108 protein-coding genes (2 of these 108 only partly in view) are annotated in these 113104 nt (G+C 65.2%); 37 read left to right on the forward strand and 71 right to left on the reverse strand.

The window, feature by feature from the left end; translation table 11 throughout:
• Together AWB83_RS18780 and AWB83_RS18785 are read right to left on the reverse strand one after the other, a co-directional pair.
• A protein-coding gene (locus tag AWB83_RS18780) for a 2-dehydropantoate 2-reductase (RefSeq protein WP_087047122.1) crosses the window boundary here: on the reverse strand, positions 1-33 show its 5' end (the start). The gene continues 951 nt to the left of window position 1, outside the view; only the first 33 of its 984 coding nucleotides appear in the window; it begins with the start codon at positions 31-33; the stop codon falls past the left edge of the window.
• A gap of 72 nt (positions 34-105) precedes the next feature.
• A complete protein-coding gene (locus tag AWB83_RS18785; protein WP_087047222.1) occupies positions 106-294 on the reverse strand; it encodes a DUF2970 domain-containing protein in 189 nt (62 codons plus the stop codon).
• A gap of 210 nt (positions 295-504) precedes the next feature.
• Between AWB83_RS18785 and AWB83_RS18790 the strand changes: the two genes are divergently transcribed.
• From AWB83_RS18790 to AWB83_RS37295, 9 genes are all read left to right on the forward strand, one after another.
• A complete protein-coding gene (locus AWB83_RS18790; protein WP_087047123.1) occupies positions 505-2274 on the forward strand; it encodes a nitrite/sulfite reductase in 1770 nt (589 codons plus the stop codon).
• Positions 2271-2648 (forward strand): DUF934 domain-containing protein, encoded by a 378-nt coding sequence (locus tag AWB83_RS18795; protein ID WP_087047124.1) that lies wholly within the window; start codon positions 2271-2273, stop codon positions 2646-2648. Before AWB83_RS18790 ends, AWB83_RS18795 begins: the two co-directional genes overlap by 4 nt.
• Positions 2649-2886: 238 nt before the next feature.
• Positions 2887-3321 (forward strand): Hsp20/alpha crystallin family protein, encoded by a 435-nt coding sequence (locus AWB83_RS18800; protein WP_087047223.1) that lies wholly within the window; start codon positions 2887-2889, stop codon positions 3319-3321.
• Between the two features lie 13 nt (positions 3322-3334).
• Positions 3335-3739: an Hsp20/alpha crystallin family protein gene (locus tag AWB83_RS18805; protein WP_087047125.1), complete on the forward strand. Its 405-nt coding sequence runs from the start codon at positions 3335-3337 to the stop codon at positions 3737-3739.
• A gap of 204 nt (positions 3740-3943) precedes the next feature.
• Positions 3944-4723 (forward strand): ABC transporter substrate-binding protein, encoded by a 780-nt coding sequence (locus tag AWB83_RS18810; protein ID WP_087047126.1) that lies wholly within the window; start codon positions 3944-3946, stop codon positions 4721-4723.
• 23 nt (positions 4724-4746) lie between these two features.
• Positions 4747-5535 carry a class I SAM-dependent methyltransferase gene (locus tag AWB83_RS18815; protein WP_087047127.1) on the forward strand — a complete coding sequence of 263 codons (789 nt, stop codon included), beginning with the start codon at positions 4747-4749 and terminating at the stop codon, positions 5533-5535.
• 230 nt (positions 5536-5765) lie between these two features.
• Positions 5766-7304, forward strand: a complete 1539-nt coding sequence (gene hpnR, locus AWB83_RS18820; RefSeq protein WP_087047128.1) for a hopanoid C-3 methylase HpnR — start codon at positions 5766-5768, stop codon at positions 7302-7304.
• A 44-nt stretch (positions 7305-7348) separates the two neighbouring features.
• Positions 7349-8005 (forward strand): H-NS histone family protein, encoded by a 657-nt coding sequence (locus AWB83_RS18825; RefSeq protein WP_087047129.1) that lies wholly within the window; start codon positions 7349-7351, stop codon positions 8003-8005.
• 319 nt (positions 8006-8324) lie between these two features.
• Positions 8325-8585 carry a hypothetical protein gene (locus AWB83_RS37295; RefSeq protein WP_087047224.1) on the forward strand — a complete coding sequence of 87 codons (261 nt, stop codon included), beginning with the start codon at positions 8325-8327 and terminating at the stop codon, positions 8583-8585.
• Positions 8586-8628: 43 nt separating this feature from the next.
• Here the strand turns inward: AWB83_RS37295 and AWB83_RS18835 are convergent, their stop codons facing one another.
• Complete coding sequence (locus AWB83_RS18835) at positions 8629-10044, reverse strand: aminotransferase-like domain-containing protein (RefSeq protein WP_087047130.1); 1416 nt, start codon at positions 10042-10044, stop codon at positions 8629-8631.
• Positions 10045-10200: 156 nt separating this feature from the next.
• On the opposite strand from AWB83_RS18835, the gene aptA reads away from it, so the two are divergent.
• On the forward strand, positions 10201-11529 hold the full coding sequence (aptA, locus tag AWB83_RS18840; RefSeq protein ID WP_087047131.1) for an omega-aminotransferase AptA: 1329 nt from the start codon (positions 10201-10203) through the stop codon (positions 11527-11529).
• Positions 11530-11583: 54 nt separating this feature from the next.
• On the opposite strand, the gene AWB83_RS18845 is transcribed toward aptA, so the two are convergent.
• The 5 genes from AWB83_RS18845 to AWB83_RS18865 form a co-directional block, all read right to left on the reverse strand.
• Positions 11584-12033, reverse strand: coding sequence for a PaaI family thioesterase (locus AWB83_RS18845; protein ID WP_087047132.1), 450 nt, complete (start codon positions 12031-12033; stop codon positions 11584-11586).
• Positions 12030-13484, reverse strand: a complete 1455-nt coding sequence (locus tag AWB83_RS18850; protein WP_087047133.1) for an efflux transporter outer membrane subunit — start codon at positions 13482-13484, stop codon at positions 12030-12032. The genes AWB83_RS18845 and AWB83_RS18850 overlap by 4 nt, the downstream gene beginning before the upstream one ends.
• A 27-nt stretch (positions 13485-13511) precedes the next feature.
• Positions 13512-15086: a DHA2 family efflux MFS transporter permease subunit gene (locus tag AWB83_RS18855; RefSeq protein ID WP_087047134.1), complete on the reverse strand. Its 1575-nt coding sequence runs from the start codon at positions 15084-15086 to the stop codon at positions 13512-13514.
• A gap of 11 nt (positions 15087-15097) precedes the next feature.
• On the reverse strand, positions 15098-16189 hold the full coding sequence (locus AWB83_RS18860; RefSeq protein WP_087047135.1) for an HlyD family secretion protein: 1092 nt from the start codon (positions 16187-16189) through the stop codon (positions 15098-15100).
• Between the two features lie 174 nt (positions 16190-16363).
• Positions 16364-17305, reverse strand: coding sequence for a LysR family transcriptional regulator (locus AWB83_RS18865; protein ID WP_087047225.1), 942 nt, complete (start codon positions 17303-17305; stop codon positions 16364-16366).
• Positions 17306-17504: 199 nt separating this feature from the next.
• On the opposite strand from AWB83_RS18865, the gene AWB83_RS18870 reads away from it, so the two are divergent.
• Positions 17505-18041, forward strand: coding sequence for a carboxymuconolactone decarboxylase family protein (locus tag AWB83_RS18870; RefSeq protein WP_087047136.1), 537 nt, complete (start codon positions 17505-17507; stop codon positions 18039-18041).
• A gap of 6 nt (positions 18042-18047) precedes the next feature.
• Here AWB83_RS18870 and AWB83_RS18875 read toward each other — a convergent pair whose 3' ends face one another.
• From AWB83_RS18875 to AWB83_RS18885, 3 genes are all read right to left on the reverse strand, one after another.
• Positions 18048-18821, reverse strand: a complete 774-nt coding sequence (locus AWB83_RS18875; protein WP_087047137.1) for a slipin family protein — start codon at positions 18819-18821, stop codon at positions 18048-18050.
• Between the two features lie 25 nt (positions 18822-18846).
• The gene (locus AWB83_RS18880; protein ID WP_087047138.1) at positions 18847-20253 is read right to left on the reverse strand and encodes an NfeD family protein; all 1407 of its coding nucleotides are present in this window, start codon (positions 20251-20253) and stop codon (positions 18847-18849) included.
• 101 nt (positions 20254-20354) lie between these two features.
• On the reverse strand, positions 20355-20813 hold the full coding sequence (locus AWB83_RS18885) for a hypothetical protein (RefSeq protein WP_087047139.1): 459 nt from the start codon (positions 20811-20813) through the stop codon (positions 20355-20357).
• A gap of 162 nt (positions 20814-20975) precedes the next feature.
• On the opposite strand from AWB83_RS18885, the gene AWB83_RS18890 reads away from it, so the two are divergent.
• From AWB83_RS18890 to AWB83_RS18900, 3 genes are all read left to right on the forward strand, one after another.
• Positions 20976-21395, forward strand: a complete 420-nt coding sequence (locus AWB83_RS18890; RefSeq protein ID WP_087047140.1) for a secondary thiamine-phosphate synthase enzyme YjbQ — start codon at positions 20976-20978, stop codon at positions 21393-21395.
• Positions 21396-21475: 80 nt separating this feature from the next.
• Positions 21476-22717 carry an aspartate carbamoyltransferase gene (locus tag AWB83_RS18895; protein WP_244197801.1) on the forward strand — a complete coding sequence of 414 codons (1242 nt, stop codon included), beginning with the start codon at positions 21476-21478 and terminating at the stop codon, positions 22715-22717.
• 94 nt (positions 22718-22811) lie between these two features.
• Positions 22812-23144, forward strand: a complete 333-nt coding sequence (locus AWB83_RS18900; protein WP_087047142.1) for a hypothetical protein — start codon at positions 22812-22814, stop codon at positions 23142-23144.
• Positions 23145-23148: 4 nt separating this feature from the next.
• Here the strand turns inward: AWB83_RS18900 and AWB83_RS36145 are convergent, their stop codons facing one another.
• The 8 genes from AWB83_RS36145 to AWB83_RS18940 form a co-directional block, all read right to left on the reverse strand.
• Positions 23149-23328: a hypothetical protein gene (locus AWB83_RS36145; RefSeq protein WP_143750077.1), complete on the reverse strand. Its 180-nt coding sequence runs from the start codon at positions 23326-23328 to the stop codon at positions 23149-23151.
• Positions 23312-23587 carry a BrnT family toxin gene (locus AWB83_RS18905; RefSeq protein ID WP_087047143.1) on the reverse strand — a complete coding sequence of 92 codons (276 nt, stop codon included), beginning with the start codon at positions 23585-23587 and terminating at the stop codon, positions 23312-23314. The genes AWB83_RS36145 and AWB83_RS18905 overlap by 17 nt, the downstream gene beginning before the upstream one ends.
• A gap of 107 nt (positions 23588-23694) precedes the next feature.
• On the reverse strand, positions 23695-24459 hold the full coding sequence (locus AWB83_RS18910) for a CDP-diacylglycerol diphosphatase (protein ID WP_244197795.1): 765 nt from the start codon (positions 24457-24459) through the stop codon (positions 23695-23697).
• A gap of 130 nt (positions 24460-24589) precedes the next feature.
• The gene (hydA, locus tag AWB83_RS18915) at positions 24590-26053 is read right to left on the reverse strand and encodes a dihydropyrimidinase (RefSeq protein ID WP_087047145.1); all 1464 of its coding nucleotides are present in this window, start codon (positions 26051-26053) and stop codon (positions 24590-24592) included.
• 225 nt (positions 26054-26278) lie between these two features.
• The gene (locus AWB83_RS18925; RefSeq protein ID WP_087047147.1) at positions 26279-27766 is read right to left on the reverse strand and encodes an NCS1 family nucleobase:cation symporter-1; all 1488 of its coding nucleotides are present in this window, start codon (positions 27764-27766) and stop codon (positions 26279-26281) included.
• Between the two features lie 92 nt (positions 27767-27858).
• Positions 27859-29145, reverse strand: coding sequence for an NAD-dependent dihydropyrimidine dehydrogenase subunit PreA (gene preA / locus AWB83_RS18930; protein WP_087047148.1), 1287 nt, complete (start codon positions 29143-29145; stop codon positions 27859-27861).
• A gap of 22 nt (positions 29146-29167) precedes the next feature.
• Positions 29168-30502, reverse strand: a complete 1335-nt coding sequence (locus AWB83_RS18935; RefSeq protein WP_087047149.1) for an NAD(P)-dependent oxidoreductase — start codon at positions 30500-30502, stop codon at positions 29168-29170.
• An 87-nt stretch (positions 30503-30589) separates the two neighbouring features.
• The gene (locus AWB83_RS18940; protein WP_087047150.1) at positions 30590-31870 is read right to left on the reverse strand and encodes a Zn-dependent hydrolase; all 1281 of its coding nucleotides are present in this window, start codon (positions 31868-31870) and stop codon (positions 30590-30592) included.
• A gap of 364 nt (positions 31871-32234) precedes the next feature.
• Between AWB83_RS18940 and AWB83_RS18945 the strand changes: the two genes are divergently transcribed.
• Entirely contained in the window at positions 32235-32975 is a 741-nt protein-coding gene (locus tag AWB83_RS18945) for a TetR/AcrR family transcriptional regulator (protein WP_244197796.1), read from the forward strand.
• 191 nt (positions 32976-33166) lie between these two features.
• Here AWB83_RS18945 and AWB83_RS18950 read toward each other — a convergent pair whose 3' ends face one another.
• The 17 genes from AWB83_RS18950 to AWB83_RS19030 all read right to left on the reverse strand — a co-directional run bounded on the left by AWB83_RS18950 (position 33167) and on the right by AWB83_RS19030 (position 49553).
• Positions 33167-33475: a DUF4148 domain-containing protein gene (locus tag AWB83_RS18950; RefSeq protein WP_087047226.1), complete on the reverse strand. Its 309-nt coding sequence runs from the start codon at positions 33473-33475 to the stop codon at positions 33167-33169.
• A gap of 333 nt (positions 33476-33808) precedes the next feature.
• The gene (gene hutG, locus AWB83_RS18955; protein ID WP_087047151.1) at positions 33809-34612 is read right to left on the reverse strand and encodes an N-formylglutamate deformylase; all 804 of its coding nucleotides are present in this window, start codon (positions 34610-34612) and stop codon (positions 33809-33811) included.
• A gap of 9 nt (positions 34613-34621) precedes the next feature.
• Positions 34622-36013 (reverse strand): formimidoylglutamate deiminase, encoded by a 1392-nt coding sequence (locus AWB83_RS18960; RefSeq protein WP_087047152.1) that lies wholly within the window; start codon positions 36011-36013, stop codon positions 34622-34624.
• A 53-nt stretch (positions 36014-36066) separates the two neighbouring features.
• Positions 36067-36636: a HutD/Ves family protein gene (locus tag AWB83_RS18965; protein ID WP_087047153.1), complete on the reverse strand. Its 570-nt coding sequence runs from the start codon at positions 36634-36636 to the stop codon at positions 36067-36069.
• Positions 36637-36641: 5 nt separating this feature from the next.
• A complete protein-coding gene (gene hutC / locus AWB83_RS18970) occupies positions 36642-37337 on the reverse strand; it encodes a histidine utilization transcriptional repressor HutC (protein ID WP_087047154.1) in 696 nt (231 codons plus the stop codon).
• A complete protein-coding gene (hutH, locus tag AWB83_RS18975) occupies positions 37334-38863 on the reverse strand; it encodes a histidine ammonia-lyase (RefSeq protein ID WP_087047155.1) in 1530 nt (509 codons plus the stop codon). The genes hutC and hutH overlap by 4 nt, the downstream gene beginning before the upstream one ends.
• A 126-nt stretch (positions 38864-38989) precedes the next feature.
• Positions 38990-39463 carry a GNAT family N-acetyltransferase gene (locus AWB83_RS18980; protein ID WP_087047156.1) on the reverse strand — a complete coding sequence of 158 codons (474 nt, stop codon included), beginning with the start codon at positions 39461-39463 and terminating at the stop codon, positions 38990-38992.
• A gap of 167 nt (positions 39464-39630) precedes the next feature.
• Complete coding sequence (crcB, locus tag AWB83_RS18985) at positions 39631-40008, reverse strand: fluoride efflux transporter CrcB (RefSeq protein WP_087047157.1); 378 nt, start codon at positions 40006-40008, stop codon at positions 39631-39633.
• A 33-nt stretch (positions 40009-40041) separates the two neighbouring features.
• Positions 40042-40278: a hypothetical protein gene (locus AWB83_RS18990; RefSeq protein WP_244197797.1), complete on the reverse strand. Its 237-nt coding sequence runs from the start codon at positions 40276-40278 to the stop codon at positions 40042-40044.
• Between the two features lie 87 nt (positions 40279-40365).
• Complete coding sequence (locus AWB83_RS18995; protein ID WP_087047159.1) at positions 40366-41193, reverse strand: M55 family metallopeptidase; 828 nt, start codon at positions 41191-41193, stop codon at positions 40366-40368.
• Positions 41190-42215 (reverse strand): DmpA family aminopeptidase, encoded by a 1026-nt coding sequence (locus tag AWB83_RS19000; protein ID WP_087047160.1) that lies wholly within the window; start codon positions 42213-42215, stop codon positions 41190-41192. Before AWB83_RS19000 ends, AWB83_RS18995 begins: the two co-directional genes overlap by 4 nt.
• Complete coding sequence (gene gsiD / locus AWB83_RS19005) at positions 42212-43102, reverse strand: glutathione ABC transporter permease GsiD (RefSeq protein WP_087047161.1); 891 nt, start codon at positions 43100-43102, stop codon at positions 42212-42214. The genes AWB83_RS19000 and gsiD overlap by 4 nt, the downstream gene beginning before the upstream one ends.
• 7 nt (positions 43103-43109) lie before the next feature.
• Positions 43110-44030 carry a glutathione ABC transporter permease GsiC gene (gene gsiC / locus AWB83_RS19010; protein WP_087047162.1) on the reverse strand — a complete coding sequence of 307 codons (921 nt, stop codon included), beginning with the start codon at positions 44028-44030 and terminating at the stop codon, positions 43110-43112.
• Between the two features lie 49 nt (positions 44031-44079).
• The gene (gene gsiB, locus AWB83_RS19015) at positions 44080-45639 is read right to left on the reverse strand and encodes a glutathione ABC transporter substrate-binding protein GsiB (RefSeq protein WP_087047163.1); all 1560 of its coding nucleotides are present in this window, start codon (positions 45637-45639) and stop codon (positions 44080-44082) included.
• A 55-nt stretch (positions 45640-45694) separates the two neighbouring features.
• Entirely contained in the window at positions 45695-47599 is a 1905-nt protein-coding gene (locus AWB83_RS19020; protein WP_087047164.1) for a dipeptide ABC transporter ATP-binding protein, read from the reverse strand.
• Positions 47596-48573, reverse strand: a complete 978-nt coding sequence (locus AWB83_RS19025; RefSeq protein ID WP_087047165.1) for an isoaspartyl peptidase/L-asparaginase family protein — start codon at positions 48571-48573, stop codon at positions 47596-47598. The genes AWB83_RS19020 and AWB83_RS19025 overlap by 4 nt, the downstream gene beginning before the upstream one ends.
• Positions 48570-49553: a MurR/RpiR family transcriptional regulator gene (locus AWB83_RS19030; protein ID WP_087047166.1), complete on the reverse strand. Its 984-nt coding sequence runs from the start codon at positions 49551-49553 to the stop codon at positions 48570-48572. The genes AWB83_RS19025 and AWB83_RS19030 overlap by 4 nt, the downstream gene beginning before the upstream one ends.
• 216 nt (positions 49554-49769) lie before the next feature.
• On the opposite strand from AWB83_RS19030, the gene AWB83_RS19035 reads away from it, so the two are divergent.
• Both AWB83_RS19035 and AWB83_RS19040 read left to right on the forward strand, forming a co-directional pair.
• Positions 49770-51035 (forward strand): mechanosensitive ion channel family protein, encoded by a 1266-nt coding sequence (locus AWB83_RS19035; protein ID WP_087047167.1) that lies wholly within the window; start codon positions 49770-49772, stop codon positions 51033-51035.
• 187 nt (positions 51036-51222) lie between these two features.
• Positions 51223-52215 (forward strand): LysR family transcriptional regulator, encoded by a 993-nt coding sequence (locus AWB83_RS19040; protein ID WP_087047168.1) that lies wholly within the window; start codon positions 51223-51225, stop codon positions 52213-52215.
• Between the two features lies 1 nt (position 52216).
• Here AWB83_RS19040 and AWB83_RS19045 read toward each other — a convergent pair whose 3' ends face one another.
• The gene (locus AWB83_RS19045; protein WP_087047169.1) at positions 52217-52513 is read right to left on the reverse strand and encodes a YciI-like protein; all 297 of its coding nucleotides are present in this window, start codon (positions 52511-52513) and stop codon (positions 52217-52219) included.
• 149 nt (positions 52514-52662) lie between these two features.
• Here AWB83_RS19045 and AWB83_RS36150 point away from each other — a divergent pair, with 149 nt between their 5' ends.
• Positions 52663-52899, forward strand: coding sequence for a hypothetical protein (locus AWB83_RS36150; protein WP_143750078.1), 237 nt, complete (start codon positions 52663-52665; stop codon positions 52897-52899).
• 137 nt (positions 52900-53036) lie between these two features.
• Positions 53037-54845 (forward strand): OmpA family protein, encoded by a 1809-nt coding sequence (locus AWB83_RS19050; RefSeq protein ID WP_087047170.1) that lies wholly within the window; start codon positions 53037-53039, stop codon positions 54843-54845.
• A 98-nt stretch (positions 54846-54943) separates the two neighbouring features.
• On the opposite strand, the gene AWB83_RS19055 is transcribed toward AWB83_RS19050, so the two are convergent.
• A complete protein-coding gene (locus AWB83_RS19055; protein ID WP_087047171.1) occupies positions 54944-55432 on the reverse strand; it encodes a hypothetical protein in 489 nt (162 codons plus the stop codon).
• Positions 55433-55664: 232 nt separating this feature from the next.
• Here AWB83_RS19055 and AWB83_RS19060 point away from each other — a divergent pair, with 232 nt between their 5' ends.
• Positions 55665-55919 (forward strand): GlsB/YeaQ/YmgE family stress response membrane protein, encoded by a 255-nt coding sequence (locus AWB83_RS19060; protein WP_061123355.1) that lies wholly within the window; start codon positions 55665-55667, stop codon positions 55917-55919.
• Between the two features lie 69 nt (positions 55920-55988).
• Here AWB83_RS19060 and hutI read toward each other — a convergent pair whose 3' ends face one another.
• From hutI to AWB83_RS19075, 3 genes are all read right to left on the reverse strand, one after another.
• Positions 55989-57209, reverse strand: coding sequence for an imidazolonepropionase (gene hutI, locus AWB83_RS19065; protein ID WP_087047172.1), 1221 nt, complete (start codon positions 57207-57209; stop codon positions 55989-55991).
• Positions 57210-57216: 7 nt separating this feature from the next.
• Positions 57217-58905, reverse strand: coding sequence for a urocanate hydratase (gene hutU / locus AWB83_RS19070; RefSeq protein ID WP_087047173.1), 1689 nt, complete (start codon positions 58903-58905; stop codon positions 57217-57219).
• Positions 58906-59075: 170 nt separating this feature from the next.
• The gene (locus tag AWB83_RS19075; RefSeq protein WP_087047174.1) at positions 59076-59540 is read right to left on the reverse strand and encodes an Lrp/AsnC family transcriptional regulator; all 465 of its coding nucleotides are present in this window, start codon (positions 59538-59540) and stop codon (positions 59076-59078) included.
• Between the two features lie 131 nt (positions 59541-59671).
• On the opposite strand from AWB83_RS19075, the gene AWB83_RS19080 reads away from it, so the two are divergent.
• Entirely contained in the window at positions 59672-60298 is a 627-nt protein-coding gene (locus AWB83_RS19080; protein ID WP_087047175.1) for a LysE family translocator, read from the forward strand.
• A 34-nt stretch (positions 60299-60332) separates the two neighbouring features.
• Here the strand turns inward: AWB83_RS19080 and AWB83_RS19085 are convergent, their stop codons facing one another.
• Positions 60333-61556, reverse strand: a complete 1224-nt coding sequence (locus AWB83_RS19085; protein ID WP_087047227.1) for an ROK family transcriptional regulator — start codon at positions 61554-61556, stop codon at positions 60333-60335.
• Between the two features lie 239 nt (positions 61557-61795).
• Here AWB83_RS19085 and AWB83_RS19090 point away from each other — a divergent pair, with 239 nt between their 5' ends.
• Positions 61796-62005 carry a hypothetical protein gene (locus tag AWB83_RS19090; RefSeq protein ID WP_087047176.1) on the forward strand — a complete coding sequence of 70 codons (210 nt, stop codon included), beginning with the start codon at positions 61796-61798 and terminating at the stop codon, positions 62003-62005.
• Positions 62006-62018: 13 nt separating this feature from the next.
• Here the strand turns inward: AWB83_RS19090 and AWB83_RS19095 are convergent, their stop codons facing one another.
• The 3 genes from AWB83_RS19095 to AWB83_RS19105 all read right to left on the reverse strand — a co-directional run bounded on the left by AWB83_RS19095 (position 62019) and on the right by AWB83_RS19105 (position 66898).
• Positions 62019-64988: a putative bifunctional diguanylate cyclase/phosphodiesterase gene (locus AWB83_RS19095; protein WP_087047177.1), complete on the reverse strand. Its 2970-nt coding sequence runs from the start codon at positions 64986-64988 to the stop codon at positions 62019-62021.
• 153 nt (positions 64989-65141) lie between these two features.
• The gene (locus AWB83_RS19100; protein WP_087047178.1) at positions 65142-65918 is read right to left on the reverse strand and encodes a hypothetical protein; all 777 of its coding nucleotides are present in this window, start codon (positions 65916-65918) and stop codon (positions 65142-65144) included.
• Positions 65919-66475: 557 nt separating this feature from the next.
• The gene (locus AWB83_RS19105; RefSeq protein WP_087047179.1) at positions 66476-66898 is read right to left on the reverse strand and encodes a hypothetical protein; all 423 of its coding nucleotides are present in this window, start codon (positions 66896-66898) and stop codon (positions 66476-66478) included.
• 327 nt (positions 66899-67225) lie between these two features.
• On the opposite strand from AWB83_RS19105, the gene AWB83_RS19110 reads away from it, so the two are divergent.
• Entirely contained in the window at positions 67226-68458 is a 1233-nt protein-coding gene (locus AWB83_RS19110; RefSeq protein ID WP_087047228.1) for an EAL domain-containing protein, read from the forward strand.
• 16 nt (positions 68459-68474) lie between these two features.
• On the opposite strand, the gene pip is transcribed toward AWB83_RS19110, so the two are convergent.
• Positions 68475-69464, reverse strand: coding sequence for a prolyl aminopeptidase (gene pip, locus AWB83_RS19115; RefSeq protein WP_087047180.1), 990 nt, complete (start codon positions 69462-69464; stop codon positions 68475-68477).
• A gap of 163 nt (positions 69465-69627) precedes the next feature.
• On the opposite strand from pip, the gene AWB83_RS19120 reads away from it, so the two are divergent.
• The gene (locus tag AWB83_RS19120) at positions 69628-70341 is read left to right on the forward strand and encodes a lysophospholipid acyltransferase family protein (RefSeq protein ID WP_087047181.1); all 714 of its coding nucleotides are present in this window, start codon (positions 69628-69630) and stop codon (positions 70339-70341) included.
• Between the two features lie 7 nt (positions 70342-70348).
• Here the strand turns inward: AWB83_RS19120 and AWB83_RS19125 are convergent, their stop codons facing one another.
• A complete protein-coding gene (locus AWB83_RS19125; protein ID WP_244197798.1) occupies positions 70349-70717 on the reverse strand; it encodes a response regulator in 369 nt (122 codons plus the stop codon).
• Positions 70718-70920: 203 nt separating this feature from the next.
• A complete protein-coding gene (gene pcaQ, locus AWB83_RS19130; protein ID WP_087047182.1) occupies positions 70921-71859 on the reverse strand; it encodes a pca operon transcription factor PcaQ in 939 nt (312 codons plus the stop codon).
• Positions 71860-71974: 115 nt separating this feature from the next.
• Between pcaQ and pcaH the strand changes: the two genes are divergently transcribed.
• From pcaH to AWB83_RS19145, 3 genes are all read left to right on the forward strand, one after another.
• Positions 71975-72676 (forward strand): protocatechuate 3,4-dioxygenase subunit beta, encoded by a 702-nt coding sequence (pcaH, locus tag AWB83_RS19135; protein WP_087047183.1) that lies wholly within the window; start codon positions 71975-71977, stop codon positions 72674-72676.
• A 5-nt stretch (positions 72677-72681) separates the two neighbouring features.
• Entirely contained in the window at positions 72682-73290 is a 609-nt protein-coding gene (pcaG, locus tag AWB83_RS19140; RefSeq protein ID WP_087047230.1) for a protocatechuate 3,4-dioxygenase subunit alpha, read from the forward strand.
• Between the two features lie 89 nt (positions 73291-73379).
• Positions 73380-73685 carry a DUF2288 domain-containing protein gene (locus AWB83_RS19145; RefSeq protein ID WP_087047184.1) on the forward strand — a complete coding sequence of 102 codons (306 nt, stop codon included), beginning with the start codon at positions 73380-73382 and terminating at the stop codon, positions 73683-73685.
• Positions 73686-73739: 54 nt separating this feature from the next.
• Here the strand turns inward: AWB83_RS19145 and AWB83_RS19150 are convergent, their stop codons facing one another.
• A complete protein-coding gene (locus AWB83_RS19150; RefSeq protein WP_087047185.1) occupies positions 73740-74822 on the reverse strand; it encodes an AI-2E family transporter in 1083 nt (360 codons plus the stop codon).
• 188 nt (positions 74823-75010) lie between these two features.
• On the opposite strand from AWB83_RS19150, the gene AWB83_RS19155 reads away from it, so the two are divergent.
• Positions 75011-75538, forward strand: a complete 528-nt coding sequence (locus tag AWB83_RS19155) for an OmpA family protein (RefSeq protein WP_087047186.1) — start codon at positions 75011-75013, stop codon at positions 75536-75538.
• Here the strand turns inward: AWB83_RS19155 and AWB83_RS19160 are convergent.
• From AWB83_RS19160 to AWB83_RS19170, 3 genes are read right to left on the reverse strand one after another with little or no spacing between them, the layout of a single operon-like run.
• The gene (locus AWB83_RS19160) at positions 75535-77532 is read right to left on the reverse strand and encodes an acetyl/propionyl/methylcrotonyl-CoA carboxylase subunit alpha (protein WP_087047187.1); all 1998 of its coding nucleotides are present in this window, start codon (positions 77530-77532) and stop codon (positions 75535-75537) included. The two genes, AWB83_RS19155 and AWB83_RS19160, sit on opposite strands and share 4 nt — an antisense overlap.
• A gap of 13 nt (positions 77533-77545) precedes the next feature.
• Positions 77546-79153: a carboxyl transferase domain-containing protein gene (locus tag AWB83_RS19165; RefSeq protein ID WP_087047188.1), complete on the reverse strand. Its 1608-nt coding sequence runs from the start codon at positions 79151-79153 to the stop codon at positions 77546-77548.
• Positions 79154-79164: 11 nt separating this feature from the next.
• Positions 79165-80346, reverse strand: a complete 1182-nt coding sequence (locus tag AWB83_RS19170) for an isovaleryl-CoA dehydrogenase (protein ID WP_087047189.1) — start codon at positions 80344-80346, stop codon at positions 79165-79167.
• A 175-nt stretch (positions 80347-80521) separates the two neighbouring features.
• On the opposite strand from AWB83_RS19170, the gene AWB83_RS19175 reads away from it, so the two are divergent.
• Positions 80522-81247 (forward strand): TetR/AcrR family transcriptional regulator, encoded by a 726-nt coding sequence (locus AWB83_RS19175; protein WP_087047190.1) that lies wholly within the window; start codon positions 80522-80524, stop codon positions 81245-81247.
• Between the two features lie 7 nt (positions 81248-81254).
• On the opposite strand, the gene AWB83_RS19180 is transcribed toward AWB83_RS19175, so the two are convergent.
• The 3 genes from AWB83_RS19180 to AWB83_RS19190 form a co-directional block, all read right to left on the reverse strand.
• Positions 81255-82151, reverse strand: coding sequence for an aminomethyltransferase (locus AWB83_RS19180; protein ID WP_087047191.1), 897 nt, complete (start codon positions 82149-82151; stop codon positions 81255-81257).
• A 95-nt stretch (positions 82152-82246) separates the two neighbouring features.
• Positions 82247-83659, reverse strand: a complete 1413-nt coding sequence (locus tag AWB83_RS19185; protein WP_087047192.1) for an MFS transporter — start codon at positions 83657-83659, stop codon at positions 82247-82249.
• A gap of 111 nt (positions 83660-83770) precedes the next feature.
• Positions 83771-84460: a TetR/AcrR family transcriptional regulator gene (locus tag AWB83_RS19190; RefSeq protein WP_087047193.1), complete on the reverse strand. Its 690-nt coding sequence runs from the start codon at positions 84458-84460 to the stop codon at positions 83771-83773.
• Between the two features lie 150 nt (positions 84461-84610).
• Between AWB83_RS19190 and AWB83_RS19195 the strand changes: the two genes are divergently transcribed.
• The 3 genes from AWB83_RS19195 to AWB83_RS19205 all read left to right on the forward strand — a co-directional run bounded on the left by AWB83_RS19195 (position 84611) and on the right by AWB83_RS19205 (position 88459).
• Entirely contained in the window at positions 84611-86137 is a 1527-nt protein-coding gene (locus AWB83_RS19195; RefSeq protein WP_087047194.1) for an MDR family MFS transporter, read from the forward strand.
• A gap of 204 nt (positions 86138-86341) precedes the next feature.
• Entirely contained in the window at positions 86342-87136 is a 795-nt protein-coding gene (locus AWB83_RS19200) for an ABC transporter substrate-binding protein (protein ID WP_087047195.1), read from the forward strand.
• Positions 87137-87343: 207 nt separating this feature from the next.
• Positions 87344-88459 (forward strand): succinylglutamate desuccinylase/aspartoacylase family protein, encoded by a 1116-nt coding sequence (locus AWB83_RS19205; RefSeq protein ID WP_087047231.1) that lies wholly within the window; start codon positions 87344-87346, stop codon positions 88457-88459.
• Positions 88460-88469: 10 nt separating this feature from the next.
• On the opposite strand, the gene AWB83_RS19210 is transcribed toward AWB83_RS19205, so the two are convergent.
• A complete protein-coding gene (locus AWB83_RS19210) occupies positions 88470-88838 on the reverse strand; it encodes a nuclear transport factor 2 family protein (protein ID WP_087047196.1) in 369 nt (122 codons plus the stop codon).
• A 260-nt stretch (positions 88839-89098) separates the two neighbouring features.
• Between AWB83_RS19210 and AWB83_RS19215 the strand changes: the two genes are divergently transcribed.
• A complete protein-coding gene (locus tag AWB83_RS19215; RefSeq protein ID WP_087047197.1) occupies positions 89099-90274 on the forward strand; it encodes a porin in 1176 nt (391 codons plus the stop codon).
• A 96-nt stretch (positions 90275-90370) separates the two neighbouring features.
• Here the strand turns inward: AWB83_RS19215 and AWB83_RS19220 are convergent, their stop codons facing one another.
• The 4 genes from AWB83_RS19220 to AWB83_RS19235 form a co-directional block, all read right to left on the reverse strand.
• A complete protein-coding gene (locus AWB83_RS19220) occupies positions 90371-92023 on the reverse strand; it encodes a bifunctional aspartate transaminase/aspartate 4-decarboxylase (protein WP_087047198.1) in 1653 nt (550 codons plus the stop codon).
• Between the two features lie 55 nt (positions 92024-92078).
• Entirely contained in the window at positions 92079-93770 is a 1692-nt protein-coding gene (gene aspT / locus AWB83_RS19225) for an aspartate-alanine antiporter (protein ID WP_087047199.1), read from the reverse strand.
• Between the two features lie 254 nt (positions 93771-94024).
• On the reverse strand, positions 94025-95086 hold the full coding sequence (locus AWB83_RS19230) for an alkene reductase (RefSeq protein WP_087047200.1): 1062 nt from the start codon (positions 95084-95086) through the stop codon (positions 94025-94027).
• A gap of 57 nt (positions 95087-95143) precedes the next feature.
• The gene (locus tag AWB83_RS19235) at positions 95144-95449 is read right to left on the reverse strand and encodes an ArsR/SmtB family transcription factor (protein WP_167389131.1); all 306 of its coding nucleotides are present in this window, start codon (positions 95447-95449) and stop codon (positions 95144-95146) included.
• Positions 95450-95624: 175 nt separating this feature from the next.
• Here AWB83_RS19235 and AWB83_RS19240 point away from each other — a divergent pair, with 175 nt between their 5' ends.
• On the forward strand, positions 95625-96035 hold the full coding sequence (locus tag AWB83_RS19240; protein ID WP_087047201.1) for a DUF6232 family protein: 411 nt from the start codon (positions 95625-95627) through the stop codon (positions 96033-96035).
• Positions 96036-96139: 104 nt separating this feature from the next.
• Positions 96140-96454: a hypothetical protein gene (locus AWB83_RS19245; RefSeq protein WP_087047202.1), complete on the forward strand. Its 315-nt coding sequence runs from the start codon at positions 96140-96142 to the stop codon at positions 96452-96454.
• 17 nt (positions 96455-96471) lie between these two features.
• Here the strand turns inward: AWB83_RS19245 and AWB83_RS19250 are convergent, their stop codons facing one another.
• The 6 genes from AWB83_RS19250 to AWB83_RS19275 form a co-directional block, all read right to left on the reverse strand.
• Positions 96472-98925, reverse strand: coding sequence for a glycogen/starch/alpha-glucan phosphorylase (locus AWB83_RS19250; protein WP_087047233.1), 2454 nt, complete (start codon positions 98923-98925; stop codon positions 96472-96474).
• Positions 98926-99204: 279 nt separating this feature from the next.
• Positions 99205-100017, reverse strand: coding sequence for a 2-aminoethylphosphonate ABC transport system, membrane component PhnV (phnV, locus tag AWB83_RS19255; protein ID WP_087047203.1), 813 nt, complete (start codon positions 100015-100017; stop codon positions 99205-99207).
• A 1-nt stretch (position 100018) separates the two neighbouring features.
• Positions 100019-100948: a 2-aminoethylphosphonate ABC transporter permease subunit gene (gene phnU, locus AWB83_RS19260; RefSeq protein ID WP_087047204.1), complete on the reverse strand. Its 930-nt coding sequence runs from the start codon at positions 100946-100948 to the stop codon at positions 100019-100021.
• Positions 100926-101987 (reverse strand): 2-aminoethylphosphonate ABC transport system ATP-binding subunit PhnT, encoded by a 1062-nt coding sequence (gene phnT, locus AWB83_RS19265; RefSeq protein WP_087047205.1) that lies wholly within the window; start codon positions 101985-101987, stop codon positions 100926-100928. The genes phnU and phnT overlap by 23 nt, the downstream gene beginning before the upstream one ends.
• A 1-nt stretch (position 101988) precedes the next feature.
• Complete coding sequence (phnS, locus tag AWB83_RS19270) at positions 101989-103062, reverse strand: 2-aminoethylphosphonate ABC transporter substrate-binding protein (RefSeq protein ID WP_087047206.1); 1074 nt, start codon at positions 103060-103062, stop codon at positions 101989-101991.
• Between the two features lie 840 nt (positions 103063-103902).
• Positions 103903-104661 carry a DeoR/GlpR family DNA-binding transcription regulator gene (locus AWB83_RS19275; RefSeq protein WP_087047207.1) on the reverse strand — a complete coding sequence of 253 codons (759 nt, stop codon included), beginning with the start codon at positions 104659-104661 and terminating at the stop codon, positions 103903-103905.
• 239 nt (positions 104662-104900) lie between these two features.
• Here AWB83_RS19275 and AWB83_RS19280 point away from each other — a divergent pair, with 239 nt between their 5' ends.
• Positions 104901-105086, forward strand: coding sequence for a hypothetical protein (locus AWB83_RS19280; RefSeq protein WP_087047208.1), 186 nt, complete (start codon positions 104901-104903; stop codon positions 105084-105086).
• A 90-nt stretch (positions 105087-105176) separates the two neighbouring features.
• Entirely contained in the window at positions 105177-106061 is an 885-nt protein-coding gene (locus AWB83_RS19285) for a DMT family transporter (protein ID WP_087047209.1), read from the forward strand.
• 15 nt (positions 106062-106076) lie between these two features.
• Here AWB83_RS19285 and AWB83_RS19290 read toward each other — a convergent pair whose 3' ends face one another.
• The 5 genes from AWB83_RS19290 to katE all read right to left on the reverse strand — a co-directional run.
• Complete coding sequence (locus AWB83_RS19290; protein ID WP_087047210.1) at positions 106077-107330, reverse strand: L,D-transpeptidase; 1254 nt, start codon at positions 107328-107330, stop codon at positions 106077-106079.
• Positions 107331-107542: 212 nt separating this feature from the next.
• On the reverse strand, positions 107543-107842 hold the full coding sequence (locus AWB83_RS19295) for an RNA-binding protein (protein WP_244197799.1): 300 nt from the start codon (positions 107840-107842) through the stop codon (positions 107543-107545).
• Positions 107843-108048: 206 nt separating this feature from the next.
• Positions 108049-108582: a hypothetical protein gene (locus tag AWB83_RS19300; protein ID WP_087047211.1), complete on the reverse strand. Its 534-nt coding sequence runs from the start codon at positions 108580-108582 to the stop codon at positions 108049-108051.
• 156 nt (positions 108583-108738) lie between these two features.
• Positions 108739-112014, reverse strand: a complete 3276-nt coding sequence (locus AWB83_RS19305; protein ID WP_087047212.1) for an ATP-binding protein — start codon at positions 112012-112014, stop codon at positions 108739-108741.
• A 137-nt stretch (positions 112015-112151) separates the two neighbouring features.
• On the reverse strand, positions 112152-113104 hold the 3' portion of the coding sequence (gene katE, locus AWB83_RS19310; RefSeq protein ID WP_087047213.1) for a catalase HPII. Its footprint extends 1171 nt past the window's final position; 953 of the gene's 2124 nt are visible here — the last part of the coding sequence; its start codon lies beyond the right edge, outside the window; the stop codon is at positions 112152-112154.

Here is a 113104-nt window from a genome sequence, read left to right on the forward strand (position 1 = left end):
GATGGCGCCCGCGCCATATATGCATACTTTCATCGTCCTGATTCCTCGCTCCTGGCAATCAATCGTGTTGCCATTGTAAGAGCGGACCCGACCAGCGCTGCAAAATCAATGCGCGATACCGACGGCGAGTTTCGCGACCGTCAGCAGCGTGAGCCCGAACGCGCCCGCGAGCATCACGGCGATGACCGGCAGCAGCGGCAGCTTGATCTGCGCGAAATCGGCGTTGTGCGACGCGCGCCTGCGCACGCCGAAAAAGCTCCACAGCACGATGCGTATCATTTTCAAGAGGGTCATGACCGGCTCCTTCATTCATCTGAACGGGTTTTCTCACGCGTTCATGATGAGCGCCGGGCAACATGAAAAACAGCAGCAGTTACGACGTGTTCGGCGGTAGCAGAACGGCGGGTATCACCACTGCTACCGCAGAATTCATCGCATCTGCTGCTTGTCGGGATGCAGCCGCGCCTTCTATCGTTGACCTCTCTTCGACAGGCCGCCGCATCCATGTACCGATACACCGAGTTCGACAAATCTTTCGTCAAGAGCCGCGCCGCGCAATTCCGCGATCAGCTCCAACGCTGGCAGGATGGCCGCCTGAGCGAGGACGAGTTCCGGCCGCTGCGCCTGCAAAACGGCTGGTACGTGCAGCGTCACGCGCCGATGCTGCGCGTGGCCGTGCCATACGGCGAGCTGTCGAGCGCGCAGTTGCGGGTGCTTGCGCGCATCGCCCGCGAATACGACGATCCCCATCCCGATGTCTATCGCGCGGCAAGCGTTGCGCAAGGCAGGCTCGGCACCGAGCGCCTGCCGACGCATTGCGCGCACTTCACGACACGCACCAACGTCCAGTTCAACTGGATTCCGCTCAACAAGTCCGCCGACGTGATGGACCTGCTCGCCACCGTCGACATGCACGGCATTCAGACGAGCGGCAATTGCATCCGCAACATTTCCTGCGATGAACGCGCGGGCGTCGCGCCCGATGAAATCGCCGATCCGCGGCCGTTCGCGGAGATCATGCGGCAATGGACCACGCTGCATCCCGAGTTCGCGTTCCTGCCGCGCAAGTTCAAGATCGCGATTACAGGCGCGAGCGAGGATCGCGCGGCGACCGCATGGCATGACGTCGGCCTGCAGCTCGTGCGCAACGCGGCGGGAGAGCTCGGCTTTCGCGTGAGCGCCGGCGGCGGCATGGGACGCACGCCCGTCATCGCGACGCTCATGCGCGAGTTCCTGCCGTGGCCGCACATCATGAACTACCTCGAGGCGATCGTGCGCGTGTACAACCGCTACGGCCGCCGCGACAACAAGTACAAGGCGCGCATCAAGATCCTGATGAAGACGGAAGGACCGCGCTATATCGACGACGTGAACGAGGAGTTCCGGCAGATCGTCGAGCACGACGGCGCGCCGCATCTCATCTCCCAGGCGGAACTGGAGCGCGTGCGCGCGTCGTTCGTGCCGCCTGCGTTGCATGCGCATCGAAATGCCTTCGACGAAGCCGGGCTCGATGCGCAAGCCGCGCGTCATCCCCTCTTCGCGCGCTGGCTGCAACGCAACGTCGCGCCGCACAAGGACCCGGCGCTGCGCATCGTGACGTTGTCGTTCAAGCGTGTGCTGCAATCACCGGGCGATGCGACCGCGGACCAGCTCGAGATCGTCGCGGATCTCGCCGCCCGGTTTTCCGCGGGCGAAGCGCGCGTCACGCACACCCAGAACGTCGTGCTGCCCTGGGTGCGTGCGAGCGAACTGCTCACGCTATGGCAAGCCGCGCGCGATGCGGGCCTCGCCAGCGCGAACGTGCAGCTTCTTACCGACATGATCGCGTGCCCGGGCGGCGATTTCTGCGCGCTCGCCAATGCGCGTTCGCTGCCGATCGCGCAGGCCATCAGCGAGCGTTATCAGGATCTCGACGAGCTCGATGACATCGGCGAAATCGATCTGCATATCAGCGGCTGCATCAATTCGTGCGGACATCATCACAGCGGGCACATCGGCGTGCTCGGCGTCGACAAGGACGGACGCGAGTGGTATCAGATCACGCTCGGCGGCTCGGACGGCAGCGCGGCGAGCGGCGCGCCGCAGCCGGGCAAGGTGATCGGTCCGTCGTTCAGCGCGGCCGAAGTGCCCGACGTGATCGAGGCGATCCTCACGACCTATCGCGATACACGCGAGCGTCACGAGCGCTTCATCGAAACGGTGCGGCGCGTGGGCATCGATCCGTTCAAGGCCGCCGCCAACGCCGCGCGCACGAATGATGAGGTGACGGCATGAATGGCGTCGATCGCATGCGCATTCTCACGCAGGAGGATCAACACGCGGAAGCGAACGAACACGTCGCGCGCCTCGCCAACGACGACGATCCGCACTCGCTCAGGGATCGCCTGGCGACGCTCTCGCGCATCGAGCTTCACTTTCCGCATTTCACCGATGGCCGCGCCTACAGCCAGGCGTACTTGCTGCGCAGAAGGCTGGGCTTCAAGGGAGACTTGCGCGCGACCGGCGACGTGTTGATCGATCAGCTCGTGCAGATGGAGCGAACGGGATTCTCGAGCGCGGTATTGAAGGAAGGGGTGAACGCCGCCGACGCCGAACGGCAGTTCGCGCGTTTCTCGGGCTTCTATCAGGACGATCTGACCTCTCGCTGAGGCGGATTCGATCGAATGTAAGAGCACGCAAACGCTTTTCAAGAGCCGTGCCGCGAAAATAAATCGCCCTGAAAAAACAGGTCTTCGGTATTGAAACGATAGCCTTCGCACCTACCTTGGATGCAAGGACAGCGGCAACCCGCGCTGTCGTTTCAAATTCCTGCTGCCGGCCTTGCAGGCGTTCGCGGCTCTCGCAACGAACGTTCGCCTGATGGCCGCAACCATCGGAGACTCGACCATGAGTGAGTTTTATTTTAGCGGTGACATTTTCTCGGAGCTGGACCGCGTGCAACGGCAGATGTCCTCGCTCTTCGGCAATCTCCCCTCGAGCATCCGTTCGAGCCGCGCGGATGCATTTCCTCAACTGAATATCGGCAGCACCGACGACGCCATTCAGATCGTCGCGTTTGCCCCGGGCGTCGAGCCTTCGTCGCTCGATGTCACCGTCGACAAGGGCACGCTCACCATCAGCGGCGAGCGCCGTGCGCAACCGGCCGCTGAAGGCTCGCGCACTTACGCGAAAGAGCGGTTCGTGGGCAGCTTCCGCCGCGTGATCGAGCTGCCGCAGAACGCGGACACCGACAAGGTCGAAGCGCGCTATGAGAACGGCACGCTGTCCATCACCATCGGCAAGCGCGAAGCGTCCAAGCCGCGCGCCATCACCATTCAGTAATAGGGAACCCATCATGACCGATAACACGCAAATCGCCCCGCAAGACACGAGCGAAGTGGCGCGCAAGCGCGAAGACACGGTGCGCCGCCCGACGGTGACGCCCGCGGTCGATATCGTCGAGGATAGCCATGGCATCACGCTGTGGGCCGACCTGCCCGGCGTGCCGCGCGAGAAGCTCGATGTGAAGGTGCACGATGCGCGCCTCACCATCGAAGCCGAGGCGGACCTGCCGGTGCAGGGCGCGCTGCGCGTGCACCACGCCGAATTGCGCGCGCCGCGTTTCGCACGCGCCTTCACGGTGAGCGACGACTTCGACACCGCGAAGATCGATGCGAACCTCGCCAACGGCGTGCTCAAGCTGACCATTCCGCGGCGCGAGGAAGCGCGTCCGCGCCGCGTCGAAGTGCACGCGAGCTGAGCGTCCATCAAGGCTTGATCGCCAACCCGCCTCAATAAGCTTCAATTCGAAAGGCCGCGATTTTTCGCGGCTTTTTTTGCGCGCGCAACATCCGGCGACAGACCGCCAGCCACCATTCTTTTCGCGCTACAGCCCTGCCTCTATAATCGTCAGCGGCGGCCGCCGCCGCCCACGCTCATAAACTCATTAAAAGTAGGGACTATCGTGAAGAGGCTGTTGACGGTATTGTTGGGTTCGATGCTGACCGTGTCGATCGGGGTGCACGCCAAGGAGTGGTCCACTATCCGCTTCGGCGTCGATGCCAGCTATCCGCCTTTCGAATCAAAAGCGCCCGACGGCACGCTGGTCGGCTTCGACATCGATGTCGGCAACGAACTGTGCCGGCGCCTCAACGCCAAATGCGTGTGGGTCGAGAACGCCTTCGACGGCATGATTCCCGGGCTGAAATCGCGCAAGTTCGACGGCGTGCTCTCGACCATGTCGATGACGCCCGCGCGCGTCAAGCAGATCGCCTTCTCCAGCAAGCTCTTTCACGTGCCCACGCGCCTCGTCGCCAGGCGCGATTCGAACATCCAGCCGTCGGCGGAATCGCTCGCGGGCAAGACGGTCGGTGTCGAGCAAGGGTCGATGCAGGAGACGTATGCGAAAGTCCACTGGGGCGCGAAGGGCGTGAAGGTCGTGTCCTACGCCGATCAGGACCAGGTCTATGCGGACCTTCTTGCCGGCCGCCTCGATGCTTCGCTGCAAAACGCCGTGCAGGCCGAGCGCGGCTTTCTCGACACGCCGCGCGGCAAGCCCTACGGCTTCGCGGGCGGTGCGCTGGAAGACGGCGCGATCTTCGGGCCGGGCACCGCAATCGGCTTGCGCAAGGAAGACACCGACCTGAAGGAGAAGCTCGACGGCGCGATCGCCGCGATGATCAAGGACGGCACGTACAAGCGCATCGAACAGAAGTACTTCGACTTCGACATCTATGGCGAGTAAGTCCTGATCGAAAGGAGCGAACCATGACGCAGCCCGCGAACGATTCGCCCGACGTTCACCGCGCGGCCGTCGAAGGCTATACGGCCAACGCGGAAAGCTACGTGCGCGGGCGGCCCGACTATCCGCCTGAGCTTGCAGGCTGGCTCGTGGATGCGCTCGGGCTCGGGCCAGGCGCGAGCGTCGTCGATCTCGGCGCGGGTACGGGCAAGTTCACGCCGCGTCTCGTGCAGACCGGCGCGCGCGTCATCGCGGTCGAGCCCGTCGATTCGATGCGCGCGAGGCTTTCCGCCGCACTCCCCGATGTCCAGGCGCTCGCGGGCACGGCCCAATCGATACCGCTTGCGGATGCGTCGGTCGATGCCGTCGTTTGCGCACAGTCGTTTCACTGGTTTGGAAGCCGCGAGGCGCTCGATGAAATCCATCGCGTGTTGAAGCCGGGCGGCAGGCTCGGCCTCGTATGGAACATGCGCGATGCGCGCGTGCCGTGGGTCGCGAAGCTCGACGCCATCGTCAACCGAAACGAGGGCGACGCGCCGCGCTATTACACCGGCGCCTGGCGCAACGCGTTTCCGCATGAAGGCTTCGGCCCGCTCGTCGAGACGCGCTTTTCCGTCGGGCACACGGGATCGCCCGAAGACGTGATCGTGCATCGCGTGCGTTCGACGAGCTTCATCGCGGCCTTGCCCGGGGAAACGCGCGACGAGATCGACCGCGCCGTGCGCGCGCTGATCGATGACGAGCCCGAACTGCGCGGCAAGCGCGAAGTCACCGTGCCTTACGAGACCGCCGCGTTCACGGCAACCAGGCAATAAGGCGATAAGCCACGTCGGCGCGCAAACGAGCGGCCCGCCAAAGCCGACAGTAGAATGAACACGTCGCGGGCATTCTTTTTGCGCCCGAGGCGATGGAAGACAGCGGCCCTCGCAACAGAACGAGGCCGCGCACGAATGGAGATTCGATCCGCATGATGTGACCATGACCGGACGGCGGCCACGGTTCGCGCCGGCTGACGATGCGCCGTCCACTCTCGCAAGGAGAGTCCATGAAGGTGCTTGCCGTTCATCCCAGCGGCCTGATGTACACCCGCGTATTCCTTCGACTCGAGCCGCTCGGGCTCGAAACCGTGGCGGCGGCCGTGCGCCAGGCAGGCCACGAGGTCCGCCTGATCGACCTGCAGGTCGAAACGCACCGCGACCTCGACCGCGTCGTGCGCGACTGGCGTCCCGACGCGCTCTGCTTCTCCGGCAACTATCTCGCCAACATCCCCGAAATCATCGATCTTGCAAAAGCGGTGAAGAAACGTCTGCCGCATTGTTTCGTGTTCGTCGGCGGGCACAGCGCGTCGTTCACCGCGGGCGACATGCTGCGTCACGCGCAAGGTGCGATCGACTGCGTGCTGAAGGGCGAAGGCGAGGCATCGGTGAATGTGCTGCTGCACGCGGCCGCGACGAACGGCGACCTGCTCGCCGTGCCGGGCGCGGTGACGAGCGAAGGCTCGGGGCCGCCGCCGCGCTTCGTCGAGAGCCTCGACGATATCCTGCCCGCGCGCGATCTGCTGCGGCATCGCCGCAAGTACTTCATCGGCACGCTGGACCCGTGCGCGTCGATCGAATTCGCGCGCGGCTGTCCGTGGGACTGCACGTTCTGCAGCGCCTGGACCTTCTATGGCCGCAGCTACCGTTCACGCAGCGCGGAGGTCATCGCCGACGAACTCACGTCGATACGCGAGCCCGGCGTATTCATCGTCGACGATGTGGCCTTCGTGCATGCCGAACACGGCATGGCGATCGGCCGCGCGGTGGAGAAGCGCGGCATCCGCAAGAAGTACTACCTCGAAACGCGCGGCGACGTGCTCCTGCGCAACAAGGACGTGTTCCGTTTCTGGCGCGAGCTCGGCTTGCAGTATATGTTCATCGGCATGGAAGCAATCGATGCGGAAGGGCTGAAGGCGTTTCGCAAGCGCATCACGCTCGACAAGAACTTCGAGGCGCTGGCGTTCGCGCGTTCGCTCGGCATCACGGTGGCGATCAACCTCATCGCCGATCCCGAATGGGACCGGGAACGCTTCGAGACCGTGCGCCAATGGTGCCTGGAGATTCCGGAGATCGTGAACATCAGCGTGAACACGCCCTATCCCGGCACGGAGATCTGGCTGCGCGAACAGCGCCGCCTGACGAGTCTCGACTACCGGCTCTACGACATTCAGCACGCCGTCCTGCCGACCCGCCTGCCGTTGCCCGAGTTCTATGCTGAGCTCGTGCGCACGCAGCAGGTGCTCAATCGCAAGCACATGGGCTGGGCTGCGTTGCGCGGCGCCGCGGGTCAGGCAATGCAATTGCTGATGCACGGGCAGACGAATTTCATCCGCATGCTATGGCGGTTCAACTCGGTGTTCGATCCGCGCCTGCAATTGAGCGATCATGCGCGCGAGGTTCGTTACACGATGACGCCGCCGCCCGCTCCCGACGAGACCGCCAGTGTCAAGGCCGTCTACGTCCACGGGCCCGCGGGACGCAAGTCGCGCCGCATCGACGACGCGACGGAGAAGTTCGTCGACGAAACGAGAATGGGCGCCGACTAGCGCCTGATCGAACGCGCGGAACCCACCGGAAAGAGGAGACGGCGATGGCGACACTCAAGCAGATCCAGGCCAGGCTCAAGAAGCTGCAGGCACAGGCCGAACGCCTGATCGCGCTGCGCGCCCAAGCCGTGCTCGACGATATCCGCGCGATGATGGAAAGACACGGCCTCACGACTGACGATATCGACGCGTACGGCAAGCGGCCCAGGCGCACGGCCAGGCCGCAGGTCACGCTGCCCGCGCCTGCGGGAAGGCGCGAAGCGGTGACGAAGCTGGCGAAGAAAGGCAAGCTGCCCGCGAAGTATCGCAATCCGGAGACGGGCGAGACGTGGAGCGGCTGGGCGCGGCCGCCCGCGTGGATCGCCGGCGTGAAGGACCGCAGCAAGTTTCTGATCGATGCGGAAGGAACGGAAGGCGCGGTCAAGCCCAGGAAAGCTGCTGGGAAGAAAGTTGCAGCCAGGAAGAGTTCGCCCTCTTCTGCGTCGACTGCTGCGGTAAAGAAAGCCAAGGCAGCGTCAACTCGCGCGCCTGCCGCGAAAAAAGCGAGTGTGACCAGGCCCGCGACAAAGCGCGGCGCGCCACGCAAGCAGACTTCAAACGCAGCGCCGAAAGACGAAGAAACCGTGACCGCGCAACCCGTCGCGGAACCGCAGCCGGCATCGAACACGTCGGCGCAAGCGGATGGCGGCGCTTCCATCTGAAGCACCGGCTGTGACGAAAAACATTCGCATCAGGCGTGCGCTTCTTTCCCTTCACGTTTTGCAGGGAATGCAATGAAGGAAGCGCACGGCGCGCGTCCCGCTGAAACCGGCAGGGCACGCGGCCGCTTCGAGCCGCGTTTTCCCATTGTTTGAGATCGGCGAAAACTCAATTGGCTTTTGGCCAGATTAAAACGCCGCGCATGCCTTCTACACTGCGTTCACATGTCGGGGCGTTTCGTATCGAACGATGCGCATCACCGATTGCAGTTGCTGTCTGCCGCGCAACTGCATCTCTCCCTTTCTTCGTTGGAGCAATCACGTGAACAAGCGACTCGTAGTGAGCCTGGCTGTTGCATTGAGTTCTGTCTTCGCCGGTTCCGCTTCTGCAAGCGGATATGGTCCCGCACCGCATTATCGTCCCGATTTCGGTGCGCCGGCTTCGCAGCATGGCGTCAGCGCGCAGACCTTCGCCGCGGAGGAATCGGCGCAAGGACGCGGGAATTTCGTCGATACATCGCGCACGGCGCAGAATGAACGCGCACAGGTTTCGGCTTCCGCTTCGAATCAGGCCTCGCAATAATTGCGGCTATGCGGACACGGCTTTTCGAATTTCCGTGTCCGCTTCAACTTCGTTTGATCGTCCTTTCCAGAAAAGTCCAAAGCGCGTCGTCGACGGAACAAGGAACGTTGAATCTGAAACACGGACTTTCCGCATCGTCGGGACGGAAATAGGAACCCGGCGCAAGCCATATTCCGTGCTGCAAGGCGCGCGTCGCAACCGCGCTTCCTTCGGCCGGATCGATCGGCAGCGCGCCCCACACGAACAAGCCCGCGCGCGGGCGCCGGAAAAGCTCGACGCCAAGTGTATCCATGCGCTCCTCGACGAGCGCATGCGCATCCTTCAGTTTTTCGACGACGAATTCCACGTGCCGCGCGTAGCGCCCTTCCGTCAGCACTTTCTCGACGATGCGCTCCGTCGCCTCCGATGACGTCAGCCCCACCGCCATCTTCGTGCGCGCCAGTTCGCGCAACACTTCCCGTTCAGCGACGACATAGCCGCAGCGCAGGGCAGGCGTGATCGTCTTCGCGAAGCCGCCGACGTACAGCACGCGATTGAGCCCTTCCATCGAGGCGAGCAGCGGCGCGCCGGGCGGCGCGAGCTCACGGTTCACGTCGTCCTCGACGACCCACAGGCCGTGGCGCTCCGCGATCTGCATCAGGCGAAACGCCGAGGCCATGCTGAAGGTCGCGCCCGTCGGATTCTGCAGCGTGGTGTTGAGGAAAACCGCTTTCGGCCGGTGCTCGATCACGATGCGTTCGAACACGTCCGTATCGATGCCGGCGACGGTGCGCGGCACGCCATGCACGTGGAGTCCGGCGAGCCGCAGAATCTGCAGCAGATTGCAGTAGCCCGGATCCTCGACGACGACCGCATCGCCCGGGCGCAACAGCGTGCGCACGACGAGATCGAGCGCCTGCGTCGCGCCCGCGGTCAAAAGCACGTTCGACGCGGCGTCGATCGGCAGGCCGTGGCGGTCCAGCTGCTCCGCGATGCGTTCGCGCAGCGGCGCAAAGCCGTACGGGTGCCCGTAATCGGCGATGCGGGCTGCCGGCACGCGGCTCACCGCGCGCAGCGCATGCTGCAGGCCGCTTTCATTGACCCATTCGTTGGGCAGCCAGCCGCAGCCGGACTTGATCGGCACGGAATGGTCGGCGAATACGTCCGAGAGCAGCCATGTCGCGGTGAGGCTCGGCGGCTGCCATTCGACCGCGCGCACGCGCTCGCTGTGCCCGCGCACGGCCACGCGATAGCCGGAGCCGCGCCGCGCGGTGACGAGACCCATCGACACGAGCCTGCCATACGCCTCCGTCACCGTGAAAGTGCTGAGACTTTCGGCCTCGGCGAGACGCCGCACCGACGGCAGAAGCGCGCCCGCGCGCAGCGTCTGCTCCTCGATCGCCGTGGCGAACGCGCGCACCAGTTGTTCGACGAGCGTCGGCGCTTGACGCGAGCCGCGCTCCAGCTTGAGTTCGATCATGGGATCCGGGCATAGCGCTGCGAAAGCGCAGCGGCCAATACAGTTTGCAGCATTTTGCCAGCACAGTTGGCAGCGCAGTGAAACAACTGTCTATGCCGTGCAATTTTGCCGAGGAATACAGTGCAGTGACCGTTCTTTCTGAGGAGGAGACCCGCCATGAATGCCCGCCCCGTCATCGACGATCTCTCGTCGTTCTGGATGCCCTTCACCGCCAATCGTCAGTTCAAGGCCGCGCCGCGCCTGCTCGAAAGCGCGAAAGGCATGTACTACCGCTCGACCGATGGCCGTGAAGTGCTCGACGGCACGGCCGGGCTCTGGTGCGTGAACGCGGGCCACTGCCGGGACGAGATCGTCGAAGCGGTGCAGAAGGCGCTCGCGACGCTCGACTTCGCGCCGACCTTCCAGATGGGCCACCCGCTCGCGTTCGAAGCGGCGACCAAGATCGCCGGCCTGATGCCCGAAGGGCTCGACCGTATCTTCTTCACGAATTCCGGCTCGGAATCGGTCGATACGGCGCTGAAGATCGCCCTCGCCTATCACCGCGCGCGCGGCGAAGGGCAGCGCACGCGTCTCATCGGCCGCGAGCGCGGCTATCACGGTGTCGGCTTCGGCGGCATCTCGGTCGGCGGCATCGCGCCGAATCGCAAGACGTTCTCGGGTGCGCTCCTGCCGTCCATCGATCATCTGCCGCACACGCACGATCTCGCGCACAACGCGTTCACCAAGGGCCAGCCCGCGTGGGGCGAGCATCTCGCCGAGGAACTGGAGCGCATCGTCGCGCTGCACGATCCTTCGACGATCGCCGCCGTGATCGTCGAGCCGCTCGCGGGCTCCACCGGCGTGCTCGTGCCGCCGAAGGGCTATCTGCAGAAGCTGCGCGAGATCTGCACGAAGTACGGCATTCTCATGATCTTCGACGAGGTCATCACCGGCTTCGGCCGTCTCGGCAAGGCAACCGCGAGCGAGTACTTCGGCGTGAAGCCCGACCTCATCACGATGGCCAAGGCGATCAACAACGCGACCATTCCGATGGGCGCCGTCGCCGCGCATCGCAGCGTGCACGACACGATCGTCAACGCGGGCGCCGCCAACGCGATCGAGCTGTTCCACGGCTATACGTATTCGGCGCACCCGGTCGCGACCGCGGCAGCCGTCGCCACGCTCGATCTCTATGCGCGCGACAGTCTGTTCGATCGCGCCGCGTCGAAGGCGGAGAAGTTCGAAAGCGCGGCGCACGCGCTGCGCGATGCGCCGTTCGTCAAGGACATCCGCAATCTCGGGCTGGTGGCGGGCATCGAGCTCGATTCGCGTGACGGCGCGCCGGGCGCCCGCGCGTACGAGGTGTTCGTCAAGTGCTTCGAGGCGGGCGTGCTCGTGCGCTATACCGGCGACATTCTCGCGTTCTCGCCGCCGCTCATCATCGAGGACGATCAGATCGACCAGATCTTCGGCACGGTGCGCAAGGCGCTGGAAAGCGTGAAATAAGCGCCGTTCCAGGCATCGATGAGCCCGGTTCCCTGCGCAGGGGAACCGGGCTTTTTAACGCTCCATGACCAGCAACGTCGATGTCGCCGATGCGAACAGCCTGCCGCTCATGTCCTTGAGCGTCGCCTCGGCGAACGCCGCGCGACGTCCGATCGACAGCACGCGCCCTTCCGCGCGCAACAGGCCAGTCTCGCGCGTGACCGCCTTGTGATACGCCACCTTCAACTCGAGCGTCGTGTAGGCCTGCGTCGCGGTCAGGCACGAATGCACCGCGCAACCGCAGGCGGAATCGAGCAGCGTCGCGGCATAGCCGCCGTGCACCGTGCCGATCGGGTTGTACGCGTGGTCGCCGGGCACGCCCGCGAACACCGCCCTGCCCGCTTCGACCTCGATGAAATCGAACTCCAGCGACACGAGAATGCCCGGCTTGCGCCCGCACGCGATGAGCTTGCGCAGTTGCGCGAGTCCGTCGAGGCCCGTGGCCGCTTCTTCGATCAGGCTCATTTCGTCGTCTCCGTTTCCTTGCTCGCGGTCCTGATGACATCGTCGTCGCCGGTCACGCTCCATCCGCCGCCCAGCGAGCGATAGAGCGCCACGGCCGCGAGCGCATGTTCGCGCTTCGATTGATTCAGCGCGTCCGCGTCGCGCAGATAGGCTTCCTGAGCGTCGAGCACATCGAGAAAGCTCGCCGCGCCGCCCTTGTACAGCTGCGTCGACAGCGTCAGCGACTGGTCGGATGCGGCGAGCGCATCGGTGAGGCGCGCGGTGGACTCGGTCGTGCTGACGAGATCGCTGCGCGTGTCCTCGACGTCCTTCAGCGCTTCGAGCATCGTCTGGCGCAGATGCAGTTCCGACTCGCGCATCCTGCTCTCGTTCTGCTCGATCTCCGCCGTGATGCGTCCCGCGTTGAAGATCGGGCTCGTCGCGTTGAGCGCGGCGGAAAAGAGGTTGTCGGTCAGCGTCGGCAAGCCGAGATACGACGATGCGAGCAGGCCGTCGGACAAGCGCAGCGAGAACTTCGGATAGCGCTCTGCACGCGCGACACCCACTTCCGCCGCGCGCTGCTGCACGCCCGCATAGGCGACGAGCACATCCGGGCGACGCAGCAGGGCCTCGGACGGCAGCATCTGCGGCGCGCCGTTCGCCGGCATCGGAATCACGGGCGTGGCGCCGGGATGCGCGAGCATCAGCTTGTCGATGGACTCCGGCGTGCGCCCCGAATACACGGCGATCAGGCTCAACTGATGCTGGATCGTCGCCTGCGTGCGCGGGATGCGCGATTGCAGGTCGCTCAGTTGATTCTGCGCACGTGCGACGTCGAGCCGGGTCGACAGGCCGTATTGCAGGCGGCGCTGGGTGAGCCTGAGCGCGCGCTCGCGGATCGCCTGATTGTCCTGCAGGATCTTCAGCTCGGCTTGCGCCCAGCGCAAATCGACGTACGCACCCGCCGTATTCGCCGCGAGCGCGAGCCGCACCTGATCCGCCGCATGCTCGCGTCCGACGAGCTGCGCCTGCGAGGCCAGCAGTTCGAGCCGCTCGCCGCCGAATACGTCGGGCGTCCAGCTGAGCGTCAGGCCAATGCCCGCCTGCCGCACGTAGCCGAGCGGCGGCGGCGTGTTCTGGCGCGTATCGGAGGCGGCGGCATTCGCATCGAGTTGCGGCAGGAGCGCTGCACGGCGTTGCGTCGTGAGCGCCTGAGCCTGTTTCACGCGCTCGACGGCCGCCTGCAAGTCGAGGTTGTCATTCAGCACCGACGCAACCAGTTCATGCATCACCGGATCGTTGAACTGATTCCACCAGGCGACGGGATCGGCCGCGATTTTCGGCGCCTCGACGCTCCAGTCGGCGGGCGCGGCCGCGTTGACGGTCGCGGGAAGGTCGGCGTGCGTCGCGGGCTGCACTGCACACGCGGCAAGCGAAACACACGCGAGTATTTCGACAAAAAGTCTCTTCATGATCGAAGCATCCAGACTAGGCTTGGTTCAATGCGCATCGGACGAAGGCGGCGCGCTCGTGATCGGCCTGGCGAACGTCACCGTGACGAGGCCGAACAGAAAGCACAGCGCGAGTATGTAGAAGCAATCGGCGAAGGTCAGCACGAGCGCTTCGCGCATGACGAGCGCCTGCAGCGACGCGAGTCCCGCTTGCGAGGCGTTCAGCGCATCGCCGGCGACGGACGCCAGATGCGCCGAGCTGCGCGCGAGCAGATCGTCGATGACGGGGCGGCCGATCGTCACGTTCTCGTTCAGGCGCAGGTAATGCAGGTTCAGACGGTCGTTGAGCATCGTCGCGCTCACGGCAATGCCGATCGCGCCGCCGAGATTGCGCATCAGATTGAAGAGCCCGCTCGCCGATTTGAGCCGCGATGGCGGCAGCGAACCGAGCGCCATCGTGACGATCGGCGGCACCGCGAATTGCTGGCCGATGCCGCGCAGCGCCTGCGGCAGGAGGAATTGCTGCCAGCCCCAGTCGTGCGTGAGCGGCGTATAGAAGTAACAGCCCGCGCCGAAGCAGACCAGACCGAACGCAAGCAGCACTCGCATGTCGATGAAGCGCGACGCGACGCCGTACACGCCGATCGAGAGCAACTGGAAGCAGCCGACCGAAAGCAGCGCGAGCCCGGTATGCAGCGAATCGAAGCCGCGCACGCGGGCGAGGAACACCGGCGTGAGAAACACCGACACGAAGATGCCGATGCCCGTCACGAACGACAGCAGGCTGCCGATCGCGAAGTTGCGCACCGCGAGCGCGCGCAGATCGACGATCGGGTCCTTCGCCGTGAACGCGTGCACGAGGAAAAGGAAGCCGCAGATCGCGGAGATCCAGGTACACGCGACTATGACGTGATCGCCGAACCAGTTCTTGCGCGGGCCTTCTTCGAGCACGTATTCCAGACAGCCGAGAAAGCCCGACATCAAGGCGATGCCGAGATAATCGCCCTTCTTCAGCAGCGACAGATCGGGGGCGTCGATATGCACGTACTTCGGCACCAGCAGCGCGACGACGAGACCGGGCACCACGTTCAGATAGAAGAGCCAGTGCCACGACCACTGATCGGTGATCCATCCGCCGATCACCGGACCAACCGCGGGCGCGAGCGAGGCCAGGGCGCCGATGGTCGTAGATGCAATCAATCGCTGCTTGCCCGGGAAGATCACGAACGCGGTGGTGAAGACGGTCGGGATCATCGCGGCGCCGAGCGCGCCTTGCAGGCCGCGAAACAGGATCATCGAATTGATGTCCCACGCCATGCCGCACAGCATGCTCGTGATGGTGAAGCCGACCGCCGACGCGACGAAAAGCCAGCGCGTGGAAAACACTTTCGAGAGCCAGCCCGACATCGGAATGACGAGAATCTCCGCGATCAGATACGAAGTCTGCACCCAGGACAGCTCGTCCTGGCTCGCGGAAAGCCCGCCGCCGATGTCCTTCAGCGACGACGCGACGATCTGGATATCGAGCGTCGCCATGAAGAAGCCGAGGCACATCAGCGCGAACGCGAACACGCGCTGCCTTATCGGCTGGCTCGCGGGATCGAAGGGAACGGCGTGAGTCATGATTGGGCTCCTCAGCCGTTCGCCTGCTTGCGGAGATGAACCTTGACCGTCGCCGAAAGACCGGGGCGCAGCACCGGCTCCATGCCCTTCGGCACGTCGAGGCGAATGCGCACCGGCACGCGCTGCACGATCTTCGTGAAGTTGCCGGTGGCGTTCTCGGCGGGCAGCACGCTGAAGGTCGCGCCGGTGGCGGGCGCAAGGCTCTCGACGTGGCCCGTGAGCGGCACGCTCGACGCATCGAGCTCGACATCCGCCTCGTCGCCGGCGTGCATCTTCTTCAGCTGATCCTCCTTGAAGTTCGCGTCGACCCAGAGGCCCGTCGAAGGCACGATCGTCAGGAGCGACGTGCCGACGTTCGCGAGCACGCCCACGCGCGCCGTGCGATTGCCGACGTAACCATCGACGGGCGAGCGGATCGTCGTGTACTCGACGTTCAGCTCCGCGACGCGCCGCGCCGCTTCGGCAGTGGCGACGCGCGCCTGCGCATCCGCGATCTGCGCCTCGATCACGCTCGACTGGCGTCTGGCCGCAAGGAGCGACGCGCCGCTGCGATCCAGCGCCGCCTGCGCTTTCGTGTAGTCGGCGTCCGCGCGTTCGACGATCTGGTTCGACACGGCATCGTCCTTCACGAGCTCGCGATAGCGCGAGCGGTCCTGCGCGCTGCGCGTGAGCTCCGCCGACGACGCGTGCACTTCCGCCTGCTGCTGATTGATGACCGCCGCCTGCAGCGCGTCTTTCGCCTGCAACTCGACGACCGCCGCGCGTGCGCTCGACACTTCCGCGCTGGCCTGCGCAAGGCGTGCGTCGTAGTCGCGCGAATCGAGGCGGATCAGCACCTGGCCCGCCTTGACGCGCTGGTTGTCCTGCACCAGCACATCGGCGACGAACCCGTTCACCTTCGGCGCAAGCACGGTGACGTCGCCGCCGACGTAGGCATCGTCGGTCGTTTCGACGAAGCGCAGCACGAGCGCCCACCAGGTCGCCGCGGCGATCAGCACGAGCCCGACCAGGCCGAGCGCGAGCAGCATCCAGGGAATGCGGCGCGCGGGCCCCGCCAGAGCGGGCGCCGCGACCGACGGGAGATTCGTCGTAGGAGTCGTCATTTGCGTTATAAGTGTATATGCACAATTAAAATCGGAAAAAAGGCAACTTTCGCTGCCCGTCATGAAGCGGAAGACTAGTTGTGCATATGCACAAAGTCAACCGTCATGGAAGACACGATTGAATAACGCTGCCGGAAAGAATCCGGCAAAGCTTGCCACGCAAGGCTTTGCCGGTCAGGCTTGCGGCGTCGCGACCAGTGGCGGCTCGTCGAGCAACCTGGCTTCGTCGGCGCAAAAGCGCACCGCATGCTCGACGAATGCGCGCACCTTGGCGGGCAGCAGCGCGCGCGTGCTGTAGGCAATGCGGATCTCGATGGCGGAATCGACGCGCTCATAGGCGTCGAGCAGCGTGACGAGCCGGCCCGCGGCGAGCTCGCGGCCGACGAGCGCGGTAGGCAGCACGCCGATCCCGAAGCCCTGCAGCACCATCTCGCGATTGAACACCGCGCTGTTGGACGAGATGTCGTGATTGAGCGGCACGCGCACCTCCTCCCCGCCGATGCGAAACGTGAGCGCGGGCTTGCGGATCGACGCGGACATCGGCACGAACGCGTGATCGGCCAGTTCGGATGGATGGCGCGGCGCGGGACGTTGCGCGAGATAGGCGGGACTCGCCACGAGCACGAGCGGAATGGTTTCGAGCAGACGCGTGACGGCCGTGTCGGTGGACAGCATGAAGGGCAGCACGATCGCGAGATCGTAGCCCTCGCCGACGAGATCGACGGGCCGCTCGGTCAGCGTGACGTCGAGGCGCACGTGCGGATGGGCGCGGCGGAAGCTCGCGACGAGCGGCGTGTAGCGGCTCGTCATCACGGTCGTATGCGCGACCAGCCGCAATAGACCCGTCGCCTCGCTCGCGCGGTTCGACGCGCGCTCTTCCATCGCCTGGAGTTCGTCGAGCAGGCGCGAGCAGTCGGCAAAGAAACGCTCGGCGGTCTCGGTGAGCGAGATCTGCCGGGTCGTGCGGTTGAAGAGCCGGCTGCCGAGCCGCTCCTCCAGACCCGCGATCGCGCGCGAGACGACCGGCGGCGACAAGCCGAGTATGTCGGCGGCACGCGCGAAGCTCTTTGCTTCGACCACCGTGCAGAACACCTTCAGGCTCGTCAGATAGTCCATGTGCGTATTCGCGATGCGTGCGGATGCCAAGTCCCGATCATGGCATGAAGCGGCGCGAGATGCCCGATCCGCGCTGCCATTGCAGCTTGAGACGATCGCGCGGCTTTGCGAGCCGAACGAGCATTCACGCGGGAAAGGCATGCGCCTACAGTTCAACCCATGCCATGCAGATGGCCCATCACCGAACCAGGAGCACACCATGTCTCGTCTTTCCCAAATCAACGTCAATGAAGCCACCGGCGCCGCCGCGGAGCTCTTCGCCGCGATCAGGAAGGCCGCCGGCCGCGTGCCGAACGCCTACGCGACCATCGGCACGCACAGCCCCGGCGCCCTCGGCGCCGCGCTCGCGAACGATGCGATCCTCGCGAAGAGCAGCCTCGACAAGGCCGACGCCGAAGCGATCAAGCTTGCCGTGAGCGAACTCGCGGGTTGTGATTACTGTGCCGCCGCGCATACGGTCGTCGGCAAGATGGTCGGGCTCACGCAGAAGGAAACGCAGCAGATCCGCGCGGGCGAAGCGACCGGCAACGCGAAGCGCGATGCGCTCGTGCGCTTCGTGCGGCATGTGGCGGGTTCCACCGGCACCATCGACGCCGCGCGCCTGAACGAATTGCGCGAAGCAGGCTACTCGGAAGCGCAAGTGGTCGACACACTGTTCGCGATGAGCGTCATCAATTTCACGAACCTCGTGAACCGCGTGAACGACACGACGCTCGACTTTCCCGCGCTCGCCTGAAGCGCATCAGGCTGCGTTCGAGCCCTTGGTGAACCGGTCGATGACGGTGCTCACGATATCGACCGGCACCGGAAAGATGATCGTGGAGTTCTTGTCGCTGGCGATCGTCGTCAGGGTTTGCAGATAGCGCAGCTGCATCGCCTGCGGCGCCTGCGCCAGCATCTGCGCCGCTTGCAGCAGCTTCTCGGAGGCCTGCAGCTCGCCTTCCGCATGAATGATCTTTGCGCGGCGCTCGCGCTCCGCTTCGGCCTGCCGGGCGATCGCGCGGATCATCGTCTCGTTGATGTCAACGTCCTTGATCTCCACGTTCGATACCTTGATGCCCCACGCATCCGTCTGGGAATCGAGCACGCGCTGGATGTCGCTGTTCAGGCGCTCGCGCTCGGACAGCAGTTCGTCGAGCTCGTGCTTGCCGAGGATCGCGCGCAGCGTGGTCTGCGAAAGCTGGCTCGTCGCTTCGAGAAAGCGCGCGACCTGTATCACCGCCTTCTCCGGATCGACGACGCGAAAGTACACGACGGCATTCACCTTCACCGACACGTTGTCGCGCGTGATGACGTCCTGCGGCGGCACGTCGAACACGACGGTGCGCAAGTCCATGCGCACGACCTGCTGCACGACCGGAATGATCAGCACGAGCCCGGGCCCCTTCACTTTCCAGAAGCGCCCGAGCATGAACACGACGCCGCGCTCGTACTCGCGAAAGATGCGAACCGCCGACGCCAGAAGGAAGATGACGAGTGCGATCAGGATGCCGCTGAAACCGAATGTAATCCCCATTTCTCGAACCTCATTGTCAACGTGTTCATGAATGGCCGGTCTTGCGCTCGCCTTCGAGCGGCTCGACCGTCAGCGTGAGACCGTGACGCGAGATCACGCGCACGCGCGCGCCTTCGCCGGGCAGCGCTTCCGGCGCGGCCGCCCGCACGCGCCAGCGCTCGCCCTGCACGCGCGCCCAGCCGCTGCCGGCATCGGACGGCGCTCCGTCGGTGCTCAGCATCACGCCGATGCTGCCCAGCATCGCTTCGCCGCCGCTCACCACGGGACGCTTGCGCGCCTTCAACGCGACGCCCGACACGGTGAAGACGAACAACGCGGTGAAGAGCGCGAGCCCGACGACGACGCCGAGCGGAATCCCGAAGCCCGGCACGTCTGTGTCGATCAGCATGAGCGCGCCGATGGCGAACGCGACGATCCCGCCGATGCCGAGCGTGCCGAAAGTCGGCAGAAACATCTCGGCGACGAGAAAGCCGAGGCCGAGCACGACCAATCCCAGTCCGACGAAACTGATCGGCAAGAGTTGCAAGGCGAACAATCCGACGAGCAGGCAGATCGCCCCCGCGACGCCCGGCAGCACCATGCCTGGATTCGCGAACTCGAAGAACAGGCCGTACATGCCGATCATCATGAGAATGAGCGCGACGCTCGGGTCGGTGATCGTCGCGAGGAAGCGGCTGCGCCAGTCGGGCTGAAGGACGACGATCGGCGCGCCCTTCGTCGCGAGCACGCGCGCGCCGCCGGCGGTAGTCACGCGACGGCCGTCGAGCTTCACGAGCAGGTCGGGAATGTCGGCGGCGGTCAGGTCGATCACTTTCTGTTCCAGCGCCTCGCTTGCCGACAGCGCCACCGCCTCGCGCACCGCGCGCTCGGCCCATTGCACGTTGCGTCCGCGCAATTGCGCGAGGCCGCGTATGTAGGCGGCGGCGTCCTGCATCTGCTTGCGGGTTTCGGTCGATTGCGTCTCTGCGCCCGATGCCGCCTTGCTCGCGCCGGACGGCTCGCGGTCCGGCCCGCCCATGCCGATCTGGACCGGCGACGCCGCGCCGAGGTTGGTTCCCGGCGCCATCGCCGCGATATGGCTCGCGTAGGTGATGTACGTGCCCGCGCTCGCGGCGCGCGCGCCGCTCGGTGCGATGAAAGCGGCCACCGGCACCGGCGAGGCGAGAATCGCCTGGATGATCGAGCGCATCGACAGGTCGAGTCCGCCGGGCGTGTCGAGCTCCAGCACGGCGAGTTGCGCATGCTCGTCGACGGCGCGGGCAAGCGAGCGCACGACGAAATCCGCGCTCGCCGGGCCGATCGCGCCCTTCAGCGGAATCACGACGACGGGCCCCGTCGCGGCGGCAACGTGAGTTGGCGCGAGCGCCGACGCCATCAGCAGCATTGCCGCCAGCGCGCAAATCGACAGCCAGTGTGCGAGGTTTGTTCTCATCGGGCGAAACCCGCGACGCGCCCGCGCCGCAGGTCCTCTTCGGCGATGCCTGTCTCCGGCATCGCTCATGGTCTCCCATTAAGCTTAGGCCAATTACGCGATCACGGCCGCCGCGTCGTGCGGTCGATGACCTTTTCGACATCGGCGGTCTCGCCGAGTGCGGATACGAAGCCGGACTTGTCGAAATCGCGCGCGACGCAGCCGTCGAGATAGATGAAGCGGCGCTGGATCGTCAGCCACAGGCTGGTTTTCTCGCGCCACTGCATCGACGCGTTCAGCGAGTTCAGGCGCCGCGTCACGCTTTCCGCGATCTCCTTGTCGTAGTCGTAGCTGTTCGAGAGACGGCAGCGGCCGGCGATCCAGCAGCTGTTGCCGCGCTCGATGCGGTAGTGCGCCTCGTCGAGCCATTCCTGCTCGGTCTCGAACGGGCCGCGCGGCGCGACGCAACCGGCGACGGCGCTCGAGACGTGCAGGAAAGGATCGTTGCCGCGGTTGATCCGGGCGTCGTCGGCGCGCGCCGCGACCGGCGACGCGGCCCATATGGCGATGAGTGTCAGCATTCCGTATGCCGTTTTTCTTGTCGATAGCCATTTGCTCATCGTGCGCGCCTTTCATCGAACCATCGTCCAGACAGCATAGTTCATCGAATCGGGACGAACCGCGCGCGTCCAACCCCGGTAAACTCGTGAAGTGACGCACCCTTTCCTCGCACCGAGACCGACATGAAACAGGCACTCCACCATCTGACGGTCGCGACAGGCTCGCGCGGCCTGCACGAAGTCACCCGCGACATCGACCACTGGATCGACCTTCAGGACATCCGCACCGGCTTGCTCACGCTGTTCTGCCGCCATACGTCGGCATCGCTGCTGATTCAGGAGAACGCCGACCCCGACGTGCGCGCGGACCTCGAACGCTATTTCGAGACAGTCGCGCCGGAAGCGCCGGGCCGCTATGTGCACGACACCGAAGGCCCCGACGACATGCCCGCGCACCTGCGCACCGCGCTCACCACCGTTCAGCTTTCGATTCCGGTCGAGGCGGGACGAATGGTGCTCGGCACGTGGCAAGGCATCTACGTGTTCGAGCATCGGACGGCATCACATGATCGCGAGCTCGTCTTGCATCTGATCGGCGAGTGACCTAATATACGCACCGCGTACATCCAGGAGCGGTGACGGTGACTCAACAACTTCAGCAGCAGACAGTGCTTCGCGACGCCATGCGGCGTCTGAACATGACGCGCGACGCGTTCGCCGCGCGCATCGGCGTATCGCGCCGGGCGCTCGACACATGGCTCCTGCCGGACGAGTCGCCGGAATCGCGGGCCATGCCGGAAATCGCTGCACGCTACGTCGGCGAGATTCTCGCAGGCATGCCGGAGAATAGCGCATATACGCAAAGCGCATATTCATCAATCTCCTTCGAAGGCCGCCCGCAACTGCTGTCGATCGACCAGTTTTCGCGCGATTCGGCCGAGGCGTTGTTCCGAACCGCCGACATGATGCAGCCCATCGCGCGGCGCAAGAAGATCACGCGCGTGCTCGAAGGTGCCGTGCTCGCGAACCTGTTCTTCGAAGCGAGCACGCGTACCCGCGTGAGCTTCGGTGCGGCGTTCGCGCGGCTCGGCGGCTCGGTGTGCGACACGACCGGCTTCACGTTCTCGTCCATGGCGAAGGGGGAGTCGATCTACGACACGAGCCGCGTCATCAGCGGCTATGCGGACGCGATCGTCGTGCGGCATCCGGAGCAGGGCTCGGTCGCCGAGTTCGCGCGCGCGACGAATATCCCGGTCATCAATGCGGGCGACGGACCGGGCGAGCATCCGAGCCAGGCGCTGCTCGATCTCTATACGATCCAGCGCGAATTCTCGCGCCTCGGGAAGATCGTGGACGGCGCGCATATCGCGATGGTCGGCGATCTGAAATACGGCCGCACCGTGCATTCGCTCGCCAAGCTCCTTTCGCTTTACAAAGGGCTGAAATTCACGCTCGTTTCGCCGCGTTCACTGGAGATGCCGGCGCATATCGTCGAGCGGATCGCGCGCGGTGATCATGTAATCGAACAGACGAGCGACCTGCGCGCGGGCCTCGCGGGCGCGGACGTGGTGTACGCGACGCGCATCCAGAAGGAGCGATTCGCCGACGAGTCGATCGAAGGCTACACGCCGGATTTCCAGATCAATCAGGCGCTCGTCGACGATGTGTGCGGACGAGACACGCTCATCATGCATCCGTTGCCGCGCGACAGCCGCCCCGGCGCCAACGATCTCGCGACCGACCTGAACCACGACTCGCGCCTCGCGATCTTCCGCCAGACCGACAACGGCATCGCGGTGCGCATGGCGATTTTCGCGGTGCTTCTGGGCGTCGAGCACCAGGTGCGCCATTCGATGCGCGACGCGACGTGGAAGTCGCCCGCCTCCATCGGTCCGGACGATGCCGTGTTCCAGGGCTTCGATTGATGCGTTTTTTATACGCCGCACACGAATCCTGACGCGATGTTGAGGCGGCTCCGTCTATGCTTCTATACAAGAAAAGCGTGATGGAGCAGCAGTCATGGACATGTCGCTTGCGTGGGTTGCCAGCCGCAGACAAACACACGATGAAGGGTTCGGCGCGTGCCAGCGCGTGCGCATTCTGGCGCTGGCTCATTTCGTGGACGGCGAAGCGTCGCGGGAACGCATCCGCGCGCTGTTTCATTCGCCGCTCGGTATCTACGTGAGCCAGGCGCAACGCGAAGGCTGCGCGCTGCGGCTCGAATTCGATACGGTGAGTGAAGATCTCGCGTTCACGCTGCGCACGTTACGGCGCGTGTTGCCGGAAGCTCGTGTCGAGGGAATTGCGCCGCGCGTGTTTCCGCATCGGATGACGACGCGTGAGGCGCGTTGACAGGTCATGCTGCCGGAGGCGCGCCTATTTCCGGCGGCTCATTCATGGAAAAGGCGTATGGTTTCAGCCGCTTGAAGTCTTCGTCGGAAAGCTCCCAAGTGTCCGGATCCAGCGCGATTCCCCGGTTGATTTCCGCTTCCTCTTCATCCGAGGGAAGGATGAACCCTTTATATGTCTGTTGCATATTGACGTACCTCTCTCTTGTTTGCGCGGCGCAGACTGACGATGCGTAGCGCACTGTTTCTCCGCGTGAGGACCACGCAGAACGTATGTCCACGAAGAGGCACGTAACCAACTTCGCGAACCTCTCCATAGTCGCGACGATCGTCCACCCGGAACACGACTTCGTTCCACACGATCTCACTCGCAAGATGAAGCGAAACGCCGTGCTGGATGCGATTGATCGCGTCCTTCAACGGGTCAAATGTAATGTCGACGTGCATTCATTGTGATTCCCAGCAGTAGAAGTGACAAGGCATGAAAGTTCCGAAATACAGACCATTTGATCTGAACTCCAAACTAATTTCGCCACTTCATTCTTCTGCAAATCTCAAGGCTTTTCTATAGACCGATCGGCCAGCGCGCACGTGTGATCCTGAAGCTCCTCCGACGACGCCCAGTTGCCCGGCTGAACATGATCGTTGAGCAGATAGAAAGCAGGCGCGCCATCGCTGCGCACGGCGCCCGCGAGCAAGAGCGTCTGTTCGCCCATCGTCTGACCGCGGCTTGCGGCATACGGCGCAAGGAGCTTGAACGGATCGGTGCGGGCGAGATCGGGGTCGTCGATGCGCATCGCGCTGTAGACATGACCGCGTAACCGCACCGGCAGCGGCGCCCATTCCGTGCCGATGCGCGGCCCCACTTCCCGCAGCGCCCGCGCGATATCGGACGCGAGGCAATCGATGTGGATATGCAACTGGTTCTGCGTGCGTCCGCTGGCGGAATTGATCGCGAGCGAAACCTCATCGCGCGGCAAGTTGCGGCGCAGCTTGTGATTCACATAGACGCGCGCATTCCACGCGTCGCGAAAGTAGTTCGGCGAATCGGGCTCGAGCAGCGCGGGACTTTCGATGCCCGTCACGGGCGCAGTCGGAATCAGCAGATATTGCGCGACGCCGACGAGGTCCTTCAGCACCGCATAGCCGCCCGCGAGATTCACGTCCGCGCATTTCTGTGCGACATGCGCCCCCTCGGCGGCGGGCTGGCAGTAATCGTGGACGATCTCCCACAGCGCGTTCGGATTGGCCGCGCACGCGAGCGGCACACAAACGCAGCAAAGCGCTGCCAGGAGGCGGATTGTCTTTGTGGTTTTCATCGGCATGATTCGGCGGCACGCAAAAGTAGCCAGCCTGCCGGATTATGCTTGCACGCGCGTGAACATGCCTCGAAACGCGACAAAGCCCCGCGCCGGAACGAACGCGGGGCGGCATCACTGAACGCGGAAATCAGGCGGCTTCTGCCCGATTGACCGGATGCGGCTCCTTCAGCTTGTTGGCGACGCGCGCGGCCTCGAAGTACGACGCGTTCGGCGGACGCTTCAGATACTGCCCCGCGCCGCGCACCGCGCGCAGATCGCCGTCGGCCCAGGCAAGCGCGCCGCGCGTGAGCGTGTGCGTGGCGACGCCCTGTACGGTCATGCCCTCGAAGACGTTGAAATCCACTTTCTGATGATGCGTCTTCACGGAGATCGTGCGCGTCGCGTTCGGGTCCCACACGACGAGATCCGCGTCCGCGCCCACCTGCACCGCGCCCTTTCGCGGATAGAGATTGAAAATCTGCGCGGCATTGGTCGAGGTCACGCGCACGAACTCGTTCGGCGTGAGACGTCCCATGTTGACGCCGTGATGCCACAGCACCGACATGCGGTCCTCCACGCCGCCGCAGCCGTTCGGGATCTTCGTGAAATCCTCGCGGCCCATCGCTTTCTGCGACGCGCAGAACACGCAGTGATCGGTCGCGGTCGTATGCAGCTGTCCCGATTGCAACCCGCGCCACAGCGCCTCGCGGTGCTCGCTCGTGCGGAACGGCGGGCTCATCACGTGCGCGGCGGCGCGCGTCCAGTCCGGATCGCGATACACCGATTCGTCGATCACGAGATGCCCCGGCAGCACTTCGCCGAACACGCGCTGCCCTTCGTTGCGCGCCCGCGCGATGACGTCGACCGCATCTTTCGCCGACACATGGACGATGTAGATCGGCACGCCGAGCACCTGCGCGATGCGGATCGCGCGGTTGGCGGCCTCGCCTTCCACTTCGGGCGGACGCGACAACGGATGCGCTTCTGGTCCCGTGAAGCCTTTGGCGAGCAGTTGCTTCTGCAACTGGAAGACGAGCTCGCCGTTTTCCGCGTGCACGGTCGGCAGCGCGCCCAGTTCGAGCGAGCGTGTGAAGCTGTTCACGAGCACTTCGTCGTCGGCCATGATGGCGTTCTTGTAGGCCATGAAATGCTTGAAGCTCGACACGCCGTGCTCGTGCACGAGCAGGCCCATGTCGCGATGCACGGACTCGTCCCACCAGGTGACGGCGACGTGAAAGCCATAGTCGGCCGACGCCTTCTCCGCCCAGCCGCGCCACTCCTTGAACGCGTCCATGAGCGGCTGCTTCGGGCTCGGGATCACGAAGTCGATGATGCTCGTGGTGCCGCCCGACAGGCCTGCTGCCGTGCCGGTGTAGAAGTCGTCGCTGGCGGTCGTGCCCATGAAGGGCAGCTCCATGTGCGTGTGCGGATCGATGCCGCCGGGCATCACGTACTGGCCGCCTGCGTCGATGATTTGCGCTGTTTGCGGGGGTTCCAGGTCTGGGCCGATGGCCAGGATCGTACCGCCGGATTCAGGGTTTGCGCATAGCACGTCGGCGCGGTAGGTGCGGTCTGCGTCGATGATCGTTCCGCCGCGGATTAGCGTTGGCATTTATCGGATCCTCGTGATGGGTTGGGGTTCTGTCTCGGTTCGCTCGTGTGGTGTTCGGTGAAACTTGTTTTCGTGTCGGTCTATTTGTGTTGCCCCTCCCCGGGGCGGGGGTCACTTTCTTTGCAGCAGCAAAGAAAGCGACTGCCGCCCCGCACAGGGGCAACACCAATAGACCACTAAGAATTCAGGATTTCATAGCAGCCCAAACAAGAAAACAAAAAACCACTAAGCACTCAAAACCCCCGCCCGCCGGCTCCCGCTCACCTTCATCCATGACCCGTACACAATGGCCGCAAGCACAAGCCCAACGAACCAGGCATAGGTATAAAGCGTATTAAAGAACCCCGGCACACCGGGAAACGAAGCAGGAAACGCCGTATGCAAAAACCCGGGCAAATTGGGCAACACGCCAACCAGAAGCGCCACAACAGCCGCGATATTCCACCCACCGCTATACGAATACTCCCCATCCTCATCAAACAGCTCACGCTGATCGAGCCGCGTCCCGCGAATGAGAAAGTAATCGACCATCAGAATGCCCGCGACCGGCCCGAGCAATGCCGAATAGCCAACGAGCCAGGTAAAGATATAGCCCTGCGTCGTCGCGAGAATCTTCCACGGCATCATGACGATGGCGATCGTCGCCGTGATCATGCCCCCCGCCCGATAGGAAATGCCCTTCGGCCACAGGCTCGAGAAGTCATAAGCGGGTCCGACGAGATTGGCCGCAAGATTGCAGCACATCGTATCGAGCGTCAGAATGACAAGCGCGATGCCCACACCGATGCCCGTCATGCGGCTAGTCAGGTCGATCGGATCCCAGATCGCCTTGCCGTAGATCACGACCGTCGCCGACGTCACCACCACCGAGATCACCGAAAGCAGCGCCATCGGCACCGGCAAGCCGATCGTCTGACCGATCACCTGATCGCGCTGCGAGCGCGCAAAGCGCGTGAAGTCGGGAATGTTGAGCGCGAGCGTCGCCCAGAAACCCACCATCGCCGTCAGGCCCGGCCAGAACGTCGCCCAGAAAAGCCCTTCCTTCTTGCCGCCCGCGACGAATTGCGACGGCGCCGAGAGCATCGAGCCAATCCCGCCAGCCTTCGTCGTCGCCCACCAGACGAGCGCCACGCACATCACGACCTTGATCGGCGCGGACCAACTCTCAAGCCAGCGAATCGAATCCGTGCCGTGCCAGATGAAGTAGATTTGCAGCGCCCAGAACACCAGAAAGCACGCAAGCTGCCCGACGGAGATGTCGATTAACGGCAGCGCCGCGCCCTGCAATGCATTGCCCGTGAGGATATTCAAAAGCGTATAGATCGCGCTGCCGCCCAACCACGTTTGAATACCATACCATCCACACGCGACGATCGCGCGCAGCAATGCAGGCAGCTTCGCACCCTGCGTGCCGAACGACGAACGCACGAGCACCGCATACGGTATGCCATGCTTCGCGCCCGCATGACCGATCAGCAACATCGGCACGAGCACGATCAGGTTGCCGAGCAGGACCGTCACGACCGCCTGCCACGGCGACATGCCCTGCTCCGTGAGACCCGCCGCCAGCATGTACGACGCAATATTCATCACCATGCCGACCCACAACGCCGCGAAGTGATACCACTTCCACGTGCGCTGCGCGGGACCTGTCGGCGCGAGATCGTCGTTATATAGACTGCTCGCCTCGACGTCATGCGCTGTCTGCTTCATCGGATGCACTCCGGTTGAATGTGTGCGCCGCGTGCCGCATCTTCCGTGCAAGCATCGCGGCCGTGGGGATCAGTGACGAGCGCTACGTTGATTCATGCCGCTTTCGCGGGCTCCTCCGCATCCACGCGAGCGGGGTTGTTCGGATGCGTGGTCCAGTTCGCGTACTCGCCTGCATCGACGCGTTCCATCGTGATGCACTGCTCGACCGGGCACACGTGCATGCACAGGTTGCAGCCGACGCATTCCGAATCCACCACCTCGAAATGCCGCTTGCCGTCCTTCTCCTTCAGGATCGCCTGATGCGACGTATCCTCGCACGCGATATGGCACAGCCCGCACTTGATGCACTTGTCCTGATCGATGCGCGCCTTGATGTCGTACTTAAGATTGAGGTACTTCCAGTCGGTGACGTTCGGCACCGCGCGGCCGCGGATCTCATCGAGCGTCGCGTAGCCTTTCTCGTCCATCCAGTTCGAGAGGCCGTCAGCGAGATCGGACACGATGCGAAAGCCGTAGTGCATCGCCGCCGTGCACACCTGCACGCTGCCCGCGCCGAGCACCATGAACTCGGCAGCGTCCCGCCATGACGAGATGCCGCCGATGCCCGAGATCGGCAGGTTCGGCGTCTCGGGATCGCGCGCGATTTCCGCGACCATGTTGAGCGCGATCGGCTTCACCGCCGGGCCGCAATAGCCGCCGTGCGTGCCCTTGCCGTCGACGGTCGGCATCGGCGCCATCTGGTCGAGATCCACGGCGACGATCGAGTTGATCGTGTTGATGAGCGATACGCCGTCCGCGCCACCCTTGAACGCCGCGCGCGAACCCATGCGGATGTCGCTGATATTCGGCGTGAGCTTCACGAGACACGGCAGCTTCGTGCCTTCCTTCACCCAGCGCGTCACCATCTCGACATACTCCGGCACCTGCCCCACGGCCGCGCCCATGCCGCGCTCGCTCATGCCGTGCGGGCAGCCGAAGTTCAGCTCCACCGCATCCGCACCGGTGTCCTCGACCTGCGTGAGGATCCACTTCCAGTCCTTTTCGTTGCACGGAACCATCAGCGAAACGATCAGCGCGCGGTCGGGCCAGTCGCGCTTCACTTGCTCGATCTCGCGCAGATTCACGTCGAGCGGACGGTCGGTGATCAGTTCGATGTTGTTCAATCCCGCGATGCGCTGGCCGTTCCATTGCACCGCGCCGTAGCGCGAGCTCACGTTGACGACGTGCGGATCGAGCCCGAGTGTCTTCCACACGACGCCGCCCCAGCCTGCCTCGAACGCACGATTGACGTTGTAGGCCTTGTCGGTCGGCGGCGCGGATGCGAGCCAGAAAGGGTTCGGCGATGTAATGCCGGCGATGTTGCAAGTCAGATCGGCCATGTTCGTTCGGCTCCTTGTATGGTCAGGCGGCTTTGATCGCAGTCAGCTCGAACGACGCGTCGATGGACGCCGCCGCGAGCTTGCCGTCCTGCACGGCCTGCACGGTGAGATCGAGTCCTTCGTGGGTCGCGCAATCGCCGCCGGCCCACACCTTCGGAAGCGTCGTCTGACGGTTCTCATCGGTGACGATGCGTCCGCCGTCGAGCGTCAGCAGCTCCTTGTCGATACCGACTGGCACGAGCGTCTGGCCGATCGCCTTCAGCACCATGTCCGCTTCGATCACGAAGCGCTCCGCGTCGCGCTCGAACGCCACGCCGGTCACCCGGCCGTCATCGCCGATCAACTGCACGGGCTTCGCATGCGTGACGATCGTGACGCCATTCGTCTGCGCGAACTCGCGCTCGGCCCACGTTGCGCTCATGTTCCCGACGCCGCGCCGATACGCCATCGTCACGCTCGTCGCGCCGAGCTTGCGGCTCTGCACGCACGCATCGACGGCGGTGTTGCCGCCGCCGATCACGACCACGCGACGCCCGACCGGCACGCTCGCGAGATCGTCCGCATGACGCACCTGCTCGATGAAATCGACCGCGTTCATCACGCCATCGAGCGACTCGCCTTCGAGCGCCAGCTCGCGCACGCCCGCCAGTCCGAACGCGATGAACACCGCGTCGTACTGCTTGCGCAGTTCTTCTAGCGTGAAGTCGCGGCCAAGCGACACGCCGGTCTTGATCTCGATGCCACCGATCGAATACAGCCATTCGATCTCGCGCTGCGCGTAATCCTCGACCGTCTTGTACGCGGCGATGCCGTATTCGTTCAGGCCGCCCGGTTTCTCACGCGCATCGAGGATCACGGCGCGATGTCCCGCCAGCGCGACCCGGTACGCGCACGAAAGCCCGGCCGGTCCCGCGCCGACGATCGCGATGCGCCTGCCCGTCTCCGGCGCGCGCTTGAACAGTGGCTCGCCCTTGGCCATCGCCCAGTCGGTCGCGTGACGCTGCAACGCGCCGATCTTCACGGGCTCATCGTCCCGATGGTTGCGAACGCAACTACCTTCGCAGAGGATCTCGGTCGGGCATACACGCGCGCACATGCCGCCGAGCGGATTGGCGGAAAGAATGTCGACAGCCGCGCCCTTGAGGTTGCCGTTGCCGATCTTGCGGATGAAGCCGGGAATGTCGATTTGCGTCGGACACGCCTGTACGCACGGCGCGTCGAAGCAATAGTGGCAACGGCTCGCGGCGGCGGCCGCGGCGGTGGCGTCGAGCAGCGGCGCGACGTCCGAGAATTCGCACGCGAGCTGCTCCTGCGTCAGGCGATGGCTCGCGATATCGCCGATGGCTTTCATGGTCATGCGCGTTCCTTTTTTTGGGCGTGAGGGTGCCTTCCGTCCGCGTGTCGGATCGCGGACGGCTTGAACGTAAGAATGAAAAAGTGCCGGTTACGAAGCCGGTTCCGAGGCGCGCTCCAGCATCGCGTGCAACAGCACGTTCGCGCCCGCCTCGATCCACTCCTGCGTGGCGTCTTCGATTTCGTTATGGCTGATGCCGTCGACGCACGGCACGAACACCATCGACGTCGGCGCGACCTGCGCGAGATAGCACGCGTCGTGGCCCGCGCCCGACACCATGTCGCGATGCGAGTAGCCGAAGCGTTGCGCTGCGGCGCGCACGGACGCCACACATGCGGCATCGAACCTGACGGGCTCGTAGTAGAAGATCTGTTCGAGCTCGGTCTGCAAGCCGATCTCGCCCGCGATGCGCTCGACGCCCTTGCGCAACGCCGCGTCCATGCGCGCGAGCACGGCATCGTCGGGATGACGGAAATCGACGGTGAAGAACACGCGGCCCGGAATCACGTTGCGCGAGTTCGGGTGGACCTGCATCATGCCGACCGTCGCGCATGCGAGCGGCGCGTTGTCGAGACCGATGCGGTTCACGAGATCCACCACACGCGATGCACCGAGCAGCGCATCCTTGCGGCGCGGCATCGGCGTCGGGCCCGCGTGCGCCTCCTGGCCCGTCAACGTGATCTCGTACCAGCGCTGGCCTTGCGCATCGGTCACGACGCCGATCGTCTTGTTCTCGGCCTCGAGAATCGGCCCTTGCTCGATGTGCAGCTCGAACGCCGCATGCAGCTTGCGGCCGCCGCACGGCTGATCGCCCGCATAGCCGATGCGCTTCAGTTCCTCGCCGATCGTCTTGCCGTCGACGTCCTTGCGCGAGAGACCATAGTCGAGCGAGAACACGCCCGCGAACACACCCGATGCGACCATCGCCGGCGCGAACCGCGAACCTTCCTCGTTGGTCCAGATGATGACTTCGATCGGATGCTCCGTCTCGATGCCGCGATCGTTGAGCGAGCGGATCACTTCGAGTCCGCCGAGCACGCCGTAGATGCCGTCGAAGCGCCCGCCCGTCGGTTGCGAGTCGGCGTGCGAGCCGGTCATCACGGGCAGCGCGTCGGGGTTGCGGCCGGCGCGCCGCATGAACACGTTGCCCATCTGATCGACGCTCACCGTGCAGCCCGCCTCCTTCGCCCAGTTGACGATGAGGTCGCGGCCTTCCTTGTCGAGATCCGTCAGCGCCAGGCGGCAGACGCCGCCCTTTGGCGTCGCGCCGATTCTGGCCATCGTCATGAGGCTGTCCCATAGACGTTGGCCGTTCACCTTGATGGACGTATCGAGACCAGCCTCTCTGATTGCATCCGTTACAGCGTTCATTCGCCTCGCTCCTTACGATCGGACTTCGTATGTGAGTGACCTGGGTTCGTGCATGCCGGGCGCTTGCGGTGCGACGCTGCACGCGCCCGGTGCACGATTTCTGTTCTGCGATGAATGATGCCGGCGACGCGCTTCTTCGATTTTCGGGCGCTCTGCAAATCCTGTCCGGTTGGACAGGTTGTAGCCGATTAAAATAAGCAAATCAACGTCTTTCGTGTCCCGGCAAACAAAGCGATAAGCGTGCCATTGCGATGCAGCATCGGAGAACATTGGGTTCGCCGGCGCTTTCGTCGCGATGCAGCGCGGCGTGCACGAAAGTCGCGATTGAGGCACGATGCGGCACACACGGCGGAAGAACTCGACGATGAGACACGACGACCCGGCTAACGGCATCACCGGAAACGAGGACGCGACGCCGCCTTTGCGGCGGCGCCGCGCACAGATCCGCGAGAGCAACGAAGCGCAGCTTCTGGCCTGCGCGGAAGAAGTGTTCGCCGAGAAAGGACTGGAAGGCGCGAGCACGGCGATGATCGCGGAACGCGCCGGCTTGCCGAAGGCCAACCTGCACTACTACTTCCCGACGAAGCTCGCGCTCTATCGCCGCGTGCTGGAGGATCTCTTCGAGGACTGGCATCGCGCGGCGGATACGTTCGAATGCAGCGACGATCCCGTCGAAGCCATCGGCGGCTATGTGCGCGCGAAGATGGAGCTGTCGCGAAGAAGGCCGCTCGGCTCGAAAGTGTGGGCGAGCGAGATCATCCACGGCGCGCATCACATGCAGGACATTCTCAACGAACGCGTGAAACCCTGGCTCGATACGCGCGTGACCGTGATCGAAAGCTGGATCGCGCGCGGCCTGCTCGCGCCGGTCGAGCCGGACACGCTCATGTTCATGATCTGGGCGACCACGCAGCACTACGCCGACTTCGATGCGCAGATCCGCGCGCTCAAGGGCAAGCGCGCACTCACGCGCAAGGCCTTCGATGAACAGACGGAGGAAGTCGTGCGACTCGTGATTCGTGCGTGCGGCGCGGTTTCACCGCGCACCGCAGAAGAACGACGCGCGCTTGCCGGCTCCGAACCGCCGACGCGACAAGGGCAATAAAAAACGCCGGCCGCTCAATAGCGGCCGGCGTTCGCCTTACTGCCTACTGCTGTATTGCTTACTGCTGTACTGCGCTTCTCGCAAATACTGCCTGTGCTGCCTTACTGCTCCTGCTTGCCACCGCAACCGCTACTGCTCTCTACCTCTACTGCCCTGCTTGCCGCAGCCTTGAATCAGACTGCGTACTTCGATTAGTTACCGAAGTAGACCGAGTTGCGGCCCGACATCGGCACGTTCGCACGGGCGCCCGAATCCGACGAACCAGCGGTCGAAGCACCGTAGGCCGACACCCCGTTTTCAGCATTCACACGTGCTTCGGCGGCCTGGATGTTTTGCGGGTAGTCCACGCGATCCGACGCCGGGTTGTAGCCGGCCTTTTCCAGTTGAACCAGCTCTGCGCGAACTTGTGCGCGGGTCACGGGACCGTTGTTTTGCGCGAACGCGAAGGTCGGAGCTGCCAGAGCCGAAGCGATGACGAGTGCGGGAACGAATGCCTTGATCATGATGAACCTCCAATAGTCTTGTTTTGAAATCGAAACTCGATCAGAAGCTTTTTAAGCGGTTTCTGATTTCGTTTCGCTTGAAAACAGTGTAGGAGGCTAGCGACCTAGGGGAAACCCCAATTTCCACGAAACATAATTGTTCGGATCGCAACAATGCGTTTCGCGCGGAGAAGCGGCGTCGGCCGGCAAAGCAGGCCGTCATTCCGCCTCAACTGTTTGATTTTATTGAATATTAGTTAGTCGATCAGGGGGCGGCGCATCGGTGAAATCGATTCCACGCGATCCTGCCAGTACCCGTCCGTCAGCGAATCGCCATGTCGCGGACAGGTTTTACGCAGCCGCCACGTAAGCGAGCGCCGCCGCAATGAGGTCGCGCAGGAGCGGCTGCACGCTGCCCGCAAGCGTTTCGTCGTAAGAAAACGGCGCCGATTCTTTCATGTAGGTGACTTGCGTCAGTTCCAGCTGGACCGCGTGGACGCCGTCCGCCGGCCGGCCATAACGGCGCGTGATGTAGCCGCCCTTGAAGCGTCCATTGGCCACCGTCGAATAACGACCATCCCGCTCGACGATTCCGGCCAGATGCTCGGCGAGACCCGGCGCCGCCGACGCGCCATCGGCCGTGCCGAAATTGAAGTCCGGCAGACGACCGTCGAAGAAACGCGGCACCGCCGAGCGGATCGAGTGCGCCTCCCACAGCAGCACGCGGCCATGCGCCCGCCGCAATGCATCGAGTTCGCCGGCCAGCGCGTCGTGATACGGCTGCCAGTACATCGCGCGGCGCGCCTCGATCTGCTCGCGCGACGGTTCGCGCCCCGGCTTGTAGAGCGGCTCCTTGTCGAACGTATCGACCGGACACAGCCCGGTCGTGTCGCGGCCGGGATAGAGATTCGCGTCGTCGGGCGGACGATTCAGGTCGATGACATAGCGCGCGTACTCCGGCGTCAAAATCGACGCGCCCAGCTCGCGCGCGAACGCATAAAGCCGCTCGAGATGCCAGTCGCAATCCTCGACGCGCCGCGCGACAGGCGTCATCTCGTCGGCGAGCGCGCAGGGAATTTGCGTGCCCCGGTGCGGAATCGAGATCAGCAGCGGTGCGCTGCCGCGCTCCAGCGTATAAACGGAAGAATCGTTCATTTGAAGACCTCAGCCCATCAAATCGCGCAATGCGGCGCGATAGCGCGAGAGCGATTCGTCTTCCTGCGCGTGACGGCGCGCATCGATCACCTTGCGGCCGCCGACGAAGACATCGCGGATCGGCGTCTCGCCGTGCTCGCAGAAAACCGTGCTCGAAAGCCACGTCTCGCGCGCATGGCCGCCGATGCCGGGATGCGCCTCGTCGAGCACGAGCCAGTCCGCGCGCTTGCCGGGCGCGAGCACGCCGACGGCACGGCCGGTCGCGTGCGCGCCGCCGTCGAGCGCGGCGTCGAAGAGACGATCCGCGGGCCGGCTCTGCGTCGTCGACGCGAGCACGTTGCGTTGACGCCGGCACAATCGCTGGCCGTATTCGAGCAGGCGCAATTCCGAGCGCCAGTCGACGCCGACATGGCTGTCCGAGCCGACACCGATGCGCCCTCCCGCATCGAGATATTCGCGCGAGGGAAACACGCCGTCGCCGAGATTCGCCTCGGTCGTGAGACACAGCCCCACGACCGCGCCGCTCGCCGCGAGACGCGCGCATTCGTTCGCATCGACGTGCGTCGCATGCACGAGGCACCAGCGTTCGTCCACTTCGAAGCGGTCGAGCAACCATTCGACGGGACGCTGCCGCGTGGCCGCGATACACGCTTCGACTTCGGCGACCTGCTCCGCGATGTGGATGTGCACGGGCGCGCGCCCGAAGCGCGCATCGAGCCCTTCGAGCAAAGCCGCGAGCGATTCCCCCGACACCGCCCGCAGCGAATGCGGAGCGACGCCGTAGCGGCGCGCGCCGTTCTCGGGCTGCGCGCGGGCGAGCGTATCGATCAGCGCAAGCAGCGAGTCGGGCGTGTTGAGAAAGCGCCGTTGATCGTCGCGCGGCGCGCTCGCGTTGAAGCCACTGTACTCGTAGAGCACGGGCAGCATCGTGATGCCGATACCCGCGCGCTCCGCCGCATCGACGACGCGCCCGGCGAGTTCCGCACGGTTCGCGTACGGCTTGCCATCGGGTGCGTGATGCACGTAATGAAACTCGCACACCGACGTGTAACCCGCCTTCAGCATCTCGATGTAGAGCCAGTGTGCGATATCCGCGAGCGATTCCGGGCCGATCTTCGCGGCGAAGCGATACATGAGATCGCGCCAGCTCCAGAATGTGTCGGCGGCGCTCGCGCGATATTCGGTGAGGCCCGCCATCGCGCGCTGGAACGCGTGCGAATGCAGGTTCGGCATGCCGGGCAGCACCGGCCCCCTGGCGCGCTCGACGCCGGCGGGCGCGGCGCTGTCGGGCGTAACGCGCACGAGCGTGCCGTCATCGTTCCATTCGAACAGCACGTCGCGCCGCCAGCCATCGGCAAGACGTGCGTGATCCGCGAAAAATGCGCGATGCGCAGCATTCATGTCCTGTCTCCCTTTATGTCGATGCGCGGCTACTGTCGAGCCGTTCGCCGTCTTTACAGCAGGTCGATGCCGACGTGCAGCCACGACCCGCCATCCCGCGACTCGCACGCGAGTGCCGACGCCGCGTCCAGGCGCAGCACGTCGCCTGTTTCGAGCGTATGACGCCTGTCGTCGGCGAGCTTGATATCGATCCGGCCACGCGCGCAGAAAATGAACGTCACGTCGTGTTCGAGCGAGATCGAAGCCGGTTCTTCATGCGCTTGGACCGTCGCGCGTGCGCGGTCGCGGCGCGTCATCACGTTGAAGTCGCGCGTCGGTCCGGCAAGAAGCGTCGCGTGGATCGGCGTTTCGCCTGCAAAGCGCGCGATCGCGAGCGGCGCATCGAGCGAATGAACGCAGCCGTGTGCGTCGGTCAGACGCATGCCCGCGCCGTCGAGGAGCACGAGCACGCGATCGACGCCCGCGAAGGTCGAGAACGCGCCATCCGCGGCCACGTCCGCCAGCGACAGACGCCATGCGAACGCATCCAGCGACGCGCCTTGCGGCCCCGCCGCGATCTCGCGCGTGACGCCGCCGCCGTTCTTCCACGGCACGGGCACCAGAGAATCGGCGCGAATCATCATGATGTTCAGAAATGCCCGGTGAATTGGTAGCGGTCGCCCGGATGCCAGAGATTCGCGACCGAGGCGACCGCATCGCGCGACCACGTGCGCCGATGCAGCAGCAGACACGGCTCGTGCTCCGTCATCGCGAGCGCTTGGCGAATCTCCGGCGACGGCACCGCCGCCTCGATCCGATACTCGACGCGCTGCAACGGCGCCGCCGCCATCAGATACTGATTCGGCGTGATCGTCGTGAAATCCTGCCGCGCGTACTCCGGCGCGAGCACGGGATTCACGTAGCGCTCTTCCATCTGCACCGGCTCGTCGTTCTCGAAATGCAGCACGCGCGAATGGAACACCGGGCTGCCGAGCGCCAGATGCATTTCGGCGCCGAGCGCCTCGTCGACGATCGACGCGCCCAGATGCAGCACCTCAGCGCGATACTCATGACCGCGCGCGACGATCTCGTCGGAGATGCTGCGGATCTCGACGAGCGTCGACGCGTATTTCGGCTGCGCGACGAACGTGCCCGCGCCCTGTACGCGCGTGAGCACCTGCTCCGAGGTCAATTCGCGCAGCGCGCGGTTCACCGTCATGCGCGCGACCTTGAACTCGCGCGCGAGCTCGTTCTCCGAGGGCACCTGATCGCCCTCCTTCCACTCGCCGATGTGAATGCGCTGGAGAATGTAGTCCTTGATCTCCTGATACGCGGGCGTGTTCATGCCGGCTGTTCCGACGCGAACGCGAACGGGCTGTGCCGTGCGACCGCGCCTTCCTGCACGAGCGTCGCGATCGCGGCGATGTCGGGCGCGAAGTAGCGGTCGAGGTCGTAATGCGGGACGTGCGCGCGCAGCGTCTTCATCACTTCGAGGAGCGGCGCGCTCGTCTGATGCGGCGCGCGCAGATCGACGCCCTGCGCCGCCGCGAGCAGCTCAATCGCGAGAATGTTGGCCGTGTTGCTGGCGATGTCGCCGAGCTTGCGCGCGGCGAAGGTCGCCATCGAAACGTGGTCTTCCTGGTTCGCGGAAGTCGGCAGCGAATCGACCGATGCCGGGTGCGCGAGCGTCTTGTTCTCCGACGCGAGCGCGGCCGCCGTCACATGCGCGATCATGAAGCCCGAGTTGACGCCGCCGTCGCGCACGAGGAAAGGCGGCAGGCCGGAGAGCGTCGCATCGATCAAGAGCGCGATGCGGCGCTCCGCCAGCGCGCCGATTTCGGCCGCGGCGAGCGCGAGGTTGTCCGCGGCGAACGCGACCGGCTCCGCGTGGAAGTTGCCGCCCGAGAGCACCTCGCCGGTGTCGGGGAAGATCAGCGGATTGTCGGAGACGGCGTTCGATTCGACGAGCAGCACTTCGGCCGCGTGGCGCATCTGGTCGAGACAGGCGCCCATCACCTGCGGCTGGCAGCGCAGGCTGTACGGGTCCTGAACCTTGTCGCAGTCGGCGTGCGACAGGTTGATGCCCGAGCCCTTCAGCAGCGTGCGATAGGCCGTGGCCGCCTCGATCTGGCCGCGATGGCCGCGCAGCTCATGGATGCGCGCATCGAACGGCACGACCGAGCCCGCCGCCGCATCCACCGACAGCGCGCCCGCGACGAGCCCGGTGCGGAACAGATCCTCGATCGCGAAGAGGTGATAGAGCGCGAGCGCCGCCGACGCCTGCGTGCCGTTCAACAGCGCCAGGCCCTCCTTCGCCTGCAGCGTGAGCGGCTTCAGGCCGGCGACCGCGAGACCATCCGTCGCGCTCGCGCGCTCGCCGCGAATCGTGACTTCGCCCAGGCCGAGCAATACCGTGGACATATGCGCGAGCGGCGCGAGATCGCCCGATGCGCCGACCGAGCCCTTCACCGGGATGATCGGCAGCACGTCGGCATTGAAGAGCGTGATGAGGGCTTCGATGACCTCGCGCCGGATCCCTGAATGACCGCGCCCGAGGCTCGACAGCTTGAGCGCCATGAGCAGCCGCACGACCGGACGGGACATCGGCTCGCCGACGCCCACCGCGTGCGACAGCACGAGATTCTTCTGCAGCAGTTCGAGCTGATCCGCGGGAATGTGCGTATTGGCGAGCCGCCCGAAGCCCGTATTGATGCCGTAGGCCGGATCGCCCTTGGCCACGATCGCGGCGACGGCCCGCGCGCTCGCGTCGATGGCGTCGAAGCTGGCCGGATCGAGCTTGAGCGGGTCGGAGCTTCGCGCGATGCGGCGCAGTTGCGGGAGAGTCAGTTTTCCGGGGGTGAGCGTGATCATGATTCGTCCTGTCTATACAAGTTAGACTCAAGTCTAAACGGGCAAACAGAACGAAACAAGAGGGGATCCGGGATTTCACTAGGTCATTTCGCGGTTTTGACTACCTGGTTGTCTATACAGATTCCGCTATAACACTTTCTCCATCACGAACTGGACGAACCTCTGCTCGCGCACCACGACCGCTCGCGCGAGCAGCATCGTGAAGCCGCAGTATTCGAAGAAAGGCCGCGCGGTAACGCTCGCGTAGGTGTGCAGGCAGGTGATCCCGGCTTCGTCCGCCTCGGCTTCCACGCGCGCGAGGAGCGCGGTCGCCACGCCCGTGCGCTGATGCTTCGGGTCAACGAACATCATGTCCACCAGGCCGTTTTTCTCCAGATCCGCGAAGCCGGCGAGTTCGCCGCCGACGAGCGCGACCCAGGTCGGGCGGCTCATGCGGGCGAGCGCCCACTCGTCGCGGTCGGCTTGCGCCCATGCATCGATCTGCGCCGGACTGTAGTCGGCCGATGCCGTCTCGCGCACCGCGCGCTGGAACAGATCAATCACGCCGTCGAGGTCCCTCGCACGATACGGTCTGATTTCGATGAGCGGGAGCCCTGGCATATCGTCACCTTCTTTACTGTCAAAAGAAAAAGCCGCTGCCGATGCAGCGTGGGTCTTGCGTTGAAAACGCGGGAAGGAAATGCGGAAAGGCACGCGGGAAGCAGGCGTGCGCAAACGTCAAATGGATGAAAAACGGCCATGCGGGATGTGGTGCGCGCCGCGCCGTCTCAGGAAACGACCGCCACCGTCGCGATGCCGAGCGCGGTCATCAGGAGCGACGCGCAGACGTGGATCGCGATCTCCGCGAGCGCCCAGACGAACCGCCCCTGCTGCAGATGCGCGACCACTTCGGCCGAGAACGTGGAAAACGTGGACAGGCCGCCCATCAGCCCGGTGATGATGAAAAGCCGCCATTCCACCGAGAGGTCCGGAAAGCGCGCGAAAAAGGCGACCGCCACGCCGATGATGTAGCCCGCGATGACGTTCGCCGCGAACGTGCCGAGCGGCAGATTCGGAAAAATCGCGTTCAGGCGCAAGCCGAGGACCCATCTGAGGAGCGACCCCAGTCCGCCGCCGAGCCCCACGGCGATGATCGACAGATACATGTCAGTGTCAAACCGATTCGAAATTATTCGGACTCATGCCTCGCGGGCGAGCCGCTCGATCAGTGCCGCGCGGCTCGGCTCCACGATCCACGATCCAGCCCGCGCGGTGCCGCACATGTGCCGCACATGCGCCGTCCACGTGCCGTCGCGGCGCGCTTCCCAGCAGCCGGCATCGCGGCCGTCGATGAAAAGCGAGCCGCGCATGACAAGCTGCGGGTCCGCGGGCTCGAGCACTTCGTCGTCGTTGTGTTCGAGCTTCACTTCGTGCATGAGCATCGCCTGCAAAAACATGTCAGATACAAGGCCAGTCTCGCGAGTGGCTCCATTCTAACGATACTCAGTGCCGAGTTGAGGCACTCACCGTAGCATAAAGGACATTGCCGAAAGGCAATTTAACGTCCGCACGACATGCTCGACCGACGGCGCATCGAAGGCGAGCGTCACGGCGTCGACGCGCTCGAGCGTCGGCCATTGGCAGAAGAGATCGGCGAACGCGGTGGTCTGCACGCGCAATTCGCAGCGATGATCGGTGACCGACACGCGCTGTGCATGCCGCACCGTCGACGACGCCGCCTCGACCGTCTCGCGCGCGGCGAGCTGGATGGCGTCGCATGCGGCGGCGGGCGTTTCGGTCACGCCGCTCGAATAGCCATGCGCGGTCTTCACGCAGAGAAAGCGCGCGCCGGGGAAAGCGGGCAGCGTCTCGGCGCCGAACACGTCGTCGCCCGTCAGGAGTGCGACGCGCGCGCCGCGCTCTTCGGCGAGCCTGCCGTAGAGCGCCGCCTCGCCGGCCTCCTCGCCGTCGAGCGTGACGCGCGCGAAGGCGGTGCTGTTGATCGTGTGCGCCAAGATGCCGCGGCTTTGCGCGCGCGCGTGATAGCCGATCATGAACACCAGCTCGGGCGCCCCTTCCAGCCCCGCCATCATGCCGAGCGTGCGCGGCTTGCCGAGCACGAGCCGCGCGCGCGCGTCGAGCAGGTCGGGCACCAGGTTGCGGAAGCCGCCATGCGAATCGTTGATCCACACCTGCGACGCGCCGCCTTCGAAGGCGCCCAATGCGGCCGCGTTGGCCTCGCGCGTCATCCAGCGGCGCGCTTGCTCGTATTCGCCGTTGCCGGCACGCGTCTGCTCCGGATGGAACACGCCCGCGATGCCTTCGATGTCCACCGAGATGAGCACTTTCATGATCGCGTTCTCAATGCTTCGTTGAGCGAGATGCGCCGATGACCGTCGCGCCCGGCAACCGTCTCCGCGCTGAAGAGCGCATCGAGGATTGCCTGCTCGACGCTGTCCGCGGCGGCTTGGAACAGCGGATCGAGCCGCGCGTCGCCGGCGAGCGGCGGCACGGCGATGAAGTCCGCGTCGTGCGGCACGGTGTACGCGGTCGAAAAAGCCAGCGCGATGTCGCCGCTGCCGTGTCCGTAGACCGAACCGGTGCGCGCGAGGCCGGCCGCGGCGCGCATCGCGACACGCCGCAGCTGCCGGGCGTCGAGCGGCGCGTCGGTTGCGATCAACATGATGATCGAGCCTCGTTCGGGCTGCGTCTGCGACGCGCGCGCCGATTGCAGCGCGCGTCCGACCGCTTCGCCGGCAATCGTGAGCTGCGCCAGGCGGCCGAAATTTGCGAGCACGAGCGCGCCTGCCGTGTACGCGTGCTCGCCGATGTCGAAAAGGCGCGACGCCGAGCCGATGCCGCCCTTCAGCTCGAAACACGACATGCCGCGCCCCGCGCCCACCGCGCCGCGCTCGAAGTCGTCGCTGCACGCATCGAGCGCGTTCATGTAGTGCGCTTCATTGATGGCGAGCGCCTGCATGTCGTTCAGGTAACCATCGTTGCATTCGAACACGAGCGGATTGACGCTCGGCTCCTCGCGTCCGACCTGCGGATTCGCCTCGATGGCCGCGCGAATCTGCGCATTCGCCACGGTGCCGACGCCGAACGTGTTGGTCAGTGCGATCGGCGTCTCCAGCACGCCGAGCTCCTCGACCTGCACGAGCCCGATGCTCTTGCCGAAGCCGTTGATCACGCATCCGCCGGCGGGCACCTTGTCGCGGTACGCGTCGCCGCGATGCGGACGAACCACGGTGACGCCCGTCTGTATCGCGCCTTCATCGAGTGTGCAATGGCCGACCGTCACGCCCGCGACATCGGCGATCGTGCCGCGCGGGCCCGCTTGCAGCGTACCGATAGGCGGCGCCTGCATCATGGACGGTCGAGCTTCGGATCGAGCGCGTCGCGCAGGCCGTCGCCGAGCAGGTTGAACGCGAGCACCGTGAAGAAGATCGCGAGGCTCGGGAAGATCGCGACGTGCGGCGCCATCGCCATGTCGGCGCGCGCTTCGTTGAGCATCGCGCCCCACTCCGGCGTCGGCGGCTGCGCGCCGAGTCCGAGGAACGAGAGGCTGGCCGCCGTGATGATCGACGTGCCGATGCGCATCGTGAAGTACACGACCACCGACGAGATCGTTCCCGGCAGGATGTGTCGCGCGAGTATCGTCCAGTCCGATGCGCCGATGCTCCGCGCCGCTTCGATATACGTGAGATGCTTCAGCGCGAGCGTGTTGCCGCGCACGAGCCGCGCGAACGCGGGAATGCTGAAGATCGCGACCGCGCACACGACGTTCACCATGCCGTTGCCGAGAATCGCGACGACGCCGATCGCGAGCAGAATGCCGGGAAACGCGAACAGCACGTCCGCGATGCGCATCACGATGCGATCCCACCAGCCTTCGTAATAGCCCGCGAGCAGGCCAAAGAACGTGCCGATCACCGCGCCGATCACGACCGATAGCAGGCCCGCCCACAGCGAGATGCGGCTGCCCACCAGGATGCGGCTCAGGATGTCGCGTCCCAGCGAATCGACGCCGAACCAGTGCGCGGCCGACGGACCCGCGTTGAGCGCGTCGTAATCGAAGTAATTCTCCGGATCGTAAGGCGCGATGTATGGCGCGATGATCGCGATCACGATCAGCAGCAGCACGAACACCGCGGCGATCATCGCCACGTGCTGCTGCTTGAACTTGCGCCAGAACTCTGTCCACGGCGTGCGGATTTCCTGCGCGGCGGTGGCCGCCGTTTCGGCTGTCACGCTCATGCGGTCCTCACTTGAAACGGATGGTCGGGTTGATGACCGCGTACAGCACGTCCACGATCAGATTGATCACGATGAACTCCAGCGAGAACAGCAGCACTTCCGCCTGGATCACCGGATAGTCGCGCATCTCGACGGCGTCGACGAGCAGGCGCCCGAGGCCCGGCCAGTTGAACACCTTCTCCACGACGATCGAGCCTCCGAGCAGGAAGCCGAATTGCAGGCCCATCATCGTGACGACGGGAATCATCGCGTTGCGCAGGCAGTGCTTCACGATGACCATCGGCTCGTGCACGCCCTTGGCGCGCGCGGTGCGCACGAAGTCCTCGCCGAGCACCTCGACGAAGGACGCGCGCGTGAAGCGCGCCATCACCGCGGCAACCGCGGCGCCCAGCGTGATCGAGGGAAGCACATAGCCCTTCCATGTGCCGTCGCCGACGATCGGCAGCCAGCCGAGCTTCACCGAGAAGATCTCCATCAGCAGCATGCCGAGCGCGAAGGCGGGAAACGAAATGCCCGACACCGCGAGCGTCATGCCGAGGCGATCCGGCCAGCGATTGCGCCACACCGCCGACACGATGCCGATCGCCATGCCGAAGATCACCGCCCACACCATGCTCGCGATGGTGAGCCAGAACGTCGGCATGAAACGCTCGCCGATCTCCGTCGATACCGGCCGCTTGCTGCGCGTGGACATGCCAAAGTCGAAATGCACGACCTTGCCGAAGAAACTCACCAGTTGCCGCGGCAGCGGCTTGTCGAGGCCGAGATCGGCGCGCACGAGCGCGACGGTCGCTTCGTCGGCTTCCGGCCCGGCGGCGAGGCGCGCGGGATCGCCCGGCAGCATGTGCACGAAGAAGAACACGAGCACCGCGACGATGAAGAGCGTCGGCAGAAGACCCAGCAGGCGTTTGGCGAGGAAGTTGAGCATCGTGATGGACCTGAAACGGGCCGGGCGCGAAGGCCCGGCCAATGGCGACTTACTTGATCGCGATCTCGTCGAAGCTGAACGAGCCGTCGGGCATCACGTACGCGCCGGAAAGACGCTTGCTGCGGGCGTACACCACCTTTTCCGTGACGAGGAAGATCCACGGCGCATCGGCCCAGATGCGTTTCTGCGCATCGGCGTAGAGCTTGGCCTTCTCGCTGCGGTCGGTGGTCGCGAGTGCCTTTTGCAGATCGTCGTCGACCTGATCGTTCTTGTAGTACGCGGTGTTGAACAGCTTCGGCGGGAACGACGAGCCGCCGAGCAGCGGCGAAATCGCCCAGTCCGCCTCGCCCGTCGACGACGACCAGCCGATGTACAGCATGCGCACGGGGGCCGTCTTCGGATCGGGCGCGCTTTCGATGCGCTGCACCCGCTGCCCGGCCTCGAGCGCTTCCACCGTTGTCTTCACGCCGACCTGCGCCAGCTGCTGCTGCACGAACTGGATGATCTTCTGCGCGGTCGTGTGGTTATAGCCCGACCACAGCACGGTTTCGAAGCCGTTCGGGTAGCCCGCTTCCTTCAGCAGTTCACGGGCCTTCGCGGGATCGTATTTCCAGGGCCCGAGCTTCGTCGCGTAATCGACGCCCGGCGGCACCACGCCTTCGGCCGGCACGGCATAGCCCGCAAACGCGACCTTCACGAGCGCTTCCTTGTTGATCGCGTAGTTCATCGCCTCGCGCACCTTCGGATTGTCGAAGGGCTTCTGCAGCACGTTCATGCTGACGTAGCGCTGGATGATCGACGGCGCGGCGATCAGATCCACCTTCGGGCTCGCCTTGAGCGTCGCGGCCTGCTCGAACGGAATCGAGAACGCGAAGTCCGCCTCGCCCGTCTGCATGAGCGCGGCGCGCGTGTTGTTGTCGACCACCGGCTTCCAGTCGATCATGTCGATCTTCGGCAAGCCCTTCTGCCAGTAGCCCGCGAACTTCTTCACCTTCAGGTCGTCGGTCTGCTTCCATTCGACGAACTCGAACGGGCCCGTGCCGACCGGATGAAACGCGATGTCCTTGCCGTACTTCTTGAGCGCGGTCGGCGAGATCATCACCGCCGATGGATGCGCCAGCACGTTGATGAACGCCGAGAACGGAATCTTCAGCGTGATCTTCACCGTGTAGGGATCGACCACCTCCGTCTTCTCGATCTTGTTGAAGAGGTTGTAGCGCTTGAGCTTGTTCGCCGGATCGGTGACGCGGTCGAACACGGCCTTCACGGCGTCCGCGTTGAAGTCGGTGCCGTCCTGGAACTTCACGCCCTGGCGCAGATGGATCGTATAGACCTTCGCGTCGGGGCTCGCCTCGTAGCTCGTCGCGAGCACGTTGCGGATCTTCATGTCCTTGTCGAAGCCGAACAGGCCTTCATAGAACGACTTGGCGACGGCCTGCGAGAGCGTATCGTTGGCGTCGTACGGATCCATCGTCGTGAAGGTCGAGGCGACGGCCATCACGGCGGTGCTTTGCGCATGCGCCGACGTGACGGGACCGAGCGCGGCGAGCGTCGCGAATGCGCCCGCTGCGATCAGCGCGCGCAACTGGAAAGGACGAGAGGACGGCATCGTTGGACTCCTTGGCTTGACGTTATGGTTCGCTTCGCTTCAAGTGGAAGTGCTTCTAGTACGCGCCGCCGACATGATGCTCGGCGACGTAATGATCCGGTCCCACCGCGACGAGCTTCGCGACGATCGGCTCGTCGCCGAGGCTGCGGATCGGGCTCGGAATCTCGTCGGCGGCGAGCATGCGCTTTGCGTGCCGGCGGGATGGATCGGCGACCGGCACCGCGCTCATCAGCTTTCTCGTGTATGGATGACGCGGCGCCTCGAACACGGCGGCGCGCGGCCCGATCTCGACGATCTGCCCGAGATACATCACCGCCACGCGATGGCTCACGCGCTCGACCACGGCCATGTCGTGCGAGATGAAGAGATACGCCACGCCCAGTTCGCGCTGCAGGTCGAGCATCAGATTGACGATCTGCGCGCGCACGGAGACATCGAGCGCGGAGACGGATTCGTCGGCGATCACGACTTTCGGATTCAGCGCGAGCGCCCGCGCGATCGCGATGCGCTGCCTCTGGCCGCCCGAGAACTCGTGCGGATAACGCTGCGCGGCCTCCGGCGGCAAGCCGACTTTCTCCAGCAGCCAGTCGACGCGCGCCTGCGCCTGCCGGCCGCTCGCGACGCCGTGCACGAGCAGCGGCTCCATGACCGAGAAGCCGACCGTCAGGCGCGGATTGAGCGACGCGAACGGGTCCTGAAAGATGAACTGGATATTGCGGCGCAGGGACTGAAGCTCGTGGCCTTCGAGCTTGCTGATGTCGCGCCCGTCGAATTCGATGGTGCCGCTCTGGCGCTCGACGAGCCTGAGCAGCGAGCGTCCCGTCGTCGACTTGCCGCAGCCCGATTCGCCGACGAGTGCGAGCGTCTCGCCCGGGCGCAGGTCGAAGCTCACGCGCTCGACCGCATGCACGGCGGCCGTCGTGCGGCCGAACAAGCCGCTCTTGACCGGAAAGCGCGTGACGAGATCGCGCACGCGCAAGATCGGCTTGACGGTTTCGTCGACGGCGGGCTGCGTCTCCCGCTCGACCGCCTCCGACGGGCGCAACGCGCTCGCATCGTCCGGCGCGATCTCCACGGGTTCCACTTCGAGAATCGGGAATTTCGCGGGGCGATCGGTGCCGCGCATCGCGCCGAGCGTCGGCACGGCGGCGAGCAGCGCCTTCGTGTACGGATGCTGCGGCGCATGGAACAGCGCGTCCGATTGCGCTTCCTCCACTTTCTCGCCGCGATACATCACGAGCACGCGGTCGGCGACTTCCGCGACCACGCCCATGTCGTGCGTGATGAAGATGACGCCCATGTTCATCTCGTCCTGCAGGCCGCGCACGAGTTGCAGGATCTGCGCCTGGATGGTGACGTCGAGCGCGGTGGTCGGCTCGTCCGCGATCAGGAGCGCGGGCTTGCACGAGAGCGCCATGGCGATCATCACGCGCTGGCGCATGCCGCCCGACAGCTGATGCGGATAGCGCGAGAACACGCGGCGCGATTCCGGAATGCGCACGAGATCGAGCAGGCGCAACGCTTCGGCGCGGGCCTCGGAGCGGCTCTTGCCCTGATGCAGTGCGATCGCTTCCGCGATCTGGTCGCCGACCGTGAAGACCGGATTGAGCGATGTCATCGGTTCCTGGAAGATCATCGCGATGTCCGCGCCGCGCACGCTGCGCATCGTCGCCGACGATGCTTTCGCCAGATCGAGCATCTTCCCGTTGCGCCGCCTGAACGCGATGCTGCCCGAGACGATCTGCCCGCCGCCGTGCTCGACCAGCCGCATCAGCGCGAGCGACGTGACCGACTTGCCCGAGCCGGATTCGCCGACGATCGCGAGCGTCTCGCCGCGATCCACGGAAAACGAGATGCCGTGCACGGCTTCGACGGTGCGCGAGCGCGAGCGGAACGAGACCGACAGATCGCGCACGTCGATGACGCGGGAATCCGGAGGTGTCGAAGGCGCGTTCATCATCGATAGATCGCCGTAACGGGCGGCTCGCCCACGCGCGCAAAGCCGCGATACATGCCTTCCGTGTTGAAGGGCAGCGCGACGTTGCCCTTCGCATCGACGGCGACGAGGCCGCCGCGCCCGTCGATGCGCGGCAGCTTGTTCCTCACGACGTCGCTCGCCGCATCGTCCAGCGACACGCCGCGATACTCCATCTGCGCCGAGACGTCGTAGGCCGCGAGCATGCGGATGAACATCTCGCCGGTGCCGGTGGTCGAGACCGCGCAGGTGGCGTCGTTCGCGTAGCAGCCCGCGCCGATCAGCGGCGCATCGCCGACGCGGCCCGCCTGCTTGTTGGTGATGCCGCCCGTCGACGTGGCCGCGGCCAGATGGCCATGCGCATCGAGCGCGACCGCGCCGACCGTGCCGAACTTCTTCGTGGGATCGATCGGATCGTCCTCCGCCGGCGCGTTCGAGAACGCGAAGGTCGCCGCGTCGTGATCGAGCATCGTGCCCGACGTGCCGCGCGCCTTGAGCCATTGCTGATAGCGCGCCTCGGTGCGGAAGTACGACGGATCGACCAGTTCCAGCCCCTGCGCCTGCGCGAACGCTTCCGCGCCCGCCCCGGTGAACATCACGTGCTCGCTCACGTCGAGCACGCGGCGCGCGGCGAGCACCGGATTCTTCACGCGCGTCACGCAGCTGATCGAGCCGGCTTCGAGCGTCGCGCCGTCCATGACGGATGCGTCGAGCTCGTGCGTGCCCGCCGCCGTGAAGACGGCGCCGTGGCCCGCGTTGAAGAGCGGACAGTCCTCGAGCAGGCGCACCGCTTCGGTGACGGCGTCGAGCGCGCTGCCGCCCTCGGCGAGAACGCGCTCGCCCGCGCGCAGGATGTCCGCGAGCGCCGCGTGATAGCGCGCTTCCATCTCGGTGTTCATCGCGCTGCGCAGGATCGTGCCGGCGCCGCCGTGAATGGCAATGACTGGTGTGGCGTTCATGACTCGCGCGGCTCCGTGTGGGTTTGTCTTTTCGTCGTGTGGCGGCGCGGCGCCGGCGTGTGCTGCTTCGCTTTCGCGCCGTTCAGCATCGACGGCGCGACGAGCCAGGGCAGGACGAACTCGGTCAATCCGGATGCCGCCTCGACCGGGCGTTTCGCCCGGTGCGCGACCGCATCGCACAATGCCTCGATGACGGCGAGCACCGCCGTATCGCAATTCGCCGCGAGCCGCCGCTCGGCGCGGATCGTCAGCACGAGCTCCGCCACCTGCGCGAGCGGCGACGCGGCGCTGTCGGTGAGCGCGACGACGCGCAGCCCGTGTTCGCGCGCGAGCCGCGCGAGCGTGATGGTGTCGCCGACATAGCGCGGGAACGCGATCGCGATCAGCACATCCCCGCGCGACGCCGTGAAAAGCCGCCGCGCCGCGTGCGACGGACCGCCCGTCAACGCGAGCGACTGCACGTTCGCGCAATACGGCGTGAGCCCGTGCTCCATCAGTCCCGCGAGAAACGCGCTCGCGCCGTAGCCGATCACGAAGACGCGCGGCGCGGCCAGGATCGTCTCGACGATCGCCTGGGCCTTCGCGCCATCCACGGATGTCTGGGCAAGACGAAGATTCGCCGCCGCCTGCGCGAGCGACGCATCGAACACTTCGGCCCCGCTCGCAGGCGACTCGAGCGCGGTGCGCAGGCGCTCGACCGGCGCGATGGTCGCCTCGAAGCCGCGCACGAGCGCCTCGCGGAACGCCGGATAGCCGGAAAAGCCGAGTGCACGCGCGAAGCGGTTCGCGGTGGCGACCGACGCGCCCACCGCGCCCGCCAGTTCGTCGATGCGCATCGTCGCCGAGCGGAACAGATTCGCCAGCACGAACGCACCCATGCGCCGATGGATCGGCGTGAGCGTCGGCATGGCCGCGGCGATGCGCGCAGCGATCAGATCGTCGGCTTTCGCCGGTGCACGAACCGGCAGGGAACGGGACATGGAATGCGCGGAACCTTAGTTGCGATAGCGGCGATGAAACTATATTTACTCGAAAACGCCGCCAAAAAAAATTCATTTTCATCCGACTCGGGGTTTCCGATAAGACCCGCGCGTCCGCCGCATTCGATGCATCGGACGCGCACGTTCATGCACAATACTGGGCGCACGGCTCTGCAAGCGCGCACGCGCGCGCCTTCTTCACCCTGAACAAAAAGTATGAATTTCGACTTTCTTCCCGATCCGCTGCCGCAACAACTCGCCGCGCATCCGTGGGCGCAAATGCTCGCGGGTTTCGTCGCGCTCGCGTTGATCGCGCTGTTTCTGCAATGGGTCGTCGCGCGCATCGTGCTGCACCTCGCGCACCGCCTGCTCGTGCTGGCCGGACACGCGAAGTGGGACCGCGCGTTCATCCGGCATCGCGCCTATCACCGGCTGTGGTATGCGGTGCCCTTCGCCACCGTCGCGCTCGGCATCGACGAGGTGCCGCGCGTCGGCCACTGGGCGACGGTCATCGGGCGCGTCGCGCACGGCGGCGCGTGGATCTGCGCATTTCTCGCCGCGGGCAGCGCGCTGTCGGCGTGGCAGGAAGTCTATGCCGAAAGCAAGGAAGCGCAGACTCGCTCGATCAAGGGCTATATCCAGATCGGCAAGCTCGCGCTCGCGCTCGTGTGCGGCGTGCTCGTGCTCTCGATCCTGATCGACCGCTCGCCGCTCTGGATGCTCTCCGGCCTGGGCGCGCTGTCAGCCGTGCTGCTGCTCGTGTTCAAAGACACGTTGCTGTCGCTTGTCGCGAGCACGCAGCTGACGTCGAACGACATGCTGCGCATCGGCGACTGGATCGAAATGCCGCAGGCCGCCGCCGACGGCTTCGTGAAGGACATCGCGCTGCACACGGTCAAGGTGCAGAACTGGGACAACACCGTGACGACCGTGCCGACCTACAAGCTCTTCTCCGAGAGCTACCGCAACTATCGGCACATGTTCGAATCGGGCGGGCGGCGCATCAAGCGCACCTTGCGCATCGACGCGCAATGCGTGCGTTTTCTCTCCGAAGAAGAAACCGCGCGCCTGATGCGCTTTCGCCTGCTGCACGAATATCTGGAGCAGAAGCAGACCGAAGTCGAGCAGGCGAACCGCAATCTCGGCGAACTGGCGAACGAACCCGCGAACCGGCGGCGGCTCACGAATATCGGCACGTTCCGCGCGTATGGGCTCGCCTATCTTCAGCGGCATCCGGAAATCCGCCAGGACATGGCGATCATGGTCCGCATGATGGAGCCCGAGTCGCAAGGCATTCCGATCGAAATCTATTGCTTCACCGCGACGACCGCGTGGACGCAATACGAACGCATTCAGGGCGACGTATTCGACCATCTGCTGTCGATACTTCCGGAGATGGGATTGCGGCTCTATCAGGCGCCATCGGGCACGGACTTCGCCGGCGTCGCGGGCCGTCTGCGCGGCGAAATGCCGATGCTCTGACTTGCCGGATTCCCGCTGTCAAAAAGAATCAGGCAAGAATCCTCCAGTTTTGTGTATTCACGTTGACGCCTTCCGTCCGTACGATTTAAACATCGCCGATGCGCCTGTTTTCCGCAGCTTCATAGCCGCGGTGGAGTCGCTTTTTCTCGCGCATCGCCATCCAATCGTCATAAAAGGAAAACTCAACGTGATCGATCGCGTCCATGCCATGCGTGTCTTTACGCGTGTCGTCGATACGAACAGTTTCACGCGCGCGGCCGAGTCGCTCGGCATGCCGCGCGCGAGCGTTTCGACGACCGTGCAACAACTCGAAGCGCTGGTCGGCGTGCAATTGCTCGCACGCACGACACGGCGCCTGAATCTCACCGTCGACGGCGCGGCCTATTACGAGCGCTGCGCGCAGATCCTCGCCGATATCGACGAGCTGGAATCCGGTTTCGGCGCGGGTGAGGAGCGCCTGCGCGGACGGCTGCGCGTCGAAATGCCCGATACCGTCGCGACCTCGATCGTCGTGCCCGCGCTGCCGGAGTTTCATGCGCGCTATCCGCAGATCGAGCTGTCGATCGGCATCGGCAACCGCAATGTCGATCTCGTCGGCGCGGGCGTCGACTGCAGCGTGCAGCTCGGCGAATTGCCCGACTCCGGCCTGATCGCGCGCCGGCTCGGTATGCTCGAGCAGGTGACGTGCGCGAGCCCCGCGTATCTGGAGAAGCACGGCCTCCCCGAGACGCTCGACGAGCTTGCACAGCACGTCGCGGTGAATTGCGTCTCCGAGAAAAGCGGCCGCCCCGCCGACTTCGATTTCGACGTCGACGGCGAGCCCGTCACGATGAAGATGCGCGGCTTCGTGCAGGTCGCCGACGAGCACGCGTACCTGGCGTGCGGCCTCGAAGGGCTCGGGCTGATCCAGCCGTTGCGCGTCGCGGCGCAGCCTTATCTGCGCTCCGGGCAGCTGCTCGAGGTGCTGCCGCAGTGGAAATCGCCGCCGCTCAAGGTGTCGGTGGCGTTCCTGAAGAGCCGGCAGGCGACGCCGCGCGTGTCGGTGTTCGTCGACTGGCTGGCGGCGCTCTTCGAGCGGTCGCAGCAAATCGACGACACGCTCACGAGCCTTTATCGCGCGGCCCGGCGTCGCGGCCCCGCGCGCCGGGACCGGCCCGAGGAGGAAACCGCCGACGCGTGATCTAACGCACGGGCGTGGCCGCGTTCGCGCCCACGACCGTGTTCCATTTGCGCACTTCCCAACGCTCGACCAGCCCGTTCGTCACGTAAGGATCGTTCTTCGCGAACGCTTCCGCGACGGCGGGCGAATCGCTGTGAAACAGCAGCATCGCGCGATCGACGGGTGCGTCGAGCGCGCCCGCCAATATGATCTCACCCCGCTCGACCGCCGCCCAGGCCAGCGTGAGATGCGCGTCGCGAAACTGCCCGCGGCGCTCCAGATAATCCGGACAAAGTTCGTAGACCAACAGATAGTGCATCGCCGTCTCCCTCGGTGGATGGATATTTCGTGGATCAAGTGATTTTGTCTTAATTTCGAAAGCAAAATTAAGACTTCAATCGGAAGCGTCTGATCGCCTAACGATACCGCATCGGACATCATGTGCGGATACTCGATAAGGACTCTGCCATGAATCGCGATCAACCTCCCTGCAATACGTGCCCGAAGCATGACTGCCGCTCGTGTGCGTGGACATCGCCACTCGACGCATCCTACCGCGCGCTGATTCGCTCTCACTCCCTGTTGTCGCTCGTCGCGCTGACCGTGAAAAACCACGAAAACGCGCCCGCGGAGCCGTCCTGGCTCGGCATCGCCATCAAGCGAATCATCAAGTTCTTCGCCGATATCGGGCCGCGCGCACGCTGAAAACCTCGATCGAGTCGCACCGACGCACCGTTTTCGTCAATAAGTTTGCACGCTCCTTTTTAGGATAACTGCGCATATAGAATGCGCTGCGCGCTTGCGCTCGCTTTAAGCGTTCATGTAGAAAGGAAAGTCAGTCGATGAGCATCAATCTGGTCCAGGCGGTCAATTCCGCAGTCTCGGAAAACATCGCGGAACAGCTGTCGCAACAGTTCGGCATTTCCGCGCAGATCATCCGCCAGGTGGCCGCGCGCATCGTGCCCGGACTCGTGGCTTCGCTCATGGAACGGGCGACGCTCGCCCCAGGTTCGCAGTCGGTGTATTCCGTCGTCATGCAGCCGGAGACCGACGCGCACATCGTCGATCAGTTTTCCCGTCTGATCGCCACGACCGGCGGCCTCAAGCAGCTCGAATCCAGCGGTCATGCGCTTGCCGCGCTCGCGACGGGCCGGCGAATCGATGCGCTGACCGACACCGTTTCCGCCGAAACCGGCGTGCCGACGCAAGCCACCTCGGCGCTCGCCGGCATCGTCGCCGCCCTGCTCTTCGGCATCATGAAGCGTCACTTCCTGCTCGCGCAATGGAGCGCGCCGCAACTGCCCAGGCTGTTGCGCGATCAGGTTTTCGAGATCAATGCGTCGATGTCGAACGCGGTCGCGTCGTCCATTGGTGTCGGCAACACGGAAGGCTTCACCAGTTGCATCACCACGCGTCTCGACGCCGTCGCATCCGTTCTGGCGGATCGCGACGTCAGCGACGGCGCGGCTGCAGTCGCCCCCGAACCCGTCGCGAAAACCGCCGTGCAAGCCGCACCCGCGGCCAGGACCGCGCAGCCGTCTGCTCCCACCCTGCGGCCGCCCGCACGCAAGCCGGCGCCTAAGCGTTCGAACAAATGGGTCTGGCTGCTGTTCGCGCTGCTGGCCGCGGTACTGGCGGCGGTCTACTATCGCGGCTTCACGCAAGGCGGGACGATCAATCTCAGCGCGGCTCCAGCGACGCAGCCGGTCGAGAGGGCGGCACAGCCGGCGTCGTCGGCAGCGCCGCTGGATGCGCAACCCGCGGACGCCGCGCCGGCGCCCGCGTCGGCAGCCGCGCCTGCGTCGGACGTGACTGCAGCGGCCCAGCCTGCTTCCGCGCCGGCGGCATCGACCGCCGACTGGAAAGACGCGCAGCTGGCATTCAACGTCAATCAGGCAGGCGTCCCGAAGATCCAGGCCACGGTCGGCACCGAGGCGGAAAAAACGCAATTGCTCGATGCCCTGAGCCTGCGCTTCGGAAAGGGCTATACGGCGAACGTTTCGGTCATTCGTGAAACGCGTCCTGCGACCTGGCTCGCGCGCCTGAAGGACTTCACTCCGCTCATGGCCGTGCCCGGCGCGGAAGCGAAGCTCAGCGGCTCGAAAGTGGAGCTGAGCGGCACGGCTGCCGACGCCAGGCTGGGCTGGATCGATCGTCTGAAAGGCTCGCTCGGCGGCCTGTTCCAGGTTTCGTCCTTCGACGTGGACAGTGCGGTCGCCCACGCGACGCAGTCGTTTCGCGAAGCGATGAAGACCCTGCTCGCGACCGACACCCCTTGCTCCGGCGACAAGCTAACCAAGGTTCTCGACCTGCAGGTCATCAATTTCCCGCGCTCGAGCGCACAGGTGCCGGAAGGCGCCTACGCGACCCTCGGCGAGACGGCTCAATTGCTCAAGTCTTGCGCAGCGAAGGGATCGATGGTGAGTCTCGAAGTCGCGGGCTATTCGGATTCGCAAGGCACGGCGCCGGCGAAGCTGGAAGTGTCGAAAGAACGTGCGCAGGCCGTCCGCGGATTCCTGGTGCGAGCCGGCGTGCCGCCTCAGTCGCTCACGGCCGCGGGCTACGGCGACGCGAATCCTGTCGCCGACAACGAGACCGCGAGCGGACGCTTCGCGAATCGCCGGATCGAATTCGTCGTCGCGAAGCACTGAAAGCCGGTTCGACTCTCGCTATCTTTTCATCACGCCGTCGCGCCAATACGCGACGGCGTTTTTCATCTGCGCGCGTTTTCCCGGCGCAATCGGCTCGATCAGTTCGGCTTGGCGAACTCGTTCTCGGCCCAGCGCTCCGCGCTCGCCTTGTTGAGCTTGAACGCGGGCGAGACACGCACGTGGGCCAGTTGCGTGCCGAATGTATCGAAGGCCTTGAGGTTGGCGTACGGGTCGTCCTCGTCGGGAACGATTTCCAGTGCGACCGTGATCTCCTCGCCGTTCACGTCGATGGTGATGTTCTTGTGCAGCATCGCGTGACGCTGCTGCTCATGGCGGCGCAAGACCTCCGAGGCTGTCTTGACCAGCGTGCGAAACGCGGCGGCATCGAGCGGCTTCGGGTTCTTCTTGTCGCGGCCCATGGTCCACGGGCCGACGAGCGCGGGCTCGGACTCGCCCGCCTGAATCATCTCGACGGCCCAGCCGTCGTCGTCCTCGTTCTTGATCACGCGGGCGGTCCAGCCGTCGTCGCGCCAGAGGCGGTCTTCATGGATGGCGTCATCGGTGGAAGCGAAATCGGAGTCGGTCATATCGTTGCGGTGCAGGCATGCAGTGAGGCAATGCCATGAATTTTACCTTGACGCATGCACGCGGCACCGTTCGTGCTTCAAGCGCTGGCCGAATGGCCAGTCCCGCTTGTCGGGCAGGCGCATGTCATACCCAAACCCATTGCGCCGTGATACTTTGAATGTACCGGGATGCACCCGGAATCAATCGGTAACGCCGTCTAAAAGCAGTAAAACTCTGTCAAGGAGCAACCGCATGCTTGCATTCATCGGTACTTTGATCGTCGGACTCGTCGTCGGTCTCATCGCGCGCGCTATCAAGCCGGGCGACGACAGCATGGGCTGGATCATGACCATCGTGCTCGGCATCGCCGGATCGCTGATCGCGGGTTACGTCGGCCGGGCGCTTGGCTGGTATCAGCCCGGGCAGCCGGCCGGGTGGATCGCCTCGGTGATCGGCGCGATCATTCTTCTCGTCGTCTGGGGCATGATCCGCAAGCGCAGTTCGTAACGCCGCGCCGAAACGTTGCATTTTTTCGGCTTTGACAGACGCCTCGTCCGGTTCGGACGAGGCGTCTTTTCATTGGGCGATGCGATCGAAATCGATCTCCTCGCCGCCGCGCACGACGCGATTGGCCAGCGCGCCGCCCAGCCAGTACGCGAGCTCCGCCGGCCTGCCGATGCGCCAGGCGACGAAATCGGCAACCTTGCCGGCTTCGAGCGAGCCATGCGTCGCGTCGAGACCGAGCGCCCGCGCCGCATGAACGGTCACGCTGGCCAGCGCTTCCTCGGGCGTCATTCGAAACAGCGTGCAGCCCATGTTCAGCATCAGGCGCAGGGAAAGCGCCGGCGACGTGCCGGGGTTGAGATCGCTTGCAAGCGCGATCGGCACTCGGTGCCGCCGCAGCGCATCGACCGGCGGCGATTGCGTCTCGCGCAACATGTAGAACGCGCCGGGCAAGAGGACGGCGACCGTGCCCGACCGCGCCATCGCGATCGCGTCTTCTTCGGTCATGTATTCGAGATGATCGGCCGACAATGCCTGATAGCGCGCCGCCAGCGATGATCCGTGCAACGACGACAGTTGCTCCGCATGCAGCTTGACGGGCACGCCCAGCTCATGCGCGCGGCGAAACACGCGCTCGACCTGCTGCGTAGAGAAAGCGATGTGCTCGCAGAACGCATCGACGGCATCGACGAGACCGTCGGCCACGAGGGCCGGCAGCATTTCATCGCAGACGTATGCGATGTAGTCGTCCGCGCGATTCGCGTACTCCGGCGGCAAGGCGTGCGCCGCGAGGCAGGTCGCGCGCACGGTGAGCGGCAGCGCATCGGCGAGACGCCTCGCGACGGCGAGCATCTTGCGCTCGTTTTCGAGATCGAGCCCGTAACCGGACTTCACTTCGAGCGCGGTCACGCCCTCGCGCATCAGGCCGAGGGCGCGTGACTTCGCTGTCTCGAACAACGCGTCTTCGCTGGCTTCGCGCGTCGCGCGCACGGTGCTCGCGATGCCGCCGCCGCGCGCCGCGATATCGGCATAGCTCACGCCCTGAAGCCGCTCTTCGAACTCGGCGCTGCGATCGCCGCCGAACACGAGATGCGTATGGCAGTCGATCAGCCCCGGCGTCACCCACGCGCCTTCGAGATCGACACGCTCGCATTCGCCGATATCCGGCGCCGCTTCGCGTGGCCCGATCCATTCGATGCGCGCGCCGTCCGTCAGAATCGCCGCGTCCTGGATAATCGAGTACTCGCCGCGCGCCATTGTCGCGGCGTGACAGCGTTGCCAGAGCTTTTTCATCGTTTGCTCATCGTTGGCCGTTGGCGCCTTCGATCATCGGCAGATCGAGACCCTGCTCGCGCGCGCATTCGATCGCGATGTCGTAGCCCGCATCGGCGTGACGCATGACGCCGGTCGCCGGATCGTTGTGCAGGACGCGCGCGATGCGTTCGTCGGCTTCACGGCTGCCGTCGCAGACGATCACGACGCCCGCATGCTGCGAGAAGCCCATGCCGACGCCGCCGCCGTGGTGGATGGACACCCACGTCGCGCCGCTCGCCGTGTTCAGGAGCGCGTTGAGCAGCGGCCAGTCGGACACGGCGTCCGAGCCGTCCCGCATCGCTTCCGTTTCGCGATTCGGGCTCGCGACCGAACCTGAATCGAGATGATCGCGGCCGATCACGACCGGCGCCGACAGCTCGCCGTTGCGCACCATCTCGTTGAACGCGAGGCCGAGCTTCGCGCGCTGTCCGAGTCCCACCCAGCAGATGCGCGCCGGCAGCCCCTGAAAACTGATGCGCTCGCGCGCCATGTCGAGCCAGCGATGCAGATGCGCATCATCCGGGATGAGCTCCTTCACCTTCGCGTCGGTCTTGTAGATGTCCTCCGGATTACCCGAGAGCGCCGCCCAGCGGAACGGACCGACGCCACGGCAGAAGAGCGGCCGGATATACGCCGGCACGAAGCCCGGGAAATCGAACGCGTTCTCGACGCCCTCTTCCTTGGCCATCTGGCGGATGTTGTTGCCGTAGTCGAAGGTGGGCACGCCCTGTTCGCGAAACGCGAGCATCGCGCGCACGTGTTCCGCCATCGACTGCTTCGCCGCTTTCACCGTGGCCGCCGGATCGCTCTGCGCACGATCGCGGTATTGCGCCCAGCTCCAGCCCTTCGGCAGATAGCCGTTGAGCGGATCATGCGCGCTCGTCTGGTCGGTCACGAAGTCCGGGCGTACGCCGCGACGCACGAGTTCGGGCAGCACGTCCGCCGCGTTCGCGCACAGCGCGATCGAGATCGCGCGGCCTTCGGACGTGTAACGCCGGATGCGCGCGAGGGCGTCGTCGAGATCGGTTGCCTGTTCGTCGACGTAACGCGTTTTCAGACGGAAATCGATGCGGCTCTGCTGACACTCGATGTTCAGCGAGCACGCGCCCGCGAGCGTCGCCGCGAGCGGCTGCGCGCCGCCCATGCCGCCGAGCCCGGCGGTCAGCACCCAGCGGCCTTTCAGATCGCCGCCATAGTGCTGCCTTCCCGCTTCGACGAAGGTCTCGTACGTGCCCTGCACGATGCCCTGGCTGCCGATGTAGATCCAGCTGCCGGCCGTCATCTGGCCGTACATCGCGAGGCCCTTCGCGTCGAGTTCGTTGAAATGCTCCCAGGTCGCCCAGTGCGGCACGAGGTTCGAATTGGCGATCAGCACGCGCGGCGCGTTCTCGTGGGTCCTGAACACGCCGACCGGCTTGCCCGACTGGACGAGCAGCGTCTCGTCCGCTTCGAGGCGCTTCAGCGTCTCGACGATCTTGTCGTAGCACGCCCAGTCGCGCGCCGCCCGCCCGATGCCGCCGTAGACCACGAGTTCATTCGGATTCTCGGCCACCTCGGGATCGAGATTGTTCATCAGCATGCGCAGCGGCGCTTCGGTGAGCCAGCTTTTGGCGTTGAGTTCGACGCCACGCGGCGCGCGGATCTCGGTATCGCGGAAACGGGAGGATGAGGTCACGGATGGCTCCTGCGTATCAAGAAATGAGAGGGAGAACGAGCGCGGGCGACGACCCGCGTCGAATTGATCCCATCATCTTGTATATACAACTTTGGTTGTATTAGGGAATTCCCGAGGCTTCGAGGCGGCGCAGTGCGGTCTAACACCCATTCTTGTATAGACAATGCGCATCACCGAAGCGGCAATCCGCCATCGCGTTTGACTTCCCGGAGCGAGAGCATCGACTCGACGGCCGTCACGCCGGGCAAGGTGCGCAGCACGTCGCGCATGAAGACGCCATATTCATCGAGATCGCGCGCGACGATCTGCAGCAGATAATCCGCCGTGCCGGAAATGTTGTGACACGACACGATGCGCTCGATGCCCTGAATCTCGCGTTCGAAGCGGTCGGACAGCGCGCGGTCGTGAACGCTGAAGCGCACTTGCGCGAACGCGACCACGCCCAGTTCGAGCGCCTTGCGCGACAGGATCGCGCGATAGCCGTCGATATAGCCGTCGCTTTCCAGCCGCTTGAGCCTGCGCGCGCAGGGCGTCTCGCTCAGGCCGACGCGCTCGGCGAGTTTCGCGACGGGCAGGCGTCCGTCCTGCTGGATCGCGGCGAGCATGGCGCGGTCGATACGGTCGAGTGCGGTCATGGCGTTTTCCTCTTTGATTTTCGTAGATTCTAGAGGAAAGCTGCATCGTTCAAAGCGAGTGCGATGCAAAAGGCCAGAAAGCGCCCCATCCGAAGTGGCACGATACGGCCTTCGAACAAGGAGCATATTTCATGGTCTCGGCACACTTGCTTTGGGTTTTCATCGGCGCGCTCGCCGTCGTCTATGCGCTGCCGGGACCGGACATGGCGCTCGTGCTTCAGACGAGCGCCACGCGCGGCCTGCGGCATGGCCTCGCCGTGGCCGCCGGACTCGCCACCGCGCGCGCGGCGCACGTGACGCTTTCGGCGCTCGGCGTCGCGGCATTGTTGCGCAGCGCGCCGTGGCTCTATGACGGCGTGCGCATCGTAGGCGGCTTGTATCTCGCGTACGTCGCGATTCAGATTTTCCGATCACCGGCGTTCGGGCTCGACGCGGCGCCCGGACAGGCCGCCGCCTCCACACTGCGCGCCGCCTGCGCGAAAGGCATCCTGAGCAGCATCCTCAATCCGAAGGCGCTGCTCTTCTGCTCCGTGCTGCTGCCGCAGTTCGTGCGTCCGGAGGCCGGCCCCGTATGGTCGCAGGTCCTGGAACTGGGCGTGGTGCTGGTGGCGGTCGGCATCATGTTCGACCTCACGCTGGCCGCCGGTGCGGTGCGCATCTCGGGCTGGCTCAGGCGTCACCCGAAAGCGCAGACGGTTCAGCGCTGGACGTTCTCAGCGGCGTTGCTGGGGTTCGCCGTGCGGCTGTCGCTGGACTAGGACCCGGCGCGGCGCGTGTTGCGCGCCGCCGTCCTCAGGCTTCAAGAGGCTTCAGAAAAAGCTCGTGCTTCGGCGCGAAGTGCGCATAGAGCGGCAGAATCGCACCGCCCATCGCGCGGGCGTCGGGGCCGATCTGCCCTTCGACGAGGCGCGGGCGCGTCATGCCCTGCCAGTCGAAGCCGGCGAGCGCGTCATCGGTTCTGCGGATCACTTCGCGCAGCAAGGTCCGGTCGATCTCCCCGTCGATCACCACCGCTTCCAGATCGAGCAACGCGGCCGACGACGCAATGCCCGTCGCAATCGCGGGACAGGTCTCGCGCATCCACGCCTCCGCTAGCGGACGCAATTCCGGCGAGCACGCGCGCCCGTCGTGCGCCGCGGCGGCCGGCGCGCCCGCCGCGGCAAACGCCTTCTCCAGCACGTACACCGACGCCGTGTTGAGCAATTGCCCCGGCCGCTTGCCGTTGCCGCCGCTGGCGAGCGGCAGCGAACCGATCGCGCCCGCATTCCCGCCCGGACCCGCGTGCAGCCGGCCATCGATCACCAGACCGCCGCCGATGAACGTCCCGATGAACACATACAGAAAGTTGCGCAGCGCGCGCCCCTCGCCCATCACGAGCTCGGCGGCGCATGCGGCCGTGGTGTCCTTGGCGAACTCGACAGGCAGCGCGGTCAGCGCCTGAATCCGCTCGCGAATGTCGATGTCGTTCCAGGCGGCCAGCGCATCGGGCGGCGTGTCGAAGAAGTCGCGCCAGCCGCCGAGCCACAGCGGCGCCGCCACGCCGATGCCCGCGATCTTCCGCGCGTTGTCGCCGAGCGCCGCGGTGACGCGCGCGAGCCGCTCCTCCAGCGCGGGAAAGAGCGTACGCGGATCGGGGTACGGATACTCCAGCGTCTCGCGCGCGCGCACGGTGCCGACGAAGTCCATCGACAGCACGTCGAGACTGCGCCGCCCCACTTTCACGCCGATGGAAAACGCGCCGTCCGCGCGCAGCGATATCGGCACCGACGGCTGGCCGATGCGCCCGCGCACGCGCGTGCGCGGCTCCTTCGCGAGCAGCCCGTCCTCGATCAGATGATCGACGATCAGCGAGACCGTCTGCATCGACAGGCGCGTCAGGCGCGCGACTTCGGCCTTGGGCAGCGCGCCGTGCAGCCGGATCGCCTGCAGGACGATGCGCTCGTTGAACTGGCGCATACCGAGCTGATTCGAGCCGACCGAGTGCATCGAGGCTTGCCGCGCCGTTCGTTCAGACATCGGCTCGAACCTCGCGATCCAGGCGCGCACGCCGGACATCGTTCATATGCTCGTCCCCGTTCGATTAAATCCAGTATTTTTATTTAGTAAAGGCGTCCGGGGTGATTTTATCAAGCGCGTATCCGCAGGCGTTTGGCGCAAGCCGAAGCCGCGGGCGCCGGCATCAATATTTTTTTCGATTTTTAGTCGGTTATGTTCGGCGAGAAGCCTTATTCAAACGACTCTCGTCCTTCAAAAAAATGAGCACACTGGAAGCCCTTCACGCGATCGTCAACGACAGCGACGCGCCGCAGATCATTCGCGATCACATCGTGGATTCGCTGCAGTTCGCGCTGCGCAACCATCCCGGCTACTTCACGCGCAAGGAGATTCAGTGGCTCGCGCAATGGGACGACACGCGCATTCCCATCGCGGCGGCGAAGGTATTGAGCGAGATGAAGACGGCCTGAGCGTTTCCTGCACTCAGTGCGTGCCGGACGCGCGCGCATGCCATTCGTAGTCGAATACGGTGGCCTGCGCGGGCTCCGAGAGGCATTCGACGAAGCGCACCACTTCCGGGTCCTTCAGGAAGCTCGCGGCGGAACTCGCCGCCAGAATCGCCGAGCTTTCCTGCGGCCGCGCGACCAGGAAGCCCTGCACATAATCCACGCCGATTTCCTGCAACGCGCGCAGCGTATCGACGTCCTCGACCCATTCCGCCACGCTGCGCATGCCGAGGTTGCGCGCGAGCGCGACGATCGCCTCGACGATCGCGATATCCGCCGGATGCGCGCACATCGAGCGCACGAATTCGCCGTCGATCTTGAGCGCATCGGCCGACAGCGCCTTCAGATACTTGAACGACGTGTAGCCCGCGCCGAAGTCGTCGAGCGCGATCTTGCCGCCCATGTCGTGCACCCGCGCAATGAAGCGCTGCGTGTTCTCCAGATCGTGCAGCGCCACGCTCTCCGTGATCTCAAGGCAGAGGTAATGCACGATCGACTGGTAGCGCGCGAAGAGCGCGAAGATGTCCTCCATGAACTGCTCGTCGTTGAGCGAGCCGCCCGAGAGGTTCACGCAGATGAACTGCGTGTTGCCGAGCCGATGCTGATGCGCCTCGATCCATTCGAGCAGCGTCGAGATGACCCAGCGGTCGATCGCCGCGATGTTGCCCGACTCCTCCGCCGCGACGATCACCTTGCCTGCGGGCAGCGTGGCGCCGTCGGGTGCGCGCATGCGCAGCAGCACTTCGAAATTGAGTGATTCGGTCGGCGCCGAGAGCGACATGATCGGCTGCATCACGAGGAAAAGTCCCGGCGGCAGGCGATTGCGCCCGAGCGTCTCGACGAGCCTCAGCTCCTCCGCGCGCTCCTCGAACGCAGCCGCGCCCTTGCGATACGTGACGAGATGCGTGTGCGCGACCTTCTTCGCCTCGCGGCACGCGCGGTCGGCATGCGAGAGCGCGTCCTGCACACGCACGCCCTGCGAGCATTCCACGAGGCCGATCGACGCCTTCACCTGGAACGCGCGATTGCCGACCTGATACGGCGCATCGGACAGAATCGAGATGAGCTCGCGGCATTGCGCGATGGCGTCCTCGATCGACGTATCGTGCATCACGCAGACGAACTCGTCGCCGCCGATGCGCCCGACCGGATAGCTGCGCGCGAAGTGCGCCCGCGTGCGCGCCGCGACCTGACGCAGCACTTCGTCGCCGCAGCGGTGGCCGAAGAGATCGTTGACCAGCTTGAAGCGGTCGAGGTCGACATAAGCCAACGCCCACGGCAGTGTCTCGTCGCTCTGCGCGGAGATCGCCTTCTCGATGCCCCGTCGGTTCAGCGAGCCGGTGAGCGGATCATGCTCCGCGAGAAAGCGCAGGCGCTCGACGGCTTTGGAACGCTCGGTCGTGTCCTGCAGCGAGCCTTCGATCCATCCGTTCGAGCGGATCGCCTTCAATAAATAACGCCGCTCGCCGGTGCCGTGCTCGGCCGAGCCGCTCATCTCGAGTTCGCCGTCGCTGCCCTTCGACGCCAGCGCCTGCAGTGCGCCCCACGCGCCCGCCTCGAAGTAGTCGTTCCAGTGACGCGCCTTGTAGTCGGCCTTCTGCAGATCGAGCATGGCGCGCAACGCGGGATTGGCACGAACGAAATGGCCATCCGGGTCGAGCGTGAAGAGGCCGATCGGCGTGACTTCGTAGGTGTTGCGCAATTCCATCTGCGCCTGGCGGCGGAAGTCGCGCTCGGCGCGCATCTGCTCGGCGATCGCAAAGGCGGCCATCATGCTCGACGAGAGCGCGGCCATCACCGTGTTGACGCCGCCGACCAGCACCTTCAGCCCGAAGGCCGCGCCGAGCACTTCGGAGAAGGTGGCGAACAGCACGACGCCGAGCGACGCCACGTACCAGAGCACGGTGCGCGAGCGCGCCATCCAGACGAGCCGCGCAAGGAAGAACAGCAGCACGCAGATGCCGAAGCCCGCGATGATCCACAGCGTGGGGATGAAATACGCATACGGCAGCGTGAGCGCCGCGGCGAGCAGCACGATGCCGACATACTGGATCACGCGCAGCAGCCAGCGATAGCCGACCACGCGCAATTCACGGCGGAAGAGCTGCTGGAAGAGCGCGGCGGTCAGCAGGTAATAGGCCGCGAAAGTGAACTGCCGCAACGGCTGCATGAAATCGGACGGCAGCAGGCGGCCGAGCCATTGCATGTCCCAGCCCATCGCGTTTGCGCACAGCCGCAGATTGCCGACGAGCCACACCGCGAAAATCACATACGTCCATTCCTGATTGATGAGCGCGGTGACGAACACGAACACCGCGAGCGTCAGCAAACCGCCGGCGATGAGTCCCGAGCTCTCCTGAAAATCGAGCGCCGAATTGCGCAGGCCCGGCCAGTCCCACGCGAAGGCATTGATTTGCGCCGGGCCCGAAAAGGTGCCGCGGCAGAGAATGTTTTCAGACTGCTTGAGCCGGCCGACCTGAATGGAGAAGCCCGCCTTCACCACGCGCATCTCGCCGCTTACGCTGTCGCGATCCGCGCGGCCGAGCGGCGCGAGGGTGCTCGCATTCCAGCAGGCAAGCGTTTGCGCGTGACGCGAAGGCAATTCCACGACCGTCGACGAATCCGAACTCATGCTGGGCGTGGTGAAACTGAACCAGATCGGCTTTTCGGAAAGACGCGTGCTGTAGCGCGAAACGGGCGCCGCGCCGCGCAGCGCTTCGAGCGCGTCGGCGGGATCGGCGATATCGCCCTTATCGGCGACGACACGCAACGCGAGCGGAACCGCGCCGCGCGTTTCGTACTGGCGCGGCAGAAAATAAAGCGTCGCGAGCGTACCGAGCAAAATCAGGAACGGCACGGCATAAACCGCGACCGCGTACAGCGCGTCGTCGATCCACGAGCCCGTGCGTCTGAATCTCGATAAGGAAGCTGGAATAACCGACGCCATACCTGGAAAAACCCCCGTGTGCGCCCACGCCCCGATGCGACGGGGCAAGCGGCGGCGGAGCCGCAAAAGATCCCCAGGCGCCGCCGCTTTTGGCCAACCGGACCGCTCCGGGGTCCGGTTTTTCGCTATTACCTTCCTGGAAACGTGCTGCCTTTACCTGCCGTAAGCCATTAATGGAGCCTCCGGGCATCGTACCGGTTCCCACTCAAAAGATAAATCTACAGAATGCAAATCGATGTCCGGATGATGCGTGTGCACCATGTAATTGAAGAGCGGATGACGGGCTTCTTCCCAGCGCTGGCGCGCCGCGGCGACGTCCTTCGCCAGCACGCGATGCGGCAGGCCGCCCACGTGCGACATCGGCAGGAACTCGTTGACGCCGAAAACATCCTTGAAGAGCATCGCCTCATACTCCCGATCCAGCGGCGAACGCGCCGTGATCACCATGTAATCGATCTCGTGCAGTTCGCAGAACATCCAGAGGGCCTTGCACAACGCCACTTTCACCACCCGCCCTACCATCCCGCCCGCGACGCCGAGACGCGTCGCTTCCGCGAGACGGCTCGCCCCCAGATGCTCGGGCAGGCGGACCGACTGCTCGACGGCGAGCGGCCCGCAGGCATTGGTCTGGATGCGCATGGTGCCGAGCGGCGCGCCATCCAGCTTGGATTCCGCCAGTAGCACGACCGTGCCGCGGTCACGGTCGGAGGGCTCGATCGCCATCGTTTCGGCAAATTCGGGCAGATGCCGCCCGTAGGCCGAACGTCTGATCGATACGGCTTTCTGCAATCCGGCATCGTCACGGACGATACGGATAGTAAACGGCATCCGCTCCGTTTTCTGAAGTGAGGGAACAACCGTGAGAGCCGGGCGAACCGCCACTTCGGATTGGTTGGCGGCGGTGTTGTTGGCAAGGTTCAGACGTTCCATTTGTAAAACCCCATTTTTTCTTGGCGATTGGAAAGACGCCGCGTGTTAAGGACGACTTTTGGTGGGTTCCTCACACGGCGCATCGAGCCTCTCACGAAGTCAAATAACGGGGTGCGCGCTTGCCGCTGTTTCTCAGCAAATTTCAGGCTAAACAAGAGGAAGAAAGCTTCTAATCGACGAGCCAATCGCCGCGTAGCCGCCGTAAACCGAAATATGCATATGTCACACAGGAATATGCGTGCCGGAAACGAGTGAAAGAAACGAGAGCGAGCAGCCACCATTTACGCGAGAGGCATTTGGAAGAATAGCCTTCGCAGAACTGCTGCGGCGCATCGCGTAAACGCTGGAAAACATGAAAAAAAAGGGACACGGTAACGTTTGCTCACGGGCCGGTTTCGCAGAATCTGCGAAACCGGCGGAACGCAAAATGTAGTAGTTGCGAGCTGCGCGGGCGGAGCGGATGCCCGACGAAAAGCGGGCGCCCGTAATGGGGCGCCCGCCTTTGGCATGACATATTCGAGTCGGCTGTGTGAAATCGGCCGAAGCGAATCAGAGAATCAGTCGTCGTCGTCGAGCCAGGGAATGTCCACGTCGGTAATGAAAGCGACCATCGCAAGCGGCCTGCCTTCCTGCCGCCCGATATTGCCGTCCGCGCGTTGCCACTCGCAGCGGAAAACCGTCGACGGCGTATCGGCAAGCAGCGTCACCGTGCGAATCTCGTCCGGATCGTTGTCCTCCACCGGGCCATCGAGCGATATGAGCAACTGCTGCGGCCATACGCCGTCGGCGGGATCGTAAATCTTGTCGCCATCGTGAATGACGACATGCGCCTCGACGCCGATCGTCGCCGATGCCTCGACGATCATCTTGCCGAGCGCGCGCAGCACCGCCGTGGCGCGGCTCGAGTTGGCCTGGCGGATCGCGAGATCGCCGCGCGTCAGCGCCTGTTCGAGTTTGGGATTGGTTTTCTGTTGCGCCATCTATCTCTCTCAAAGGTGTGTTGCAACTTTCGACGAGTCGTGCCCGGTTTAAGTTGCAGGCGGATCATATCGCTGCAACAACAAAGATAGGTCGTGCGTGCGTCCGCGGCAAACCGGGCAGCGCCAGACCTGTATCGATGTACAGACGACTTGCGCGCTCAAGTTTCTTCACAACCGGCCGATATTGCGGTCATCCCCTCCGAAACGCGTGACTGCCGTGCCGTTCATCGACCTGTGTGCTCCTCTCTGCGTTCGTCCGCCGGCGCGCGCTTCCCGTCCGCCGTCTCCGGGCACCGCGCGGCCGACGCCGGCCACCTTCGCGGGAACGTGTTGAGCGCAGAGACGGGGATCGTCGACGGCATCACGCTGTGCACGCATCTCCAGCCGATCTACAGCCTGCCGCATCAGCGCGAGGTCGGCTACGAGGCGCTCCTGCGCGGCGATGCGGGCGGCGGCGCGCTCGTCGGCCCGTTCGATCTGTTCGGGCGGGCAATCGTCGCGGGCAAGCTGACCGAGCTCGACCGCATGAGCCACCTCACGCACCTGCGCAACGCGGCGCCGCTCCTGCCGGATGCGCAGTGGCTCTTCATCAACATCAATCCGGCGACCTTCACCGATCCGGGCTACGCGGCGCGGCTCGCGGCGGCGACGCGCGAAGCGGGTCTCGCGCCGGAGCGCGTCGTGATCGAAGTGCTGGAATCCGGCGGCACCGACGTCGCGGAAATCTCCCGCGCGACGCATGCCTTCCGCGCGCAGGGCTTTCTCGTCGCGGTCGACGATTTCGGCGCGGGCCATTCCAACATCGACCGGCTGCTCACGCTCAAGCCGGACATCGTCAAGCTCGACCGCAGCCTCGTGCGCGCCGGGAGCACGCATCAGCGCGTCCCCATGCGCGACGCGCTGATGCCGAAGCTGGTCGATCTGCTGCACGAATCGGGCATGTTCGTGGTCGCCGAAGGCATCGAGACCGGCGAGGATCTGATGCTGGCGGCGCGCTCGAACGTCGATTTCGTGCAGGGCTATCTCTTCGGCATGCCATCGCCGCGTCTCGCCCGGCGTGGCGCGGCCACGCCCCTTTTCGATGACGTGTTCGACGCGCTCGCCCAGATGCGCCGCACCGAGCGGCTCGCGGATGATCTGCTCCTGTGGCCTTATCGTTCGAGCCTGACGCAGGCGGCCGCGCGCTTCGCCACCGGCGCGACGACGCAAGCCGCCTGCGCCGACCTGCTCGCCCTGCCTTGCACGCTCAGCTGCTTCTTCCTCGACCAGGGCGGCCGCGAGTTCATGCCGGGCCTGGCCGGCGCCGCCGCGAAAGCGCCGAGCGAGCGCTTTGCGCCGATCGCCGATCCTTCCGCCGGACGCTGGGACAACCGCCCGTATTTCGTCGATGCGCACGCCAACCCGCAGCAAGTGATCACGAGCGCGCCGTATCTCTCGGTGACGGGCACGTCGCTGTGCGTGACGCTCACGATCGCGATGCAGCGCGCGGCGAAGCCCGTGGTGATCGGCGCGGATCTCGACTGGCGCCGGCTGATCGAGGCGGCGCCCGCGATTTTCTGAGCGCATTTGCCCCGCCTCAGGCCGCCGCGCCGTGCGCCTGCCCGATCGCGTTTGCGAGCGCCGCCGCGCCCGCGCGCAACGCCGCGAGATTGCCCGGCTCGAAGGTCCAGTGCCCCGCCGCGTTCACGACGGCCAGTTCCGCGCCGGGCCAGCGCGCGGCGAGCTCCAGCGCCTGATCGGCCGGGCAGACCATGTCGAAGCGTCCGTGCACGATCCGGCAAGGCAGATGCGCGATGCGCGCGACGAGCGGCAGCAGCGGCGTCGGCGGCAGCTCGCTCGCCATGTAGTGACGTTCGAGCAGCGCCATCGAGATCGCCGCCGCGTTGGCTTCCCCGCTCGGGCGCTTCTCTTCTTCGGCGGGCTCGTTCTCCGGCTTGTTGACCACGGAGAGCGTCGTCTCGTACTGCGTCCACGCGCGCGCGAGCCGGGTGCCGGCCTCGTCGAAGCGCGCGAGCGGCGCCTCGGTCATCTGCAGGATTTCCTGCGCGCTGGCCGGGCGCTTGCCGCAGGCCGCCTCGATCGCATCGAGAAACGCGCGGTGCGCCTCGGGAAACACGCGGCGCACGTCCCACAGAAACCAGTCGATGTCCTCGCGCCGCGCCAGAAAAACGCCGCGCAGCAGGAAGCCCAGACAGCGTTCCGGATGCGCGACGCCATAAGCAAGACTGAGCGTCGTGCCCCACGAGCCGCCGAAAAGCGCCCATTGCCCGATGTTCAACGCGGCGCGCAGCTTCTCCATGTCGCCGACGAGCGCGTCGACACCGTTGTGCGCAAGCAGACCGAAGGGCGTGGACTTGCCGCAGCCGCGCTGATCGAAGAACACGACGCGCCATTTGTCCTGCTCCAGCACCTCGGCCCATTTCACGTTCATCGCGCCGCCGGGGCCGCCGTGCACGACGAGCATGACGGGCGCGTCGCGCGGACCCTGCGCGCGCCAGTAGATGGAATGTCCGTCGCCCACGTCGAGCATGCCTTCGTCGAAGTCCTTCGGCGGTTGAGTTTCCATTGCGTCGATTCCTTGCTGGATGTGTTTTGTCGGGTCCATTGTTGCATCGGTTTCGTGGCGCCGCATGACGCGCGCCGCGCGACTCCGTTACGGCGCGTTTCACCCGATACGTTATGCTTGCGGCTTCCCGCGTTCGTCCCCCACCCGTCACACTACGAATCCGATGCGCCGCACCCTCGTCAAGTGGCTCTTCGCTACCTATCTGCTCGGCAGCGGCATAGTGTGGTCGATCCTGATCCTGCCGCTCTTTCCCTTCGTCGGCCGCAACGGGCGCTACGGGCTCGCAAGGCTCTGGTGCCGCGCGATGGTCGCGATGATGCGGGTGATCACCGGCGTCACTTGCTCGATCGAAGGACTGGAGCATCTGCCGGACGGCCCGTGCATCATCCTTGCGCGGCACGAGTCGACGTGGGAGACGCTTTCGTTCATGGCGCTCTTTCCGCGCCGCATCAGCTTCGTGTTCAAGCACGAGCTCATGAACATTCCGTTCTTCGGCTGGGTTTTGAAAGGGCTCGACATGGTGAGCCTCGATCGCGGCTCGATCCGCCAGGCGCATGCGGCGGTGACGCGCGAGTGCGCCGTGCGGCTGAAGAAAGGCGATTCGGTGGTGATCTTTCCGGAAGGCACGCGCGTCGCGCATGATGCGCCGCTCAAGCTGGCCTCGGGCGGCGTGCGCCTCGCCTGCGCGACGAAGGTGCCGGTCGTGCCCGTGGTGCACGACGCGGGCAAGGTCTGGCCCGCGAAGGGCTGGCCGGATCACGGCGGGCATATCCGCGTGATCGTCACGCCTTGTCTGCCGCTCGATTGCGAAATCCCGCAGGAACTGAACCGCCTCGCGCAGACGCAGATGGAGGAGGCGCTGGCCGAATTGCGCTGAAGCGCGATCAGTACAACGGCCGCTTGTTCGCGGCGCACAGGCGGTTCACCGCGGAGACGAGTGTCTCCATGTCGACGGGCTTGCGCAGATAGCCGTCGTAGCTGACGAACGCCGGCGGATTCGGATGCCCCGAAATCATCAGGAAAGGAATGTGCGCGAGCGCCGCGTCGTTCTTCATCGTCTGGCAGAGCAGCGCGCCGCCCAGGCCCGGCATCATCCAGTCGGACACGACGATGTCCACCCGCTGCTCGCCGAGAATCGATAACGCTCCGTTGCCGTCGAACGCGCATAAGACGTTGCAATCCTCGCCTTGCATGCAGAGGGTCCAGGCTTCGATGGTGGCGGGGTCGTCGTCGACGAGCAGAACAGTCTTCATCTTGCGGACATGGTCAGGTGCGGTGGTGCATGCGGCCAGGAAATCACGACAGGGTCGGCGGGCAACCTGCATGTGACCGCCGCCGCACGCGTTTGTTGCAGTCACGTCCTGCGGTCGCCGCCTTTCGTCATAGTATTTCTTTCCCGCGAAATCTGCGCGGTAAATGATGCTGCAGCAACTTGCGCGCCGCGCACCCCAACCGGTCATTTGCTCCCCGCGCGCGACCGCCCGGCTTCGCGCAGCGCATCGACGAGCGTTTCCTCGACCGGCGTGCGCGCGGCATCGTTGCGGCGGATCAGGCCGATGGGCTCGTCGGTGCCGGCGAAGGGCATCGGCAGCGCGGCCAGGAGTCCGAGCGCGATGTCCTGCTCCACCGCCCCCGCGGGCACGAACCACACGGCGTCGTTGTTCATCGCGAGCGAGCGCCCGAGCGACACCGACAGGGTTTCCACGAGCGCCGTCAGGGCATGCGCGCCGAACGCGGTCAGCACGCTTTCAGCCGACTGACGGATCAGCGTGCCGAACGGCGGCACGACGATCGCGAAGCGTGCGAGCAACGCGGGCGTGAGCGGCGTCTCCAGCGTGAGCGGATGCTCGCGCCGCACCACCACCGCGAGCGGCTCGCGATAGATCTGCTCGAAGGACAGCGCGTGCATCGCCTCGGGCTCGGACAGGCGCCCGACGACGAGATCCACGTCGCCCGCCTTCAGGCGCTCGAGCAGGAGCGCGTTGGAATCCGTCCAGACGGACAGCGACACGGCCGGCCACTGCTGCCGGAACGACGTCAGCGCGGGCGACAGGAGCACCGGCGCGACCGTCGGCAGGATGCCGATCGAAATGGACCCTGGCACGTCGCCGCGCTCGCGCAGGAGCATGTCGACGCCCTCGCGCAACGACGCGACGCACGCACTCGCATGCGGCGCGAAGAGCCGGCCTTCGCGCGTCGGAACCGCGCCGCGCCGGCCGCGCTCGAACAGCCGCACGCCTAAAATGGATTCGAGTTCGCCGATCGTCTTCGATACCGCCGGCTGGGTGATCGACAAGCTGTCGGCGGCGCGCTGCACGCTGCCGAGCTGCGTGACGGCCAGAAAACACTGCAGATGCCGGAACTTGACGCGGGTGTTGGTAAAGTCGGTATCCATGACGATCCGTTATGCAAGATGGCACGAAACATCATTTTCCATAACTTGCGTCGTTCTATAAAGTAGCCGTCAGAAACATCCTATTCAACTTCCACAAAAACAGGAGACAGTCGACATGACCTCCCCTATCCTCACGCCGCGCGATTGGGAATCCCATCCGCCGTATCTGTCGCCGGGCTACAAGTCGTCGATCCTGCGCAGCCCTGGCCTGCCGCTCGTTCCGCTGAAGGAAAATCTGCGCAACCGCCGCGTTCCGGTCTACGGCGCCGAGGATCTGGGCACGCTCGACAACGACCTCACCCGCAACGCCGCCAAGAACGGCGAGCCGCTCGGCGAGCGCATCATCGTGACGGGCCGCGTGCTCGACGAAGGCGGCCGCCCGGTGCGCAACACGCTCGTGGAAGTGTGGCAGGCGAACGCCGCGGGCCGCTACGTCCACAAGGCCGACCAGCACGACGCGCCGCTCGACCCGAACTTCCTCGGCGCGGGCCGCTGCCTCACCGACGACGAAGGCCGCTACCGCTTCATGACGATCAAGCCGGGCGCCTACCCGTGGGGCAATCACACGAACGCCTGGCGTCCGAACCACATCCACTTCTCGCTCTTCGGCGAATATTTCGGCTCGCGCCTCGTCACGCAGATGTACTTCCCGGGCGATCCGCTGCTGGAACTCGATCCGATCTTCCAGGGCATTCCCGAGCATGCGCGCAACCGTCTCGTGTCGCGCTTCTCGATCGATACGACGCAGGAAGGCTACGCGCTCGGCTACGAATTCGACATCGTGCTGCGCGGCCCGGACCAAACGCCGACGGAGTGAACGACATGACCACGCTGAAACAGACCCCTTCGCAGACCGTCGGACCGTACTTCGCCTACGGCCTGGTTCCCGAGCAGTACAACTTCGACCTGAAGAGCCTCTTCACCGCATCGGCGGCGGACCGTGAGGTGCCGGGCGAGCACATCGCCATCGTCGGCAACGTGTACGACGCCGAAGGCAAGCCCGTCAACGACGCGCTGATCGAAGTCGCCCAGGCCGATGCAAACGGCCGCTATGTGCAGAACGTGCAGGAAGCGCGCGAATCGGGCTTTCGCGGCTTCGCCCGCGTGGGCACGGGCACGGATCCGAAGCTGCGCTTCATCGTCGATACGGTGAAGCCGGGCAAGACCGCCGACGACTCCGCGCCGCATCTCGACGTCATCGTGCTGATGCGCGGCATGCTGCTGCACGCCTACACGCGCATCTACTTCGAGGACGAAACCGAAGCCAACGCGAAGGACACCGTGCTGCAGAGCGTGCCGGCCGAGCGCCGTCATACGCTGATCGCCACGCGCGAGGCGGGCGGCTCGGCCAAGCCGGGCTCGTCGGGGACGATCTATCGCTTCGACATCCATCTGCGCGGCGCGAACGAGACCGTTTTCTTCGACCTGTAAAAGTTCTCGCAGCAGTTGTTTGAAACGAGGGCGTCCGGCACTGCGCTATAGTGTCGGACGCCTTTCGTTCTTTTCTCCGCTTTACGCTCATGTCCGACGCTCCTACGCCCAGTCCGCTCTACGCCAAGCTCCTCGGTGAAACCGCCCAGATCGGCTGGTCCGAACTGGAGCGCTTCTTCGCGAAGGGCGTGCTCATCTGGGTCAAGGGCGATCTGGATCTCGTGAGCGTCGCGGAAGCGGTCGCCAGCGACGACACGCAGCAGGTCGCGCAATGGCTTTCCGCCGGTTTGATCGAGCGCATGCAGGCCGGGACCGCCGCCGATCTCGCCGCGCGCGATCCGGAACTGTGGGCGGTCGTGCTGTCGCCGTGGGTGTGCGTGCAGGAGCGCGGCTGATTCCGCTCTGACGTCGCCAAGAGGGCGCATCTCCGATGCTCCCTCGCAAAAGCATCAGTCCCGCACCCAATCCACCCACAGCACGACGAGAATCGTCATCAGCGCCGGGCCGATGAAGAGCCCGATGAGCCCGAACGTCTCCGCGCCGCCCAAGATCCCGAACAGCACGAGCAGGAACGGCAGACGCGCCGAGCCGCCGATCAGCACCGGCCGCACGAAGTGCTCCGCCACGAACACCACGATCAACCCGAACACGGCGACGCCGGCCGCCGCGATCATCGATCCCTGCGCCAGCAGCCATAGCGCCGAGCCGAGAAAAACGATCGGCGCGCAGAACGGCAGCATTGCCGCGACCGCCGTCAGCATGCCGAGCAAGGTCGCGTGCGGCACGCCGGTCGCCACGTAGGCGATCCCGAGCAGCGCGCCCTCGCCCAATCCCACGACGACGAGCCCGACCACCGTGCTGCGCACCGATTCGGCCATGCGCCGCACGAGCGCCGCGCCGTCCGGGCCGAACGCGCGGCGCGAGCCCGCAAGCAGTTGCTCGCCGAGCCTCGAGCCCGCCTGGAACACGAAGAAGAGCGTCATCAGCATGAAGCCGAAGACGACGAAGCCATGCACGACGCGCCCGCCGAAATGACGCGTCATCTCGACGACCGTCGCGCTGTGCAGGTTCTTCACCGCGGGCGAGGATTCGAGCGGCGTCGCCAGATTCTCCTGCCACCAGCGCGCGACCTGCTGTGAACCCATCGGCAAATGCTCGATGAAGGAAGGCGCCGGGATGCCGGTGCGCAATACGTCGTGAAACCAGCGGAGCATGTCGTGCGCCTCGGCGACCGTCTGCGCCGCGACGATGAAGAACGGCACCACGAAAAGCAGGCCGACCGCCGCGGTCAGGAAGACTGCCAGCGCGAGGCGGCTGCGCTTGAAAATCGGCCGCCGCTCGAGCCAGCCCAACGCGGGCCACAGCGCGATCGCGATCACGCTCGCCCATACGACCGCCGGAATGAAAGTGCGCGCCGTGTACAGCGCGACCAGCACGAGCACCGCATAGAGCGCCGCCGAGGCCGTGCGCTGCATCTTGCGCGGGCGCTCGGACGAGTCCGGTGTCATGTCATTGCGCGGATGGGTCTGCATGGGTGCACGAGCCTCGTGGTGGTGGAATTGCATCGATCCGAAAACGGAGAACCGGGAAACGTTCGTCTGCATTGTAATCACGCACGAATCATTCCACTTCACGAACGCTGTCCATGCAATGTTCTTTACAAAGAGACGATTCGTGCTCCCTATAATCAAGGCTCGGCATCGACGCAGGGAATCTTGCAATGGCGGGAAAGGCTTGGCAGACGACAGTCGCGGCGTGCATGACGCTCGCGCTGCTCGCTGGATGTTCGACGGGTCTCGACCGGTCGAAGGAAGATCAGTTGAACGCGCAATACGGCATCGTCATGTTGCCGGTCAGGGGCGGCGTGGAGATCCGGCTGCCCGAGGCGCCGATCTTCGATACGGACGAGTCTGTCATCCGCGAAGGCCAGTCGTCGACGCTCGACCGCGTGGCCCAGGTGTTGAAGCGCAGCATGCGGCCCATTCTGATCGAAGGCCATACCGACAACGAAGGCTCGCTCGGCTATAACCGCAAGCTGTCGGAGGCGCGCGCCGAAGCCGTCGCGCAAGCGCTGATCGCGCGCGGCGTGCCGGCCGAGCGCATCACGACCAAGGGCATGGGCTGGCTGCGTCCGATCGCCAGCAACGACACGGCGCAAGGCCGCTCGTTGAACCGGCGCGTGGAGATACTGGTGCGCACCGAGAGCGAAAACACGCTGCTCGGCACGCCCCCGAAGTCCAAGCGTTAAGCTGCCTGCTCGGTTTCCAGCACGAGGAGCTGGGAGCCGTCGGCGACCTGATCGCCCACCGCGAAGAGGATCTCGCCGATCCTGCCCGTGGCGGGGGCGAGGATCGTGTGCTCCATCTTCATCGCCTCCATCACCATCAGCGGCGCGCCCTTCGTAACCGTGGCGCCCGTCTCGACGAGCACCGCGATCACCTTGCCGGGCATCGGCGCGGTGAGACGTCCCTCGTGCTCGGCGTCGCCCGCGTGGGCCATCAGGTTCTGCCATTCGAACTGGAATGCCGCGCCTTCGTGGAAGACGTGGAAGACGTCGCCGTCGGTGAAGACGTGGCCCTTGATGAGCGCATCGTCGAGCTGCACGGCGAACGACGTCTCGCCGCTGTGCGACCAGTCGAAGCGCGCGCTTTCGCCATCGAGCCGCAGGCGCTTCTCACGGTCTTTCGTGAACACGACCTTCAGCGCTTCGTCCGCGTCCAGCGCGCGCCAGTTCAGATCCTGGCTGTAGCCGCCCGCCATGCGCCAGTGCGACAGCGCATCCCACGGCGAGCGGCCATGCGCCTCGCCGCCCTCGCGCGTGAGCAGCGCCGCGCAGGCGAGCGCGAGCGCCTTCCTGCGCGATACGCCCGACGACGCGAACAATGCATCGTGATGACGTTCGATCAGGCCCGTGTCGAGATCGCCCGCACTGAACGGCTCGCTCTTCACGATGCGCTGCAGGAACTCGACGTTCGTCGAGAGCCCGACGATCTCGCATTCGGCGAGCGCGCGCGCCATGCGGGCGAGCGCATCTCGCCGGTCGCGGCCATGCACGATCAGCTTCGCGATCATCGGATCGTAGAATGGCGTGATCGCATCGCCCTGGCGCACGCCGCTGTCGACGCGCACGTCGCCGTCGATCGAGAACTCCACCGCGTGCGGCATGCGCACGTGCTTGAGCGTCCCCGTCGACGGCAGGAAGCCCCGCGACGGATTTTCCGCATAGATGCGCGCTTCGATCGCGTGGCCGTTCACCTTCAGCTCGTCCTGCTTCAAAGGCAAGGGCTCGCCCGACGCCACGCGCAATTGCCATTCGACGAGATCGAGGCCCGTGACCATCTCCGTCACCGGATGCTCGACCTGAAGGCGCGTGTTCATCTCCATGAAGTAGAACTGGCCGTCCTGCGTCATGATGAACTCGACCGTGCCTGCGCCCACGTAATTCACCGCGCGCGCCGCGGCCACGGCGGCCTCGCCCATCGCGCGGCGGGTTTCGTCGGTCAGGCCCGGTGCGGGCGCCTCCTCGAGCACCTTCTGATGGCGGCGCTGCACGGAACAGTCGCGGTCGAACATATAGACCGCGTTACCGTGCCTGTCCGCGAACACCTGCACCTCGACGTGACGCGGACGCAGCAGGTATTTCTCGATCAGCACGCGATCGTTGCCGAAGCTCGACGCCGCCTCGCGCTTGCACGATGCGAGCGCCTGCGCGAAGTCCTCGCTCTTCTCGACGACGCGCATGCCCTTGCCGCCGCCGCCCGCACTCGCCTTGAGCAGCACCGGATAGCCGATGCGGTCCGCTTCACGCTGCAGCAGTTGCGGATCCTGATCGTCGCCGTGATACCCCGGCACGAGCGGCACCGACGCGGATTGCATCAGCGCCTTCGCGGCGGCTTTTGAGCCCATCGCGCTGATCGCCTCGACGGGCGGCCCGATGAAGACGAGCCCCGCCTTCTCGCACGCGTTGGCGAACGCCTCGTTCTCCGACAGGAAGCCGTAGCCCGGATGAATCGCCTGCGCGCCGGTCTTCTGCGCCGCTTCGACGATGCGCTCGATGCGCAGATAACTCTCGGACGCCGCCGAACCGCCGACGTGCACCGCCTCGTCGCACACATCGACGTGCTTGGCCTTCGCATCGGCGTCCGAATACACGGCGACGCTGCCGACGTTCAGGCGCTTCGCGGTCGCCGCCACACGGCAGGCGATCTCGCCGCGGTTCGCAATCAAAATCTTGTTGAACATGGCTTCCCCGTGATTACATCCGGAATACGCCGAAACGCGTGTCTTCGATGGGCGCGTTCATCGTCGCGGCGAGGCTCAGGCCCAGCACGTCGCGCGTCTGCGCGGGATCGATCACGCCGTCGTCCCAGAGGCGCGCGCTGGCATAGTAGGGATGCCCCTGCGCCTCGTACTGATCGCGGATCGGCGCCTTGAACGCCTCCTCTTCCTCCTTCGACCACGTGCCGCCCTTCTTCTCGATGCCGTCGCGCCGCACCGTCGCGAGCACGGACGCGGCCTGCTCGCCGCCCATCACCGAGATGCGCGCGTTCGGCCACATCCACAGGAAGCGCGGCGAATACGCGCGGCCGCACATGCCGTAGTTGCCCGCGCCGAACGAGCCGCCGATGATCACCGTGAACTTCGGCACCTTCGCGGTGGCGACCGCGGTCACCATCTTCGCGCCGTTGCGCGCGATGCCTTCGTTCTCGTACTTGCGGCCGACCATGAAGCCCGTGATGTTCTGCAGGAACACGAGCGGAATCTTGCGCTGGCAGCACAGTTCGATGAAATGCGCGCCCTTCAGGGCCGACTCGCTGAACAGGATGCCGTTGTTCGCGACGATGCCGACCGGATGCCCCCAGATATGCGCGAAGCCGGTGACGAGCGTCGTGCCGTAGCGCGCCTTGAACTCGTCGAACGCGGAATCGTCGACGATGCGCGCGATCACTTCGCGCACGTCGAAAGGCTTGCGGGTATCGACGGGAATCACGCCGTACACGCTCTGCGGGTCGTAGCGCGGCGGCAGCGGTTCCTTCAATGCGAGCGTCGGCGTCTTCACGCGATTCAGATTGCCGACGATGCTGCGCGCGATGCCGAGCGCATGCGCATCGTTCTGCGCGAGATGATCGGCGACGCCCGACAGACGCGTATGCACGTCACCGCCGCCGAGGTCTTCGGCGCTGACTTCCTCGCCCGTCGCGGCTTTCACCAGAGGCGGGCCGCCCAGGAAAATCGTGCCCTGGTTCTTCACGATGATCGACTCGTCGCTCATCGCGGGCACGTACGCGCCGCCCGCCGTGCACGAACCCATCACGACGGCGATCTGCGCGATGCCCTGCGCCGACAGGTTCGCCTGGTTGTAGAAGATGCGGCCGAAGTGATCGCGGTCGGGGAATACGTCGTCCTGATTCGGCAGGTTCGCGCCGCCCGAATCGACGAGATAGACGCACGGCAGCCGGTTCTGCTCCGCGATTTCCTGCGCGCGCAAGTGCTTCTTCACCGTGACGGGATAGTACGTGCCGCCCTTGACGGTCGCATCGTTGCAGACGACGACGCACTCCTGGCCCGCAATGCGTCCGATGCCCGTGATGATGCCCGCACCCGGCGCGTCGTCGTTGTACATGCCATACGCGGCGAGTTGCGACAACTCCAGAAACGGCGTGCCCGGATCGAGCAGTTGCGCGATGCGATCGCGCGGCAGCAGCTTGTTGCGCGACACGTGACGATCGCGCGCGGCCTGTCCGCCGCCTTCCGCGATCTTCGCGACCTTCTCCTTCAGGTCCGCGACGAGCGCCTCGAGCGCCTGGGCGTTGGTGCGGAATTCCTCGCCGCGCGGATTCAGTTTCGATTCGATGATCGCCATGACGCGCGCCCTCAAGCCGTCTCGGCGAACAATTCGCGGCCGATCAGCATGCGGCGGATTTCGCTCGTGCCCGCGCCGATTTCATAGAGCTTGGCGTCGCGCCACAGACGGCCCACCGGATACTCGTTGATGTAGCCGTTGCCGCCGAGAATCTGAATGGCTTCGCCGGCCATCCACGTGGCCTTTTCGGCGGTGTAAAGAATGACGCCCGCGCAGTCCTTGCGCACCTGGCGCACGTGGTCGGAGCCGAGCGTGTCGAGCTGGCGGCCGACCGCGTAGAGATACGCGCGGCACGCCTGCAGCGTCGAGTACATATCGGCGACCTTGCCCTGGATCAGCTGAAACTCGCCGATCGCCTGGCCGAACTGCTTGCGATCGTGGATATACGGCACGACCGCGTCCATGCACGCGAGCATGATGCCGGTCGGGCCGCCTGCGAGCACGGCGCGCTCGTAGTCGAGGCCGCTCATCAGCACCTTCGCGCCGCCGTTCAGTTGACCGAGGATGTTCTCCTTCGGCACTTCGACGTTCTCGAACACGAGCTCGCCGGTATGCGAGCCGCGCATGCCGAGCTTGTCGAGCTTCTGCGCGACGGAAAATCCCTTCATGCCCTTCTCGACGATGAACGCCGTGATGCCGCGCGGTCCCGCTTCGATGTCCGTCTTCGCATAGACGACGAGCGTGTCGCAGTCCGGGCCGTTGGTGATCCACATCTTCGTGCCGTTGAGCACGTAGTGATCGCCCTTCTCGTCGGCGCGCAGCTTCATGCTGACGACGTCCGAGCCCGCGTTCGGCTCGCTCATCGCGAGCGCACCGATATGCTCGCCGGAGACCAGCTTCGGCAGGTACTTCTGCTTCTGCGCTTGCGTGCCGTTGCGATGAATCTGGTTCACGCACAGATTCGAATGCGCGCCATACGACAGACCGACTGACGCCGACGCCCGCGAGATCTCCTCCATTGCGACCATGTGCGCGGTATAGCCCATGTTCGCGCCGCCGTATTCCTCGGAGACCGTCATGCCGAGCACGCCGAGGTCGCCGAGCTTCTTCCACAGGTCCATCGGGAACTGGTCGGTGTGGTCGATCTCGCCCGCACGCGGCGCGATTTCCTTCGCCGCAAAATTGGCGAGCGAATCGCGCAGCATGTCGATGTCTTCGCCCAACGCGAAATTGAGGCCGGGTACGTTGCTCATGGGTCGTCTCCTCCAGATACGATGTTTTCGGCAGGCTCTGAAATATGAGTCTCGCTCACACCGGGCCGAAATATGCGGAATGGGGCAATTTCACGCTCAAATCGGCTAGCCGTCAATAGGTTTTTGAGCTACGCTCACATTTATTTCGCAGGCTCTTTCGCCACGGTCTCCGACAATGTCGACGCAAACCACCGCCACCGGCCGCCGCGCGCCCGCCGGGGTCAAATCGCAGCAGCGCGTGAAGGACATCCTGCAGGCGGGGCGCGACATCTTCGCCGAAAAGGGCTACGACGCCGCGACGAGCGCCGAGATCGCGCAGCGCGCGGGCATCTCGGAGGCGACGGTCTTCAGTTATTTCAGCGGCAAGCGCGAGCTATGCGCGCGCGTGATCGCCGACTGGTACGACGAAATCATCGATGCCTTCGAGACCGGCCTGCCGCGCGACGGCTCGGTGCGCCAGCAATTCGCGTTCATCGTCAGAACGCACATGCGGCTGATGCTGATGAACGGCACGGGCCTCTGCGCGCTCGTGCTCTCGGAAGGCCGCACGAAGCAGCACGATCTCTCCGACACGCTCACGGAACTGCAGCGCCGCTATACCGCGCCGCTCATGGACGTGCTCGCGCGCGGCCAGACGCTCGGCCACGTGCGCGACGACGTGCCGCTGCGCCTGTTGCGCTCGCTCGTCTTCGGCCCGATGGAACACGTGCTGTGGGATGCGACGCTCGCGAAGCGCCGCCTGAGTCAGACTCAGATCGAGACGACGGCGAACGAGCTGGTGGAAGTGTTGTGGACGGCGCTGCAGCCGCCGAATGCGCAGCTGGCCGCGCTCGTGCAGTTCCGGCAGGATGTGGAGGAAGCGTCGCGCCGGTTCGATCAGGCAGCGAAACCGGCGAGTTGAAGCAGCGTTATTTCTTGATGAAGCGCAGTGCGAAGCGCGCGAGTCCCGGCACGGTCGTCGGGCGCAGCAGCCGCGCGTCGTAGCCGCCCATGCGGCGATCGTTCTCCGCCAGACAGAGTTCGATCAGCGCGCGCACCGACACATCGCCCGCCACCGAATCGCCGACATTCGCGGGAAAGTTCGCGTCCTGCGCCGCGCCGCTCTTGTCGAAGCCGCGCGCGAGCGAGATGCGGTCGCGGATCAGCGAGAACCAGACGCTCGCGGTCTTCGCCAGAAACCACGGCTTGCGATACCACGGCAGGCTGCGCCGGTACCACGCGACCCAGTTTGCGAAGAAAAGAATGTGCCGCGCCTCTTCCTGAATGACCGGCTCGAAGGTCTCGACGAGTGCTTCGGGAAAGTATCCGGATTGCCGCGCCGCCTCGAATAGACCGAACGCGAAGAAACTGTCGATGCACTCGCTATAGCCGGTCAGCATCCACGCGCGCAGCGGATCGGCGGGCGCGGGATACGGCGGCTCCGGCGCGAGCTCGATGCCATACGCCTCCACCAGCTTCGACAGCACCAGCTTGTGGCGCGCTTCCTCGCCGCCGTTCATGCGCAAGGCTTCGCGCAGGTGCGGATCGTCGACGGTACCCGCATAGGTCGCGACGCGAATGGATGCCCGCCCTTCCGTCTGCACGGCGATATCCCAGATCGGCAGCGAGGTCACGCGCTTCAACGCGGCCGGATCGAGCTTCGGCCAGTCGATGACCGCGGGCTTGTACGGATTGTGCGTCGTCAGCAACATCTCGCAGAACATCCGCTTGTGCAGGTCGGAACCGATCGGAATCTTCCCCGTCGACCGGTACGTCCAGTTGCGCATCGCATGATCTGCTTCGACTGTGTTGAGCGTGTCGGACATATTCGAATATTGGCCGCCTATTGGGTACGTCCTGCGGATTTTGGCATACAGAACGCAAACACGCAGTAGCTGGCGCCTCTTACGCGCTTTTTGCTTCAGTGCGAGATCTTCTCCAGCGCGAGATCGCGCGTCTTCGGACCCATCAAGCCGATGGCCGCCATCACGATCAGCATGGCCGACGCGATGAACACGAACACGCCCGTCGTGCCGAAACCCTTCAGCACGCCCGCGATGATGAACGAGGTGAAAATCGCCGAGAAACGGCTCCACGAATAGACGAAGCCGACCGCGCGGGCCCGGATGCTCGTCGGGAAAAGCTCGGTCTGATACGCGTGGTAGCTGTACGACATGATGTTTCCGGAGAGCGTGAGGCCGACGCCCATCGCGATCAGGAAGGCCGGGTTGCCCGACTGGCTGAACAGCAGCCCGCAGACGATGTTCACCGCCGCCATCGCGACGATGGCCGTCTTGCGCTCCACCTTGTCGGCAATGGCGAGGCCGATGAGCGGCCCGACTGGCGCGGCGATCGCGATGATGCCCGAATACATGAGGCTCGAGGTCACCGTGATGCCCTGCTTGACGAGCAGCGTCGGCACCCAGTTCGCGAAGCCGTAGAAGCCGACGGTCTGGAACACGTTGAAGATGATCATCATCGCGGCGCGCTTGCCGTAGGGCGGCTTCCACATGTCGGCGAAGGCGCCGCGACTGTCCGCCGTTTCGAGCGCGGGTTCGGGCGGCGAAAGCGGCTTGCCGTACTCGCGCGCGACTTTCTCCTCGAGCGCGCGCATCACGCGGTCGGCTTCGTCGAGACGCCCCTTCTGCGCGAGCCAGCGCGGGCTTTCCGGCAGCGTGCGGCGAATCCACCAGACGAAGAGCGCGCCATGCGCGCCGATCACGACCACCCAGCGCCAGCCGTCGATGCCGAACGGCGCGCGCGGCACGAGCAGATACGCAAGAAACGCGACGACCGGCACCGCCATGAAGCCGACCGCCTGCTCGCAGGCGAACGCGCGGCCGCGGATGTGCTTGGGCGCCAGCTCGGAGATGTAGGTGCCGATCGTCACGAGCTCCACGCCGATGCCCACGCCCGCGACGAAACGCCAGATGTTCAGGCCCGTCGCCGTGTCCTGGAAGGCCATGATCAGGTTCGCGCAGGTATACCAGAGCAGCGAATACGTGAAGATCGCGCGGCGCCCGAAGCGGTCGGCGAGAAATCCGCACGCGATCGTGCCGACGAACAGCCCGCCGAACAGCGACGCGATGAAGCTCGCGACGCCCGTCATGCCGAAGAAGCCGGCGGTGGTCGGCGCGAGGATGCCGCTTTTGACGAGGCCAGGCGCGACATAGCCGGAGTAAAGCAGATCGTAGAGCTCGAAGAAGAAGCCGAGGCTCAGGAGCACGATGAGCGTCCAGACGGAGCGCGTGGCGGGCAGGCGATCGAGCCGGGCGGAAATGCTGCCGGCGGTGACGGGAAGCGCCTGTGCGTGCGCCGCTTGGGGTGTTGCCATCGGTTGTCTCCTCTTGTTGCGGATTGCGCGGCACGCGACAGTCGGCGTGCTCGCGCGAAACGAGGGACGAATTTTAACCGGGTGGGTAATCTTCCGAATGCCTGCGCCGCGTCAAAAAGGCCGGATCCCGTTCATCAGCAACGCCACGACGTGCCGCGCCAGCTGCCCCGTGCTGAGCGCGCGCTCGCCCTCCCCGCGCCAGCGCGACGTCGCGAGCGGAAACACCGTCAGCCCGAACAGCGACGCGAACACGAGCGACGGCTCCAGCGCCGGATTCAGCTTCCCTTGCTTCTGCCATTCCGCGATGCGCTCGATCGCGCGCTCCTTGTGCTGGTCGCCGAAGCGCTCCGCCATGCGCTGGCGCAGGAGCCCGCCTTCGCTGATCATCTCGCGCACCCATAGCGCCGCGAACCACGGATATTGATCGACCGTCGTGACGAGCGTTTCGACGAACGCGCGCAGGGTATCGACGGGCTCCGACGCCGGATCGTTGAACACGCGCGCGAGCTCGGCGCGCAAAGGCACGAAACGCTCGTCGATCAGCATGTCGAGCAGTTGATCGCGCGTCTTGAAGTAATAGTGAACCATCGCCGGCGTGACGCCCGCCTCGCGCGCGATCGCGCCGAGCGTCGTCTCGGCGATACCCTGCCGCGCGAACAACTCCAGCGCGATATCGAGCAGTTGCGCGCGCGCGTGCTCGCCGTGCGCTCCGCTCGGACGGCCGGGACGGCGGCCGGGCTGCTTCTTCGGCGCCGAATCCCCGGAAACACCCGCGCCCGTCTCAACAACGTCTTTCGTCATATCGGAAATTGACCCGCTGACTGTCAACGATTATATTAACTTCCACGTTAATTAATTTCAATCCATCTGAGATAACGGGCCACTGCGCCCGTGCCGGATTGAACCGCGCCATTTCACTTTGCTTACGGCGGCCTAACCGCCTCGGACAAAATGACATCTTTGCATCAAACCGCCGTCGCCGGCTCGAACGAGCCCGCGGAAGCCGGCCTCGCCGCGAAGCCGCCCGTCAGGCTGCTGTTCACGGCGCTGCTCCTCGTCATGCTGCTCGGCGCGCTCGATCAGACCATCGTGTCGACCGCGCTGCCGACCATCGTCGGCGATCTCGGCGGCCTCGAGAACCTGTCGTGGGTCGTCACGTCGTATCTGCTCAGTTCGACGATCGTCGTGCCGCTCTATGGCAAGTTCGGCGACCAGTTCGGCCGCAAGGTCGTGCTCCAGGCGTCGATCCTGATCTTTCTCGCGGGGTCGATCCTCTGCGGCGTCGCGCAGAACATGACGCAGCTGATCGCGCTGCGCGCCCTGCAAGGACTCGGCGGCGGCGGCCTCATGGTCATCACGATGGCCGCCATCGCCGACGTCATCCCGCCCGCCGAGCGCGGCCGCTTCCAGGGGCTGTTCGGCGGCGTCTACGGTCTCGCGACGGTCGTCGGTCCGCTGCTCGGCGGCTTTCTCGTCGAGCATCTGTCGTGGCGCTGGATCTTCTACATCAACCTGCCGCTCGGGGTGATCGCGCTCGCGGTCATCCAGCTCGTGTTCAAGCCGCATTCCGCGCACGTCGATCATCGCGTGGACTATATGGGCGCGGGCTTTCTCGCGGCCGCGCTCACCTGCATCATTCTCTTCACGAGCGAAGGCGGCACGATCCTGCCGTGGAGCTCGCCGCAGCTCTGGTGCACGCTGCTGCTCGGGCTCGTGTGCATCGGCGGCTTCGTCTACGAGGAGCGCCTCGCCGCCGAGCCTATCATGCCGCTCTCGCTCTTCAAGGAGCGCACCTTCGTGCTGGCGGGGCTGATCGGCTTCATCGTCGGCTGCGCGCTGTTCGGCGCGGTCACGTTCCTGCCGCTCTATCTGCAGGTCGCGAAGGGCTCGACGCCGTCGCAAGCCGGCCTGCAGATCACGCCGATGATGGGCGGCGTGCTGCTGTCGTCCATCGTGAGCGGACGCATCATCAGCAAGATCGGCAGGTATCGCTTCTTCCCGATCGCCGGCACGGCGCTCGTCTCCGTCGCGATGCTGCTGCTTTCCACGCTGAGCCTCGACACGCCGCTGTCGGTCATGAACGTCTACATGGCACTGCTCGGCCTCGGGCTCGGCATGGTGATGCAGGTGCTCGTGCTCGCGGTGCAGAACGTCGTCGAGTTCCGGATGATGGGCGTGGCCACCTCCAGCGCGACGCTCTTCCGCTCGATCGGCGGCTCGGTCGGGGTGGCGGCGTTCGGCGCGATCTTCAGCAACAGCCTGCGCGGGCGGCTGGAGGCGCTCATGCCGGCGGGCACGGAACTGCCGCAGTCGCTCGGGCCGCAGGCGGTGGCGCATCTGCCGGCCGCGCTGCGGGACGATTACTTGCACGCGTTCGCAGGCTCGATGCACACGGTCTACCTCGTCGCCGCATGCGTCGCGCTGCTCGCGTTTGCGTTGTCGTGGTTCCTGAAGGATCATCCGCTCAGGAAGCGCTGAACCGGAACCCACGCGAGGGAACGCTCTAAAGCCCCCGCTATCGGGGCTTTCACTAGCACTCCAGGATTTTTGGCTTGGTAACCTTCTGCCGATTCTGAGCGGACACGATCCGCGGAATGCCCACGCTCCGGCGCCCAACGACGCGCCGGACGCCCGGATAGAGACCTTCCGGGCTGAAACTGACTACCTTCTGGAGTTAAAACAGTGAAGAAACTGCTCGCGGCACTGACGATGTCCCTCCTCGCCGCCACGTCGCTCACCGCCGTCACACCGGCGCTTGCGAAGGACTATTCGACGATCCGCTTCGGCGTCGACGCAAGCTATCCCCCCTTCGAATCCAAGGGTTCCGACGGCAAGCTGGTCGGTTTCGACATCGATCTCGGCAACGAGATCTGCGCGCGCCTGAAGGCCAAGTGCGTGTGGGTGGAGAACGATTTCGACGGCATGATCCCCGCGCTCAAGGCGAAGAAGTTCGACGGCGTGCTCTCGTCGATGTCGATGACGCCGCAACGCGCCGAGCAGATCGCCTTCTCCAGCAAGCTCTTCAACACCCCGACGCGCCTCGTCGCGAAAAAGGGCAGCAACATCCTGCCGACGGCTGAAAGCCTGAAGGGCAAGAACGTCGGCGTCGAGCAGGGCACGATCCAGGAAACCTACGCGAAAACCTACTGGGCGCCGAAGGGCGTGACGGTCACGCCGTACCAGAACCAGGACCAGGTCTACGCCGACCTGACCTCGGGCCGCCTCGACGCGGCGCTGCAGGACGCCGTGCAAGCGGAAATCGGCTTCCTGAAGACGCCGCGCGGCGCGGGTTATGACTTCGCGGGCAAGGACATCGTCGATCCGAAGGTCCTCGGCAACGGCGCGGGCATCGGCCTGCGCAAGGAAGACACGGACCTGAAGGCGAAGATCGACAAGGCGATCGCCGACATCATCAAGGACGGCACCTACAAGAAGCTCGAGAAGAAGTACTTCGACTTCGACGTGTACGGCAGCTAAGCCTCGCCCGAACGCCGGTCCGGCTGAAGACGGGCTCCGCGCTCAAGGCGCGGAGCCCGTTTCTTTTTGGGCGCGCGGGCGATCAGGATCCCGCCGCGCCGATTTCAGCTAAGATCGAACGTCCGACAGGACGCCGACGGAGGAGACACCGCGGCGCCCGGCAATTTCCAGAGGCAAGACCCGCGCATTCGCGTGCGCGCGACCAACATGCAAACCAGAAATCATCCCTTGATTCCGCCGACGCTCGGCACCTCCCGCAACATCACGAGCTTTCACTACGGCCCCGGCGGCGGCCAGAAAATCTATATCCAGTCGTCGCTGCATGCGGACGAGCTGCCCGGCATGCTCGTCGCGTGGCGCCTGCGCCGCCAGCTCGCCGAATTCGAGGCGGCGGGCAAGCTGCGCGGCGAAGTGGTGATCGTGCCGGTGCCGAATCCCATCGGGCTCTCCCAGCATCTGCACGGCACGCTGATGGGCCGCTTCGAGACCAACAGCGGCCACAACTTCAACCGCAACTTCTACGATCTCGCCGCGCTGATCGCACCGCGCATCGAGGCGCGTCTCGGAAAGGACGCCGAGGCGAACAAGCTCGCCGTGCGCGCCGCAATGAAGGAAGCGCTCGACGAGCAGACGCCGCACACCGAGCTCGAATCGCAACGCCTCGCGCTGCAGAAGCTCTCCTATGACGCCGATGTCGTGCTCGACCTGCACTGCGATCTCGACGCCGCGCTGCATCTCTACACGAATCCGGACATCTGGGACGAAGTGGAGCCGCTCGCACGCTATCTCGACGCGAAGGCATCGCTGCTGGCGCTCAATTCGGTCGGCAATCCGTTCGACGAGATTCACAGCTTCTGCTGGTCGGATCTGCGCCAGCGCTACGGCGAGCGTTTCCCGATTCCGAACGGCGGCATCTCGGTGACGGTGGAGTTGCGCAGCCAGCACGACGTGTCCTACGCGCTCGCCGAGAAGGACGCGCAGGCCATCGTCAACTATCTGATCCAGCGCGGCGTGATCGATGCGCCGGTGCCGGAGCAGCCGCCGCTCGCCTACCCCGCGACGCCGCTCGCGGGCGCGGAGCCAATCGTCGCTCCGGCGTCGGGCGTGCTCGTGTTCCGCGCGCAAGTGGGCGCGTTCGTCGAGGCGGGCGAGCCGATCGCCGATGTCGTCGATCCGCTCACCGACACCGTCACCACGCTCAAGTGCACGACCTCGGGCGTGATGTACGCGCGGCACATCACGCGCTTCGCGACGGCGGGGCTCGAAGTCGCGCGCATCGCGGGCGCGAAGGCCTATCGCACGGGGTCGCTGCTGTCGGCGTAAATCACTTCTGTCAGAAAGGCGCGAGGCCGCACTGCGCGGCCACGACGCGCCACGTTCCGTTGATATCGCCCCAGGTTCGCGTGTAGCGCAGGCTGCCCGAGAACGGGGCGCCGGCGAACGTCCCCGAAATCGCCACGCGCGTCACCGTCACGGCGAACGATCCATATACGCGCACGCTCTGCTCCTCGACATCGAGCTTCTCGATGCGCTGCATGCCATAGCGATGCCCGTTCAGGTCGTCCGCTTTCGTCCAGACCTTTCCGGTCGCATCCACGAAGCTGAGGTCGTCGGCCAATAGCGCGTCCAGCGCCTCGACGTCCGACGCCACCATCGCCTTCTTCAGGCGCTCCTCCAGTTCGCGGATTCCTGTCTCGTCCATGATCTCGCTCGCGTGTCATCGAAACGCAAGCATACCGTGCGTCCCCCGATGCCGCGCACGCGCGCACCAGCGCACAAGCCGACGGCTTGCGCTAGCCCTGTTGCACGCGCGACACACCGCAAGCCATCTGAAAGCACTGTCACATTTCTTTCTTTAGCGAACGCTACATTTGCGCCCGTCGCCGACACGCGCCGTCAGAGCGCGACGCAACGCCGACACCGTCAACACCACACCGCGATATCTACCTCACGGAGCTTGTTTTGAAGAAGAATCTCTTGGCGACCGCCGCGCTCGCCGCATTTGCCGTCCTCGCCGCCACCTCCGCGCACGCACAAAGCAGCGTCACGCTGTACGGCATCATCGACGCCGGTATCAGCTACGCCAACAACGCCGCACGGACCGGCGGCAGCGATTCCCTCTGGAAGTACGACGACGGCGTGGCGCAAGGCAGCCGCTGGGGCATCAAGGGCGCTGAGGATCTGGGCGGCGGCCTCAAGGCGATCTTCACGTTGGAGAACGGTTTCAACAGCGGCAACGGCACGCTCGGCCAGGGCGGCGCGGAATTCGGCCGTCAGGCGTTCGTCGGTCTCGCGAAGAACGACGTCGGCTCGCTCACGTTCGGCCGTCAGTACTCGTTCTCGACCGATTACCTCGGCGGCAACTACTCGATCGGCGGGCAGACCGTCGCGGGCAACTACGCGTACCACATCAACGACGTCGACCAGCTGACCTCGAGCCGCATCAACAACTCGGTCAAGTTCAGCAGCGCGAGCTTCTACGGCGTGACCTTCGGCGCGATGTACGGCTTCTCGAACCAGGCCGGCGCATTCGCGGGCGCACCGAATACGACGGTCGGCACGACCACGGTCGCGGGCTCGTCGCGCGCATACAGCTTCGGCCTGAACTACAAGGCGGGTCCGTTCGGCATCGGCGCGGCGTATACCGACATCCACTATCCGGGCGCGGCGACGCCGGCGTTCAGCACCAACATCGCGAACATCGCGACGGGCGGCGCGAAGGACCTGCGCACGTTCGGCGTGGGCGCGAACTACACGCTCGGCTCGGCGACCATCTTCGGCCTCTGGACCAACACGCGCTTCGAACCGATCACGGGCGCGAGCTCCAAGCTCAACGCGTTCGACATCGGCGGCAAGTACGCCTTCACGTCGGCGCTGACGGCCGGCCTCGGCTACTCGTACATGAGCCTCACGGACAACTTCAAGGGCCACTGGCACCAGATCGACGCGAGCGTCGATTACGCGCTCTCGAAGCGCACCGACGTGTACGCGCTGGCGGTGTACCAGAAGGCGTCGGGCTCGAACAACGGCGTGGAGAACCAGGCGCAGATCGGCTCGTCGACGAGCTACTTCGGCACCTCGGGCGTGGGCGAGGACAATCAGCTCGCGTTCCGCGTCGGCATCCGCCATAAATTCTGAGCATCGTTGCATCGCCGGGCGTCTCCACGCGGAACGCCCGGCGGGCGAAACGAACCGGGCCGCTTTCCGCGGCCCGATTTTTTTCGCTTCACGCGATCACTTCCCTTTCTTGTCGGACTTCTTGCCCGACTGCGCGTTGAAGCGCTCGATGTACTCGTCCATCAGCTTGCGGATCGCGCGGCCGATCTGCATGTAGTCGCTCTCGTTCAGATTGGCGAGCGACACGCGCCCCGAGGGATGCTGCGTGCCGAAGCCGCGCCCCGGCAACAGCACGACGCGCGCTTCCTTCGCTAGCCGGAAGAGTATTTCCGAAGGCTCGGTGTTCTTGATGACCCAGTCCACGAGCTCGCGGCCATGCCTGCGCTCGCCGAGATATTCCATGTCGAGGATCGTGTAGTAGTCGACCTGATTTTCGTCCTCTTCCTCGAGCGCGATGCCGATCTCGCGATACAGCGCCGCCTTGCGGCTGCGGATCAGGCGCTTGAGCGCGTTCTTGTACGCGTCGGGCGTGTCCATCAGCGAGAAGAGCGAGAACAGCACCATCTGCACCTGCTGCGGCGTCGACAAGCCTGCCGTGTGATTGAGCGCGACCGTGCGGCTGTCCGCCACCAGGCGATCGATGAACTTGAGCTTGTCGGGCTCCGTCGTGATGGATTCGTAACGTTCGTGAAGCTGCGCCTTCTGCTCCTTCGGCAGCGCGGCGAGCTTGCGGTCCAGCACGTTGTCGCGATGCGTCGCGATGGTGCCCAGGCGCCAGCCTGTCGCGCCGAAGTATTTCGAGTAGGAGTAGACGAGAATCGTGTTCTTCGGACACAGCCCGAAGAGCGACACGAAATCGTCGGCGAAGGTGCCATACACATCGTCGGTCAGGAGGATCAGATCGGGCCGCTCCTCCACGATGCTCGCGATGTATTCGAGGCTCTCCGTGTCCATCTTCACGGACGGCGGATTGCTCGGGTTCACGAGGAAGAACGCCTTCACCTTGGGATCGCGCAGCTTGTCGAGCTCCTTCTTCGAGTATTGCCAGCCGTTGGAGACGTCCGCTTCGAGATTGACGACGTTGAGCTTGTAGTCGTTCAGACGCGGAATCTCGATGTACGGCGTGAAGATCGGCGTGCCGAGCGCGATGGTGTCGCCAGGCCTGATGAGGAAGTTCTCGCGCAGCGTGTTGAAGATGTAGGTCATCGCCGCGGTGCCGCCTTCGACCGCGAAGATGTCGAATTCGCCGACGAACGGATACTTGCCGATCATCTCGCGCCTCAGGTATTCCCCGACGATCACCTCCGAGAGCTTCAGCATGCGGTCCGGCACGGGATAGTTGCACGCGAGAATGGCTTCGCACATCTCGTAGAGGAAGTCGCCCGCATTCAGGCCGAGCTGATCGCGCACATACGACACGGCGCCCACTAGAAAAGAGATTCCGGGCGTGCCCTTGCTCTCGCGCGCGAATATCTCGAAGCGCTCTTCGATCCCTTCCCGCTTCGGAAAGCCGCCGATGCCTTCCGGCATGTACGCGAACGAACGCTCCGACTCGCGCATGGCGAAGAGGCCCAGTTGCCAGAAGCCGTGACGCGGGATCGTCGCGAGAAAGTTCGGATTGCCGCGCCCCGCGTTGAGCATCGCGAGGTTCGCCGGGCGCTCGACCACGCCGCCGCCCGCCGCCTTGATGAGTTCGTCCTTCAGTTCGAACGGGCTGAGCGTCGCCATGGCGGCGCGATCGTCCGAAGCAGATTTCGAGGACTTTGCCATCCAACACCTCCAGGGAAAATGAGAAACAAGGTTCGATGCAGTGAGACCGTGCGCGTCAGCTGAGAAGCATGACCATCACCATCCCCCAGATCGTCAGCAGCGTATTGCCGACCGCGTAAGTGACCGTATAGCCGAGCCCGGGCACCTGGCTTTTCGCCGTGTCGCAGAGCATGCCGAGCGCGGCGGTCGTGGTGCGCGCGCCCGCGCAGATGCCCAGCAGGAGCGCGGGGTCGAACCTGAACACATATTTGGCGATATACATGCCGATGATGAGCGGGACCGACGACGCGAAGATGCCCCACAGAAAGAGGCTCACGCCGAGCTTCTGCAAGCCGGCGACGAAGCCCGGCCCCGCCGTGATGCCCACTACCGCGATGAACACGTTCAGCCCGACGGAGTTCATGAACCAGAGCGTCGGCGCCGGAATGCGTCCGAAGGTCGGATGAACGGCGCGCAGCCAGCCGAACACGATGCCCGCGATCAGCGCGCCGCCCGCCGTGGACAGCGTGATCGGAATGCCGCCGGCGCGGATCACGATCGCGCCGACGAGTGCGCCGAGCGTGATGGCGAGGCCGGTGAACGCCATGTCCGCCACGTCGCTCGGCCGGTCGATCACGCCGATCTGCTTCGCGACCGCCGTGGTGTCCTGCGTGCGCCCCATCAGCGTGACGGTGTCGCCGCGCTGCAGCTTCGTGCTCGGCAGCACGGGAATGGGCGTTTCGGTCACGCCGCGCTTGATCCTGCGGATGAACACGCCGCGCGCCCCCGGCATCTGCGCGAGCTCGGCGAGCGTTTTTGACTCGACCTCCTTGTTCGTGATGTAGATGTCGACGCCTTCGACCGGCACGGCGAGCAGCTCGGCGTCGTCGACTTCGGTGACCACGCCGCCGAGAATCTCGACGAGCTGCTCACGCCGCCCCGCGACCGCGACGACATCGCCGGCCTGGAGGACGTCGTCGATCTTCGCTTCCTGGATCTTGCCGTCGCGCCGGATGCGTTCGATGAAGAGGCGCGCCCCCGCCGGTTCGAGCGCTTCCGTCTGCGCCACCGTCAGCCCCGCCGCGCGCCCGCCCTCCGGCACGCGATACGCGCGCAGCGTGAACTGATGCCACGCGAGGCCCGCGCCGCCTATTTCTCCCGAGCCGCCCATCTTCGCCTCGTAGTCCTTGCATGCCTGCACGAGATCGATGTTCAGGAGCTTCGGACCGAGCATCGCGAGAATCAGCGCGGAGCCGATGGTGCCGTAGATGTAGGTAACCGCGTATGCGGTGGGCATCGCGTCGAGCAGCGCCTTCGCCTGATCGGGCGGCAGGCCCAAGCGATTGATCGCGTCGGTGGCGAGGCCCATCGATGCCGAGATGGTCTGCGAGCCCGCGAAAAGGCCCGCCGCGGAGCCGACGTCATAGCCCGCGACCTTCGCGGCGATCCACGGCGCCACGAGACACAGCACGCACAGAATCACCGAGAAGAGCGCCTGCGGCAGGCCGTCCTTCGCGATGCCGCGCACGAATTGCGGGCCCACGCCGTAACCCACGGCGAAGAGGAACATCAGGAAGAAAACCGATTTGACGTTGGGCGAGATCGTGATGCCGAGCTGCCCGATGGCGATGGCGGCAAGCAAGGTCGCCGTCACCGCGCCGAGGCTGAAACCCTTGAAGCTTTTTCCGCCGACCCAGTAGCCGATGCCGAGCGAGAGAAAGACGGCGATCTCCGGATAGCTGCGCAGCGTTGCGGTGAGCCATGACATAGGCACTCCTTTCGGTACGGTGGATTTCGATCAGCTGCAGCCGATTCGGACGTCTGAGCGCGCCAGGAGGCTGTTCGCTCAGCAATACACTATTCACCGATTCTTGGGTGCGGAAACCTATATCCCGACGATTCTTTACTTTATTGCAACAATCGACGCAGATCTGCTGCATTTTTGCGCAAGCCGGCGCGCACATATGAAAACGGCGGCCGAGGCCGCCGTTCTGTCTGCTGTTTCGCGTAAAGCGACTCCGCTTACTCCGCCGTTTCGAGCAATGGATAGTCCGTATAGCCCTTCGCGCCCGGCGCATAGAACGTCGACGTATCCCAGTCGTTGAGCGACGCATCCCGCTCGAAGCGGCGCACGAGGTCCGCATTCGCGATGAAGGGCTTGCCCCACGCCACCGCGTCCGCATCGCCACGCTCGATGATCGCTTCGGCGCTCGCCTTCGAGAAGCCCTCGTTGACGATATACACGCCGCCGAACTCCTTCTTCAACCGCGGCCCGAGGCTATCCGCAGCCTCATGCTCGCGCGCCGCGATGAATGCGATCTTGCGTTTGCCGAGCTCGCGCGCGACATGGCCGAAGGTCGCGGCGCGATCGCTGTCGCCCATCGTGTGCGAGTCCGCGCGCGGCGCGAGATGCACGCCGACCCGATCCGCGCCCCACACGTCGATACATGCATCGACCACTTCGAGCAAGAGCCGCGCGCGATTCTCGATCGGACCGCCATACGCATCCGTGCGCTTGTTGGTGCTGTCCTGCAGGAACTGGTCGAGCAGATAGCCGTTCGCGCCGTGCACTTCCACGCCGTCGAAGCCCGCGCGCTTCGCGTTCTCCGCGCCCTTCCTGAACGCGGCCACCACGCCGGCGATTTCATCGAGCTCGAGCGCGCGCGGCGTCACGAACGGACGCTGCGGACGCACGAGGCTCACGTGACCGCCCGCCGCGATCGCGCTCGGCGCGACCGGCAGTTCGCCGTCCAGGAACACCGGGTCCGAAATGCGGCCCACGTGCCACAGTTGCAGCATGATCTTGCCGCCCGCGTCGTGCACGGCCTTCGTCACGAGCTTCCAGCCTTCGACCTGCTTGTCGGACCAGATGCCCGGCGTATCGGCATAGCCGACGCCTTGCGGCGTGACCGAGGTCGCCTCGCTGAGAATCAGACCGGCCGATGCGCGGTCAGCGTAGTACTGCGCCATCAGCGCGTTCGGCACGCGCTCGACGCCCGCGCGCTGACGCGTGAGTGGCGCCATGACGATGCGGTTCTTGAGCGTGAGTGCGCCTACCTTGAGCGGATCGAATAGTATCGACATGAATTGGTGTCCTAATGAAATTGAAAGCAGCCCGGCACCGTGCGGTAAGAAAAACCTTCAGAGTTTCTCGATGGAATCGCGGAAGGCCTGAATCACCGCTTCGTCGCGCTTGAAGAACACCCACTGTCCAACGCGCTTCGTGGTGACGAGCCCGGCTTTGTGCAACGTCGCGAGATGCGCGGAAACGGTGGACTGCGACATGCCGCAGCGCGCATCGATCTGACCCGCGCAAACGCCATGCGACACCGGCAATTCCTGGTTCGGGAAATGCTGCTCCGGCTCCTTCAGCCACTCGAGAATCTCGCGGCGAAGAGGGTTGGCGAGGGCCTTGTGAATTGCGTCGATGTCCATTTCCGTGCTCATGCGTCTGACGAACGGAAAGCCTGGCCTTACCGAATCGTCTTGTCGCGAAGTATATATCGTAAATTTCCGATATGCAAGCGATCACGCATACGTCAACCCGCGACATGCCGCCGCGCCGCGCGGTCTGGTAATCTGCCCGGTTTCACCTGCTGTCAAACAAGACTACGCAACGCTTATGGATACTCCCTTCAACGAACGCGGCGTCACGCTCTCGCGCGCCGGCCTGTCGGCTTCGGGCCAGATGATTCCGCTGCGCGACCTGCGCTCCGCGCGCGTCATCAGGATTCCCCGTCAGAAGCCGCTGCCGGTCAGCATCGCGCTGATCGGGCTCGTGGCGCTCGGCGCGGGCATTGCGACCGGCTCCGGCGCGGCGCTCGTGCTCGGCGTGATGATCGTCGTGGTGGGTTATCTCACGTGGATCACGCAGGACGTCATCTACCAACTGATGGTCGCGACACCCGACGGCGAACGCGAAGTGCTCATCACGAAGGATCAGGAATTCGCCGACAAGGTGGCCGCGCTCGTGGGCGAAGCGGTGGCGAAGCACGCGGCGGGCGCCGCGGCGAAACCGCAGGCGCGATCTTGATACGGCGTATACACGACGGCGTCGCTCTTTAGCCCGGTTTTTAGACGCGCCGCGCTAGAGTGCATGCGTTGCCACTCCGAGCCGCAAGCCAGCGGCTTTCATCGATGTACCGCACATCCGATTCCCCCGCTCTTCCGCATGCGCTCAACGGCGGCTCGCCGCATCGCCGCGAAGTGCGCCACTGCGTCGCCTTCGATCTGATCGTTCCGGGCCTGGACTCGTCACCCGCGCGCGAAATGCTCGCGTATGCGTTCGGCGCGGGCACACAGGCGTACGTCGTGCAGACGAGCCGTCTCCACGACTGCACGACGCTGTATGTCGAGACCGATCGCGACGACATCAACGACGTCATCGGCATGCTCACCGCCCACTTCCCGAACGCGACGCTCGGCCGCGTGACGCGCGTCACGCGGCACTGAGCGGCTGAGCGCATCGTTCAGGTGACTTGCAGCGGCTCGACGTGCCAGATGTCGCGCGCATACTCCGCGATCGTGCGATCCGACGAGAAGATGCCCATGCCCGCGACGTTCTCGATCGCGCTCTTCGTCCACGCCTCCTTGTCGCGGAACTTGAGGTCGGCTTCGGTCTGCGTCTTGTCGAAGCTGTCGAAGTCGGCGAGCACCATGTAGTGGTCGCCCCAGTCCACGAGCGTGTGGAAGATGTCGTAGAAGCGGTGCGGCTCTTCGGACGAGAAATGCCCGAGGCGGATCTGGTCGAGCGCGAGCTTGAGCTCCGGATTCTCCTCGTAAATATGCCGCGGCCGATACCCCGCCGCGCGCAGCGACTCGATCTCGTCGGTCGAATGCCCGAAGATGAAGATGTTCTCGCGCCCCACGGCATCGCAGATTTCGATGTTCGCGCCATCCAGCGTGCCGATGGTCAGCGCGCCGTTCAGCGCGAGCTTCATGTTGCCGGTGCCCGACGCCTCGGTGCCAGCCATCGAGATCTGCTCTGACAGATCCGCGGCCGGAATGATGAGCTCCGCCACGCTCACGCCGTAGTTCGGAATGAAGCCGACCTTCAGGCGATCGCCGACGAGCGGGTCCGCGTTGATCTTCTTTGCGACCTCGTTGATGAGCTTGATGATGTTCTTCGCCATCTTGTACGCCGAGGCCGCCTTGCCGGCGAACATCACCACGCGCGGCGTCCAGTCCTTCTCCGGATTCTCGCGGATGCGGTTGTAACGCACGATCACGTACAGGATGTTGAGCAGTTGCCGCTTGTACTCGTGGATGCGCTTCACCTGCAGATCGAACAACGCCTCGGGATTGATGATCGCGTTGGCGTCGCGCTTCGCGCGCTCCACCAGCCGGAGCTTGTTGGCGAACTTCGCATCGTGAAAGGCCTTGCAGAACTCCGGATCGTCGCGCCATTCGCGCAGACGGCCAAGCTCGAAGAGATCGGTGCGCCAGCGCGGCCCGAGCCGCTTGTCGATCAGCGCCGAAAGCGACGGGCTCGCCTGCGCGAGCCAGCGGCGCGGCGTGATGCCGTTGGTCACGTTGGTGAAGCGCTCCGGATACATGCGCGCGAAGTCGGAGAAGATGTTCTGCACCATCAGTTGCGAGTGCAGCTTCGACACGCCGTTCACCTTGTGGCTCGCGACGATCGCGAGATGCGCCATGCGCACGCGGCGCTGGCCGTATTCGTCGACGAGCGAGATGCGGCGGATCAGATCGACGTCGCGGCCGAACTTCTCCGTGACCTGCTTGAGGAACTGCGCGTTGATCTCGAAGATGATCTCCAGATGCCGCGGCAGAAGGCGCGCGAGCATCTCGACATCCCACGTCTCGAGCGCTTCGGGCATCAGGGTGTGATTCGTGTAGGAGAACATCTGCTGCACGAGCTTCCACGCCTTGTCCCACGGCAGCCGATGCGTGTCGACGAGAAGGCGCATCAGTTCCGGAATCGCGAGCACCGGATGGGTGTCGTTCAGGTGCACCGCGACCTTCTCCGCGAGCCGCCCGAAATGCGTATGCGTGCGCTGATAGCGGCGGATCAGGTCCTGCATCGTCGCGGAGACGAAGAAGTATTCCTGGCGCAGGCGCAGCTCGCGCCCGGCCTGCGTCGAGTCATCGGGATACAGCAGACGCGAGACATGCTCGGACGTGTTCTTCGCCTCCACCGCGCGGCGATAGTCGCCCTGATTGAACGCCGAGAGATCGAACTCGTCGGTCGCGCGCGCGGACCACAGGCGCAGCGTGTTGGTCGCCGTCGTGGCGAAGCCGGGGATGACCGTGTCGTAGGCCATCGCGTTGACGTGCTCGGTGTCGATCCAGTCGGTGCGGTCGTCGTGCTGCACGGTGCGGCCGCCGAAATGCACGGTGTACACGACCTCGGGCCGCGGAAACTCCCACGGATTGCCCGCGCGCAGCCAGTAATCGGGCATTTCCACCTGATTGCCGTCGACGATCGTCTGCCGGAACATGCCGTACTCGTAGCGAATGCCGTAGCCGAATCCCGGCACGCCGACGGTCGCCATCGAATCGAGGAAGCAGGCGGCGAGCCGGCCGAGGCCGCCGTTGCCGAGCGCGGCGTCGGGCTCCAGGTCCTCCAGCGCCGCGAGATCCACGCCGAGCCCGGCGAGGGCGTCCCGCACCTCGTCGTAGATGCCAAGCGCGAGGAGCGCGTTCGTAAAGGTTCTGCCGATGAGGAACTCCATCGACAGGTAGTAGACGCGTTTCACGTCCTGTTCGTACTGCAGCCTCGTGGTGCGCATCCAGCGCGCGACGAGGCGGTCGCGCACCGCCAGTTCGGCGGCATGGAGCCAGTCGCGCGGCTGCGCGGTGACCGCATCCTTGCCTACGCCATACATGAGGCGGTTCGAGATGGAGCGCCTGAGCGCTTCGACGGTGCTATTGAGCTGGTCGAATTCCAGGTCGACGGATGTCATCGAAACCTCCGGTTTTTGCAACATATGCAACGACCGCGAAAGCATCCCCACGGGGATTTCCTTCGGTCATGCCTGGAGTTCGGCATGAGACCGCATAGGACACGCTTCGCTCCGATCCGCGCGGGCGCGGTCGCGCCTGAATGTGCAGGTTACGCCAGTTTTATTTTTTTTGGTATGACAGGGCGTGCACCGGAATGAGGCCCCGGGAGCCGACATCACGGCGCCGGGGCTTCGACGGAACGGCAGTTTGCTTCGGCATCCTGATGTTTTGCGCGCGACTCAACGACGCGGCGCGCGTGCCGCGATCAGCAGAAGCGCGGCGAGCGACACGCCCAGCAGGATCAGCGAGAGCGCGGACGCCGGCAGATAGTAGCCGCGATTGACCTGCCCCACGACGACGATCGGCACCGTCGCGAAGCCGGGCGGATAGACGGTCAGCGTCGCGCCCAGCTCGCCGAGCGAGAGCGCGAAGCCGAGCGCGAGACTCGCGCGCACGGCGGGCACGAGTTGCGGCAATACGACGCGTATCAGCACCATGCGCGGCGGCGCGCCGAGGCTCGCGGCGGCTTCGCGCAGCGTGGTCAATTCCGGACGCAGCGCGGCCGCGGCGCAGCGATAGCAGAACGGCAGCACGAGCGCGAGCTGCACCAGCACGACGATCGCCGCCGAGCCGGACAGATCGATCGGACGCTTGTGATAGGCGATCAGCACCGCGAGTCCGAGCACGACGCTCGGCACGCCGCTGCCCATCATCGCGACGGCGTCGACGAGCGCGCCGAGCCCGCGCCGGTCGCGCCCTTCCAGCGCGAGCGCGAGCCACAAGCCGAGCGCGGTGCCGAGGAACGCGACGCCCAGGCCGACTTCGAGACTGGTCGTGACCGCGTCGAGATCGCTGGCGCCGAGTCGCGCGAACCAGCGCGTGCTGAAGCCGTCGGGCAGGATCGTCCCGGACCAGTGCGAGGCGACGCTGGACAGCGCGACGACGATCACCGGCAGCACGAACAGCCAGATGCACAAGAGCGCGAAGAAACTTGTGAAGGCGATGCGCAGGAACGCGCCGGGCGTGAATCCGGGGCTAGCCGAAAGCTGCATGTCAGCGGCCTCCCGAGCGGCGGTCGACGCGCCGATAAAGCGCATACAGCGACAGGGACATCAACAGCATCACGACCGATCCCGCGGCGGCGGTCGGCAGATCGAGATCGACGGTCGCGGCGCTGTAGATCGCGATTGGCAGGGTGATCAAGTGGGCGCTGCCGAGCACGAGCAGAATGCCGAATTCGTTCAGCGTGAGCAGGAAGCACAGGATCGTGCCCGCCGCGATGCCCGGCCACGCGAGCGGCAACACGACCCGGGTCGCGACCATCCAGCCATCCGCGCCGAGGCTCTTCGCCGCTTCGACGAGCCGCATGTCGAGCGTCGCATAGGACGCGAGCGTCGGGCGCACGACGAACGGCGCATAGAACACGACTTCCGCGAGAATCACGCCGCCGATGCCGAAGAGGAAATCGAGCGGCGGCGCATCGAGCGAAAAGAGCCGCTGCAAGCCGATGCTCACCGAGCCTTGCGAGCCATAGAGAAAGATCAGCGTGAACGCGACGAGGAACGACGGAAACGCGACGAACAGTTCCAGAAAGCGCGTGAGCAGCCGCGCGCCCGCGAAGGGCCTGAAGAACAGCATCGACGCGAGCGCGACGCCAAGCAGCGAGGCGATGCTCGCGCTCGCGAAGAGGATGCCGAGCGTGGTGCCGATCATGCCGCGCGTCTCGGGATTGCCGAAGAACGCGGCGTACGCATGCAGCGTGAAGCCGTGCGGTCCCGTGACGCTCAACATCACGAGCCGCGCGAGCGGATAGACGACGAGCGGTCCGAGCACGAACACGAGAATGAAGAGCAGATGCCACTGCCCTTTACGCTCGCGGCGCCTCGCCTCTGCGGCGTGCGCGGCGAACTGCGCGGACAGATCGGCGTCGCTGATGCCGCGTTCGTTGCGCGCGACGCTGTCAGGGACGAACAAGGACGACATCGTCAGCCTCGAAACGAAGAGAGATGCGCGTGCCTTTTTCCGGCATGCGCGCGTGGCCGCGCTGCGTCGTCACGAGCACCGGCTCGCCGGGCAGCGCATCGAGCGCGACGGAGATGGACAGCGCCGCGCCATACCATTCGACGGACGCGATCGTGCCGTGCAGCGGGCCTTCGCCCAGCGGCACGATGTTGAAGCGTTCCGGCCGGATGCAGGCGAGACGCTCGCGTTCCTCGTGCCGCACATCGCCGACGGGATACACCACGCGCGGCGGAAGAAGGTTCGCCGCGCCGAGATAGCGCGCGACGAAGGCATCGTTGGGCGCATCGTACAGCTCGCGCGGCGCACCGAGCTGCGCGATGCGGCCATCGCGCATCAGCAGCGTGCGGTCGGAGAGCACGAGCGCGTCGTCCTGATCGTGCGTCACGCAGACGATCGTCAGATTCGGCAGACGTTCGTGCAGCGCCTTCAGTTCGCTGCGCACCGAGGCGCGCAGGTTCGCGTCGAGTGCGGAAAGCGGCTCGTCGAGCAGCAGCACATCCGGTTCGATGACGAGCGCGCGCGCCAGCGCCACGCGCTGCTGCATGCCGCCGGAAAGCTGCGCGGGCATGACGTGACCGGTATCGGAGAGCTGGACGAGCTTGAGCGCATCGGCGACGCGCCGCGCGATCTCGCCGGCCTTCAGCTTGCGTGCGCGCAAGCCGAACGCGACGTTGTCGAACACCGACAGATGCGGGAACAGCGCATAGCTCTGGAACAGCAAGCCGAGATTGCGCTGATGCGGCGGCACGTGCGTGAGATCGCGGCCAGCCACCGAGAGCGTGCCCGCGAGCGCATCGGCCGCGACGAAGCCCGCGATGAAGCGCAGCAGCGTGGTCTTGCCGCAGCCGCTTCTGCCGAGCACGGTGAGGAATTCGCCGCGCTCGATCGTGAGCGAGAGATCGTCGAGGACGGTGCGCGAACCGAAGCGCACCGTGAGGCGGTCGATGTGCACGCCCGGCGTCTGATGGACGCCGGGCACTTCTTTGGGGATGGCGTTCACGTTACGACTTCGGCTTGACGACTTCGGTCTGCTTGCCCGAGTTGCCGATCACTTCGTTCTTCCAGCGCTCGGTCCAGCCGGCCTTCTTCTGCATGACTTCGTTCCAGTCGACCGGGATCAGCTTGACGCCGGAGATCGCCTGCTTGACGGCCTCGCCGTTCTTGCCGGCGAGCGGTACGTCGGTGCGGCCCGGGATGCCGTAGATACCGGGCACTTTCGACTGCACGTCCGACGACATCAGATAGTCGATCAGCTTCTTGCCGGCCGCCTGATTCGGTCCGCTCTTGATGAGGCCGATCGCGTACGGAAGCTGGAACGTGGTCGGCGCTTCGCCCGCCTTGTGCGAGAGGAAGAGCGGCTTGATCGACAGGCCGCCGTTCGCGGCGTCGTCGAGGTCCATCTGCAGGTCGCCGTTGGCGAAGGCGATCTCGTTACGCGAGAGCAGCACGTCGAGATAGCCGGTTCCCTTGGTGTGGAACTTGGCGCTTTGTTCGAGCGACTTCAGGTAATCGAAGGCCTTGTCCTCGCCCATCAGCGCCGAAGTCAGGATGATGACGGCCATGCCGTCGCCTGCCGTCGCCGGGTTCGAGTAGGCGATCTTGCCCGAGTAGTTCGGATGCAGGAGATCGGCGAAGGTTTTCGGTGCGCTCTTCGTGACTTCGGGATTGATCGCGAAGGAGAAGTAGTTGTTGACGAACGTGGCCCATGCGCCGTCCTGGGCTTTCGCGATCGCGGGGACGTTCTTGTAGTTCACGCTCTGATACGGCTGCAACAGGCCGCCTTGCTGCGCTTGCTGGATGAACGGCGGCAGGGTGACGAGCACGTCGGCTTTCGGCGAATCCTTCTCGACGGTCGCGCGGTTCACCACTTCGCCGCTGCCGGCCGTAACGATGTTGACCTTCACGCCTTCCTTCTTTTCGAACGCGGGGAGGACGTCCTTGTACAGGTTCTCGAGGCCGTCGGCGGTGTATAGGACGACGGCGTCGGCGGCATGCACGGGCATCGCGGCAAGCAGGGTGAAGGCGGCGGCGAACGCCGGCAGCACGTTGCGCACGAAGCGGAAATCGCGGGTCATGGTGGTGGTCTCTCTTGTCGGGAATTGATGAAGGTCGGTCGCGACCTTCGACTCCGAAGGATTGCAGAGATCTGTGACATCGACGTGAATGCGCCACGGTTCGCCAACTATTTGCACATTTTGCCAATGTTGGGTTGGGGTTTTGTTTGGCTGAGTTTGGTTGATTGCTTGTTTCGCTTTCGTGGAACCTGCATTCTTAGTGGTCTATTAGCACTGCCCCTGTGCGGGGCGGCAGTCACTTTCTTTGCAGCTGCAAAGAAAGTAACCAAAGAAAGCAGCTTTGGCCCGGAGTGCTTGAAGCGGACGCGTCGTCATGGTTCGGCGTGGCCCAGCCCCTAAAGAGTGCCCTCAAAGGACTAATCGGGCGTGGACCGCGCACGGTCTGACGAGCTAGTCCGTTTAGGGTGCTGGTCAGCACCTAACAGTTCCGGCACAGCGCTACGCGCTGCCGCAGGGTCTGCAAGGGAAACCGTCGTTAGGCAGAAGCGGAGAGATGGAAGCGTTAGCAACGAAGCGGGCGCACACCCGATTTCCCCTTCGGCCACGACGCGGGCCGGTGCTATTGGGTGCTGAACCAGTCAGTTTTGTGGTGCGATTTGGCAGACCGTGCGCGAGCCACGGCGCGTTAGTCCTTTGAGAGCGACACTTAGGCGCTGGGCCACTCCGAACCATGACGACGAGCCCGCACAAGCACTCTGGGCCAAAGCTGCTTTCTTTGGTTACTTTCTTTGCAGCAGCAAAGAAAGTGACTGCCGCCCCGCACAGGGGCAATGCTAATAGACCACTAAGAATTCAGGATTCCACGAAAGCCGAAGCAAGCAAACAAACAACCAACCAAACTCAACCAACAACAACCAACTCCGGCCCCCGAGAAGCAATAGCCCTCCTGATACTCTTCCCCGGCGCAGCCTCACAAACAAGATATCGCACCAACTCGAACCCACGAATCCTGACCGGCGTAACCAACCCAAACTTGGAGCAATCAGCAACGACAATCGCACACGCGGCAGAAGCAATCATCCTCCCCCGCACTTCGGCAGCAAGCCGCGAATAATCCGTAAGATGCGCATCATCGGTAATCCCCCCCGCGCCGACGAAAGCAAAATCCGCGTGATACTGCGAAATCTGCTGAATCGTATCGAGCCCGAACGTAGCATCCTCGAGATCCGCAACCTCCCCGCCAAGTAAAGTCACACGATTGCCATTGCGTCGCGCGAGCAGCATCGCAATACGCCAGTCGTTCGTGTACACCGTCAGCCGATGCCGGTCCGCAAGCGCCCGCGCCACAGCCTGCGTGGTACTCCCCGAATCGATCACCACCGACGCCCCATCCGGCACGAACGCCGCCGCCCGCACGCCGATCGCCTGCTTGGCCACCGCATTCTCCGCTTCGCGCACGTCGACATGCGGCTCGCGCCGGTCCACCGACAACGCACCCCCATGCGTCGTCGTCACGAGCCCCCGCTCGGCGAGCGCATTGAGATCGCGCCGCACCGTCTCGCGCGATACCGATAACGCACGCACGAGATCGGCCACCGCGAGCGCACCATGCTTGTCCAGCTCGGAAAGGATGTACTGGTGACGTTGTTCTGCGAGCATCGGTCAGTCGCGTGATAGTCTCGATCGGATGGAAATTGGCGGAAACAAGGCGAGGCAGCATGTGTAGTTTAGCGGCCTTATGTGGCATTTCCTTGGCAACCGCATTCGCCAGCAACACATTCGTCAAGCCGCACCGCGCAACGCATTCTTTCCGCTGCGTTTGCAATCGGCGCGCGCCGGTCCGCTAGACTCGCAGCTTGCTCGGTCGCTCTGAACGAGCTCTGAAAGAGGCTATCCCGATGTACAAGAAAGGCGTGGTCATCGAAATTCAGTTTCCACCCGATCGCCTGAACGACGCCGCGGGAGATCCGTTCTGGATCGATCTCACGCTCGACGAAGCCAGGCGTCTTCACGCACAGCTCTCGCGGCGCTTCGAAGGCGAGGCGCGCGCCAATCAGCCGCTCGACACGTTCTCGCTCGAATGACGCGCCCGCACCGGCGAGTGCACGGTTAGACAAGACGAGCCACGCCGCGCGCAACGATACTTCGACATCCCGTTTCGTCGCTTCCCTCACATGGTCTCGCTTCTCGCCGCGCCGGTCTTCGTGTTTCTCTGGTCGACGGGCTTCATCGTCGCGCGGGCGATCACGCCTTATGTCGATCCGAACATGTATCTGCTCGCGCGCTTTTCCGGCACGACGCTGCTGTTCGTCGCGATCGCCATCTTCACGCGCGCCCCCTGGCCCAGAGGACGCGATATCGGCCGGCACCTGTTCGCCGGCGCGCTCCTGCAAGGCGTCTATCTCGGCACGAGCTACTGGGCCGTCGCGCAAGGACTCGGCGCGGGCATCATGGCGCTGCTCGGCGCGCTGCAACCGCTCTTGACCGCCGCCGTCGCCGCGCGACTCTTCGGCGAGAAACTCTCGCCGCGCGCATGGGGCGGCCTCGTGCTCGGCCTCTTCGGCGTGGCGCTCGTGCTCGCGCCGAAGATCGTCGGGAGCGGCGCGCACCTCGCGCATGCCGCCCAAGGCAACGCTCCGCCATGGCTCGTCGTGACGATCGCGGTGCTCGCCGTCGTCGCGATCACGGCGGGCACCCTCTATCAGAAGACCTCGCTCGCCCGCGCCGACATCCGCAGCGCCGGCGCGCTGCAGAACGCAGGTGCGGCCGTCGTCGCGCTCGTGCTCGTGATCGCGCTCGGGGAACACCGCTTCATCGCATCCACGACGACCTGGCTCTCGCTCGCGTGGGGCATCGTGATGCTCTCGGGCGTCGCGACGACGCTGCTCGTCTGGATGGTCCGGCGCGGCGACGCATCGCGCGCCACCGCCCTGCTCTTTCTCGCGCCGCCGCTCGCCGCGCTCGAAAGCTATCTCGCGTTCGGCGAGACGCTCGATGTCGTGCAACTGGCGGGCTTCGCCGTGGCGCTCGCGGGCGTGCTGCTCGCGCGCTCGAAATAGCGCTTCGGGACGCGCTCAATCGACCGTATCCGCGCCCGCCGGAATGTGCTCGCGCACCGCCTTGCCCGGACCCGGCGACCACGCGGGCCGCGTCTTCCTGTCCGTATCGACGACCACGAGATAGTGCCCCGCCCAGGGTGTCGTCTTGCGATTGGCCTTGAGGACCCACATCGACTGGCCTTCGGACGCGCGCGCCTCGTATTGCGCGTCGAGAATGCCGTGCTGGTCGAAGAACGTGTTGAGCGTCGACGGGATGCGCACGCAGCCCTTCGAATGCCACATGCCCAGCAGAGGCTCGAGCTTCTCGGGATCGGTGGCGTGCATCTGGAAGCGCATCGGCGACTTGCCGCCCTTGCCCCAGCCGCGCTCGCCGTCGGCCCAGCCGAAATCGTAGATGCGCATGTCGCGCGCGCCGTAGCCGCGGATCTTGAACTCGTTCAGCGTGCCCTCGGCGCGGAAGTCCATGTTGCCCGGCACGTGCTGGAATACGCCGAGCGGTGTCAGGAAGTGATCGTAAGTGCCCGGGCGGCCCGTCGAGACCGGCGATGCGCCGATCATCGACCACGGATCGCCCGCCTTCGCGCGAAAGTACACGAACACCGCCTGCACGTTGGCGCTGCGATCGACGAGCACCACGAACTCGTTGGCGAGATCGCCGTGACCGTCTTCGTCGAGCGCGTTCTGCAGCAGACGGCCGTAGGCCTGCTGATCCGGCAAGGGCACCGCCAGTCGCCGGTTGACCTCCTTCGCGAACGTCTGCCGCATCGCGAATGCGCCGGCCGGCGGCAAGCCGGTGCGCTGCGCGAGATTGGGTTCCGGCGGCTCGGGCGGCAGGGGCACCTCGGGCGCCTGCGCTTCGGACGCCGCGCTGGCCGCGCTGGCCGCCGAGGCGGCCGATGCCTCCGATGCCGCACTCGCCGCGGAAGCTGCACTCGCCGCGGAAGCCGCAGAAGCCGCCGACGCCCCCGAGGCCGGTTGCGCGGGCATCGGCACGGGCATGGCGGGAAGCCCGCGTTCCGGCACGCTCGCGCCATGCGGGATGCTGGCGCCGAGCGGCATCGGCGGCGCGGGCACCGCCGGCGCCGCGGGGGCGACGGGCATGGCCGTCACGCGGCCCGCCGCGACCGTCCCCGACACGGCAGACACGGCAGACGCCGCCTGCTGTGCGTGAGCCGCAGCCGTGACCGAAAGAAGCGCGGCCGCCGCCCCTGCAATACACCTTGCGCCCGATGGCGTCTTGTTCGTCTTGTTCTTGCCTGCCTGCTGCATCGATTTGAATGATCCGCTTTGCCTTCTTCCAGCAGGCGATCCACCGGATCGCCCGGTTCGAGCGGCGAACGCGCGCCGTTTGCCTCGCTGGCGCGCGCCACAAAAAAGCCGGTGCGCACGAGGCACCGGCTTCGCCGCTACATAACGTTCGTCAAAAGGGACTCAGCAAAGTTCATTCCGGCCGCGGCGTGCGACGCCACGCGCGACAGCCGTCAATGGAGGCGAGTGGACGCATCGCCCAGAGCCGAAGCCCGGGCGCGCAAGGGTGCGTCGAGGAGCCGCTGATGGCACAGCTTCTGAGCGATCGCCTCGCCGATGTAAGGCACGTCGGTCGCGAGCTTCGCAGTCGCATAGGCGTCGGCCGTGCCCGCGCCGTGGACCTCGATGTCGCTCACGTAGCCGCCGAGCTCGTTTTCGAGAAAGCGCCGCACGTCGCGCGCGGCGCAGCGCCGGGGAAGATTCCAGACGAGCAGGTTCATCGCCGTCACCTTCTTGCGCACGCGCGCGCGCATAGGGGCCGCGCGCGGCGCCGACGAATCGAGCGCGTCACGAGCGTGCCGACAACGAAAAGGGACACATAACCCAGGATCATGGCAACTCCCACGGCGAATTTCGAGACAGCTAAATACTAATACCGTAGACCGCGTCCGAGATGCGGCATTCCGTCATTTTCAATAAATGTTCTAAATCGGATGGATGGGATGCGTTGAACCGGACATCAGAAACCGCTGCACGACATGCTGGAAAGATTCGGATAGCGATTGGCCCAGTCGCCGGCCATCGCCGCCTGCGCGTCCTTCAGCGTCATGTCGCCGGTGCAGACACAGCGCTTCAGATAGACCGCGAGCCGCTCCTTGCGGCGCTGTCCGGCGCGCCCTTCCCAGCGGCGCAGATCGAGATTCGCGGGCGAGTTGGGCGAGCCGCCGAGCAGCACCGGCATGCGGTGATCGAGCGCGTATTCCGACGCGAACGACGCATCGATGCTGCGCTGCTTCAAGAGCCGCTCCTTCTGGCGCATCTGCATCTCGAAGGACGGCAGCACGCGATCCACATAACCCGGGACGCAGATCGTGTCGACGATCGTCGCTTGCGTGACGCGCGAATCGAGCCACTCGGCGCGCTGCGCACGCGGCGTGCCCGGCACCAACGCGAGCGCCGCGCAGCAGGTCGCCAGCGCGACGCGCGCGAACCGGCCGGCGCGTGCGAGCCGCGCCCTTCGCTTCCCGGTGACCTCGGTATCCCTTCGATTCATGCCTCTTTGCGCAATCCATCGCGCGGCGGAATATCGCCGCATGTTATTGAGACGAACGGAGGTTCAATTAAAACACACGAAAGACGCGCAGCACGGGAAGTGTTGCCGGCGACCATTGAGACGCGCGATGACGGCACGGCGCAGGCCGGAGAGCAGTCACGCGGTGCGAGGCGCGGGCGCGCCATCGAGCGCGGCGTCGAGCGCCTCGGCCGCCGCGACGAAGGCCGCGAACGACGCCGCGATGCGCGGATCGTCCTCGCCGTTGCGGTCCTCGTCGAGCGCGCAATCGCAGTCGTGCTGCAGCGCGACGCACGCGCGCATGAAAGGCGCGGCCCCGATGACGGCCGCCGCGCCCTTCATCCGGTGCGCCGTATCGCGCAGGCGCGACCAGTCGCAGTCGTCGAACGCGGCGCGTGCATCGGCGAGATCCTGCGCATGGGCCGACTTCAACGTGTCGACGAGCGTGCCGGCCTGATCGCCGAAGCCTTCCAGCAACGCGCGGTCGAATGCGCCGGCCTCTGACCCGGGCGTCACCGCATGCGGCTTCGGCGCGGCGACCGACGCGACCGGCGCGCGGCGCTCGCGCGTCGTCTCGATGAGCGCCGCCCGGAGGCCGTCGAGACTGAGCGGCTTGACGAGACACGCCGTCATGCCCGCCGCGATCGCGCGCGCCGCCGCGTCGGGCTGCGCGTTCGCCGTCAGGCCGACGATCGGCACGGGCCGCGGCTTCGACGCGTCGTTTGCTTCGTCGTCCCGGATCGCGCGCGTCAACTCCTCTCCGCTCATCTCCGGCATCGAGCAGTCAGTAAGGATCACGTCGAAGGCGCGCGGCCCGGCGCGCCAGCGCGCGAGCGCGCGCTTGCCGTCGACGGCGAGTTCCGCCGTGCCGCCCAGCAGCCTGATCTGTCCGTCGAGCACGATGCGATTGGCCGGATGATCGTCGACGACGAGCACGCGCAGCCCCGCGAGCGATTCGACGGATGCGCTCGCCGCCGCGGGCTGCGCCTCGACCGGCGACGCAACGGCAGCCGCTTCGGGAAAGCCGATCCGCACGGTGAAGCGCGTCCCGCGCCCCGGCTCGCTCGAAAGCTCGATGACGCCGCCCATCATCGTGACGAGCCGCTTGCTGATCGTGAGGCCGAGGCCGGTGCCGCCGAAGCTGCGCGCGCGGCCGTCGTGGGCCTGGACGAACGGTGTGAAGAGCGCGGCCTGCCGCTCGGGCGCGATGCCGATGCCCGTGTCCGACACCGCGAGCGTCACGGCGCGCTTGCCGTCGCAGCGCGGCCCGACGCCATATTCGAGCGTGACCGCGCCGATATCGGTGAACTTGATCGCGTTCGACAACAGGTTGCCGACGACCTGCCGCAGGCGCTGCCCATCGGCGAGCACCCACGCCGGGCCGCGCTCGCCCTGCCGCTTCACGACGAGCGCAATGCCCTTGGCGCGCGCGGCGGGTTCGTAGATCGCGGCGACGCCCGCGATCCACGCCTCGATCTCCAGCGGCGCGGGCGCGAGCATGAGCCGCTCGGCCTCGATCTTCGCGACATCCAGAAGATCGTCGATCATGCCGAGCAGATCGCGCGCCGCGCGGTGCGCCGTCGAGAGTGCACGCTCTGTTGCGGCGCGCTCGCCCGGCGCACGCAGTTCCATTTCGAGCAGGCCGAGCACCGCGTTCATCGGCGTGCGGATTTCGTGGCTCATCGTCGCGAGGAAGGTCGATTTCGCGCGGTTCGCGGTTTCGGCTTCCTCCTTCGCGGCGCGCATCGCGTTCTCGGCGGCGATCCTGCGCGCGATCTGCACGCGCAAGGTCAGCGCCCAGCCCGCGAGCACGAGCAGCAGCGCGCCGCCGAGCAGCGCGCCGAGCGCGACTTGCGGGCGGCGCCGCTCCCACAGCATTTCGGGATGCTCGGAGAGCTTCCAGCGCGTGCGGATCGCCTCCAGTTCTTCCGGCGGCAGATGCGCGATCGCGCGATCGACGATACCGAGCAGCACCGGCTCGCTCGCCGCGACGGTGAGACCGTGCGGCACCGGCCGGGTCGACAGCACGCCGCTCATCACGAGCACGCCTCGATAGGGATTGCCCAGCGCGTAATTTGCGAAGGCGAGATCGGCAATGGTCGCGTCGGCCGCGCCTTTCGCGACGGCGTGAAATTGCCCGTCGAGCGGACGCGTATCGACGAACCGCACGTCCGGAGCACGCTGACGCACGAGGTTGCGCAGCAGCGACGACGCCGGCAGCGCAATGCGTTTGCCCGCCAGCGCGGCGGCGTCGCGCAGCGGCGGCTGTCCGGCCGCCGTCACGATCGCAAGAATGCCTTCACCGGTCGGCACGGTGGACACGCCGCCCGGAATCGCCGATGCGTCGCCCGCGCCGTACGGCAGGATGGGGGATGCGCCGCTCTTGAGATCGGCCGCCAGTTGCTCCTGCGAATCGCGCACGCGGGCCTCGAAGCGCAGGCCGGTCACGCGCGCGATGGCATCGAGAATATCGACCGCGGCGCCCGCCGGCTGACCGCGCGAATCGCGAAAAGTGAGCGGCGCGCCTTGCGAGAGCATCGAATAATGCACCACCGGATGCGCGCGCACCCACGCGGCTTCCTCGGCCGTCAGCTCGATCGGCTTCTCGAGCGTGATTGCCGAGGCGCCCGGCCCCCAGCGCGCACGCGCGACCAGCAGGAACGCCGGCGGCAATGCGGCGAGCGCCTCGTCCACCCGATGCCGCAAGGTGCTCGCACCCGCGCGATCCGCCGCGAACGCGAAGCGGTAGCCGTCTTCGTCGAAGGCCGCGAGGTTGGTGATGGTCAGGTTCGGCAGTTCGAAATGCCTGATCGCATAAGCGGCGGCGGTCATGTCGCCGACGAAGGCGTCCGCATCGCCGAGCGAAACGGCAAGCAGCGCGCCGATCAGGTCCGGATAAGCGGCGGGCTGCAGCGACGGATACGCCTTGCGCAGCCGCGCGGGCGAGGTCTGCGCATCGACGTAAGCGAGCCGGTGCGTGGGCGGGCGGCGCGCCAGCGGCTCCACGAAGACTTGCTTGACCGGCAGATACGGACGGCTGTAGGCGAGCGCCGCGCCGCTGTCCTCGCCGGTCGCACCGGTCGCCAGATCGATATCGCCCCGTGCGAGCGCTGCGATCAGCGCGGCGCGGTTCGGATAGAGGCGCCATTGCGGTTTCACGCCGAGCGCATCGGCGACGGCGTTCGCGTAATCGACCGAGATGCCGCGCGGCGCGGCGGAATCGGCCGCATTGCGGCTTGCCGCGTATGCCATGTCGAGCGGCGGCGCCACGCCCGGCGCCGTGCCGATGACGATCCGCTCCTGCGCGCCGGCCCCCGGCACCCAGAGGACGCTCGGCACGCAGGTCAGGACGATGAACACAAAACGCGCGAGTCCGGCCCGCGCGGCGCCACGGTGACTCGCATGATCGGACATGCCGCACCCCCGGAGTGAGCGGTGCGGCTAGTTTCTCAAAAAGCCTGGATCGCGCATATCACCGGCGCGATGCACGAAGGCGCGTTTCATTGCAGGCCGTGAAACGCTTCGCCGTGCTCCGCCATGCGGCCGGCGAATCAGGCCGGCACCGACTCCGCCTTTTGCGCGCGCGACCAGACGCGATGCTTGCCCATCGTCTCGATGAAGCTCTTCATCACCTTCCTGACATCGCTGCCGACCACCACACCTTCGTCGCCGTTCGGCAGATGCGCGGCGGCCAGCACGTCCTCGCCGTCGCCGATCGCGCCGATCGCCTTCAGGTGCTTGAACGCTTCGAGCACGAAGTGGCGCGCGTCGCCGGATTCGGAAAGCGCTTTTGCGCTTTGCTGGCCGCCCGCGACGATGACGCCGTCGAACATGATCGACGGCATGCCGAGGATGGTCGCATCGGCCTCGACGCCTTCCGCGGGCGAGCCGAGTGTCGGCGCAATGACCTTGGCGTGCGCGCCAGCGGCTGCGAGCGCATCCTTGACAGCCTTGATGCTCGCGGCATCCGCGCCCGTGGCCGCGAGAATCGCGACCTTGCGCGTCTTGACCGAAGGCTTGGTCTTCGCGACGATCGACAGCGCGGGGGACTCGGTCACCGACGACTTGCCGAGTTCCTCGGCGCTCGCGTTCTTTTTCGGCGCGGGCAGGCCGAGATTCGCGGCGACGCGCGCGGCGAGCGTTTCGTCGATATTGGCGAGGATGCCGAGTTGCCGCTCGCGGATGGGCTTGCGCTCGACCTTGCTCAACTCGAACGAGTAGGCGCCGACGATGTGATCCTTCTCCGGGTCCGTCATGCTGTTCCAGAAGAGCGTCGCCTGCGAGTAGTGATCCTTGAACGACGGGCTGCGCACGCGGATCTTCGCGCCTTCGACGCGCTGCGTATAGCTCTCGAAGCCGCCGCCTGCGGCGGCGGCCGCGGTTTCCTTGGGCCAGCCGCCGTCGATGGAATTCGGCTCGTAGGAGGCCTGCCCCTTGTCGATCGTCTGGCGATGCATGGCGTCGCGCTGGCCGTTGTGCAGCGGCGCGAGCGGACGGTTGATCG

Origin of the sequence: Caballeronia ptereochthonis, assembly GCF_001545075.1 — a bacterium.
Lineage (GTDB): Bacteria > Pseudomonadota > Gammaproteobacteria > Burkholderiales > Burkholderiaceae > Caballeronia > Caballeronia ptereochthonis.

Coding starts and splice junctions, on each gene's coding strand:
- AWB83_RS18785 (WP_087047222.1), bottom strand. CDS start 294: ATGACCCTCTTGAAAATGATACGCATCGTGCTGTGGAGCTTTTTCGGC.
- AWB83_RS18790 (WP_087047123.1), top strand. CDS start 505: ATGTACCGATACACCGAGTTCGACAAATCTTTCGTCAAGAGCCGCGCC.
- AWB83_RS18795 (WP_087047124.1), top strand. CDS start 2,271: ATGAATGGCGTCGATCGCATGCGCATTCTCACGCAGGAGGATCAACAC.
- AWB83_RS18800 (WP_087047223.1), top strand. CDS start 2,887: ATGAGTGAGTTTTATTTTAGCGGTGACATTTTCTCGGAGCTGGACCGC.
- AWB83_RS18805 (WP_087047125.1), top strand. CDS start 3,335: ATGACCGATAACACGCAAATCGCCCCGCAAGACACGAGCGAAGTGGCG.
- AWB83_RS18815 (WP_087047127.1), top strand. CDS start 4,747: ATGACGCAGCCCGCGAACGATTCGCCCGACGTTCACCGCGCGGCCGTC.
- hpnR (WP_087047128.1), top strand. CDS start 5,766: ATGAAGGTGCTTGCCGTTCATCCCAGCGGCCTGATGTACACCCGCGTA.
- AWB83_RS18825 (WP_087047129.1), top strand. CDS start 7,349: ATGGCGACACTCAAGCAGATCCAGGCCAGGCTCAAGAAGCTGCAGGCA.
- AWB83_RS18835 (WP_087047130.1), bottom strand. CDS start 10,044: ATGATCGAACTCAAGCTGGAGCGCGGCTCGCGTCAAGCGCCGACGCTC.
- aptA (WP_087047131.1), top strand. CDS start 10,201: ATGAATGCCCGCCCCGTCATCGACGATCTCTCGTCGTTCTGGATGCCC.
- AWB83_RS18845 (WP_087047132.1), bottom strand. CDS start 12,033: ATGAGCCTGATCGAAGAAGCGGCCACGGGCCTCGACGGACTCGCGCAA.
- AWB83_RS18850 (WP_087047133.1), bottom strand. CDS start 13,484: ATGAAGAGACTTTTTGTCGAAATACTCGCGTGTGTTTCGCTTGCCGCG.
- AWB83_RS18855 (WP_087047134.1), bottom strand. CDS start 15,086: ATGACTCACGCCGTTCCCTTCGATCCCGCGAGCCAGCCGATAAGGCAG.
- AWB83_RS18860 (WP_087047135.1), bottom strand. CDS start 16,189: ATGACGACTCCTACGACGAATCTCCCGTCGGTCGCGGCGCCCGCTCTG.
- AWB83_RS18865 (WP_087047225.1), bottom strand. CDS start 17,305: ATGGACTATCTGACGAGCCTGAAGGTGTTCTGCACGGTGGTCGAAGCA.
- AWB83_RS18870 (WP_087047136.1), top strand. CDS start 17,505: ATGTCTCGTCTTTCCCAAATCAACGTCAATGAAGCCACCGGCGCCGCC.
- AWB83_RS18875 (WP_087047137.1), bottom strand. CDS start 18,821: ATGGGGATTACATTCGGTTTCAGCGGCATCCTGATCGCACTCGTCATC.
- AWB83_RS18880 (WP_087047138.1), bottom strand. CDS start 20,253: ATGAGAACAAACCTCGCACACTGGCTGTCGATTTGCGCGCTGGCGGCA.
- AWB83_RS18885 (WP_087047139.1), bottom strand. CDS start 20,813: ATGCTGACACTCATCGCCATATGGGCCGCGTCGCCGGTCGCGGCGCGC.
- AWB83_RS18890 (WP_087047140.1), top strand. CDS start 20,976: ATGAAACAGGCACTCCACCATCTGACGGTCGCGACAGGCTCGCGCGGC.
- AWB83_RS18895 (WP_244197801.1), top strand. CDS start 21,476: ATGCGGCGTCTGAACATGACGCGCGACGCGTTCGCCGCGCGCATCGGC.
- AWB83_RS18900 (WP_087047142.1), top strand. CDS start 22,812: ATGGACATGTCGCTTGCGTGGGTTGCCAGCCGCAGACAAACACACGAT.
- AWB83_RS36145 (WP_143750077.1), bottom strand. CDS start 23,328: ATGCAACAGACATATAAAGGGTTCATCCTTCCCTCGGATGAAGAGGAA.
- AWB83_RS18905 (WP_087047143.1), bottom strand. CDS start 23,587: ATGCACGTCGACATTACATTTGACCCGTTGAAGGACGCGATCAATCGC.
- AWB83_RS18910 (WP_244197795.1), bottom strand. CDS start 24,459: ATGAAAACCACAAAGACAATCCGCCTCCTGGCAGCGCTTTGCTGCGTT.
- hydA (WP_087047145.1), bottom strand. CDS start 26,053: ATGCCAACGCTAATCCGCGGCGGAACGATCATCGACGCAGACCGCACC.
- AWB83_RS18925 (WP_087047147.1), bottom strand. CDS start 27,766: ATGAAGCAGACAGCGCATGACGTCGAGGCGAGCAGTCTATATAACGAC.
- preA (WP_087047148.1), bottom strand. CDS start 29,145: ATGGCCGATCTGACTTGCAACATCGCCGGCATTACATCGCCGAACCCT.
- AWB83_RS18935 (WP_087047149.1), bottom strand. CDS start 30,502: ATGACCATGAAAGCCATCGGCGATATCGCGAGCCATCGCCTGACGCAG.
- AWB83_RS18940 (WP_087047150.1), bottom strand. CDS start 31,870: ATGAACGCTGTAACGGATGCAATCAGAGAGGCTGGTCTCGATACGTCC.
- AWB83_RS18945 (WP_244197796.1), top strand. CDS start 32,235: ATGAGACACGACGACCCGGCTAACGGCATCACCGGAAACGAGGACGCG.
- hutG (WP_087047151.1), bottom strand. CDS start 34,612: ATGAACGATTCTTCCGTTTATACGCTGGAGCGCGGCAGCGCACCGCTG.
- AWB83_RS18960 (WP_087047152.1), bottom strand. CDS start 36,013: ATGAATGCTGCGCATCGCGCATTTTTCGCGGATCACGCACGTCTTGCC.
- AWB83_RS18965 (WP_087047153.1), bottom strand. CDS start 36,636: ATGATGATTCGCGCCGATTCTCTGGTGCCCGTGCCGTGGAAGAACGGC.
- hutC (WP_087047154.1), bottom strand. CDS start 37,337: ATGAACACGCCCGCGTATCAGGAGATCAAGGACTACATTCTCCAGCGC.
- hutH (WP_087047155.1), bottom strand. CDS start 38,863: ATGATCACGCTCACCCCCGGAAAACTGACTCTCCCGCAACTGCGCCGC.
- AWB83_RS18980 (WP_087047156.1), bottom strand. CDS start 39,463: ATGCCAGGGCTCCCGCTCATCGAAATCAGACCGTATCGTGCGAGGGAC.
- crcB (WP_087047157.1), bottom strand. CDS start 40,008: ATGTATCTGTCGATCATCGCCGTGGGGCTCGGCGGCGGACTGGGGTCG.
- AWB83_RS18990 (WP_244197797.1), bottom strand. CDS start 40,278: ATGCACGAAGTGAAGCTCGAACACAACGACGACGAAGTGCTCGAGCCC.
- AWB83_RS18995 (WP_087047159.1), bottom strand. CDS start 41,193: ATGAAAGTGCTCATCTCGGTGGACATCGAAGGCATCGCGGGCGTGTTC.
- AWB83_RS19000 (WP_087047160.1), bottom strand. CDS start 42,215: ATGATGCAGGCGCCGCCTATCGGTACGCTGCAAGCGGGCCCGCGCGGC.
- gsiD (WP_087047161.1), bottom strand. CDS start 43,102: ATGAGCGTGACAGCCGAAACGGCGGCCACCGCCGCGCAGGAAATCCGC.
- gsiC (WP_087047162.1), bottom strand. CDS start 44,030: ATGCTCAACTTCCTCGCCAAACGCCTGCTGGGTCTTCTGCCGACGCTC.
- gsiB (WP_087047163.1), bottom strand. CDS start 45,639: ATGCCGTCCTCTCGTCCTTTCCAGTTGCGCGCGCTGATCGCAGCGGGC.
- AWB83_RS19020 (WP_087047164.1), bottom strand. CDS start 47,599: ATGATGAACGCGCCTTCGACACCTCCGGATTCCCGCGTCATCGACGTG.
- AWB83_RS19025 (WP_087047165.1), bottom strand. CDS start 48,573: ATGAACGCCACACCAGTCATTGCCATTCACGGCGGCGCCGGCACGATC.
- AWB83_RS19030 (WP_087047166.1), bottom strand. CDS start 49,553: ATGTCCCGTTCCCTGCCGGTTCGTGCACCGGCGAAAGCCGACGATCTG.
- AWB83_RS19035 (WP_087047167.1), top strand. CDS start 49,770: ATGAATTTCGACTTTCTTCCCGATCCGCTGCCGCAACAACTCGCCGCG.
- AWB83_RS19045 (WP_087047169.1), bottom strand. CDS start 52,513: ATGCACTATCTGTTGGTCTACGAACTTTGTCCGGATTATCTGGAGCGC.
- AWB83_RS36150 (WP_143750078.1), top strand. CDS start 52,663: ATGAATCGCGATCAACCTCCCTGCAATACGTGCCCGAAGCATGACTGC.
- AWB83_RS19050 (WP_087047170.1), top strand. CDS start 53,037: ATGAGCATCAATCTGGTCCAGGCGGTCAATTCCGCAGTCTCGGAAAAC.
- AWB83_RS19055 (WP_087047171.1), bottom strand. CDS start 55,432: ATGACCGACTCCGATTTCGCTTCCACCGATGACGCCATCCATGAAGAC.
- AWB83_RS19060 (WP_061123355.1), top strand. CDS start 55,665: ATGCTTGCATTCATCGGTACTTTGATCGTCGGACTCGTCGTCGGTCTC.
- hutI (WP_087047172.1), bottom strand. CDS start 57,209: ATGAAAAAGCTCTGGCAACGCTGTCACGCCGCGACAATGGCGCGCGGC.
- AWB83_RS19075 (WP_087047174.1), bottom strand. CDS start 59,540: ATGACCGCACTCGACCGTATCGACCGCGCCATGCTCGCCGCGATCCAG.
- AWB83_RS19080 (WP_087047175.1), top strand. CDS start 59,672: ATGGTCTCGGCACACTTGCTTTGGGTTTTCATCGGCGCGCTCGCCGTC.
- AWB83_RS19085 (WP_087047227.1), bottom strand. CDS start 61,556: ATGTCTGAACGAACGGCGCGGCAAGCCTCGATGCACTCGGTCGGCTCG.
- AWB83_RS19090 (WP_087047176.1), top strand. CDS start 61,796: ATGAGCACACTGGAAGCCCTTCACGCGATCGTCAACGACAGCGACGCG.
- AWB83_RS19095 (WP_087047177.1), bottom strand. CDS start 64,988: ATGGCGTCGGTTATTCCAGCTTCCTTATCGAGATTCAGACGCACGGGC.
- AWB83_RS19100 (WP_087047178.1), bottom strand. CDS start 65,918: ATGGAACGTCTGAACCTTGCCAACAACACCGCCGCCAACCAATCCGAA.
- AWB83_RS19105 (WP_087047179.1), bottom strand. CDS start 66,898: ATGGCGCAACAGAAAACCAATCCCAAACTCGAACAGGCGCTGACGCGC.
- pip (WP_087047180.1), bottom strand. CDS start 69,464: ATGGAAACTCAACCGCCGAAGGACTTCGACGAAGGCATGCTCGACGTG.
- AWB83_RS19120 (WP_087047181.1), top strand. CDS start 69,628: ATGCGCCGCACCCTCGTCAAGTGGCTCTTCGCTACCTATCTGCTCGGC.
- AWB83_RS19125 (WP_244197798.1), bottom strand. CDS start 70,717: ATGAAGACTGTTCTGCTCGTCGACGACGACCCCGCCACCATCGAAGCC.
- pcaQ (WP_087047182.1), bottom strand. CDS start 71,859: ATGGATACCGACTTTACCAACACCCGCGTCAAGTTCCGGCATCTGCAG.
- pcaH (WP_087047183.1), top strand. CDS start 71,975: ATGACCTCCCCTATCCTCACGCCGCGCGATTGGGAATCCCATCCGCCG.
- pcaG (WP_087047230.1), top strand. CDS start 72,682: ATGACCACGCTGAAACAGACCCCTTCGCAGACCGTCGGACCGTACTTC.
- AWB83_RS19145 (WP_087047184.1), top strand. CDS start 73,380: ATGTCCGACGCTCCTACGCCCAGTCCGCTCTACGCCAAGCTCCTCGGT.
- AWB83_RS19150 (WP_087047185.1), bottom strand. CDS start 74,822: ATGCAGACCCATCCGCGCAATGACATGACACCGGACTCGTCCGAGCGC.
- AWB83_RS19155 (WP_087047186.1), top strand. CDS start 75,011: ATGGCGGGAAAGGCTTGGCAGACGACAGTCGCGGCGTGCATGACGCTC.
- AWB83_RS19160 (WP_087047187.1), bottom strand. CDS start 77,532: ATGTTCAACAAGATTTTGATTGCGAACCGCGGCGAGATCGCCTGCCGT.
- AWB83_RS19165 (WP_087047188.1), bottom strand. CDS start 79,153: ATGGCGATCATCGAATCGAAACTGAATCCGCGCGGCGAGGAATTCCGC.
- AWB83_RS19170 (WP_087047189.1), bottom strand. CDS start 80,346: ATGAGCAACGTACCCGGCCTCAATTTCGCGTTGGGCGAAGACATCGAC.
- AWB83_RS19175 (WP_087047190.1), top strand. CDS start 80,522: ATGTCGACGCAAACCACCGCCACCGGCCGCCGCGCGCCCGCCGGGGTC.
- AWB83_RS19180 (WP_087047191.1), bottom strand. CDS start 82,151: ATGTCCGACACGCTCAACACAGTCGAAGCAGATCATGCGATGCGCAAC.
- AWB83_RS19185 (WP_087047192.1), bottom strand. CDS start 83,659: ATGGCAACACCCCAAGCGGCGCACGCACAGGCGCTTCCCGTCACCGCC.
- AWB83_RS19190 (WP_087047193.1), bottom strand. CDS start 84,460: ATGACGAAAGACGTTGTTGAGACGGGCGCGGGTGTTTCCGGGGATTCG.
- AWB83_RS19195 (WP_087047194.1), top strand. CDS start 84,611: ATGACATCTTTGCATCAAACCGCCGTCGCCGGCTCGAACGAGCCCGCG.
- AWB83_RS19205 (WP_087047231.1), top strand. CDS start 87,344: ATGCAAACCAGAAATCATCCCTTGATTCCGCCGACGCTCGGCACCTCC.
- AWB83_RS19210 (WP_087047196.1), bottom strand. CDS start 88,838: ATGGACGAGACAGGAATCCGCGAACTGGAGGAGCGCCTGAAGAAGGCG.
- AWB83_RS19220 (WP_087047198.1), bottom strand. CDS start 92,023: ATGGCAAAGTCCTCGAAATCTGCTTCGGACGATCGCGCCGCCATGGCG.
- aspT (WP_087047199.1), bottom strand. CDS start 93,770: ATGTCATGGCTCACCGCAACGCTGCGCAGCTATCCGGAGATCGCCGTC.
- AWB83_RS19230 (WP_087047200.1), bottom strand. CDS start 95,086: ATGTCGATACTATTCGATCCGCTCAAGGTAGGCGCACTCACGCTCAAG.
- AWB83_RS19235 (WP_167389131.1), bottom strand. CDS start 95,449: ATGAGCACGGAAATGGACATCGACGCAATTCACAAGGCCCTCGCCAAC.
- AWB83_RS19240 (WP_087047201.1), top strand. CDS start 95,625: ATGGATACTCCCTTCAACGAACGCGGCGTCACGCTCTCGCGCGCCGGC.
- AWB83_RS19245 (WP_087047202.1), top strand. CDS start 96,140: ATGTACCGCACATCCGATTCCCCCGCTCTTCCGCATGCGCTCAACGGC.
- AWB83_RS19250 (WP_087047233.1), bottom strand. CDS start 98,925: ATGACATCCGTCGACCTGGAATTCGACCAGCTCAATAGCACCGTCGAA.
- phnV (WP_087047203.1), bottom strand. CDS start 100,017: ATGCAGCTTTCGGCTAGCCCCGGATTCACGCCCGGCGCGTTCCTGCGC.
- phnU (WP_087047204.1), bottom strand. CDS start 100,948: ATGTCGTCCTTGTTCGTCCCTGACAGCGTCGCGCGCAACGAACGCGGC.
- phnS (WP_087047206.1), bottom strand. CDS start 103,062: ATGACCCGCGATTTCCGCTTCGTGCGCAACGTGCTGCCGGCGTTCGCC.
- AWB83_RS19275 (WP_087047207.1), bottom strand. CDS start 104,661: ATGCTCGCAGAACAACGTCACCAGTACATCCTTTCCGAGCTGGACAAG.
- AWB83_RS19280 (WP_087047208.1), top strand. CDS start 104,901: ATGTACAAGAAAGGCGTGGTCATCGAAATTCAGTTTCCACCCGATCGC.
- AWB83_RS19285 (WP_087047209.1), top strand. CDS start 105,177: ATGGTCTCGCTTCTCGCCGCGCCGGTCTTCGTGTTTCTCTGGTCGACG.
- AWB83_RS19290 (WP_087047210.1), bottom strand. CDS start 107,330: ATGCAGCAGGCAGGCAAGAACAAGACGAACAAGACGCCATCGGGCGCA.
- AWB83_RS19295 (WP_244197799.1), bottom strand. CDS start 107,842: ATGCGCGCGCGCGTGCGCAAGAAGGTGACGGCGATGAACCTGCTCGTC.
- AWB83_RS19300 (WP_087047211.1), bottom strand. CDS start 108,582: ATGAATCGAAGGGATACCGAGGTCACCGGGAAGCGAAGGGCGCGGCTC.
- AWB83_RS19305 (WP_087047212.1), bottom strand. CDS start 112,014: ATGTCCGATCATGCGAGTCACCGTGGCGCCGCGCGGGCCGGACTCGCG.